We start from the raw sequence: 86,901 nt of genomic DNA on the forward strand, positions 1-86,901 counted from the left end.
GTGCGCTAGCACCGACCAGGGTGGCCCGACTCGTGGACGATACTGGGATTGAACCAGTGACCTCTTCCGTGTCAGGGAAGCGCTCTCCCGCTGAGCTAATCGTCCGGGGTGTCCGCCGGAGGGGCCGGCGTCGAGGTGGAGACGGGATTTGAACCCGTGTACACGGCTTTGCAGGCCGTTGCCTCGCCTCTCGGCCACTCCACCAGAGCGAGACCGCCTGGCAGTGCAAGGGCCTCTCAGAGCGGAAGACGGGATTCGAACCCGCGACCCTCACCTTGGCAAGGTGATGCTCTACCACTGAGCCACTTCCGCTTGGCGCCACCGGCTCGCGGTCCCTTTCGGGCCCGTCCCCCGTGGCGACATGGATAACTCTAGCGGAACTCCGGAGCCGATGCGTACTCGACGGACCGCTCCGGGCGCGCCGTCCGCTGGAGCGCTTCGGAGCGCGCCGAGTGGAGGCTGTCCCAGAAGGCGAGCTCCTCGTCCTCCTTGAAGTGGTCGATGCGGCCCCAGAACTCGCGGTCCTCGGCCTCGTAGGCGGCGGCCTGCGAGAGGGCCGGCATGAGGGTGGTCTCGCGGTCGGCGGCCTCCAGCTCGGTGACCGGCAGGTCGGCGGGGAGCTGGACGGGCGTGGCGGGGCGGTGGTGCTTGCCGCGCTTCTTGACGCGGATGGGCGGGGAGGTCGGCGCCTTGGCGGCGGTGGCGCGGCCGACGGCGAGCGCGACGGTCCCGCAGAGGACGACGGCGAGCGCGGCCGTCAGCACGGCCTCCTGGCCCGGCACCTCCATGGCGTGGGAGTCCTTGCCGCTCTGCTGGGAGGTGTGGCCGGGCTGGGCGGCGCCCGCCGGGGCGGCGGTGATGGCCTGCACCGACGGCGCGGGCGCGGCGTGCCTGGGCTGGTACTTGTGCTCGGGGTCGAACTGCTTGGCGGCGGTCTGCAGCTCGGTGGCGACCTTGCCGGGGTGGCCGAAGCCGACGACGACGTCCATCGAGCGGGTCATCCGGGTGACCTCGCTGTGGGCGTTGCCCTCGATGGTGTGCAGGGTGTCGCCGTCGACGGAGGTGACGATGCCGACGTGGTCGATCTGGTCGATGTCGTGCGATCCCGACCAGTCGAAGAACACGATCGCGCCCGGTTCGGGCTTGCGGTCGAAGGCGCCCTGCTGCTTGAACCAGGAGGCGTGCTCGACGGTGGAGCCGAACTGCCCGGTCTCCTTCGCGACGCCGGCGCGGTCGGCGGCCCAGGCGAGGAACATGTCGCACCAGGGCGCGGTCGCGAAGTAGGAGTCGTGGTCGGCGTCGATGTTCTTGGCGTACCAGTCGCCGAACTTGGTGTAGCCGTCGCCCTTCTCGGAGTACCCGAGTTCCTTGGTGACGACGTCGAGCAGCTTCTTCCCGATCGGGTCCATGGCGCTCCCTGCCCCCCTCGTCCCTGGCACGCGGGCGGGAGCCCGGTCCGGCCCGGAGCGCGTCGCAGAGGCGGGTCACGTTCCGGTCTCGGGCGAATGTAATCGAGGTAAAGAGCTGGGGCAAGTGATTCGGGTGGAACGGTCGTTTCGTGCTACCCGTGCCACCCCCGCTCGGGCCATGTCCCGTATAGCCCCCGGTGTCAGGAATAGCCGCGCGGAAGCACCGTCACGGGACAGGATGCCGCGCGCAGGGCCTTCAGGGCCACCTCTCCGATGAAGACGCGGTGGGCGGACGCGTCCTCGCTGCTGGCGCAGACCATGATCTCGCCCTCGGCCCAGTCCACGTCGCGGACGGCGTCGGCGACGTCGTCGCCCTCGGCGAGCTCGGCCGTCACCAGGTCGGGGTCCATCCCGGACAGGTCCACGGCGTGCCGGATCGCGAGGGCCAGGTCGTCGCGCAGCCGCCCCTCGGGGTCGCCCGGCAGGGCGAGGGTGACCAGCCGCAGCGACGCGCCGAGCGACAGCGCGGCGAGCGCGGCGCGCTCCACCGCCTCGTCGCACTGGGGCCGGTTCACGTACATGACGGTGATCCGCTCCAGCGCCTCCGGCGGCGCGTACCCGGCCGGGGCGACCATGACCGCCTGGTTGGCCGAGTGCAGCAGGTGGTCGGCGGCGGCGCCGACGGCGATGCGCCCGTGCGCGCCGCCGGGCGGCGACCCGATGACGATGACGTCGGCGCCGACGCGGCTGGCGAGCGTGGACAGCCCGCGCCCGACGCTGCGGCCCTCCTGCGCGACGAGCTCGGCGGGCTCGCCCGCCAGCCGCGCCCGCGCCTGCTCCAGCAGGTTGAGCGACTCGCCCGCCGCGGCCCGCCGGTCCGGCGCGTGGACGTGGGCGACGGTGAGGGCGCCGCCGGTCAGCCGGACGACGGCGCGCGCCAGGTCCAGGCCCTCGCGCCCGCCGGCGTTGGGCACGTAGCCCGCGAGCACGTGTTCTCCGATCATGTCTCCAGCATGCCCGCCGCGGCCGCCGGCGGCGACGGCGCCCCTCCGGTGGGCCGCCGGGAGCCGCCGCGGGCGAGCGCGAGCAGGTCGCGGGCGGGCCCCGACGGGCGCGCCCCGGCCCGCCACACCGCGCGCAGCGGCCGCCGCAGGTCCAGCTCGGGCACCGGGACGGCGACGAGGCGCCCGGCCGCCAGCTCGTCGGCGACGGCCAGCTCGCTGACGACGACGGGCCCGGCGCCGGACGCCGCCGCGGCCTTCAGCGCCGTCGTCGAGCCGAGCTGGAGCGCGGGCGGCGCCGTGCCGCCGTGGGCGGCGAGGGCGCGGTCCAGGACCTCCCGCGTGCCCGACCCCTCCTCGCGCAGGACGAGGGGCGTGGCGGCGAGCTCGGCGGCCGTGACGCCCGACCGGCGCCGCGCCCACCGGTGCCGCGGGCCGACGACGACCAGGAGGCGGTCGGCGGCCACCGCGGCGCCGCCGAGGCCGCCGGGGGCGCTCGTGCCCTCGACGAAGCCGAGGTCGGCGCCGCCCGCCCGGACCGTCTCGGCGACCGCCGTGGAGTTCGCCGTCCGCAGCGTCACCGCCGTCCCGGGGTGCAGCTCGCGCAGGGCCAGCAGCCAGACCGGCATCAGGTACTCGGCGATCGTGAGGCTGGCGATGACGCGGAGCCGCGCCTCGCCGTCGGCGCGCAGCGCCGCCGCGCCCGCGTCCAGCGCCCCCGCCGCGTCGAGGACCTGCTGCGCCCACCCGGCGACGAGCGCGCCCGCCTCGGTCGGCCGCGACCCGCGCGGCGACCGCTCCAGCAGCGCCACGCCGAGCCGCGCCTCCATCGCGCGGACCCGGGCGCTGGCGGCGGGCTGGGTGATGCCGACCTCGGCGGCGCCGCGCCCGACGCTGCCCTCCCGGACGATCGCCAGCAGCAGTTCCAGGGCGTCCAGATCGGGGACGCGCCGCGCCACGCTCATAACCCCACCCTATGGCCTCATAGGCTGCTGACCTCTACCGATCCGCTCCGCGGCGCACCAGCCTGGACGCATGAGGATCATCGATCTCGGCCCCAACTGGTACGCCCCGGTGATGGGCACCGCGATCGTCGCGAACGGCGCGCACGCCCTCCCGGCGCGCGTCCCCGTCCTGGACGCCGCCGCCGTGGCGATGTGGGCGCTGTCGGCGCTGCTGCTGGCCGCCGTCATGGCCGCCCGCGCCGTGCACCTGGCACGCCACCGCGACGTCGCCGCGGACCGGCTCCGCCGGGATCCCGCGGCGGCGGTCTTCTACGGCTGCCCGCCCATGGCGCTCCTCGCGGTCGGCGCGGCCACCCTGGCGGTCGGCGCGGACGTCGTCGGGACCCGCGCGGCGGTCGCCGCCGCCCTCGCCCTCTGGACGGCCGGGACGCTGTACGCGCTCGCCGTCGCGGCCGGCGTCCCGTACCTGATGATGACCCGCCACGAGCTCCGGCGCGGCACCGCCGACCCCACCTGGCTCCTGCCGCTCGTCGCGCCGATGGTCGCCGCCGCCACCGGCCCCGCGCTCGTCCCGCACCTGCCGCCCGGGCAGCCCCGCCTCACCCTGCTCTACGGCTGCCACGCCCTGTTCGGCGCGAGCCTGCTGGCCACCCTGGCCATGCTGCCGATCGTGTGGAGCCGGCTGCTGCACGACCGGCTCGCGCCCGCCGCGCTCACCCCGACGCTGTTCCTGGTCCTCGGGCCGCTCGGCCAGTCGACGACGGCCGCCGGGCAGATCGCCGACGCCGCGTCCGGCCCGCACGCGGCCGCGATGCGCGCCTTCGCCGTCCTGTACGGGGTGCCCGTCATGGGGTTCGCCCTGCTCTGGCTGGCGATCGCCGCCGCCCTCAACGTGCGCGCCCGCCGCGCCGGGATGGGCTTCGCCATGACCTGGTGGTCGTTCACGTTCCCGGTCGGCACCTGCGTCACCGGCGCCGCCGTCCTGGCGCGCGACACCGGCCTCGCCGTCCTCGGCGCGGCGGCGGTGGCGCTCTGGCTGCTGCTCGCCGCCGCCTGGACGGCCGCGGCGGCGGGCACGCTGCGCCTCCTGGCCACTGCGGAGCGCACCGGCGCGAACGGTAATGGAACGGTTGCGAACGGTTCACGGCGGGGTACGATGCTGGCTGACGTCCCCCGGTGAGCCACCGGCTCCGGCCGGTGGGAGGAGACAGAGGCCGTGGTGTCGATAACCAGCGTGGACCGGCGATCGGGACGGCTCCCGGCGGAACTGACCAGCTTCGTGGGACGGCGCGGCGAGCTCGCCGAGATCGAGCGGCTGTTCGTCAAGTGCCGCCTGGTCACCCTGATGGGTCCGGGCGGCGTCGGCAAGACGCGGCTCGCGGTCCGCGCGGCCGCCGCGCTCGCCCCCGGCCACGAGGACGGCGTCTGCTTCGTCGACCTGTCCACGCTGCGGCGGCCGTCGCTGCTCCCGCAGGCCGTCGGCTCCGCGCTCGGCCTGCCCGACACCGACGCCGACCCCGGCGCGGCCCTCGACAACCTCGTCGCCTGCCTCGGCGACCGCGCCAAGCTGCTGGTCCTGGACACCTGCGAGCACCTGGTGGACGCCTGCGCGCTGCTCGCCGAGGTGCTGCTGCGCAGCGCCCCCGGCCTGCGCGTCCTCGCCACGAGCCGGCAGCCGCTGGACATCGCCGGCGAGTACACCCTGGTCGTCGAGCCGCTCGCCAGCCCCGACCCCGAGCGCTACGACGGCGCCGAGCCCTGCGACTCGGTGTCGCTGTTCGCCGAGCGCGCCGGCGCCGTCGTCCCCGGCTGGTCGGTCACCGACGCCAACCGCGCCGCCGTCGCGCTGCTCTGCCGCCGCCTGGACGGCATCCCGCTCGCCCTGGAGCTCGCCGCGGTGCAGCTGCGCGCCCTGCCGGTCGAGCAGATCGTCGACCGGCTCGACCGGCGCATCCTGCACGTGCGCGGCCGCCGCACCAGCATGCCCCGCCACCAGACGCTGCAGGCCGCCATCGACTGGAGCCACGACCTGTGCTCCCCCGACGAGCGGCTGCTCTGGGAGCGGCTGTCGGTGTTCGTCGGCGACTTCGACCTGGAGGCCGCCGAGCAGGTCTGCGCCGACCGGGCGCTGCCCGCCGCCGGGATCTGCGAGCTGCTGGCCGGCCTCGTCGCCAAGTCGGTGGTGCGGCGCGCCGACGCCGGCGGCGCCGCCCGCTACCGGATGCTCGACACCATCCGCGAGTACGGCGCCGAGCGGCTCGACCGCGCCGGGGCGGGCGCGTCGGTGCGGATGCGCGCCTTCGCCCACTTCGCCGGGCGGATCACGGCCGCGCGGGCGCGGCTGATGAGTGAGGACCAGCCGCGGCTGCTCGCCTGGTTCGGCATGGAACTGCCCAACATCCGGGCCCTGATGGACCACGGCCTGCACGACGAGCCCGACGAGTCGATCGCCACGATGGCGCTCGGCCTCGGCCGGATGCTCGCGCTGCGGGGCCGCATCGGCGAGGCCCGCCACTGGTACCGGCAGATCATCGCCGGCCGCGACATCCGCGGCCCCCTCGGCACCGAGACGCTCGCCCTGGCGGGACTGCTCGCGGTCATGCAGGACGATCCCGGCGACGCCCGCGACCTGCTGGCGGCCGCCGAGCGGCGCGCCGAGGACGCCGGGGACGTGTCGGGGCTCGCCTACGCGCGCCAGGCGCAGGGCGTCGCCGCGCTGTTCGCCGACGACCTGCCGGCCGCGCTGCGCCGCCTCGGCGACGCGCGCGAGCTGCACGAGCGCGCCGGCAACGACGACGTGCTGGTCTGCATCACCGACGTGTTCCGCGCCGTCGTCTGCACCCTGATGGGCGACACCGCCGCCGCCCTGGAGCACGCCATCCGCGCCGTCGAGGAGACGGGCGCGAGCGGCGAGCAGTGGTGCCACTCCTACGCGCTCTGCGTCGCGGGCCTCGCGCTGGTCCTGGCGGGCCGCCCCGAGGACGCCGAGCCCGACCTGCGGCGCGGTCTGGCCATCAAGCGCAGCCTGGACGACCGGCTCGGCGTCTCGCTCGCCCTGGACATGCTCGCCGCCTGCCGCGCCGCGCGCGGCGACGGCGCGGGCGGCGCCCGGCTGTTCGCCGTCGCCGACCGGCTGCGCCGCTTCACCGGCACCAGCATGTTCGGGCCGCAGCACCACCTGCTGCGCGCCGCCTACGAGGCGCAGGCCCGCGAGGCGCTCGGCGACGCGGCCTTCCGCGACGGCTACGAGTCGGGCCGGTGCCTGGACATGGACGCCGCGATCGCCGAGGCGCTCGGCGAGCTCGCCGCGGCGCCGCCCGCCGCCGCCGAGCCCGAGGCCGATCCGCAGCCGCTCACCCCGCGCGAGCTGGAGATCGCCGGGCTGGTCGCGCAGGGCCTCACCAACCGCGAGATCGCCGACCGGCTCGTCATCGCCAAGCGCACCGCCGACTCCCACGTCGAGCACATCCTCGCCAAGCTCGCCTTTTCCTCGCGTGCGCAGATCGCCGCCTGGTCGGTCCGCCGATCCTGACCCTAGGTAGTCGGATCGACACTTTAGGTATGCGGATCGGGAGGTCTACCGACGCCCGGCGCGGGGGCGGGCGCCTAGGCTCGCGGGCATGGCAGTGACACCTGGGGGGACCGCGCCGCGGCCGGCCTGCTTCTCGTGGGAACTGATCGACGCGGTGTCCGGGCGCCCCGGCGCCGGGCCCTGCGGGGTGAGCAGGAGCCGGCCCGGCGCGCAGCGGGCCCTGTCGGAGGCGCTGCTGGACGCGACGCCCGGCACCGTCGGCGAGCTGTGGCAGGTGCGGCCGAGCCGGTCGCGCGCCGCGGTGTTCGTCTACGAGGGGCTGGTGGCCCGCGCCGAGCACGACGCCCGCACCCGCCGCGTCGTCTGGAGCTGACGCGCCGGACGCCGGCTCAGCGGTGCAGCCGCCGCTCGGCGAGCTCGGCGAGCAGCGCCGCGCCGTCCGGCAGCACGGCCTCGTCGAAGGCCGCGTCGGGGGAGTGGTTCAGCGCCGCCGTGGCCGGGTCGCGGTCCGGCGGGCACGCGCCGAGCGAGACGAACGCCGACGGCACGTGGCCGCCGATGAAGGAGAAGTCCTCCGAGGCGGGCAGCGGCTGCGGCGCGACGAAGAACCGGTCGGGGCCGAACAGCTCGCCGGCGGTGTCGCCCGCGAAGGCCGCCTCGGCGGCGTCGTTGACGGTGACGGGGAAGTCCTGGGCGTACTCGACCTCCACGCGCAGGCCGTGCGCGGCGGCGATGCCCCGCACCACCTCGACCGCGCGGTCCTTCAGCTTCAGGTGCGCGGCGTCGGAGAACGACCGGACGGTCCCGGCGAAGCGGACCTCCTCGGGGATGACGTTGTCGCCGGTGCCGGCGTTGAAGGTGCCGACGGTCAGCACGACCGGGTCGAACGGGTCGAACTCGCGGGTGACCATCGTCTGGAGCGCGATGACCATCTCGCAGGCGGCGGGCAGCGGGTCCTTGGCGAGGTGCGGGAGCGCGCCGTGGCCGCCCGCGCCGCGCACGGCGACGCGGAGCCGGTCGGCGGCGGCCATCATCGGCCCGCCGCGGGTGGTGAACAGCCCCGACGGCAGGCCCGCCGAGATGACGTGCAGCGCGTAGGCGGCGACGGGGCGCTCCCCGGCGGCGTCGAGCACGCCCTCCTCGATCATGAAGCGGGCGCCGTGGTGGCCCTCCTCGCCGGGCTGGAACATGAACACCACGTCGCCCGGCAGGCTCTCGCGCCGGTCGGCGAGCAGCCGCGCGGCGCCCGCGAGCATCGCGGTGTGCAGGTCGTGGCCGCAGGCGTGCATGACGCCGGGCACGCCCGAGACGAGGTCGGCGTCGCCGCGCTCGGTCACCGGCAGCGCGTCCATGTCGCCGCGCAGCAGCACCGCCGGGCCGGGCCGGCCGCCGCGCAGCACGGCCGTCACCGACGTCAGCCGCCGCCCGGTGGTGATCTCCAGCGGCAGGTCGTCCAGGGCGCGCAGCACCTTCTCCTGGGTGCGCGGCAGGTCGAGCCCGATCTCGGGCTCGCGGTGCACGTCGCGGCGGAGGCGGACGAGGTCGTCTCGCATCCCGGCGGCGGCGTCCCGTAGCGATTCGGCCATGTTCCTCCTTATTGCTCCTCCAGCCGTTATAGCGCAGCGCCGGGGAGGGGAGGCGGGGCGGGGCGCTACTCTCCGGTGGCCCCGTCGAGCAGCTCGCGGACGACGTCGAGCTGGCCGACGTGCCGGGCGTACTCCTGCAGCAGGTGCACCAGGATCCAGCCGAGCGTCGGGGCCTCCACGGGAAGGGCGAAGCGACCGCCGAGCGGAGCGGTCCGGTCCAGCGGCGTCCCGGCGGCGATCTCCCGGGAACGGGCGGCGGTGGCGCGCAGGAGGGCCGTCAGGTCCGCGAGCGTCTCCTCGGGCGCGACGTACCAGCGGTCGTCGCGCCGGTCGCCCCACGGGTCGTCCAGGTCCTCGGCCAGGAACCCCCAGCGCAGCCAGCGGATCTCGACGTAGGCCAGGTGCTTGAGCAGTTCCAGCGGCGTCCAGCCCGAGGGCAGGATCGACGAGCGGAGCTGCTCGTCGGTGAGCCCCTCCAGCTTGGCGACCAGGATGCGGCGGTAGCGGTCGATCTGCAGGTCGAGCAGGACCGCAGGGTCGGCGGTCGCGGGCGGCGGTTCGGGAGCGAGGGAGTCCATCCCGCGACCCTAGGCCCTGGCGGGCCGGCCGCCGAAAGTGTCGGGCCGGACACGGCGGGTATTCGGCCCTTCATGGAGCTGAACTGCCTGGTCACGGGAGTCACGGGGTACATCGGCGGGCGGCTCGTCCCCGAGCTGCTCGCCGCGGGCCACCGGGTCCGCGCGATGGCGCGCCGTCCCGAGCAGCTGCGCGACCAGCCGTGGGCGGGCGACGTCGAGGCGGTCCGGGGCGACGTCCTGGACCCCGGCACCCTGGCCGGGGTCCTCGACGGCGTCGACGTCGCCTACTACCTCATCCACGCGATGAGCGGCGGCGGCGACTTCGCCGAGCGCGACCGGGAGGCGGCCCGCAACTTCGCCGCCGCCGCGGGCGAGGCGGGCGTCAAGCGGGTGGTGTTCCTCGGCGGGCTGTTCTCGGGCGGGGAGATGTCGCCGCACATGCGGTCCCGGACCGAGGTCGCCGACATCCTGCTGGACGGGCCCGTCCCCACCGCCGTGCTGCGCGCCGGCGTCATCCTCGGCTCCGGCTCGGCGTCCTTCGAGATGCTGCGCTACCTGTCCGAGCGGCTGCCGATCATGGTCACCCCGCACTGGGTGCACTCGCGCATCCAGCCGATCGCGATCCGCGACGTGCTCCGCTACCTCGTGGGGGCCGCGACGCTGCCCGCCGAGGTGGACCGCGGCTTCGACATCGGCGGCCCCGACGTCCTCACCTACCGCGACATGATGGTGCGCTACGCCCGCATCGCGGGCCTGCCGCGCCGCGTCATCCTGCCCGTCCCGGTGCTGTCGCCGTGGCTGTCCAGCCTGTGGGTCGGCCTCATCACCCCGGTGCCGGGCAGCCTGTCGCGCCCCCTGGTGGAGTCGCTGACCGGCGAGGTCGTCTGCCGCGAGCACGACATCGCCGCGTACGTGCCGGACCCGCCGGGCGGCCTCATCGGCTTCGACCGGGCGGTGGAGCTGTCCCTGCAGAAGATCAGGGACGCCGACGTGGCGACCCGCTGGAGCTCGGCGTCCACCCCGGGCGCGCCGAGCGACCCGCTGCCGACCGACCCCGACTGGGCGGGCGGCAGCCTCTACACCGACGAGCGCGAGTACCGCACGTTCGCCCCGGCGGAGGAGGTCTGGCGCGTCATCGAGGGCGTCGGCGGCGAGCACGGCTGGTACTCCCTGCCGGTCGCCTGGCACGTGCGCGGCGCGCTGGACCGCCTCATGGGCGGCGTCGGCCTGCGCCGCGGCCGCCGCGACCCGCGCCACCTGCGCATCGGCGACGCGGTGGACTTCTGGCGGGTGGAGGCGCTGGAGCCCGGCCGGCTGCTGCGGCTCCGCGCCGAGATGCGGCTGCCCGGCCTGGCCTGGCTGGAGATGTCGGTCGAGCCCGCCGAGGACGGCCGCGGCAGCGTCTACCGCCAGCGCGCGATCTTCGCGCCGCGCGGGCTGCTCGGCCAGGCGTACTGGTGGAGCATCGCCCCGTTCCACGGGGCGATCTTCGGGGGGATGCCGCGCAACATCACCGAGGCCGCCCGGCCGTAGGGACGGGGGGAATAGGGGCGCCGCCGGGCCCGTTCACGGTACTGTTGGTTGAATTTTCTACTAAATTGGAGGCGGCCATGCAGTTCGGGCTCTTCAGCGTCGGCGACGTCACCCCCGACCCGACGACGGGCCGCACGCCCACCGAGGGCGAGCGCATCAAGGCCATGACGGCGATCGCGCAGAAGGCCGAGGAGGTCGGCCTGGACGTCTTCGCCACCGGCGAGCACCACAACCCGCCGTTCGTGCCGTCCTCGCCCACCACCATGCTCGGCTACCTGGCCGCCAGGACCGAGCGCCTCATCCTGTCCACCGCGACCACGCTGATCACCACCAACGACCCCGTGAAGATCGCCGAGGACTATGCGATGCTGCAGCACCTGGCGGACGGGCGCGCCGACCTCGTCCTCGGGCGCGGCAACACCGGCCCCGTCTACCCGTGGTTCGGCAAGGACATCCGCGACGGCATCGACCTGGCGATCGAGAACTACCACCTGCTGCACCGCCTCTGGCGCGAGGACGTCGTCGACTGGCAGGGCCGCTTCCGCACCCCGCTGCAGTCGTTCACCTCCACGCCCCGCCCGCTCGACGGCGTCCCGCCGTTCGTCTGGCACGGCTCGATCCGCAGCCCGGAGATCGCCGAGCAGGCCGCCTACTACGGCGACGGGTTCTTCGCCAACAACATCTTCTGGCCGAAGGAGCACTACCAGCGCCTCATCGGCCTCTACCGGCAGCGCTTCGAGCACTACGGCCACGGCTCGGCCGACCAGGCCATCGTCGGCCTCGGCGGGCAGGTGTTCATGCGCAAGAACTCCCAGGACGCCGTCAGGGAGTTCCGGCCCTACTTCGACAACGCCCCCGTCTACGGGCACGGCCCGTCGATGGAGGAGTTCATGAAGGAGACGCCGCTGACCGTCGGCTCCCCGCAGGAGGTCATCGACCGCACCCTGCGGTTCCGCGAGGACTTCGGCGACTACCAGCGCCAGCTGTTCCTGATGGACCACGCCGGCCTGCCGCTGGAGACCGTCCTGGAGCAGGTCGAGCTGCTCGGCACCGAGGTCGTGCCCGTGCTGCGCAGGGAGTTCGCCATCGGCCGCCCCGCCCACGTCCCGGACGCCCCCACCCACGCGTCCCTGGTCGCGAAGGCGAAGGCCGGCGAGGACAGGGAGACCGTCGCATGACGACCTACACGATCGCCGCGGTGTCGGCGGGGCTGTCCCAGCCCTCCTCCACCCGGCTGCTCGCCGACCGCCTCGGCGCCGCCGCCACGGCGGCGCTGCGCGGGCACGGCGCGGACGACGTCCGGGTGGTGCCGGTCGACGTGCGCGACCACGCGCACGCCCTCACCGACAACGTCCTGACGGGGTTCCCCAACAGCGCGCTGCGCGAGGTCCTGGAGACCGTCACCGGCGCCGACGGCCTGATCGCCGTGACGCCGGTCTTCAACGCCTCCTACAGCGGCCTGTTCAAGACGTTCTTCGACGTCATCGAGCCGGGCGCGCTGGAGGGCGTCCCGGTGCTGCTCGGCGCGACGGGCGGGACCGCCCGCCACTCGCTGGCGATCGACTTCGCGCTGCGCCCGCTCATGGCCTACCTGCGCGCCACCGTCGCGCCGACCGGCGTCTACGCCGCGTCGGAGGACTGGGGGAGCGAGGAGAGCGGCCTCGCCGCCCGCATCGAGCGGGCCGGCGGCGAGCTCGCCGCGCTGGTCGCCGGGCGCGCCCCCGCCGTCGCGCCCGACCCCTACGAGCAGCCCACCCCGTTCGAGCAGCTGCTCCGCTCCGCCTCGGGCGCCTAGAGCCCGGGGCTCAGGACAGGGCGCGCAGGACGACGGCGAGGACGAACCAGACGGCGAGCAGCGCCGCGAGGACGAGCGCCACGAGCGCGCCGAGCGGCCGGGACCAGAACAGGGCGGTCCCGGCGAGGACCAGCAGAGCGCGCAGCGCGATGCCGTTGGACCGCATCCAGGCACCGCTGCGCTCTCTCATCGGATCTCCCACCGCTCCTCGGTCGCCCCTGCCGGGGGAGGGCGAGGTGTGTCCTTTTTCTGCCTCTATCGACATTGCCGTCCCGGGAGTGCTTGAAACGCCCCCACCCTGGCGTAGTGGTCCTGCTACGTTCGGCTCATGGTCGAAACCGTCCGCCAGCTCGGCGCGGTCACCCGGCGCGTCGGGGAGCGCGCGCTGGAGTCGGGCCGCGCCCGGACCGTCGTCCTCGGGCAGCGCTTCCCCGGGAGCCCCGCGGACGTGTGGGCGGTCCTCACCGACCCGGCGCGGCTGCCCTGCTGGTTCCTGCCGGTGACCGGCGAGCTGCGGCCCGGCGGCCGCTTCGAGATCGAGGGGAACGCCGCCGGCGTCGTCGAGCACTGCGACCCGCCGCGCGCGTTCGCCGTGACCTGGGAGGCGCGCGGCCAGGCCAGCCGCGTCGAGGTGCGCCTGGCCCCCGACGCGGGCGGCACCACCCGTCTGGAGCTGGAGCACGCCCTGCCCGACGACGAGCACTGGGCGCGCTACGGTCCCGGCGCCGTCGGCGTCGGCTGGGAGATGGCGCTGCTCGGCCTCGCCGTCTACCTGGCCGGCGGGCGGGCGACGACCCCGCGGGCCCGAGCCGCCTGGGCGGTCTCCCACGAGGCGCGCGCGTTCATGGCGGTCGGCTGCGAGCGCTGGCGCGAGGCCGCCGTCGCCGCCGGCGAGGACGAGGCGGCCGCCCGCGCCGCCGCCGACAACACGCGCGCCGCGTATACCGGTTGACGCCCGTGCCAGCATGATCGCGACCGGGCGGGGCCGCCGCCCGCCCGACGAGAAGAAGCCCCCATGCGCGATCCGGACTCGGTCGACTGGAGTTCCCTGCGGCACGCCTACGGCCCGGCCGCCGACGTACCCGGCCACCTGCGCCGCATCGCGGCGGGCGGCGAGGACGAGGCGCTCGACGCCCTGGACGAGCTGACGATGGCGGTCCACCACCAGGGCGGCGGCGTCCAGGACTCCGCCACGGCCCTGCTGCCGTTCCTCGTCGACATCGCCGAGGACGCCCCGGACGCCGTCCGCACCGAGGCGCTGGAACTGGTCGCGCTGATCGCCCGGGACGGGCGCCTCGCCGCCCCCCGCTGGGTGCACGAGGGCTGGCCCGCCGCCTGGGCGGCCGAGCTGCCGCGCGTCCTGGCCCTGCTGGACGGCTCCGGCGGCAGGGTCCGCCGCGCCGCGCTGTCGGCGCTGGAGGAGGCGGGCGGCGGCGCCGACGCGGTCGTCCCCGTCCTGCTGGCCCGCTCCGACGCCGACCCGGCCGACCGCCTCGCGGTGCTCCTGGCCCTCGGCTCCCTCGCCGCCCACGGCCGGCCTGAGACGCGCGCCGCCGCGCTGGCCCGGCTGCGCGAGCGGGCGCGCGACGGCGACCCCCAGACCGCCCTCGCCGCCGAAGCCGCGCTGCGCCGAGCGGACCCCGGGCACCGCCCGGCCGCCGCCGCCGTCATCGCCGCCCTGTCCGCACCCGACATCGCGGTGTGGCCGGAGGTGCTCGGGACGCCCTCGGCGGCTTCGGCCGTCACCTGGGCGGCGTCCCTCCTCGGCGACGGCGTCCGGCCTCGGACCGAGGCGGCGCTCGCCCTGGCCGCCCACCCCGATCCCGCCCGCCGCACCGGCGCCGTCCGGGTGATCGCCGGCGTGCTGACGGCGTCCCGCGCGCCGGAGGCGGAGCTGCTGCCCGTCCTGACCCTGCTCGGCGCGGACGAGGCGGTGGAGGCGCGCGCCCTCGCCGCGCACCTGATGGCGGCGGCCCGCGGGGACGCCGGCGCGCTCGCCGCCCGCCTGGACGACCGCGGCCCGGTCTTCCGCGAGGGCGGCGAGGAGATCGCCGACATCGCCGTCTGGGGGCTGGCCGTCCAGCGCGACGCCCGCTGCCTGCCGGGCCTGCTCGCCCGGATCGAGGGGCCGCGCTGCTGCGGCGCCGACGTCGTGGACAGCGGGACGCTCTACATCCCCTGGATCCCCTCCATCGCCGAGCTGCTCGACCCCATGGCCGAGCACGCCGCCGCGCTCCTCCCCGCGATCCGCTCGCGCCTCGCCGCCCGCAGGGAGTCACACCCCGGCCTGATCCGGGCCCTGGCCCGTTGGGGGCCGGTCGCCGCCCCGGCCGTCCCGGAGCTGACCCGCCTGTTGAAAGGAGCGGACTGGCCGCACGTCCTGGACGCCCTCGCCGCCATCGGCCCCGCCGCCGCCGACGCGCTGCCCCGTATCGAGGCCGGCCGATTCCCGCACGACTCCACCCCCTGGCAGACCCGCGCCGCCCGCGTCGGCCCGCTCACGGCGCGCTGGCGCATCGCCGGCGACCCGGGCCCGCTCCTGGACGCCGTCGCCGCCGCCCCGGCGGCCGACCACCTCGCCGAGATCGCCGACCTCGGCCCGGCGGCCGTCGCGCACGGCCCCGCGCTGCGCGCCCTGCTGGACGACCGCGACGAGTGGACGCGCGTTCGCGCCGCCAACGCCCTGCACCGCGTCACCGGCGACCCCGACGAAGCGGCGCGCGCCCTGCGCGAGACCGCCCGCGATCTGGCCGCCAGACCGATGCCGGTGAGCATGGAGGCCCTGCGCCTCCTCGCCGCGATCCGCGCCGATCCCGGACCGCTGCGCCCGATGCTCGCCGACCTCCTCGCCTCCGACCGGCGCCACCGCTACCACTCGGGCAGGCGTGCGTTCGACGACGACCGCGCCATCCGCGCGAACGCCGCCCTCCTCCTCGCCTAACCCCCGATCCCTGCCCGATTCCGGGCAGGATTCTTGGGATGCCGGGCGCTCATCGTGCAGACTGGGCCAGGTGCCCGCCGACCACCTCCACCAGGACCTCGTCGCCCACCTCATTCGGACCACGCCGCTGACCCCGGGGGAGGCGGCGCGCGTCGTCGCCGACGTGCTCGCCTACTTCGGCGAGACGACCGAGGAGTTCGTCCGGCGCCGGCACGCCGAGCTGCAGGCCAGGGGCCTGACCAACGACCAGATCTTCACGCGGGTCGCCGCCGAGCTGCGGCAGCGCCGGGTCGCCCCGGCCGAGCTGTCGCTCCGCCAGCTGCGCCGCGTGGTCTACGGATGACCTACGGATGAGGAGCCCGTCACCGTGTGTGGAATCGTCGCCTACATCGGCCCCCGCGACGCCGTCCCGATCCTGGCCGAGGGCCTCGCCCGGCTGGAGTACCGGGGGTACGACTCGGCCGGCCTCGCCGTCGTCGGGCGGGGCGGCGAGCTGAAGGTCCGCAAGTCCAAGGGCCGCGTGCACGAGTGCACCGGCGACCTGCCCGCCCGCTTCAAGGGCTCGCCGGGCATCGGCCACACCCGCTGGGCGACGCACGGCGAGCCGAGCGACGCCAACGCCCACCCGCACGTCGCCGGGACCGTCGCCGTCGTCCACAACGGCATCATCGAGAACGCCGAGGAGCTGCGCGCCAAGCTCGCCGCCGACGGCGCGGAGCTGCTGTCGGACACCGACAGCGAGGTCCTCGCCCACCTCATCGCCCGGTCCGGCGCCGCCGAGCTGGAGGAGGCCGTCCGGCAGGCGCTCACCGCCGTCGTCGGCACCTACGGCATCGCCGTCGTCGACGCCGCCCGCCCCGACCGGATCGTGCTGGCCCGCAACGGCAGCCCCGTCGTGCTCGGCATCGCCGACAGGGAGATGTACGCCGCCTCCGACGTCGCCGCGCTCGTCGGCCACACCAGCCAGGTCGTGCACCTGGACGACGGCGAGCTCGCCGTGCTGACCGCCGGCGGCTACCGCACCTTCACCCTGGACGCCCGCGCCACCGCGCACCGCCCCGCCGAGATCGAGGCGGACGCCGCGTCCTACGACCGCACCGGCCACGACCACTTCATGGCCAAGGAGATCCACGAGCAGCCCGCGGCCGTCGAGCGGGCCCTGCGCGGCCGCCTGGACGCCCGCTTCCACACCGCCCACCTCGGCGGCCTGAACCTGGACCCGCGGGAGGCCCGCGCGATCCGCCGCGTCAAGGTCATCGGCTGCGGCTCGGCGTACTACTCCGGGCGGATCGGCGCCCAGCTGATCGAGGAGCTGGCCCGCATCCCCGCCGACGCCGAACCCGCCTCGGAGTTCCGCTACCGCAACCCGGTCGTGGAGCCCGACACCCTCTACATCGCGGTCAGCCAGTCGGGGGAGACCTACGACACCCTCGCGGCCGTGCAGGAGCTGCGCCGCAAGGGCGGCCGCGTCCTCGGCCTGGTCAACGTGGTCGGCAGCGCCATCGCCCGCGAGTGCGACGGCGGCGTGTACCTGCACGCCGGGCCGGAGATCTCGGTCGCCTCCACCAAGACCTTCACCTCCACCTGCGTGGTGTTCGGGCTGATCGCCCTGCACCTCGGCCGCATCCGTGACCTGTCGCCCGCCGACGGGCGGCGCATCGCCGACGGCCTGCGCGCGCTGCCCGGCCAGATCCGGGAGATCCTGGCCCAGGAGGACCGCATCGCCGAGCTGGCCCGCAAGCTGAGCGCCGCGCCCGGCGCGTTCTACGTCGGCCGGGTCCGCGGCTACCCGGTGGCCCGCGAGGGCGCCCAGAAGCTCAAGGAGATCGCCTACCTGCACGCCGAGGCGTACCCGGCGAGCGAGCTGAAGCACGGCCCGCTCGCCCTGGTCGGCCCCGGCCTGCCGACCGTCGCGGTCCTGCCCGACGACGACCTGCTCGGCAAGAACCAGGCGACCCTCGGCGAGATCCGGGCCCGCCGCGGCCCGGTCATCGCCGTCGCGCACACCGCGCCCGACCCGCGCGTCACCGAGGACGTCGTCCTGGTGCCGCGCAGCGAGCCCGAGCTCGACCCGATCCTGCTCGGCGTGCCGCTCCAGCTCCTCGCCTACCACGCGGCGCTCGCCCTCGGCCACGACATCGACAAGCCCCGCAACCTCGCCAAGAGCGTCACCGTGGAGTGACGCGCGTCACAGCACCATGATCCGCCCGCGCGCTCCGGACCGCGCAAATATGATCAACTTTCACGGTTCGGGGCGCACGGGCGGAGGCCGGCATGGGCGAGCAGGGCAAGAAGGCGTGGGAGCTGCCCGACGTCGGGTCGCTGCCCGAGGCGGCCAACCCGCGCATCGACACGAGCGTCCCGCACTCGGCCCGCGTCTACGACTACTGGCTCGGCGGCAAGGACAACTTCCCCGCCGACCGGGCGATGGCCGACCAGGTGGAGCGGAGCGTGCCGACGGTGCGCGTCGCCGTCCGCGAGAACCGCGCCTTCCTCGGCCGCGCCGTCCGCCACCTGGTGCGCGAGGCCGGCGTCGACCAGTTCCTCGACATCGGCGCCGGACTGCCCAGCGTCGGCAACGTGCACGAGGTCGCGCAGGCCGAGACGCCCGCCGCCCGCGTCGTCTACGTCGACAACGACCCGATCGTGCTCGCGCACGCCCGCTCCCTGCTGGTCGGCACGCCCGAGGGCCGCACCGCCTACCTGGACGCCGACCTGCGCGACCCCGCCGCGATCCTCGCCGACCCGGTGCTGCGCCGCACCCTGGACTTCGACCGCCCGATCGGGCTCATCCTCGTCGCCACCCTGCACTTCCTGGTGGACGAGGAGCGGCCCGCCGCCATCATCGGGACGCTGCTGGACGCCCTGCCGCCCGGCAGCTTCTTCGCCGCCTCCCACGTGACGCCCGAGCACGACCCGGTCGGCGTCGGCGGCCTGGTGGAGATCTACAACCGCAGCGGCATCTCCGGGCAGGCCCGCACCCGGCGGGAGTTCACCGACCTGGCCTTCGCCGGGCTGGAACTGCTCGACCCGGGCGTGACGCTGGTGTCGGAGTGGCGGCCCGACGGCGACGGCCCCCGCCCGACCGCCGACCAGGTCAACTGGTACGCGGGCGTCGCCCGCAAGCCCTGACGGCGGTTCCGCCGCCAGGGCCCGCGGCCGAGCGCTACCCGACGGTGTAGCTGTAGGGGAGGGCGGCGAGGACGTCGCCGCCGGTCTGGATCGCCCCCTTGGTCCCGTCGTAGTTCGCCACCGGCGAGGTCACCAGGTAGAGGGTGCCCGTCACGACGGTGCCGGGCGCGCCGGACGGCGTGAACGTCACCGTGACCTTGCCGCTCCCGCCGGGCGCGACCACGACCGGCGTGCCGTTCGGCGTGAAGTCCCCGGTCACCGCGACGGTGTAGGGGTCGCCGGCGGGCGAGGAGGCGTGCCCGTCGAACGGCCGGGTGCGGGCGAGCGCCGACAGCGTCGTCGTGCCGGCCGGCCCCGGCCCCGCGAACGGGCCGATCTCCTGGACGAAGGTCCCGTAGAACCCGCGCGCCAGCACGTGCCGCCCGCCGGCCTCGCTGATCCGCGCGACCGACGTCGTCGCGCCGGCCTTGGCCGAGGCCAGGTCGCCGAACACGTCCGGCGAACCGGCCGGGCCCTGCAGCTCGACCTGCGCGGGCAGGCTGGAGCGGGCGGCGACCGACAGCGCCGCCGTGCCCGGCGGCACCAGGTAGAACGGCACCGACGACTCGGGCGTCAGCGGCAGCGCGAACGTCGGCGACGTGCCGAGCGGCGCGAGCGCGACGTCCGTGTACCCGTCGAGGCGCGCGTCCGTCTGCACGGGCACCGGCGCGACGCCGTTGTTGCCGTAGGTGAGGGTGTAGGACGCGGCCCTCCCGGCGGGCAGGCGCGTCCCGCCGGCCGGCAGCGCCCCCGACACCTTCACCTGGTCGAACCCGATGGTGCCGGCGAAGCCCTGCGAGATCTCCTTGCCGCTCACCGGATTGGCCACGATGACGGTGAGCCGCCAGCGTCCCGCGACCGGCTCGGCCTGCGTCACCTGGAGGGTGGCGCCGGTGATCGGCTGGTAGTCGTCGTCGAAGCCGCGCGCGTTGGAGCCGGTCCCGATGAGCTCGCCGTCGGGGTCGACGAGCGCCGCCTCGACGAGCACGCCGGGATCCTTGGCCAGTTTCAGCGTGACGCCGACGTCGTGCAGGCCCGCCGGCACGTCGAAGGCGTACGTCGCGGTCTGCGCGGGCGCGTAGGCGCGGGCGTTGCCGCCGGTGACGGTCCCGGAGAACGTCCCCCTGCCGTGCGCGACCGGGACGACCGGCCGCACGACGACGGGCGTGGAGACGGCCTGCCCGCCGGTCCCTGTGAAGGTGACCTGCCGGGCGCGGTCGCCGCTGGTCCCGTCGACCTTGGTGCGCAGCGTGAACGTGCCGGTCTGGCCGGGCTTCAGGGTGAGCGAGGACGGGCTGACCGTCCCACGCGGCACCGCCTTCTGCGTCGTGCTCTGCAGGATCACCGGGCCCGTATAGGACTGCGCCCCGCTCTGCGGCGTGTAGAGCAGCGCCGTCCAGGTGCCCGCGGCGGGCTTGCGGACGTCCACGTAGGCGTGGTTCGCGGTGTAGGCGCCGCCCTGCGGCCGGGAGTTGGTCTGGAACGTCCCGCGCGGGTCGATCAGGGTGAGGCGGACCACCGGGCCGATCTCCGACCCGTCGTCGTGGACGACGTTGGAGCCGGTCCAGGCGGTGGACACCCCGAGCACGTCGGCGCCCTTGCCGACCCTGAACGTCACCTTCCGGTAGACCCAGGGCGCGCCGTTGGTGGCGTAAGGGAAGGTCGGCAGCGACGACGGGTCGAGGGCGACGGTGCGCCGGGACGTGCCGGTGGTGGCGTAGTCACGGGTGCCGGCCCTGACGGTGGCGGTCCTCCCGCCGGAGTTGGTCACCTTCAGCGGCGCGGTGACCGTCGCGCCGGGGGCGCCGGTCAGCGTGGTCTGCGCGGGCGCGAGGATCCTGCCGGGGTCGGCGCCCTGGTACGCCTTGGCGGCGGCGACGGCGGCCTGCGCGTCCAGCAGTCCCGCGCCCTGCTCGGGTCCGGGCATCCCCAGGTCGCGGGCGGTGCCGGTGAGGAACCGCTTGACCAGCGCGGGCGACGGCGAGGCGCCGTGGTGCGCGGTGCGGTACGCCTCGATGACGAGGGCGGCGGCACCGGCCGTCAGCGGCGCGCTCTGGCTCGTGCCGCCGAACGCCTGGATCGGCTGCGGCGTGCCCGCGTAGCCGGTGCAGCCGGTGAACTTCTCGGCGTCGGTGGAGCAGAGCGCCCAGTCGGCCTCGCCGGGCGCCGCCAGGTCGGGCGTCCGGCCCGCCTGGCTGATGCCGCCCGACGACAGCGCCGAGATGTTGCTGTCGGCCCACTTGCCGGGCTTGGCGTACCGGGCCATGGCGTAGCCGGTCTGCTGGTAGATCTGGGAGTCGGTGGTCGCCGCCACCGCGATGACGTTCGGGTCGGTGGACGGCGTGCCCTGCGTGCCGGTGATCCCGGCGTCGCCGGTGGACACCGTCACGGTGATGCCGGCCCGCACCGCCGCGTCGTTGAACCGCTGGATCGTGTCGCGGGTGCCGTCGTCGGGGTAGGCGTTGGACCCGAACGACTCGTTCAGCACGTCCACGTGCCGGCTGATGGCGTAGTCGATCGACTGCAGGATCGAGGAGTTCGGCAGCAGCTCCCCGCCCGCCTTCAACCCGACGATGGACGCGCCCGGCGCCATGCCGAGCACGCGGATGTTGCATCCGGCGGGCAGCGGGTTGGTCGGGTTGACGAACTTCGAGAGGTCGTAGACCTGGCGGCCCTGCGCGGCGATCGCGGACGCGTCGCCGAACGCCTCCGCGCCGCCGGAGGGGGTGTCGGGGCCCTCGGCGGAGAAGTCCCGGTAGTCCTTGAACACCTTCGAGCCGTCGGGCCGGACGAAGTCGGGATTGTTCGGGTCGACGCCGTCGGCGATGTAGGCGACCGTCACGCCCTTGCCGGTGACGCCGGCCCGCTGCGCCTGCAACGCGTGCGTCGTGGCGAGCGCCTCGGGTTCCAGCAGCGGCTTGCCCGGATCGGACGGGCAGACGTTGGAGGGCACCGTCCCCGCCGCCTTGCCGGCCACGGCCGCCTTGGGAGCGGCGGACGCGGCCTGCGAGGGCGCGGGCGGTTCGACCGTGACGGTGCTGTCGGGCAGCACCGAGGCGACCGAGGCGTCGGCGGCGAGCGCCGCGGCCTCGGCCGCCGGAACGGTCGCGCTGAACGACGGCACGGCCTGGAACGCCGTCACATCGGTGCCGCCCGCCTTCCTCACCTTGGCGACGACGGCGGACCGCGCCGAGGCGTCCTTCAGCAGGACGATGACGCGCGCGGGCGCGGCGGCGTCGGGCGAGGGCGCCGCCTGCGCGGCGGCGGGCGCGAGCTGCGCGGCGCCGGCGGCGAGCGCCGCCGCGGCGAGCCCGGCCAGGGCGCGGCGGCCCCGGGGGGATCTCCCGGAACTGAGGGCCATGGGGTCCCTTCACTGTGCGTCGCGGCGCCGGGCCGGTCGGGCCCGCCGCCGGAGAGGCCGTCCGGCCGGGAGCGGCCGGGACGCATTCACCGGAGGGTGAACGAACAGATATCAACGGATCATGGCCCGCATGACAAGAGCTGCGAAAGACGCAATTCGGTCACATATTTTTAAAGGCTTATCTTGCTACATTTGTGGCACTAATATTCGTGCACGTCAGCGCCGCCGCCCCCGCCGCCACCGGTAGAACGCCTCGGCCGGGACGATGATCGCCGTCCAGACGAACACGTCCCCCCGCAGCACGTCGAGCCACGGCCGGTGATCGACGCCCGCCTCCACCCGGGTGATCACCAGCCCCACGATCGCGTAGATCACCAGCCGGACCGCCCAGTGCGGCTCCGTCCAACCGCTCTCGCGGCGTTTCTCCTCCACGGCCATTCCCGCCCCCGTTCCCGTCCCCGATGCGGCATACCGCCACATATTCAGATGCGCTTTCGGCGCCGAAGGTTGGCGGCCGGGGCGGACCGTCAGGGCACCGGGTTGAGGGCGGCGGTCAGGAAGCGGACCGGCGTCCCCGTCCCGTCGGCGGGGACCTTCCACATGTCCGAGCCGAAGTCGCCGGGCAGCGAGTAGGCGACCTCGTTCCCGCCCAGCCAGAGCGCCTGGTCGTCGACGTTGCGGGTCTCGGCGAGCGGCGTCTCGGCCATCGTCCGCAGGTCCAGCCGGTAGAGGCGCCACGGCGCGCCGCTGGAGGCGGGCCGGACCCGCTTCTTGTAGACGACGGCCGTGCCGTCGGGCGACAGCGACGGGCACTCGACGTTGGCGTGCAGGGTGGTGACGCGGCGCGCGGCGAGGTCCCCGGCGACCAGGTAGGTGCGGCCGCCGGTCGCGAGGGTGGCGTAGAAGCGCGTGTCGTCGCGGAACGTCACGCCCCAGAAGTTGACGTCGGCGGCGCGGTAGGGACGCCCGTCCTTGACGATCGTGAACGTTTCCAGCGACGGGACCAGCGCACCCGTCCGCACGTCCACAACGCTCGTGCGGGTGGAGAAGTTCGTACCGCCGTAAGAGTCACCGCTGACGAAAACCGTCCAGGCCGCCAGGTGGCCGCTCGGCGAGACGCGCGTCCGCGACGGGATGCCGACATCTGAATAGGCGCGGCGCCGGTGCAGGCCCGCGTCCACCACGACCGCCTCGTAGGACGGGTTGAGCGCGGTCTTGTTGCGCAGGCACAGGCCGGTGCCCGCCGCGTAGTGGAAGCGAGCGCAGACCAGGCCGCTGTCACTGCGCGGCCCGTCCGGCGCGGCGGCGGCGACGGACGCCAGGTGGTCCTTGCCCGGCCCCATGCGCATGTCGCGGAACACGATGCGTCCGGGCGTGCCGAGAGTCAGGGCCGTGCCCTGCGCGGACCGTCCGGCGCGCCCGGCGGCGTGCAGGGTGTAGCCGGTCGCGGCGACGGCGAGCAGGACGGCGCAGGCCGCCGTGATCAGGAGCCGGGTGCGCAGCGTCATGCGGCCGCCCCCGCCCGCCCGAGCAGCGCGACGGCGCCGGCGCCCGCCGCGGCCAGCGCGGCGGCGCCCGCGAGGAGCGCGGTGTGCGGCCCCCACCACGTCCAGGCCGCGCCGAACGCCAGCGACCCGACGAACCCCGCGAACGCCTGCCCCGTCTGCAGGACGGCGAGCCCGCCCGCGCGGGTGCCCTCGGGCAGCATCGGGGCCGCGATCGCCATCAGCACCCCGTCGGTCGCCGCGTAGAACGCCCCGTGCAGGGCCAGGCACCCGGCCACCAGGACGGCGCCGTCCAGCGGCGACAGCAGCAGCCCGTAGCAGGCCAGCAGGACCGCGTGCCCGGCGAGGAACACCGCGCGGCGCCCCACCCGGTCGGCGACGACGCCGAGCGGGACGGCGAGCAGCAGGTAGACGGCGGCCGAACCGACCGGCAGCAGCGGGAAGTACCGGATCGGCATCCCGGTCGTCCGCTGGAGCAGCAGGTACACGAAAGCGTCGCTGACGGTCGCCGCGCCGAGCAGCAGCGCGCCTCCGCACACCCGCGCGAACGCCGGGCGCCGCAGCACCGCCAGCGTCGCCCGGATCGAGGCGCCCGCCGCGCCCGCGCGGTCGCGCACGAACAGGGCCAGGATCACGACGCCGAGCGCCGCGAAGCAGAAGCTCACCGCGAACACCGGGTCGTACTGCTGGTGGGAGGCGCTCAGCACGGCGAACGCCGCGAGCGGGCCGAGCAGCGCCCCCGCGGTGTCCATCGCGCGGTGCACGCCGAACGCGCGGCCCTGCGCGTCCGGCGGGCTCGACAGCGAGATGAGCGCGTCGCGCGGCGCCGTCCGCACGCCCTTGCCGACGCGGTCGGCGACGAGCGCCGCACCGATCGCCGGCACCGTCGAGACCATCAGGAAAACCGGCTTGACCAGCGCCGACAGCGCGTACCCCGCGCCCGCGACGAGCTTGTGCCGGGACCGGCGGTCGGCCAGGTGCCCGCCGGCCAGCCGGACGAGCGCGCCCGCGCCGCCGTACAGGCCGTCCAGGAACCCGAACGCCAGCGGCGACAGGCCGAGGCCGGCGACGAGGTAGAGGGGCAGGATCGCGGTCACCATCTCCGCCGACACGTCGGTGACGAGGCTGACGGTGCCGAGCGCGACGACGTTCGGGGCGATCCGGCGGAGCGCGCGGCGGTCGGCGACGCCGCTCGCCGCACCCGCCACGTGGCCTGCGGACAGGTACATCGGGACCTCCTAGCGGGGGACCCGGCCCGGGGGACGCCGCCCCCGGGCCGGGCTCGGGTCACTGCCAGATCGCGGTGATGGGGGAGGCCGACGCGGCGTTGCCCGCGTGGGTGGTGCCGTACATGTCCTCCAGCGTGCGGAGCAGGTTGTAGTGGTTCCACTGGGTGGCGTAGGTGCCGGTCTTGACGTGCGCGCCGTAGACGACCGTCGGGATGCGGTTGCCGGCGAGGCGGTTGTCCTCGTCGAAGGTGACCACGAGCGCGCTGTTGTGCGCGACGGCCCACGTGGCGTAGGCCGACAGCTTGCTCTTCACCCAGGTGTCGCCGGTGCCGACCGAGCAGTCGTGCATGTCGTTGCACAGGTTCGGAACGGCGAAGGAGACGGTCGGCAGCCTGGTGTAGTCGGTCGGCCACTGCGCCCAGGTGTAGCCGGTCGAGGCGGGCACGTTGCTGAAGGAGAACCAGGGGTTGTGCTTGCGGGCGTACTTGCCCGCGCTGTTGGAGCAGGTCGTGGACCCGGCCGACGGCAGGCCCTCGTTGTAGCTGCCCCAGGTGCGGCCCGCGGCGATCAGCTCGGCGCCGAGGTTGGCGGTCGAGTAGGGCGCTCCGGGCGGCGCGCAGGTGTCGTCGGTGACGCCCTGCGTGGAGCCGGAGAACAGCGCGAAGTAGTTCGGCTGGCTCGGGTGGGTCTCGGCGTAGAAGGCGGTCAGGTTCGCGCCGCCCGCCGCCAGGGAGTTGATGTAGGGGGCGCTGGAGCTGCCGATGACCTGGGAGTAGGCGTGGTTCTCCAGGACGACCACGACGACGTGGTCCAGGGCCGGCACCCCGGCGGCGTAGGCGGGGCGCCGCCCGGTCACGGCGACGGCGGCGGCCACGGCGGCGGCGGTCAGCACCGCGACCAGGGCGAGCAGGACGGATCGTCGGCGGGCGGAGGGGGAGAGCGGGGAAGCGGGCACGGGACCTCCAGGGAGGGGGGAGATTTGCCGCTTTGTTCCGGCGCCGTGAAGATTCCACCCGCCCGGCACCGGCCCGGGGACGGCGGCCGTCCGGCGGGCGAAGCGCGGGTGAACGCGCGGGTGGGCGGACGGCCGGCGAGCGCGCGGACGGGCGCGCGGACGGGCGGGCGGACGGGCGGGCGCGAACCGGCCCGAGCAGTGATCATGGGCTGCTAGATTCGCGGGGATTTCTACTGGTGAGCGGTGAGGTGTCCAGGTTGAACGACGTGCCCGAGCGGGGCAGCCACCGGCGGCCGGCCCCGGCGGCGCGGGACCGGCTGCGGAGCCGCCCGGTCCTCATCGGCGCGGCGGGCGCGGGGGCCGCGGCCGTCGCCGCCCTCGGCCTCTACGCGCTGCGCGGCGGCGACGAGCCGGACACGGCCGTGGCCGCCGCCCCGGCCGGGCCCGGGGTCGCGAGCGGCGGCGTCGCGCCGGGCCCGACGTACGGCCGGGTCGTCCCGCCGAAGGCGCCGCCCGCGCCCGCGCCGAGCCCCTCGGCGAGCCCGTCGAAGAGCGCCGCGCCGTCGCCGTCGCCCACGCCGCCGGCGAGCCGGTCCGCCTCGCCGCGCCCGCCGGCGGGCAGCGCCCGCCTCACCGCCTCCTACGGCACCGCCAACCGCTGGCGCGAGGGATTCATCGGCACGATCACGGTGACGAACCGGGGCGCCGCGCCGTCGGCGGGCTGGCGCCTCGCGGCCTTCTTCCCCGGCCGGACGTCGATCACCTCGGCCTGGGGGCAGGGCGGGGCGGTCGCCACGTCGTCCTCCCGCAACGGCGTCGGCGCGTCCGGCGGCCCGCTCGCGCCGGGCGCGTCGGTCCAGGTCGGCTTCCAGGCGACGGGCCGGGCGACCGGGCCCGCCTCGTGCGTGCTGGACGGCCGCTCCTGCTCGGGCTGACGGCCGGGCCGGCCGCGGGCGGTCAGGGGCGCGGACGCCGCCGGTAGACGCCCGCGCCGATCCCGACCGACAGCGCCGTCCCGGCGACGGCCGACAGCACCGCGAGCTGGAGCGCCGACAGGGGCAGCAGCGGCCCGCGCGCGCCCGCGTCGTCGACGGCGACGAAGACGCACACCACGTCCTGGCCGCGCGCCGGGACGACCGCCCCGTGCCGCACCGGCACCGGGTCGCCCGCCCGGGTCCGGCAGTCCGGCGCCTCCAGCCGGTAGCCGGACGGCCCGCCGGACTGGGCGAGGCGGTAGGCCGCGCCCGCCTCGACGGCACGGCCGGTGACCTGCGGCGTGCCGCTCGCGCCCGCGATGGCCGGCGCGGCGGCGGATGCGGCGGCGGGCGCCGCGACGGCGTCCGCCGGGGCCGAGCGCGCCGCCGACAGCGTCCAGTCGCCCGGGGCGGCGCGGCCTTCGCCGCCGTTCACCACCCGCTTGACCAGGGTGAGCCGCGCGGGGACCTGCTCGTGCGCCGGAGCGCCGCCCGAGGCGGCGGCGGCCGGGCCCGCCGCGCAGGGGAGCGCGAGGCAGGCCAGCAGCCCGGGCGCGGCGGCGCGCTGCAGAAAACTCATGATCCCTCGATAGCCGGGGCGGGCGGCCCGCGTCCCGGCCGCCGCGCCCCCTTGTCCACCCTTTACCCGGGAGCGCTCCCACCGCGGCGCCCGGGAACGGACACCGGATCGGGACCTCCGGAGGGGTTGACGAACCGTTCGGCTACGCCTTAAATCAGGTCTTAAATTTAGCCGGGGTACGAACCGTCCTCCCCCCACCCCCCAGAGAGGGGACAGCGATCATGCGCCTGTTCCGCACCACCGCTCTCGCCGCCGCCACGACCCTCGCCCTGTCCGCGCTCGCCGCCTGCGGCGGGGACGGCGGCAGCGGCGGCGGCGACGCCAAGACGATCACCTACTGGGCCAGCAACCAGGGCGCCGACCTGTCGGTCGACAAGAAGGTCCTGGCGCCCGAGCTCGCCAAGTTCGAGCAGCAGACCGGCATCCACGTCAAGTACGAGGTGGTGCCCTGGAGCGACCTGCTGAAGCGCATCCTCGCCGCCGCGACCTCCGGCCAGGGCCCCGACGTGCTGAACATCGGCAACACCTGGTCGGCGTCCCTCCAGGCGACCGGCGCCCTCCAGGAGTGGGACGACGCCTCCTTCGCCAAGATCGGCGGCAAGGACCGGTTCCTCGCCTCCTCCCTCAGCGCCACCGGCGCGGCCGGCAAGACCCCCGCCGCCGTGCCGCTCTACTCCCTGGCCTACGCGCTCTACTACAACAAGAAGCGCTTCGCCGACGCCGGCATCGACAAGCCGCCGGCGACCTGGTCCGAGCTCGTCGCCACCGGCAAGAAGCTCACCAAGGACGGCAAGTACGGCCTCGCCATCGAGGGCGCCAACAACTCCGAGAACGCCCACCACGCGTTCGTGTTCGCCAAGCAGCACGGCGGCGACTTCTTCGACGCCGCCGGCAAGCCCACCCTGGACTCCCAGGCCGCCGTCGAGGGCGTCACCCAGTACGTGAACCTGCTGGCCGGCGACAAGATCGCCGCACCGGGCAACGCCGAGTACATGCAGAACGAGTCGGTCCGCGACCTGGCCACCGGCAAGGCCGCGATGCTGCTCTGGCAGGCCGCCGGCACCGCGCTGAAGGCCCGCGGCATGAAGGAGGACGACTACGGCGTCGCGCCCGTCCCGGTGCAGTCCGGCGCCCCCGGCCAGGGCGCCCAGGTGAACTCGATGGTCGCCGGCATCAACATCGCGATGTTCAAGAACACCAAGAACAAGGACGGCGCCTTCCAGTTCGTGAAGTTCATGACCAGCGACGCCGAGCAGAAGACGCTGAACACCGCCTACGGCTCGCTGCCGTCGGTCAAGGCCGCGCAGGAGGACCCGGCGTTCAACACCCCCGAGCGGTCGGTCCTGCGCAAGGCGCTCGCCGAGAGCGCCGCGCCGCTGCCGCAGGTGGCCGCCGAGTCGCAGTTCGAGGACCTGGTCGGCGCCGCCATGAAGGAGCTGTTCGCGCAGGCCGCGGCCGGCAAGCCGGTGACCGCCGACGACGTCCGCAAGCGCCTGCAGAAGGCCCAGCAGCAGATGCCGAAGTAGGGCGGTCATGACGACGACCACCCCACGGCTCCGCCGCGCGGGCGGGAAGGGCGCGCCGCCGGCCGCCCCGCCCGCGCGGCGGGGCGCCGCCCGGCGCATCCGCCGGGGCAGTCTGCCCTACCTGTTCCTGCTGCCCGCGCTCGCGCTGGAGCTGCTGGTCCACCTCGTGCCGATGATCGTCGGCATCGTGATGAGCTTCAAGGGCCTCACCCAGTTCTACATCCGCAACTGGAACGAGGCCCCCTGGACCGGCCTCGGCAACTACAAGGTCGCGGTGGACGTCGACGCCCCCGTCGGCGCCGACCTGCTGCGCTCCTTCACCGTCACCTGCGCGTTCACCCTCCTCGCGGTCGGGCTCGCCTGGCTGCTCGGCACCGCCGCCGCCGTCCTCATGCAGGACGCCTTCCGCGGCCGCGGCTGGCTGCGGGCGCTGTTCCTCACCCCCTACGCGCTGCCGGTGTACACCTCGGTGATCGTGTGGATGTTCATGTTCCAGCACGACAACGGCCTGGTGAACCACGTCGTGCACGACCAGCTGCACCTCACCTCCGGCCGGCCGTTCTGGCTGATCGGCGACAACAGCTTCGTCGCGCTGCTCACCGTGTCGGTCTGGCGGAACTGGCCGTTCGCGTTCCTCATCATCACCGCCGGCCTGCAGAACATCCCCCGCGACCTGTACGAGGCGTCGGCGATCGACGGCGCCGGGGTGTGGCGCCAGCTCCGCGCGATCACGCTGCCGTCGCTCCGCCCGGTCAACCAGGTGCTCGTGCTGGTGCTGTTCCTCTGGACGTTCAACGACTTCAACGTCCCGTTCGTGATGTTCGGCGGGTCGGCGCCGCCGCGCGCCGACCTCATCTCGGTGCACATCTACCAGGCGTCGTTCGTCACCTGGAACTTCGGCACCGGCTCGGCGATGTCGGTCCTGCTGCTGCTGTTCCTGCTGCTCGTCACCGCGGTCTACCTGCCGGTCACCGCCAAGCTGAGGGGGCGCGATGCCTGAGACCGCACCGGCGGGGACCGCGCCGCGGCGCACGAGCGGCTACCGGTCGCCGACCGCGCCGCCGCGCTCGATGATCGTCACGCGCTGGATCGTGCTCGGCCTGCTCACCGCCTTCACCGGCCTGCCCATCTACGTGATGGCGACCGGCTCGCTGAAGCCGCTGCGGGACGTGTCCGGGGAGTTCCGCTGGATCCCCTCCGGCCTCACCCTGCGGCCCTACGCCGACATCTGGCACACCATCCCGCTCGGCCGCTACTTCCTCAACTCGCTCATCATCGCGGGCGGCGCGACCGTCTGCTCCGTCGTCGTCGCGGTGTTCGCCGCCTACGCCGTCAGCCGGTACAGCTTCCGCGGCCGCCGCGTCTTCACCGTGACGGTGCTGTCCACCCAGATGTTCCCCGGCATCCTGTTCCTGCTGCCGCTCTTCCTCATCTACGTCAACGTCGGCAACTACACCGGCCTGCAGCTCTACGGCTCGCGCGGCGGCCTGATCCTCACCTACCTGACGTTCTCGCTGCCGTTCTCGATCTGGATGCTGGTCGGCTACTTCGACTCCATCCCGAAGGGCCTGGACGAGGCCGCGCAGGTCGACGGCTGCGGCCCGGTCGGCGCGCTGCTGCGCGTCGTCCTGCCCGCCGCCGTGCCCGGCATCGTCGCCGTCGCCATCTACGCCTTCATGACCGCCTGGGGCGAGGTGCTGTTCGCCTCGGTCATGACCGACGACCGGACCCGCACCCTCGCCGTCGGCCTGCAGGGCTACGCCACCCAGAACGACGTGTACTGGAACCAGGTCATGGCCGCCTCGCTGGTCGTCAGCGTGCCGGTGGTCGCCGGGTTCCTCCTCCTGCAGCGCTACCTGGTCACCGGCCTCACCGCCGGCGCCGTCAAATGATCTCCGAAAGGCCGTCCATGAACGAGCTCGACTCCCTGCCCGCCGGCTTCACCTGGGGGGTGGCGACCTCCTCCTACCAGATCGAGGGCGCCGTCGCCGAGGACGGCCGCACCCCGTCGATCTGGGACACCTTCGCGCACGCCCCCGGCAACGTCGACGGCGGGCACACCGGGGACGTCGCCTGCGACCACTACCACCGCTGGCCCGAGGACATCGCCCTGATGAAGGGCCTCGGCGTGGACGCCTACCGCTTCTCCATCGCCTGGCCGCGCGTCGTGCCGGACGGCGCCGGCGCCGTCAACGCCGCCGGCCTGGCCTTCTACGACCGGCTCGTGGACGGCCTGCTGGAGGCCGGCATCACCCCCTTCCCGACCCTCTACCACTGGGACCTGCCGCAGGCGCTCCAGGACCGGGGCGGCTGGGCCGACCGCGCGACGGCCGAGCGGTTCGCCGAGTACGCGGCCGCGACCGCCGCCGTCCTCGGCGACCGGATCACCTCCTGGGCCACCCTGAACGAGCCCATGTGCGCGGCGTGGATCGGGCACATCGAGGGCCGCCACGCCCCCGGCGTCCGGGACCTGGCGGTCGCCGTCCCCGCCGCCTACCACCTGCTGCTCGCGCACGGCCTCGGCGCCGCCGCCGTCCGCTCGGTCGCGCCGGGCGCCCGCGTCGGCCTCGTCAACCTGGTCAACCCCGCCGAGCCCGCCACCGGCTCGGACGCCGACGCGCGCGCCGCCGAGCGCTTCGACGGCCACGTCAACCGCTGGTGGCTCGACCCGGTCTTCGGCCGCGGCCTGCCCGCCGACATGGTCGAGCTGTACGAGCGGAACGGCGCGCGCGTCCCGGTCCGCGCCGGGGACCTGGCGGCGATCGCCGCGCCGCTGGACTGGCTCGGCGTGAACTTCTACAACCCCTGCGTGCTCGCCGACGACCCGGACGGCCCCGTCCCGCACGCCCGCGAGACCGGCGGCCCGGGGGAGCGCCGCACCATGCTCGGCTGGGAGATCCGCGCCGAGGGCCTGGAGCGCACCCTGCTGCGGGTCCACGAGGACTACGCGCCCGCCGAGATCCTCGTCACCGAGAACGGGTCCGCGTGGGCCGACGAGGTCGGCCCCGACGGGACGGTGGACGACCCCGGGCGCGTCCGCTACCTGGAGGAGCACCTGGCCGCCTGTGGCCGGGCGGCGGCGAAGGGGGTGCCGCTGTCCGGATACTTCGCCTGGTCGCTGATGGACAACTTCGAGTGGGCGTTCGGCTACGACGCCCGCTTCGGGCTCGTCCACGTCGACTACCCGACGCAGCGCCGGACGGTGAAGGCGAGCGGCCGCCGCTACGCCGCGATCATCGCCGCGCAGCGGGAGGCGGCCCGCGGCACGGAATGATCGCTTACTTGTATTAAGGTCTGAAGAAAAAGGGGGAGGCCATGCAGGAGCGCAGGCGGTCCACGGTCCGCGACCTGAGGCGCGACAACCGGTCGGTGCTCCTGTGGGCGCTCTACTTCGACCAGCCGCGCACCCGCCAGGACCTCAGCACCGCCACCGGCCTCAGCCCCGCGTCGGTCAGCAACGTCATCCGCGGGCTGATCGACGAGGGCATCGTGGTCGAGGCCGGGTCGGTGGAGTCCGAGGGCGGCCGCCCGCGCGTCCTGCTGCGCATCAACCCCGAGCACCGGCACGTGGTCGGCGTGGACGTCGGCGAGACCCGCATCCGGGTCGAGCTGTTCGACCTGATGATGACCGAGCGCGCCAAGGCCGAGTTCCCGCTGGAACGCTCCGGGCACGACGCGCGGGTCGTCGCCGACCGCATCCTGGCGGGCCTCGACGCGGTCCTCAGCGGCGTCGACCCCGGCACCGTCCTCGGCGCCGGGATCGGCGTGCCCGGCGTCGTGCTGCGCGGCAGCGACCCGGTGGTGCACGGCCCCACCTACGGCTGGGACGCGGTGCCGCTGGAGCGGATGCTGCGGTCCGGCACCGACCTGCCCCTGTACATCGACAACGGCGCCAAGACGATGGGGCAGGCCGAGCTGTGGTTCGGCGCCGGGCGCGGCGCCCAGCACGCCGTCATCGGCCTCATCGGGTCGGGCGTCGGCGCCAGCATCATCACCGGCGGCGTCACCCACCGCGGCTCGACGTCCAGCGCGGGGGAGTGGGGGCACACCACCCTCGTGGTCGGCGGCCGCGCCTGCCGGTGCGGCTCGGCGGGCTGCCTGGAGGCGTACGCGGGCGCCGAGGCGATCCTCGACCGCTACGGCCTGCCGCTGCCCGGCGAGGACCAGGAGTCCCAGCTCGCCGCGCTGCTCGCGCTCGCCGCGACCGACGCGCGGGCCGCCGAGGTCATCGACGAGACCGCCCTGTTCCTCGGCGCGGGCATCGCCGGGCTGGTCAACCTGCTCGACCCCGAGCGGATCATCCTCGGCGGCTGGGCCGGGCTGCTGCTCGGCGAGCGGATGCTCCCGGCGATCCGCGCGGCCGTCGCCCGGCACTCGCTCATGCACGCCTTCGGGACGCCGCCGGTCGAGCTCTGCCGGCTCGGCCCGGACGCGGTCGCGCTCGGCGCGGCGACGCTGCCGGTCGAGCGGTTCCTCAACGGCGCGGCCGGCTGAGCCCGCTCCGCGGCCCGGTCAGAGGCCGCGGCCCTCGGCGAGCAGCAGCGAGTCCCGCTCGCCCTCCTCGAAGATCCGCGACGCCGGACCGATGATCTTGCGGTCGGGGCGGCCGACCACCGACGCGTCCTTGCCCGGGTAGTCGAAGCGGTCCAGCACGAAGCGCATCGCCTCCAGCCGCGCCCGCTTCTTGTCGTTGCTCTTCACCACCGTCCACGGCGCGTCCGGGGTGTCGGTGTGGAAGAACATCAGCTCCTTGGCCTCGGTGTAGGCGTCCCACTTGTCCAGCGACGCCACGTCCACCGGGCTGAGCTTCCACTGCTTGACCGGGTCGGTGCGGCGCCGCAGGAACCGGTTGCGCTGCTCGGCCCGCGACACCGAGAACCAGAACTTCACCAGCTCGACGCCGTCGCGCACGAGCAGCCGCTCGAACTCGGGCGCCTGGTGCATGAACTCGATGTACTCGCGCGGCGTGCAGAACCCCATCACCCGCTCGACGCCCGCCCGGTTGTACCAGGACCGGTCGAACAGCACGATCTCCCCGGCGGCCGGCAGGTGCGCCACGTACCGCTGGAAGTACCACTGGCCGCTCTCGCGCTCGGTCGGCTTCTCCAGCGCGACGACGCGCGCGCCGCGGGGGTTCAGGTGCTCGGTGAACCGCTTGATGGTGCCGCCCTTGCCGGCGGCGTCGCGGCCCTCGAACAGGATGACCAGCCGCTGCCCGGTGCCCTTCACCCACGACTGGAGCTTCAGCAGCTCGATCTGCAGGGCGCGCTTGTCCTGCTCGTAGCGGTCGCGGCCGAGCTTGCGGCCGTAGGGGTAGCCCTCCCGCCAGGCGCCCGGGACGAGCTCCACCGGGATGTCGACGGCCGGTCCCGCCTTGCCGCCCTTGCCGTTCTTGCCGCCCTTGCCGTTCCTGCCGTTCCCGCCCGCCACCGTGGCCCCCCGCGCGCTCGCCCTGCCGACCCCCCGATTATCCGCCACCCCCGCCGCCGGGCCGCGATCAGGGGACCGGGAGCGGCCAACCGGGCGCGCGCCGGGCCGTCCCGTCACTACATTGGCGTGATCATGACCGCCGGCCCCGGAGGCTCCGCATGACCGCGCCCGCGCCCGCCCAGCCGCAGCCGTTCGACCCGCTGGACCCCGCGTTCCTGGCCGACCCGCACCCGACCTACGCGGCGCTGCGCGCGACGGCGCCGGTGGTGCTGTCGGAGGCGACCGGCATGTGGTTCGTCACCGGCCGCGCGCTGGTCGCCGAGGCGCTCGGCCGCCCCGAGGTGTTCTCCAGCCGCTTCGGCGTCCCGCAGAGCCCGGCGACCGGCGACGTCCGGGCGCGCATCGAGGAGATCCGGGCCCGCGGCTGGGAGGAGGTCCCGACCATGCTGACCGAGGACCCGCCCGCCCAGACCCGCTACCGCAGGCTCGTGTCCAGGGCGTTCGGCCGCCGCAGCGTCGAGGCGCTGGAACCGGAGATCCGCGACGCCGCCGCCGCGCTCGCCGGCGCCCTCGCGGACGCCGGCCGCGCCGAGTTCGTCGCGGACTTCGCCGTCCCGCTGCCGGTCCAGGTGATCGCCAAGATGCTCGGCGTGCCCGCCGACCGCCACCCCGACGTCAAGCGCTGGACCGACGCGTTCGCCGTCACCATCGGCGCCGACGCCACCGACGAGCAGCGCCTCGACAGCGCCGAGGGCATCGTCGACTTCCAGCACTACTTCGCCGACCTGCTGGAACGGCGCCGCGCCGACCCGCGCGAGGACGTGGTGACCGGCCTCGTGCAGGCCCACCTCGGCGAGGACGAGGCGCCCCTCACCGTGGAGGAGATCCTCAGCATCGTCCAGCAGCTCCTCGTCGCCGGGAACGAGACGACCACCAAGCTGCTGACCGGCCTCGCCCACCGCCTCGCCACCGACCCGCCGCTCTGGGACGCCCTGCGCGCCGACCCGGCGGGCGCCGCGCCCGGCATCGTCGAGGAGGGCCTCCGGCTCCTCGCCCCGGTGCAGGGCATGTTCCGCCTCACCACCGAGCCGGCGGTCCTCGGCGGCGTCGAGCTGCCCGCCGGCGCCATGGTCGTCCTCGCCTACGCCTCGGCCAACCGCGACGAGGACCGCTTCGAGCAGCCCGACGCGTTCCGCCCCGGCCGACCGCACGGACGCGAGCACATGGCGTTCGGCTGGGGCATCCACCACTGCCTGGGGGCGCCCCTCGCCCGCAAGGAGGCCGTCGTCGCCCTGGAGGAGCTCGCCCGGCGGCTCACCACGATCGAACTCGCGGACGCCGGCGGCCTCGCCTACGACCCGAGTTTCCTGCTGCGCGGGATTCAGCGCCTTCCCTTGAACGTGTCGTGACCGTATAGTCACACAGCGTGTTTCCCGGCGGGAACGCGGGGGTAAATCGCTTCTGCCGATCCCCCGTACAAATGGCAGGTGGTGAGCCCCGTGTCCCGTCCCTTCCAAGTCGAGTACCGGCCCGCGGTGGACCTGAAGGACCGCTATATCGACGCCGAGAACCGGATGTGGAACAGCATCCTGCTCGTCCTCGCGCTGATCGGAACGACCGTGCTGGTGGCCAACCTGGCGGCGGAGTTCCTTCCTGGCCGCGGCGCCATCTTCCTGTACTCGGTGGTCATCGTGATCTACCTGACACTGATGATCAACCGTACCTGGGGGATGATCGAGCGCCTGGTGCACGACCAGGAGAAGCTCATGTCGATGTACATCGCCTCGACGCAGATGCGCGCGTCCAGCGCGTCCGCCCCGGACCAGCCCGACGAGATGGGAGGCCCCGCCGGCGCCTGAGGAACGCGAGGAACACCGTGGAAACGCAGAAGTCTCCATCTCGGCTGAGATGGAGACTTCCGGCTGGTGGACGATACTGGGATTGAACCAGTGACCTCTTCCGTGTCAGGGAAGCGCTCTCCCGCTGAGCTAATCGTCCGGGTCGCCGTTCCGCCGGGGCGGTGCGACGTCTATCGAGGTGGAGACGGGATTTGAACCCGTGTACACGGCTTTGCAGGCCGTTGCCTCGCCTCTCGGCCACTCCACCAGAGTGAGACCTGCTCAGCAGCCTGCAAGGCCCCTCAGAGCGGAAGACGGGATTCGAACCCGCGACCCTCACCTTGGCAAGGTGATGCTCTACCACTGAGCCACTTCCGCTTGCGCTGCCCGGTTCCGGTCCCTTTCGGGGCGGTCCCTCGCGGCGACATGGAAAACATTAGCGCGTCTGGCGGCGAACCCCAAACCGGGTTTCGCGAGTCGGGCGGTACGCCGGGAAGATCCTTCGACGGGCGGCGAAACGTCGCGCGCGTAGGGTCGGGAGCATGCCCGAGACCTACGGTTCGTCCTACGGTTCCGACTTCGCGCCGGTCGCGGCGCTGCTCGCCGACCGGGCGCGGGCGGCGATGCTCACCGTCCTGCTGGACGGGCGGCCGCTCGCGGCGGGCGAACTCGCCCGCGCCGCCGGCGTCACCGCGCAGACCGCCTCGTCCCACCTGTCCCGGCTGCTGGACGCGGGCATGGTGACGGTCGTCGCGCAGGGCCGGCACCGCTACTACCGGCTGGCCGGCCCCGAGGTCGCGCAGGCGGTCGAGGCGCTCAGCCGCATCAGCGGGCCCGTCCCGGTGAAGGGGCTCCGCCAGTCGCGCGAGGCGCGCCGCCTGCACAGCGCCCGCACCTGCTACGACCACCTGGCGGGCGTCGCCGGGGTGACGCTGTTCGCGTCGCTGCTGGACGGCGGCCTGATCGAGCCCGACGGAGAGGACTCCTACGCCGTCACCGCCAAGGGCGAGGAGCGGTTCGCCGGCTTCGGCCTCGACCTGCCCGCGCTGCGCGCCGCCAAGCGCCGCTTCGCCTGGCACTGCCTGGACTGGACGCAGCGCCGCCCGCACCTGAACGGGGCGCTCGGCGCCGCCGTCACCGACCGGCTGATCGAGCTCGGCTGGTTCGAGCGGACCGGCACCCGCCGCGCGCTGGCCGTCACCGCGACGGGCCGCGACGGCCTCGCCGCCGCCTTCGGCTGCCTGCTCCCCGAGGAGGGCTGACCGGCGGCGGGACGCGCCCGCCCGGCAGACTGGGCGCCATGCACACCGACGTCCCGGCGGGCGAGCCGTTCGCGCACGCCGGGGGACTGCTGGCGACCGGCCTCGCCGACGTCACCACCGACCCCGCCGCGCTCGACGGGCGCGGCTGGTGGGCGGTCGCCGTCACCTACGAGGGCGAGGTCGCCTGCGCCCGCTTCACCGACGTGCGGCCCGCGCCGCACCCCGGCGGCCGCTGGATCCCGCCGGGGGAGTGGACGAGCTCGCTGGACGAGGCCGCCTACGTGCGCGGCGTGGAGCGCATCCGCGCCGCCATCGCCGACGGGATCGTCTACCAGGCCAACCTCTGCCGGGTGCTGTCGGCGCCGCTCGACCCGCGCGCCGACATCGCCGGGCTCGGCCGGCTCCTCGCCGCCGGCAACCCGGCCCCGCACGCGATGACGCTGCGGCTGCCCGGCCTCGCGATCGCCTCGGCCTCGCCCGAGCTCTACCTCGCCCGCGACGGCGACCGGGTGGAGTCCCGGCCGATCAAGGGCACCGGCCGCACCGCCGCCGACCTGCTGCCGAAGGACCGCGCCGAGAACGTCATGATCGTCGATCTGGTCCGCAACGACCTCGGCCGGGTCGCCGTCCCCGGCACGGTCGAGGTGCCGGCGCTCTGCGCGCTGGAGGAGCACCCCGGCCTCGTCCACCTGGTGTCCACGGTGGCGGCGCGGCCCGCCCCCGGGACGGGCTGGGCGGACCTGCTGGCGGCGACGTTCCCGCCCGGCTCGGTCACCGGCGCCCCGAAGTCGAGCGCCCTGGCCTTGCTGGATGAGCTCGAACCCGCGCCGCGCGGGCCTTACTGTGGAGCCATCGGGTGGGTGGACGCGGACTCCCGGCGCGCCTCGCTCGCGGTCGGCATCCGGACCTTCTGGGCGGAGGACGGGCATCTCCGCTTCGGCACCGGCGCGGGCATCACGTGGGCGTCCGACCCCCTACGAGAATGGCGCGAGACCGAGCTCAAGGCGGCTCGGCTTCTGGAGGTGGCATCCCGTGACAACGGAGCAGGGCAAGGTCTGGGTCAACGGTGACCTCGTCGATCCGGCGCAGGCGACGGTGTCGGTGTTCGACCACGGCGTCCTCGTCGGCGACGGCGTGTTCGAGACGGTCAAGGCGCAGCACGGCGAGCCGTTCGCGCTGACCCGGCACCTGCGCCGGCTGGCCCGCTCGGCGGCCGGGCTCGGCCTGCCCGAGCCCGACCAGGACGCCATCGCCCAGGGCGTCCTGGAGGTGCTGGCCGCCGCGCCGCGGACGCCCCTCGGCCGCGTCCGCATCACCCACACGAGCGGCGTCGGCCCGCTCGGCTCCGACCGCGGCGACCAGGGCGCCACCACCGTCGTCGCCCACGCCGAGCAGAAGCCGTTCCCGGCCACCGCCGCCGTCACGGTCGTGCCGTGGCCGCGCAACGAGCGCGGCGCCCTCACCGGCCTGAAGACGACCTCCTACGCCGACAACGCCCTCGCCCTCGCCTACGCGCACGAGCGCGGCGGCGGCGAGGCGATCTTCGGGAACCTCGCCGGGAACCTGTGCGAGGGCACCGGCAGCAACATTTTCCTGGTGCTGGACGGCCGCCTGGTCACCCCCACCCTGGCGTCGGGGTGCCTCGCCGGCGTCACCCGCGCCCTCGTCCTGGAGTGGTGCGGCGGCGAGGAGCAGGACGTCCCGCTCGCCGACCTGTACCGGGCCGAGGAGGCGTTCCTGGTCTCCACCACCCGCGACGTGCAGCCGATCGCCGCCGTCGACGACACCGCGCTGCCGGCCGCCCCCGGCCCGGTCACCGCCAAGGCGATGGAGGTCTTCGCGGCGCGCGCCGCCGAGCGGCTCGACCCCTGACCGGCGGGGCGCCGGGACGGCCGCGCGGCCGTCCCGGCGGCTACCCGGCGGCGGCCTCCTGGTGGGAGGCGGCCTCGATGACCGGCGGCCGCACGTCGGACGCGTCCGCGGCGGACGCCTCGGCGGCGGCCATCGCGGCGCCGACGATGCCGGCGTTGTTGACCAGCTCGGCGGGCACGATCGGCGCCCGCACGCCCTCGATCAGCGGCAGGAATTTGGCGGCCTTCTTGCTCACCCCGCCGCCCACGATGATCAGTGACGGGTTCAGCAGCGCCTCCACGTAGTGGAAGTACTTGGCGAGCCGGCCGGCCCACTCGTCCCAGTCCAGGTCCTCGTCCTCGCGGGCCTTGGCCGAGGTGTGCTTCTCGGCGTCGTGGCCGTGCATCTTCAGGTGCCCGAGCTCGGTGTTGGGGACGAGCACGCCGCCGCTGAACAGGGCGCTGCCGATGCCGGTGCCGAGGGTGACCATCAGCACCGTGCCCTGCTGGCCCTTGCCGGCGCCGAGCCGCATCTCGGCGACGCCCGCGGCGTCGGCGTCGTTCAGCACCGTCACCGGGCGGCCGGTGGCCTTGGCGAACAGCGCGGCGGCGTCCGTGCCGATCCAGTGCTTGTCCACGTTGGCGGCCGTCTGCGTCACGCCGTCGATCACGACCCCGGGGTAGGTCACGCCGATCCGGCCGTCGCCGCCGAAATGGTCGGCGATCTCCTTCAGCACGGCCGCGACCGCGTCCGGCTTGGCCGGCTGCGGCGTCTCGATCCGCAGCCGCTCCTCCAGGAACTCACCGGTGGACAGGTCGACCGGGGCGCCCTTGATCCCCGATCCGCCGATGTCGATGCCCAGCATCCGCATACTCATGGCCTACCCGTGCCCGATCCGGCGCATCCTAAAGAACCGGCAAGTGATGGGCACGGGGGTCTTATGCGTCCGCGCGGACCGGTCCAGACTGGAGGGCGTGAGCGACTTCGACGTGATCGTCCTCGGGTCGGGGCCGGGCGGCCAGCGCGCCGCCATCGCGGCCGCCAAGCTCGGCCGCCGGGTGGCCATCGTGGACCGCCGCACGATGATCGGCGGCGTCTGCATCAACACCGGCACGATCCCGTCCAAGACGCTGCGGGAGGCCGTCCTCTACCTCACCGGCCTGAACCAGCGCGAGCTGTACGGGCAGAGCTACCGGGTCAAGGACGAGATCACCGTCGCCGACCTCGGGATGCGCACCCGGCACGTCATCGGCCGCGAGATCGACGTCATCCGCAGCCAGCTCGCCCGCAACCACGTCACCGTCCTGCCCGGCCACGGCCGGTTCCTGGCCCCCGACACGATCGGGGTGGCCGGCGAGGGCGAGCGCGAGCAGAAGATCACCGCCGACCGGATCGTCATCGCCACCGGGACGCGCCCGGCCCGCCCCGAGACGGTGGAGTTCGACGAGCGCACGGTGATCGACTCCGACGGGATCATCGGCCTGGACCGCGTCCCCGAGAGCATGGTCGTCGTCGGTGCCGGCGTCATCGGCATCGAGTACGCCTCGATGTTCGCCGCGCTCGGCACCAAGGTCACCGTGATCGAGCGGCGCGACCGGATGCTGGAGTTCGCCGACCTGGAGATCGTCGAGGCGCTCAAGTACCACCTGCGCGACCTCGCCGTCACCTTCCGGTTCCGCGAGACCGTCGCCTCGGTCGAGCGCCACGAGCGCGGCGCGGTCACCGTCCTGGAGAGCGGCAAGCGGATCCCCGCCGACTGCGTCATGTACTCGGCGGGCCGCCAGGGCATGACCGACTCCCTCGGCCTGGAGGCCGCCGGCCTCGCCGCCGACCGCCGCGGCCGCATCGAGGTCGACGCCGACTACCGCACCGCCGTCCCGCACATCTACGCGGTCGGCGACGTCATCGGCTTCCCCTCGCTCGCCGCCACCTCGATGGAGCAGGGGCGGCTCGCCGCCCACCACGCCTGCGGCGAGCCGGTCGCCGAGATCCACGAGCTGCAGCCGATCGGGATCTACACCATCCCCGAGATCAGCTTCGTCGGCCGCACCGAGGACGAGCTGACCGAGGCCAAGGTGCCCTTCGAGGTCGGGGTGTCGCGCTACCGCGAGCTCGCCCGCGGCCAGATCATCGGCGACTCCTACGGCATGCTGAAGCTGCTGGTCTCCCCGGACGACCGCTCGCTGCTCGGCGTGCACGTGTTCGGCACCGGCGCGACCGAGCTCGTCCACATCGGGCAGACCGTGATGGGCCTCGGCGGCACCGTCGACTACCTGGTCAACGCGGTGTTCAACTACCCGACGCTCGCCGAGTCCTACAAGGTGGCCGCGCTCGACGCGATGAACAAGATGCGCCGCATGGCCCGGCTCACCGGCTAGCCGTCAGGACTGCCAGAGCAGGTGCTCCAGCTCCCGGTCGATGTCGATGTGGTCGCTCTCCTGGCCGGCCGGGACGGCCTGGTAGGTGCGGTGCAGGAACTCCGCGAGCGGCGACAGCGGCGCCTCGAACAGCGCGTCGCCGAACGGCGACGACAGCGCGATGTTCAGGGTGTCGTCGTCCTGCGGCCCGGCGGGCCACACCTCCACGTCCCCGTCCCCGACCTTGCGCACGATCCCCACGGTGAGCAGCTCCCGGGCGAAGATCCACTCCACCGGCTCGTCGTCGCCCACGTAGAACGACATCCTGATGGCGTACGGGTCGTCGGCCGCGTACTCCAGCCCCGCCAGCAGGGGGACGGTCGTGTGGTCGGGGACGACGAGGCGGAGGCCCAGCTCGGCTGACACGGTCGTACTGCTGTTCATGGCCTGATTCCTTCGACGTCGGTCCCGCTTGCCTGCGGGTGCTCCGGTGGGTCTGCACTCCCTCTCACGGATGTCCCCGCGATCTATGACGCGTAACGGAGGGAACTCGCGCGAACATTCCGCGTGACCATGGTCGTGTGAGTGAAGTCACCACCCTCCCGACCTGTACAAAAGCGGGCAAACGCCGTCCCAGCCCTGCCCACTCCGCTCCCGCTTCACGCCTCCGGGGAACCGCTCTTACCGGCATGTCCGGCTCAAAACGCCCACGTAGCTGCCCTAGGGTAATTTCGTGGCCACCAAGCAGGAAACAGATGACCGCCCGTCCCGCCTCGCCCGCTTCCGCGAGCGCATCCGCCGGAACCGGCTCCTCGACACCACCTGGCGCGTCGGCGTTTTCAGCGTCGGCGCGACGCTGCTCGCGGGCGGCCTGGTCATGATGGTGACCCCCGGTCCCGGCTTCCTCGGCATCATCCTCGGCCTCGCCGTCCTCGCCACCGAGTTCGCCTGGGCGCAGCGGGCGCTGCACAAGGCCAAGGAGGCCGCCGAGCGCGCCAAGGAGAAGGCCCTGGACCCCCGCCGGCGCCGCCGCAACACCATCCTCAGCGTCCTCGGCGGCGTCCTCGTCGCCGCCGCCATCCTCGCCTTCCTCGTCGTCTACGACTTCCACCTGCCCTGGAACATCCAGGACTGGACCCCCTGGAACTGACGCCCGACCGTGCGCGAACCACCACCGGAATGCGCTAGAGTTCTGCCTGTCGGGAAACGCCGCAGGCGGCCCCCGGCGACCGCACCGGGGCGATTAGCTCAGTGGGAGAGCGCTTCGTTCACACCGAAGAGGTCACTGGTTCGAACCCAGTATCGCCCACCCCAGGTCACAGGCCGGTTCCACTAACGGGACCGGCCTTTTGCATGCCTGAATCGTCCGCTTCTAGGGCCGGTCAGGTGAGGCGGGCGTCCGCGGGTGACCGGTCGCAGGCGAGGAGGGCGGTGCGGGCGGCGCCGAGGAGGCCGGCGTTGCGGCCGAGGGCGAACGGGCGGACGGTCGTCCGCCGGATGAAGTCGAGCGTGACGATCCGCTCCAGGTGGCGGCGCAGGGGGTCCAAGAGCACCGGTCCCGCCGCCGCGACCCCGCCGCCGATCACGACGCGGTCCAGGTCGCAGACCGCCGCCGTCGAGGCGATGGCCCGGGCGAGCGCGCCGGTGCCCCGGTCGAACGCGGCGAGCGCCGTCGCGTCGCCGCGGGCGGCGGCCGCGGCGAGGGCGCGGGCGTCGGGGCCGGTCCAGCCGCGCTCCCGCGCCCACCGGACCATCGACGGGCCGCTGGCGAACGTCTCGACGCACCCGGCCGCGCCGCACGGGCAGGGCGGGCCCGCCGGGTCCACGACGGTGTGGCCGAGGTGCCCGGCGTTGCCGCTCGGGCCCGGGTAGGGGGCGCCGTTCAGCACCAGGCCGCCGCCGATGCCGGTGGAGACGACGATGCCGAGCATCGAGGCGGCGCCCCGCCCCGCGCCGAGCCAGTGCTCGCCCGCGGCGGCGGCGATGCCGTCGCCGACCAGGACGACCGGGACGTCCGGAACGAGGCCCGCGACCTGCTCGACGAGCCGGAACCCGCGCCAGGACGGGATGTTCACCGGGCTGACGGTCCCGGCGGGAAGGTCGATGGGGCCGGCCGAGGCGAGCCCGACGGCCGCGGGCGGCGGCGCGCCCGCCAGCAGCGCGCCGAGCAGGCCGCGCAGCCCCTCGCTGAGCCGCGGCTCGGCGGCGGGCGTGCGGATCTCGCGGTGGCGGTGGACGGCGCCGTCGGCGCCGATCAGGCCGGCGCCGATCGTGGTGCCGCCGATGTCGACGGCGAGCACGGCTCCCTGGTCCATGAACCCTCCCGTGGGCGTGGTGGTCAGTCCGCGAGAAGGGCCGAGAGCTGCGGTGAGTACGCGGCGTGCAGGACGAGCGCGGCCCCGCCGATGACGGCGGCGTCCACGCCGAGCGGGGAGCTGGCGACCGCGATCTCCCGGACGTGCCGCGACAGCGGCCGGGTGGCGAGCGCCGCGGTGACCGCGCCGGCGAAGGCGGGCTCGACGCCGCGGATGCCGTGGCCGCCGAGCACGATGAGGTCCACGTCGGTGATGTTGACGACGTTGACCGCCGCGGTCGCGACGTGCCCGGCGGCCTCGGCGACCACCGCGGTCGCCACCGGGTCCCCGGCCGCGGCCGCGGCGAGCACCGCCGGGTGGTCGACCGCCGCGGGCGAGCGGCGGAAGGCCGCCGCGAGCGGGCCGCCGTCCCGCCCGGCGGCGAGGCGGCGGCGCGCCGCGTCGGTGATCGCGGCCGGGTTGACCAGCCGCTCCAGGCAGCCCCGGTTGCCGCAGTAGCACTCCGGGCCGTCGGGCATCACGGAGGTGTGCCCGAACTCCCCGGCGTTGAGCGAGCCGCCGCGGAAGACCTGGTGGTTGAGGATCAGGCCGCCGCCGACGCCGGTGCCGAAGAAGAAGTAGGCGAAGTTGGCGACGCCGCGGCCCGCGCCCGACCAGCGCTCGCCGATCGCGGCGGCGGTGGCGTCGTTGTCCAGCGTCACCGGCAGCCCGGTCGCCTCGCTGAGCAGCGCCTTCATCGGCACCCGCGTCCAGTTCGCGAGCTGCGGCGGCGCGACGACCATGCCGAGGTCCTGGTCGATCGGGCCGGGGCTGGCGAGGCCGAGGCCGAGGACCCGGTCGCGCGGCACGTCGGCCTCGCCGAGCACGTCGCCGACGAGCTCCGCCATGGCCGCGACGACGTCCGGGGGAGCGGCGCCCGCGGGCGTCGGGCGGCGCTTCAGCACCAGCGGGCGGCCGAGCAGGTCGACGACGACGCAGGCGAGCTCGACCGGGTCGAAGTGCACGCCGACGGCGCTGCCGGCGGCGGCGTTGATCCGCAGCGTGGTGCGCGGCTTGCCGAGCCCGGTGCCCCGGTGCGAGCCGTCCTCGCGCACGATGCCCTCGTCCAGCAGCCGCCGCACGATGCCCGAGACCGTCTGCGGGGTGAGGCCGGTGCGCTCGGCGATCTCCGCCCGGCTGATGCCGTCGGCGAGCTGGACCTGGTCCAGCACGATCGCCCGGTTGTACCGCCCCACCCTGGGGAGATTCGTGCCTGCTCGCCGCACTGGGGGTCCTCTCTGCCGGGCGCCGGGAACAGTCTGCACCGGCACCGTTGACTTTGTAAAACAATTGGATTTAAGTTGTCGCCACGTTACCCACGTCACATCGGATGAGATCAACGGAGCAGGCCGATGCCACACGCACGAGGCGGGCCGCGGGACGGCGGGGCGGCGCGGTGAGCCGGCCCCCGGTCCTGCTGGAGATGCGGTCGATCACCAAGACGTTCCCCGGCGTGACCGCCCTCGCCGACGTCAACCTGGCCGTCCGCGCGGGCGAGATCCACGCCGTCTGCGGCGAGAACGGCGCCGGGAAGTCGACCCTGATGAAGGTCCTGAGCGGGGTCCACCCGCACGGCACCTACACCGGCGACATCCGCTGGAAGGGGGAGGAGGTCCGCTTCGGCGACGTGCGCGCCAGCGAGCACGCCGGCATCGCGATCATCCACCAGGAGCTCGCCCTGGTCCCGGGCATGTCGATCACCGAGAACGTCTTCCTCGGCAACGAGCCCCGGCGGTTCGGGGCGATCGACTGGACGGCGGCCCGGCACCGCGTGCTGGAGCTGATGGAGCAGGTCGGCCTCCGGGAGGATCCCGACACCCTGGTCAAGGACATCGGTGTCGGCAAGCAGCAGCTCGTCGAGATCGCCAAGGCGTTCGCCAAGGACGTCACGCTGCTGATCCTGGACGAGCCGACCGCGGCGCTGAACGAGGCCGACTCCCGGCACCTGCTGGACCTGCTGCGCGGCTTCCGGCGCCGGGGCATCACCTCGATCATCATCTCGCACAAGCTCAACGAGATCGAGGCGATCGCCGATTCCATCACCATCCTGCGGGACGGCCGGACCATCGAGACGCTCGACGTCGGCGCGGGCGGCGTCGACGAGGACCGGATCGTGCGCGGCATGGTCGGCCGCGCCCTCGGCAGCCGCTTCCCCGAGCACGGCGCCGAGGTCGGCGAGGTCTTCTTCGAGGTCCGCGACTGGACGGTGCGGCACCCGGTCTCCAGCGAGCGGCTGGTCTGCAAGGGCTCCAGCTTCCACGTGCGGCGCGGCGAGATCGTCGGCTTCGCCGGCCTCATGGGCGCCGGGCGCACCGAGCTGGCGATGAGCCTGTTCGGCCGCTCCTACGGCGTCTGGCTCGGCGGCCGCGTGTTCAAGGACGGCGCGGAGATCCAGCTCCGGACGGTCGCCGAGGCCATCGGGCACGGCCTCGCCTACGTCAGCGAGGACCGCAAGGCGATCGGGCTGAACCTGCTGGACGACATCAAGACCTCCGTCGTCTCGGCCAAGCTGCGGAAGATCACCCGGCGCGGCGTGCTGGACCGCGTCGCCGAGCACCGCGTCGCCGCGGAGTACCGGGAGAGCCTGCGGGTGAAGGCCCCGTCGGTCGACGAGGGCGTCACCCGGCTGTCGGGCGGCAACCAGCAGAAGGTCGTGCTGGCCAAGTGGATGTTCACCGACCCCGACCTGCTGATCCTCGACGAGCCGACCCGCGGCATCGACGTGGGCGCCAAGTTCGAGATCTACGGGATCGTGCAGCGGCTCGCCCGGCAGGGCAAGGGCGTCGTGGTCATCTCCTCGGAGCTGCCCGAGCTCATCGGCCTGTGCGACCGGATCTACACCGTGTTCGAGGGCGCCGTCACCGGCGAGGTGGCGCGCGCCGACGCCGATCCCGAGCTCCTCATGAAGCAGATGACCACCGAGAAGAAGCCGGCGACCCCATGAGCCGATACCAGGACCTCAAGAAGAACCTCTTCGGAGGCACCACCTCCAACGCCCGCCAGTTCAGCATGATCTTCACGCTGGTGGCGATCGTGCTGCTGTTCCAGGTGCTGACCGACGGCCTCACGCTGACGTCGGGCAACCTGATCGCGGTCGTCAGCCAGTACTCCTACATCCTGATCCTCGCCATCGGCATGCTGATGGTGATCGTCGCCGGGCACATCGACCTGTCGGTCGGCTCCGTCGCGGCGTTCACCGGCATCGTGGTCGCCAAGTCGATGCAGCAGTGGGACCTGCCCTGGCCCGCCGCGGTCGCGCTCGGCCTGGCGGTCGGCCTCGCCATCGGCGCCTGGCAGGGGTTCTGGATCGCCTACGTCGGCGTCCCCGCCTTCATCGTGACGCTGGCCGGCATGCTGCTGTTCCGCGGCGCCAACCAGTACATCGGCAACGCCGACACCGTCGCCGTCCCGCACGGCTTCCGCGCCATCGGCGCCGGCTACCTGCCCGAGGTCGGCCCCGACACCGGGTACAACAACCTCACCCTGCTGCTCGGCCTGCTCGCCTGCGCCGCCATCGGGTGGCGCGAGTGGCGGGCCCGCCGGATCCGCCGGCAGATGGGCACCGATCCGGCGCCGGTGTGGGTCTCGGCCCTCCGCCTGGCGGTGATGCTCGGCGTCGTCGTCTTCGCGACGCTGCGCTTCGCGGGCGGCCGCGTCGGCACCAGCTTCCCGGTGTCGGGCATCATCCTGGCCGCCCTGGTGATCGCCTACTCCTTCTACACGCGCAACACCGCCGGCGGCCGGCACGTCTACGCCGTCGGCGGCAACTCCCGCGCCGCCGAGCTGTCGGGCGTGCGGCTCCGGCGCGTCAACTTCCTCGTCATGACGAACATGTCGGTGCTCGCCGCGCTCGCCGGAATGATCTTCGTGGCGCGGTCGGCCGCCTCCGGCCCCCAGGACGGCCTCAACTGGGAGCTCGACGCGATCGCGGCCGTGTTCATCGGCGGCGCCGCCGTCTCCGGCGGCCTCGGCACGGTGAGCGGCTCCATCGTCGGCGGCCTGGTCATGGCGCTGCTCAACAACGGCCTGCAGCTCAAGGGCGTCGGCTCGGACCTCGTCCAGATCATCAAGGGCCTGGTGCTGCTGCTGGCCGCGGCGATCGACGTCTACAACAAGAACCAGGGCCGCTTCTCGGTCATCGAGTCGGTCCTGCGGCCCTTCCGCGGAGCCCCGCCGCCGCCGGTGGCGGGCGATCCGCTCGTCCCGGCCGGCAAGGCGCCGGCCGCGGACTGACCGGCCCTCCCCCTCCCCACCGCCGCGGCGGTCCCACCCCGGAAGTCCACCCAGAAAGGCCATCCCCCCATGCGCACCCTCCTCACCAAGGCCCTCGCGGCAGGCTCGACGGCCCTGCTGCTGCTCGGCCTCGGCGCCTGCTCCAACGACCGCGAGGGCTCCGGCGACGGCGGCTCGTCCGGCAAGGGCTTCGACGCCGGCGCGGTCGTCGGCGTCGCGCTGCCCGCCAAGACCTCCGAGAACTGGGTCCTCGCCGGCGACCTGTTCACCAACGGCCTGAAGCAGGCCGGCTTCAAGCCCGACGTGCAGTACGCGGGCGCCTCCACCACGGTCGCCGACCAGCAGGGGCAGATCTCGGCCATGGTCACCAAGGGCGCCAAGGTCATCGTCATCGGCGCGACCGACGCCGCGCAGCTGTCCACGCAGGTGGCGCAGGCCAAGCAGGCCGGCGCGGTCGTGATCGCCTACGACCGGCTGATCACCAACACCAAGGACGTCGACTACTACATCGCCTTCGACAACTTCAAGGTCGGCCAGCTCCAGGGGCAGGCGCTGCTGGACGGCATGAAGGCCAAGAAGCCCAAGGGCCCCTGGAACATCGAGCTGTTCTCCGGCTCGCCCGACGACAACAACTCGGCCGTCTTCTTCAACGGCGCGATGAGCGTGCTCAAGCCGATGATCGACAAGGGCGAGGTCAAGGTCGGCTCCGGCCAGACCGCGATCAAGCAGACCGCCATCCAGGGCTGGAAGGCCGAGGGCGCCCAGCAGCGCATGGACTCGCTGCTGACCTCGACCTACGGCAAGGGCAAGGCCCTCGACGGCGTGCTGTCGCCCAACGACACGCTCGCCCGCGCGATCCTCACCTCGGTGAAGGGCGCCGGCAAGCCGACCCCGATCGTCACCGGCCAGGACTCCGAGGTGGAGTCGGTCAAGTCGATCATGGCCGGGGTGCAGTACTCGACGATCAACAAGGACACCCGCAAGCTCGTCGCCGAGACCGTGAACATGGTCAAGGCGCTGCAGAAGGGCGGCGACCCGCAGATCAACGACACCAAGTCCTACAACAACGGCCAGAAGGTGGTCCCGTCGTTCCTGCTGCCGCCGGTCATCGTCACCAAGCAGAACGCCGCCCAGGCCTACGCCGACGACCCCAAGCTCGGCCCGCTCACCAAGTAGCGGCCCGCCGGCGGTGCCGCCGCGCGACCCGGCGATCCCGGAGCGCGGCGGCACCGCCGCCCCGGTCAGTCCGGCCATCGACAGGAGGCGCCCGACCGTGAACAGCAGCGCGCCCGGCGACGCGGGCCTCCTCCGGCTGGCCAACCCGGTGCGCACCTACGCCTGGGGATCGCGGACGACGCTCGCGGCGCTGCGGCGCAGGACGTGCCCGAGCCCCGAGCCCGAGGCGGAGCTCTGGATCGGCGCGCACCCGGCGGCCCCGTCGAGGATCGCCGCCGGCCCCGACCTGCCGGCGGCGATCGCCGCCGACCCGCGCGGCCTGCTCGGTCCCGGTCGCGACCGCCTGCCCTTCCTGCTCAAGATCCTGGCGGTGGCCGCGCCGCTGTCGATCCAGGTCCATCCCGACGCCGCGCGGGCCGCCGCCGGCTTCGCCCGCGAGGAGGCGCGCGGGCTCGCCCGCGACGACCCGGCGCGCAACTACCGCGACGACTGGCCGAAGCCCGAGCTCGTCTGCGCGCTCAGCCGCTTCGAGGCCCTCTGCGGCTTCCGCGAGCCGGGCGAGGCGGCGTACCTGCTGCGCGAACCGCGCGGACCCCGGCTGGACCGTGTCGCGGACGCCCTCGCGCAGGGCGGCCCGGCCGCGGCGTTCGCGCTGCTCGACGCCTGGCCCGCCGAGGACCGTCCGGCGCTGGTGGCCGAGGTGCGCGGCGGCTCCGCCGGCGCGCACGGCGTCGCGGCCCGCATCGCGCGCGACCGTCCCGACGACCCCGGCTGCGTCGCCGCGCTGCTGCTGAACCTGGTGGTCCTGCGGCCAGGGCAAGGGTTGTACGTGCGGCCGCGGACCGTCCACGCCTACCTGCACGGGACCGCCGTGGAGATCATGGCGTCGTCCGACAACGTCCTGCGCGGCGGCCTCACCGCCAAGCACGTCGACCGGGCCGAGTTCGCCGCCGTCGCCGACTTCGCGCCAGCGGCGCCCGAGGTCGTGGAGCCCGAGCGGACGCGCGCGGGGGAGGAGCTGTACCCCGCGCCCGTCCGGCAGTTCCGGCTGACCCGGCTCTGCCCGCTGCCCTCGGTCGCGATCACCGACCCCGGGCCGAGCGCGATCGTGTGCGTGGAGGGCTCGGTCGAGGTTCTCCGCGACGGCCACGCCGAGCGCCTGAACTCGGGCGAGGCGGTGTTCGTCCCGTACGGCGGCGGCCGCGAGCTCGTCGTCGAGGGCGACGGCCTGGCCTTCCGCGCCTCGGCGCCGCCGCCGGCGTAAGCGGCGCGGCACGAGAACGCGCGCCGCTCAGGCGCGGGGCGAGGGGCGTTCCAGGAGGCCGCTGTGGACGGGGGTTCCGGCGAGGTAGGTGGCGATCACATCGAGTCCGGCGACGTCCTCGGGGGCGACGGCGAGCGGGTCGGCGGAGAGCACGACGAGGTCGGCGTACTTGCCGGGGGTCACCGAGCCGATGACGTCGTCGGCCAGCAGCTGCCAGGCCGCGTCGATGGTCTGGGCGCGCAGCGCCTGGGCGACGCCGAGCCGCTCGTCGCGGCCCAGCGTCCGTCCGCCGCGGGTGGTGCGGGTCGCGGCGACGCCGATGTTGTGCAGGGGGTCGGTCGGCGTGACGGGGGAGTCGTTGTGCAGCGACACCCGCATGCCCGAGCGCACGGCGGTACCGGCGGGAGCCCAGCGTTCGGCGACCTCGGGGCCGAACAGGTCGTCGGCGAGGATCTCGCCCCAGTAGTGCAGGTGGTCGGGGAACAGGCTGCAGGTGACGCCGAGGCCGTGGGCGCGGGCGAACTGGTCGGGCCGCATGGAGCTGACGTGCTCCAGCCGCAGTTGCGGCGGTCCGGACGGCGCCCGCCCGCCGGTCAGGTCCGCCCACACGTCCAGGACGAGGTCGATGGCGGCGTCGCCGTTGGCGTGGCAGGCCAGCTGCCAGCCGGCCGCCCCGTACGCCCGGAAGGTCTCGGTGAGCCCGGCGTGGTCGTAGCGGACGGGGGCGCGGTGCCCGGGGGCGAGGCCCAGCCCGCGGACGGCGGGGGTGTCGAGGTAGGGGAAGGTCGCGGCGAGGCCGCCGGTCCAAGGCGACCCGTCCGCCCAGACCTTGATGCCGATCTGGCGGATGAGGTCGTCGCCGGTGCCGGGGGTGGTCTGGCTGGTCAGGGCGGGCGTGGCGGGTTCGTAGAGGCGCAGCCGCGTGTCGATGCCCTTGCGGGCGGCCTGGAGCGCGGGCCGGTAGGCGGGGGCGAAGCCCATGTCGCTCATGGTGGTGACGCCCCGGGCCGCCATCCGGGCGCTCTGCGCGGCCATCGCCGGCTCGAACCCGGAGCCGAGGAGGTGGGCGAACAGCGCGCCGGTGACGCGGCCGATCGCCTCCGGACCCGTGACCGTGCCGTCCGGATCGCCGCCGGGAAGGCCGGCCCGGTGCAGGGCGGCGGAGTTGCAGTAGGCGACGTGCCCGGAGTTGTGCAGGATCACCAGGGGCAGGTCGGGGGCGCGCTCGTCCAGCCAGGCGAGGTCGGGGCGGGGCAGTCCCTTCTGGAGGAGGGGATCCCAGCCGTTGCAGAGGACGCCGTGCGGGGGCCGGGCGGCCACGGCCCGCCGGAGCGCGGCGAGGACGCCCGCGGCGTCGGGCACGGTGACCGGGCGGATGTCGGTCACGCCGTCGGCGGCGCCGAGCGCGTCGGCGACGAAGTGGCCGTGGGCCTCCACGAAGCCCGGCAGGATGCAGCCGTCCCCGGCGTGGGCGACCTGGGTGTGCGGGCCGTGCAGCCCGTCGAGGTCGGCCGGGTCGCCCACCGCGAGGACGCGGCCGTCGCGGATCGCCACGCCGCCCGCGCGGGGGCGCCGCGGGTCGAGCGTGACGACGTCGCCGATGATGACCAGCTCGGCGGGGCCGGTCATGCGAGGTGGGCGAGGGCGGCGGCGGTCAGCGCGGTGATCCCGGCGGGGAGGGCGGTGTCGCCGTCGGGGGCGAAGCGCGAGTTGTGGTTGCCGGGGATGCCCCGGAGCTTCTCCTCGGGCGTCTCACCGGGCGCCCGCTCCCACGCCTGCGCGGAGGTGCCGCCGAAGAACCAGAACGCCGAGGGGATCGGAGCGCCGCCGGCGTGGTCGGCCATGCCGAAGTAGGGGAAGTCCTCGCTGCCCATCAGCGGGCCGTGCTCGATGACGGCCTCGGCGCCGAACAGGCCGGTGTGCGCGGCGCTCACGGCGGCGTCGGCGCCGGGGTCGTTGAGGGTGAGGGGGAACTCGCCGGTGACGGTGATCTCCGGGGGGCGGGGGGCGCCGGCGGCGGCGCACTCGGCCTCGGCGATCCTGCGGACGGCCGCCAGCACCCGGTCGCGGGCCGCGGCGCTCTGGGTGCGCAGGTTGAGGGCGAGGTAGGCCTCGTCGGGGATCACGTTGGCCTGGGTGCCCGCGCGGAGCACGCCGGTGGTGAGGACGACCGCGTCGGACGGCGCGGTCTCGCGCGACACGATGGTCTGGAGGCGGGTGACGAGGTGGGCGGCGGTGACGACCGGGTCGACGCACAGCTCGGGGAGGGCGCCGTGCCCGCCGGTACCGGGGATCCGCACGTCCAGGGTGGTGGAGGCCGACATCAGCAGGCCGGGCCGGTGCACGATCGACCCGACGGGGAACGGGCCGACGTGCTGGCCGAGGACGACGTCGGGGCGGGCGAAGCGGCCGTACAGGCCGTCGGCGAGCATGGCCTGCGCGCCCTCGCCGATCTCCTCGGCGGGCTGCGCGACGACCATCAGCGTGCCCGACCACAGGGCGCGGCGGCGGGCGAGCGCCTCGGCGGTCCCGGCCAGGCAGGTGACGTGCAGGTCGTGGCCGCAGGCGTGCATGACGCCGGGCACGGTGCTGGCGTAGGGCAGGCCGGTCCGCTCGGCGATCGGCAGGGCGTCCATGTCGCCGCGGAGCAGGACGACGGGCCCGTCGCCGTTGCGGAGCACGCCGACGACGCCGGTGCCGCCGACCTTCTCGGTGACGGCGAACCCGGCGGCCGCCAGGCGGGCGGCGACGGAGGCCGCGGTGCGGTGCTCCCGCCAGGACGGTTCGGGGTGGGCGTGCAGGTCGCGGTAGAGGGCGGTGAGCTCCGGCAGGTGGCCGGTGAGGTCCTCCAGGACCTCGCGGGTCGTCTCGGCGGGACGGTCGCTCAACGGGACTCCTCCAGGGACAGGGACGGCGCGCTGTCCAGCAGCCGCCGGGTGTAGGGGTGGGCGGGCTCGGCGTAGAGGCGGTCGCGGGCGGCGTGCTCGACGATCTCGCCGCGGCTCATGACGGCGACCTCGTCGCAGACGTGCCGGACGACGGCGAGGTCGTGGGAGATGAACAGCATCGTCAGGCCGAGCCGGCCGCGCAGCCGGCCCAGCAGGGCGAGCACCTCGGCCTGCACCGAGCAGTCCAGCGCCGAGGTGATCTCGTCGGCGACCAGGACGTCGGCGCCGGTCGCCAGGGCGCGGGCGATCGCGATCCGCTGCCGCTGCCCGCCGGAGAACTCGTGCGGGTAGCGGGCGGCGGCGGTGGCGTCCAGGGCGACGTCCGCCAGCGCCGCGGCGATCGCGGCGGCGTGGGCGCGGGGGTCGGCGCGGCGCGGGTCGACGGCCTCGGCCAGCGCCCGGCCGATCGTCATGCGCGGGTTCAGCGACGAGTAGGGGTCCTGCGGGATCATCTGGACGCGGCGGCGGACGCCGGCGAGGCTCCGGCCGCGCAGGCCCGACACGTCCGTCCCGTCCAGGGTGACGCGCCCCGACCGCGGGCGGACCAGGCCGACCATGACCTTGGCCAGCGTCGACTTGCCCGATCCCGACTCGCCGACCAGGCCGACCGTGGTGCCCGACCGGACGGTCAGGCCGACGCCGGACAGGACGGTGCGGGCGCGCGGCCCGTGCCCGAAGGCGACGGTCACGTTCTCGGCTGCGAGGGTCATCGGGCGCTCTCCGCGGGTTCGGGCCGCAGGGCGTGGCAGGCGGCCCAGCCGCCGCCGTCGGACGGCACCTGCGGCGGGGCCTCGTCCGCGCAGTGCGGCAGGACGCGCGGGCAGCGGGCGGCGAAGGCGCAGCCCGCCGGGCGGGCGCCGGGCTCGGGGGGCCGCCCCGGAACGGTGGCGGGCGGTTCCCCGGCCGGGCCGGTGAGGCGCGGCGTGGCGGCGAGCAGGGCCCGGGTGTAGGGGTGGCGGGTCCGGCCGCGGCGCAGGTCGCCGACCGCCAGCTCCTCCACGATCCGCCCGGCGTACATGACGAGCACCCGGTGGCACAGGGCGGCGATCACGCCGATGTCGTGGGAGATGAACAGCATCGCGGTGCCGTCCCGCTCGTTGATCTCCCGGAGCAGGGCGAGGACCTCGGCCTGGACGGTGACGTCCAGCGCGGTCGTCGGCTCGTCGGCGATCAGCAGCCGGGGCTCGGTGAGCACCGCGGAGGCGATCATCGCGCGCTGCCGCAGGCCGCCCGACAGCTCGTGCGGGTGCTGGGCGAGCCGGTGCTCGGGCGAGGTGACGCGCACCGACGTCAGCGCCCGCACGGCCCGGCGGCGGGCGTCGGCCCGGCCGACGCGGCGGTGCCGGCGCAGCGCCTCGGTGATCTGCCCGCCCATCCGCAGGCCGGGGTTGAAGGAGGTGGCGGGGTCCTGGTAGACGACGCCGATCTCGGTGGCGAGCCGGGCGGGCGCGGCCGGCGCGGTGAGGTCCAGGTCGGCCAGGCGGAGCGCCGCGGCGGTCGCGTGGACCTGCTCGGGCAGCAGCTTGGCGACGGCCATCGCGGTGAGGCTCTTGCCCGAGCCGGACTCGCCGACGACGCCGACGATCTCGCCCCGGCGCACCGCGAAGGAGACCCCGGCGACCAGCTCGACGCCGTCCGGCAGGGCGACCCTGAGGTCGTCGACGACCAGCAGGGCGTCGGCGGGGACGCCGGGCGCGGGGGCGCGCGGCGCGGGCTCGGGCGCGGCGGCGCGGCGGGCGGCGCGGGCGCGGCGCGGGTCGGCGGACGCGGCGAGGCCGTCGCCGACGAACCCGGCGAGCACCCCGGTCAGCGTGATCGCGAGGGCGGGGCCGAGGGCCTCGCCGGGGTTGGTGTAGACGGCGTCCAGGCCGGTGTCCAGCAGCGCGCCCCAGTCGTAGGACGGCGGCTGCACGCCGAGGCCGATGAACGACAGGCCCGACAGGGCCGTCAGCGTCCCGGCGAAGCACACCGACAGCAGCACCAGCAGCGGTTCGGCGATGTTGGGCAGCAGGTGCCGGGTGAGGATCCGCAGCGGCGGCACGCCCATCAGCCGGGCGGTGGCGACGTGGTCGCGGCCCGCGACCGAGGCGGCGAGGTTGGCGGTCAGCCGGGCGAACGACGGGCTCCACGCGACGCCGATCGCGACGACGGCGGCGCCGCCGCCCGCGCCGAGCACGGCCGCGACGACCAGCGCGAGGATCACCGCCGGGTAGGACACCATGACGTCGATGAGCCGCAGCCCGATCTCCCGGATCCGCGGGCCGCTCACCCACACGGCGGTGCCGAGGCCGATGCCGAGCGTCCCGGCGATGAGGGTGGCGAGCAGCGTCAGCGCCAGCGTCAGCCGGGTGGCGACCAGCGTGCGGGCGAGCACGTCGCGGCCGAGGGCGTCGGTGCCGAGCAGGTGCGCGGCCGACATGCCCTCGCGGGCGGCGCCGGTGAGCCGGCCGGCGTCCTCGCCCCACACCAGCGGTGCGGCGATCCCGACGGCGGCGATCAGGGCGAGGCCCGCGAGCCCGGCGGCGAGGCCCGCGGCGGGCCGCTTGGTCCAGCGGATCACGAGGGGCTCCTCCCGGTGAGGGTGCGGGGGTCGAGCAGGCCGAGCAGGACGTCGACCAGCGTGTTGAGCAGCGTCGCGAGGATCCCGAGGACCAGCACGGTGCCCTGGATGACGGGGTAGTCGCGGTTGAGGATCGCCTCGACGACCCGGGTCCCCATGCCGGGCCAGGCGAAGACGCTCTCGACGATGACGGTGCCGCCGAGCAGCCCGGCGAGCATCAGCCCGCCCATCGTCAGGGTGCCGGTGAGCAGGTTGGGCAGCGCGTGCCGGGTGTAGAGCGTCAGCGCGGGGAGCCGGCGGCCCCGGGCGACGCGCATGTAGTCCTGGCCGAACACCACCGCGGCCTCGCGGCGCACGATGCGCGCCAGCACGCAGGTGGTGGGCAGCGCCACCGCGACGACCGGCAGGACCAGCGCCGGGACGCTGCCCGCGCCGGCCGCGGGCAGCGCCCCCAGCTTGATCGCGAAGACCAGCACCAGCAGGGTGCCGAGCACGTACTCGGGCGTCGCGCCGACCAGTCCGGTGCAGAAGGTGAACGCCGCGTCCAGGCGGCGGCGGCGCCCGCCGCGCGTCGCGACCGCGACGGCCATGCCGAGCGGGACCGCCACCGCGAGCACCACGACGATCGCGAGGAGCGCCAGCTCGGCGGTGAACGGCATCCGCGCGGCGATCACGTCGGCGACCGGTTCCCTGGTCTGGAAGGAGGTGCCGAGGTCGCCGTGCAGGAGCCCGGTCACGTAGGAGCCGAACCGGGCGGCGAGCGGGCGGTCCAGGCCGAGTTCGCTGCGCAGCAGCCCGACCTGCTGGTCGGTGGCGTTCACCCCGGCGAGGGCCTGCGCGGGGTCGCCGGGGATCAGCTGCACCATCCCGAAGGTCACGACGACGAGCGTGGCCAGCACGGCGGCGAACCCGGCCAGCCGGCGGAGCAGGAACGACAGCCAGGGCCGGCTTGCGGAGCGGCGCTTCCGCGCGGGGGCGTCCCCCTGCGCGGAAGCGCCGGCGAGTCCGATCATCAGCTCTTGATCCGGAAGGTCGACGGCTCGGGCGTGCCGTTGACGATCGCGCCGTCGGCGTTCTCGCCGAAGACGAACGCCACCGGCACCGTCGCCAGCGGCACCACGTCGGCCCGCTCCAGCAGCGCCTTCTGCGCCTCGGCCCACCCGGCGCACTTGGCGGCCTCGTCGCCGGCCGCCATCGCCTTGCCGATCCCGGCGGCGAACGCGGTGTTGGTGATGCCGCCGAAGTTGCGGCCCTGCGGCGGGGTGGGGCCGGTGAGCAGCAGCGCGCCCGAGGTCAGCGTTCCGGCGAAGTTGAGGTGGGCCATCACGGTGACGTCCCAGTCGCCCTTGTCGGCGAGCACGTCGGTGGCCCAGGTGGCGTTGTCGACGTTGCGCAGGGCGACGTCGGCGCCCGCCGCCCGCAGCGCCTCCTGGACGTAGGCGTTGCCCGAGCCGTTGGCGATCGCGTTGGTGCCGACCAGCTTGATCTTCACGCCGGCGAGCTTCTTCCGGGCGGCGGCCGCGTCGGTGGCGGGGACGAGCGAGGCGTCGGTGTTGACGCACTGGCTGCCGCTGTCGCTCCAGCTCCGCATCACCTGGCCCTTGCCGCCGAAGACCTTGTTGAAGGCGGCCGGGTCGACCGCCTGCGCGACGGCCCTGCGGACGGCGGGGTCGGCGCCGGGGCGTCCCTCGCGCTCGTTGAACACCAGGAACATCCGCAGCAGCGGCGCGGACTTCAGGCCGTAGCCGCCCTTGGCGAAGCGCGCCGCGTCCGGGCCGGTCAGCGGCGCGTAGTCGAGCTGGCCGGTGCTGAGCTGGTTGGCCGCGGTGCTCTCGTTGGACACGATCGACAGGCGCAGCCCGGCGGGGGAGGAGCCGGCGGCGGCGCCGGCGAAGACCGGGGCGGCCTTGTAGCCGTCGCGGCGCTCGAAGGTGTAGGACTGGCCGCGCCTGGCGTCGGTGAGGGTGTAGGCGCCGGTGCCCGCGCCCTTCACCGGTCCCTGCGCGAGGGCCTTCGGGTCCTTCAGGCCGGACGGGCAGACGATGCCCGCGTTCGGCAGCGACAGGCCGACGAGCAGGTCCGACCAGGGCTTGGCCAGCGCGACCGTGACCGTCCGCGCCGCGTCGTCGGCGGTGATCGTCGGCGTGCCCTGGCCGAAGGCGTAGACGTAGCCCGAGCCGCCGTTGCGGGGGTCGGCCCAGCGCTTCAGCGAGGCCGCGACGGCGGTGGCGGTCAGCGGCGTGCCGTCGGAGCAGGTCAGGCCCGCGCGCAGGGTGAAGGTGCCGGTGGTGGGAGCGGCCTGCCACTTCTCCGCCAGCCCGGCGATGATCTTGTTGCCGTTGTCCCGGTTGATCAGCGTCGCGTACTGGAGGCGGGCGATGGCGTAGTCCGTCGACGCCGTCCCCTTGGCGGGGTCGAAGGTGTTGGCGTCCGACGTGGCGGCGAACCGGAACGTCGCCGAGCCCTTCGCGCCGTCCCCGCCACCGGAAGAGGAGGACGTGGTGCAGGCCGCGAGGGCGAGCGCCGCCGAGACCGCGAGGGCGGCCGGGGCGGCGGATCTGGGTCGAGTCATGCCTTCTCCGAAGCGCGGTGGGTCAGGGGCCGGATGGAAGTGATGCGGACAAGACTCCGACTCCTGCCGTTCCGTCGACTAAATTGCACGAATGTCCAGCAGAGGCGCGGCGGCGCGCACGGATCCGGCGATCGACGAGCTCGACCTCGCTCTGATCAACGCCCTCCAGCTCGACCCGCGGGCGCCGTGGAGCCGCCTGGCCGGGCCGCTCGGCGTCGACGCCGCGACGCTCTCGCGGCGGTGGGGGCGGCTCGCCGCCGCGGGGAACGCCTGGGTGACGTGCATCGCCGGCGCGTCCCAGCTCCCCTACAACGCCTTCGCGATGATCGAGGTCGGCTGCCGGCCGGACGCCCTGCACGAGGCGGCCGCGCGGATCGCCGCCGACGCGCAGACCATCACCGTCGAGCACACCACCGGAGGGCGCGACCTGCTGCTCACGGTGACCGCGCGGGACCTCGGCGGGATAAGCGACTACGTGCTGCACCGCCTCGGCTCCCTCGACGGGGTGCGCTTCACCCGGACCCATCTGGGGCAGCGGCTCTACCGGGAGGCCAGCCGGTGGCGGCTGGACTCCCTCAGCCGCGAGCAGCGCCTCGGCCTGGAGCACGAGGCCGCCTCGGGCCGCGACTCCGGCAGCCTGCGCGCCGACGAGCTCGCCCTCATCCGCGTCCTGTCCGAGGACGGCCGGCAGAGCTACACGGCGCTCGCCGAGCGGCTCGGCTCCACCGAGACGCGGGTCCGGCGGCTGCTGAACGGGATGCTGGCCGGCGGCCGCGCCGTCCTGCGCTGCGAGGCGGCGCACCTGCTGGCCGGCTGGCGGGTCACGGCCATGCTCTGGCTCCGCGTCCCGGCCCCGCGGCTCGACGCCGTCGCCGACGCCGTCGCCGACCTCCGCGAGACCCGGATGGTCCTCGCGGTCGCCGGCGAGGCGAACCTCATGGTCAACGTCTGGGTCCGCTCCATGGACGAGCTGGCGGCCTTCGAGGCGCGCCTGCTGAAGACCTGGCCCGACGTCTCCGTCGCCGACCGCTGCGTGACGCTCCGCTGGATCAAACGCGTCGGCCGCCTCCTGGACGCCCACGGCCGCAGCACCGCCAGCATCCCCCTGGACGTCGCGGCCCCGTTCGCCACGGCCCCGTTCGCCACCGCCCCGCCCCTCCGCTCCGGCCCGCCCGCCTGAGCGGGCCGGAGCCGTCGCGAAAGCCGCTCAGGCGGTGGCCGGTCAGTACTGGCCCTGGGGCGGGAGGCCGAGGGCGGACTGGCCGACCATGGTGCCGACGGCGTCCCAGTTGAGGCTGATGTGGCGGCTCACGGCCGTGACGTCCCGCCAGGCCCGCTGGACCGGGTTGGCGAGGGCGAGGCCCTGGCCGCCGGTCGCGCCGTTGACGGCCTCGACGGCGCGGACGGCCTGGGCGACGGCGTACGCCTGGCCGCGGCGGCTGAGGATCCGGTCGTCCTCGGTGACGGTCGCGCCGTCCCGGCTCGTCGCCGCGCGCCGGCGCAGGTCGCGCAGCAGGATCTCGCGCGCGGCGTCCACGGCGGCGGACGCCTCGGCGACGCGGAGCTGGACGGTGGCGAAGCCGGCGAGCCGGCTCCCGCCGCCGGCGAGGGCGCCGCGGGTCTCCCGGGCGCCCGCCGTCCGCAGGAAGTCGTCGAGGGCGCCGGCGGCCGCGCCGACCGCGACCGCGGCCAGGCAGGAGGGGATGTGGCACAGCATGGGGATCCGCAGGCCGGCGCTGTCGGGGCGGAGCGCGGCCCCGGGGGTGGTGCCGGCCATGGAGTCGGCGAGGGGCAGGAGCCGGTGGGCGGGCACGAAGACGTCGTCGAGGACGAGGGTCTTGCTGCCGGTGCCGGCGAGGCCGGTGACGTGCCAGTCGTCGTGGACGGTGTAGTCGGCGGCGGGGACGAGGAAGAAGGCGGGCGCGCCGCGGATGCCCTGGGGCGTCGGCAGGAAGCAGGCGCAGACGGCCCAGGTGGCGGCGTCGGCGCCGCTGGCGAACGACCACCGGCCGTTGATCCGGTAGCCGTCGCCGTCGAGGCGGGCGGCGCCGGCGGGCGCGTAGGAGCCGCAGATCCGGGCGCCGGGGTCGGCGTCCAGGACGTCGCGCTGCGCCTGCTCCTGGAAGCCGGCGAGGAGCCACCGGTGGGCGGCGAACAGGCCGGCGACCCAGCCGGTCGACGCGCACGCCGCCGACAGGGTCAGCACGTGCTCGACGAGCTCGTCGAAGCCGCGTTCGGCGCCGCCGTGCGCGCGCGGCTGGACGATCTCGAAGAGGCCGGCGGCGGCCAGCTCGTCCAGGGTGGCCGCCGGGACGCGGCGGTCGCGTTCGGTCCGCTCGGCGCGCTCGCGGGCGTTCGCGGCGATCGCCGCGATCCGGCCGGTCAGGTCCGCGGCGGCGGGGGCGGCGGGTTCGGTCAGGCTGTCCATGGTCGTCCTCGTCGGATGTCGAAGGTGGGGGTCGGGCGTCAGGCCGGGACGGCCTCGATGGGCTCGCACCGGCAGTACCGGGTGTTCTGGTAGAGCAGCGGCCGGACGGCGTCGTGCCGGCGGATGCCGGTGACCTCGCCGACGAAGATGGTGTGGCTGCCGTAGGGGATGGTCGCGGTGTTGCGGCAGACCAGGCTGGCGATGCCGTCGGCGAGGAAGCGCAGGCCGTGCTCGTCGGTGCCCCAGTCGCCCACGGCGAACCGGTCCTCGGGCGCGACCGCGCCGCTGAACGCGGCGGAGACGTGGGACTGGTCGTGGGCCAGGACGTTCACGCAGAACCGGGTGCCGCGCAGCAGCAGGTCGTGGAGCAGGGTCCGCTGGTTGACGCAGACCAGCAGGGCGGGCGGGTCCATCGACAGCGACGACACGGCGGTGGCGGTCATGCCGTGCTGCCGCCCGCCGTCGCCGGTGGCGGTGATCACGGTGACGGTCGCGGCGACGTGCCGCATGACCGTCCTGAAGGCGTCGGGCAGTCCGTCGGGGGACGGCATCGTCGTCACTCCTCTCGCTGGGCGAACCGGGGGAACAGGGCGGCCGCGTTGGCGTGCCCGACGGCGTCGAGCCGCTCGGCGGTGAAGGGCGGGAACGCGGCGAGGTTCGCGTTGTTGCGGGCGATGGTCGGTTCGGGCGCGAGCGGCCAGTCCGTGCCGAACAGCACGTGGTCGGGTCCGGTGACCTCCAGCGTCGGCAGGAGGGAGTGAGGGGCGCCGGCGAGGGCGGTCTCGTAGTAGAGGCCGCGCAGGACGTCGGTGACGTGGTCGGGTTCGATGTCGGCGTCGTCCGCGCCCATGCCCATGAGGGTGTGCTCGGAGATCCGCCAGCCGAGGGTGGGAAGCGTGCCGCCGCAGTGCGCCAGGATCAGGGTGAGGCCGGGGTGGCGCTGGAACACGCCGCGGTAGATGGCGTTGGTGACGGTGCGGGCGGTGTCGAAGGGGAACTCCACGACCGAGGGCGAGCGCCCGCCCCCGACGGCGTCCAGGCACGGCGGGTTGACCGGGTGGACCAGGGCGGGGACGCCGCGCTCGTGCAGCTCGGCGAGGATCGGCTCGTAGTGGTCGCCGCCGAGGTAGTGGCGGCCCGCGGCGTTGGAGGTGAGCAGGACGCCGTCGAGCTTGAGGTCGTCGAGGGCGTGCCGCATCTCGGCGAGCGCGCTCTTGGCGTCGTCGGCGGGCAGCGAGGCGAACGCCCCGAACCGGTCGGGGCGCCGCTCGATGAGGGCGGCGTACTCCTCGTTCACCGTCCGGCAGAACCGGGTGGCCCGCTCGGGGTCGTCGGCGGTGCCGGTGAAGGACCAGGGGGCCGACAGGATCTGCGTCCCGATGCCGTGGCGGTCCATGAAGGCGAGGGCGGCCTCCTCGCTCCACTGCGCCGGGATCTTGTAGCCGCCCGCGAGGCGGAACCCGGTGGCGAACATGTGCGCGACGGCGGGCCCGAGGTAGTGGGCGTGGACGTCGATGCGCGGGGTCATGGGGCGTTCCCTTCGGCGTGGTCGGGGGGCTGGTGGCGCAGCAGGACGCGCTCGGCGAGGCCGACGGCCGCGGAGGTGAGCAGGCCGAGGGCGCCGACGATGGCGAGGCAGGCGAAGACGCCGGCGGAGTCGTACTGGCGCTGGCGCTCCAGGACGAGGCCGCCGACGCCGCCGGTGGAGGTGAGCATCTCGGCGAGCAGGACGACGATGAGGCAGATCGGCGCGGCGATCCGCACGCCGACCGCGACCGCCGGCAGCACGCCCGGCACGATGACGGAGGCGATCTGGCGGCCGCGCCCGAGGCCGAGCGCGCGCCCGGCGTCGATGCGGACGCGGGGGACGGCGTCGATCGCCTCCTGGGTGTTCAGCGCGATCGGCCAGAGGGCCGCCGCGACGACGACGGCGAGGGTGGTGGCCCGCGTGGTCCCGATGAGCAGCACGGCGACCGGGACGGCGGCGGGCGGCGGGAAGTTGCGCAGGAACTCGGTGAGGGGCCCGAGCAGGCGCCGCGCGGCGGGCGAGGCGCCGAGCAGCGTGCCGAGCGCGGCGCCGGCGAGCGTGGCGAGGGCGAGCGCGAGGGCGAACGTCAGCAGGGTCGTGCCGAGGGCGGGCAGCAGCAGGCCGCGGTCCTGCACGGCCCGGCCCGCGTCGATCCAGGCGCCGGGGGAGGGGAAGTCGGCCGCGTGCGGGTCGCCGAGGAGCTGCCAGGCGGCGAGCAGGACGGCGAGCGGGAGCAGGCCGGCGGGCGGCGGGAACAGCGGCCGCTTCGCCTTGCGGCGGCGCCCGCGCGGCGCGCTCACGCGGCCCGTCCCGCGCGGAGCGAGGGGACGGCGCGCCGGGCGGCCGGCAGCAGGACGGCGTTCAGCCCGGCGCCGAGGGCGGCCACGAGCAGGACGTACACCCACATGGCGTCGGGGCGGAGCGCCGTCTGGTTCTCGGCGATGCCGGCGCCGAGGCCCTGCGGGGTGCCGACCATCTCGGTGAGGACGACGACGATGAGGCTGATGCCGAGGGAGAGGCGCGCGGCTGCGAGCACGAGGGGCGCCGCCGCCGGCAGCAGGAGCGACAGCACGACCCGCGTCCGCGACAGCTCGAACTGCCGGGCCACGTCGAGCAGGCGGCGCGGCGCCGCCCGCAGCCCGGCGGCCACGCCGATCACCAGCGGCCAGGCCGCCGCGTACGCCGCGACCATCGTCTCGGCGCCGGTGGTGGGGCCGGCGACCAGCAGCGCGACGGGCACGAGCGCGACGGCGGGCAGCGTCCGCAGGACCTCCACCGAGGCCATCGAGAACCGCGCGGCGGTCGCCGACAGCCCGAGCGCGGTGCCGAGCGCCAGCGCGGCGGCCGACGCCAGCGCCCAGGCCAGCAGCGTCACCGCCGCCGTGTGGAGGAGGGCGCCGAGCAGGCCGCCGTGCAGGAGCAGGTCGCGTCCCGCCGCGACGATGGCGCTCGGCGCGGGCAGGTAGGTGAAGGTGAGGACGCGGGCGCGGATCAGCAGCTCCCACGCCGCGACCGCCAGCAGGGGCGCGGCGAGGCCGGCGGCGTCGAACCGGCGCGTCACGGCCGCTCCCCCCACAGCTCGTCGGCGAGGGCGCGGCGCGCGGCGACGAACGCCGCGGCCTCGCGGGTGTCGAGCCGGTCGCGGTCGCGGGGCAGCCCGGAGACGACCTCGCGGACGACGGTCGCGGGCGCGCCGCCGAGGACCAGGACCCGGTCGGCGACGTACACGGCCTCGTCCACGTCGTGGGTGATGAACACGACGGTGAAGCCGGTCGCGCGCTGGAGCTTCAGCAGGTCGTCCTGGAGGGCGGCGCGCGTCATCGCGTCGAGGGCGCCGAACGGCTCGTCGAGGAGCAGCACCTCGGGCTCCATGACCAGGGCGCGGGCGATCTGCACGCGCTGCTGCATGCCGCCCGACAGCTGCCAGGGCAGGTCGTCGGCGTTGGCCTCCAGGCGGGTCATGGCGAGGGCGCGGGCGACGCGCTCGGCGACCTCGGCGCGGCCGAGGCGCCGCTCGACGCCGAGCGCGACGTTGCGGCGGACCGTCCGCCAGGGCAGCAGGGCCTGGCCGTAGTCCTGGAAGACGGTGATGACGCGGTCGGTCGGGCGGTCGAAGGGGCGCCCGTCGAGCAGGATGCGGCCGGTGTCGGGGCGCAGGATGCCGCCGAGCAGGTTCAGCAGCGTGGTCTTGCCGGTGCCGGAGCGGCCGACGACGCCGACGATCTCGCCCTGGCCGACCGTCAGGGAGATCCCGTCGAGGACGGGCCGGGGGCGTCCCTTGGCGGTGAAGGACACCGACACGTCCTCCGTCCGGAGGCGGGGCGGCGCGGCGTCCGGCGGGGCGGCCGGCGCCGCGGGCTCCGGGTGCGCGTGGCCTGGCATGGTCACCTCGATCACTTCGGCTGGGGGGTGAGGATGAGGTCGGCGGGCGCGGGCAGCTTGCCGTTGACCTGGCCGGCGGCGGCGACGGCGTCGATCCAGGGCTTGAGGGCCTCGGGTGTGACGGCGCTCTGCCAGTCCGGCAGCGGCACCTTCGCCATGACCTGCGGCGGCAGCTTGAGCGCGGCGGCGAGGAAGGCGCGGGCGTCGGCGGGGTGCGCGGTGGCCCAGGCGTCGGCGGCGTCCAGCGACTTGACGAAGGAGGCGACGCGGGCGGGGTTCTTCTCGGCCCACGCGCGGTCGGCGATCCACATGCCGGCGACGGCGGGGGTCGCGATGGACAGGAACGGGTCGCCGAGCGGGGTGTGCCCGGCGGCCTTGACGGCTCCGATGAACGGCTGGATGGTCGCGACGGCGTCGACCCGGCCGGCGTTCAGCTGGTCGAGCATGTTGGGGAAGGGGACCTCGACGAGCGTCGCCTTCTTCGGGTCGACGCCGTTCTTGCGGAGCGCCGTCAGCACCGACAGGTAGAGGGTGCCCGACAGCGACGGGGTGGCGATGCGCTTGCCGGCGAGGCCCGACAGGGCGGTGACGCCGCCCTTCTTCGCGGCGAAGACCTGCGCCTGCTCGTGGTCCCGGCCGTCGGCGTAGGCGGCGGCGACGACCTTGATGTCGTGGCCTTTGGCCTTGGCGGCGATGACGTCGGCGGGGGTGCCCCAGGCGATGTCGTACTGGCGGCCGAGGGCGGGCGCGAAGGTGGTGATGCTGGTGCTCGGCAGTGTGGTGATCTTCGCCTTGACGCCGTTGGCGGTGAAGTCGCCGTTCTTCTCGGCGATGAGCGGCAGGGCGGGCGGGGTGGCCGGGTTGATGACGATGCGGAGGGCGCCGTCGCCGCCTCCGCCGCCGGAGGAGCAGGCCCCGGCGGCCGTCGTCAGCAGGGCGGCGGCGAGCGCGGCGGCGAGGGCGGGCCGGCGCCGGGCGGGGCGCGGGGGCGTGGATGCGGTCATGCGGGCTCTCCAGGGGGTGGGGGGTGCCTGAACCTGAGCGGGAGCGCGGGAGGGGGTGCTGCGGCGGGGGAGGTCAGCGGTCGGCGGACAGGATCGGCGGGCGCATCGCCTCGGGGACGAGCGGCCGCTCCTCCAGGGCGGGCGAGGCCCAGACGGCGACGGGCAGGTCGCCGGTGCCGGGCGCGGGGTCCCAGAACAGCGGGCCGTCGGCCAGGGCGTCCATGTCGGAGTGGTAGTACTCGGCGAACGCGCCGGCGGGGTCCTTGAGGTACCAGAAGTAGTTGGCCGAGGCGCCGTGCCGGCCGAGGCCCCAGGCGTGCCGCTCGGGGTGCCGCTCGATCATGCGGGAGCCGCCGTAGCCGACCTCGTCGACGTCGCGGACCTTCCAGGCGGTGTGGTGGAGCAGCGTCATCGGGGCGGGCAGCAGCACGACGTTGTGGTGGTCGGTCTCGAACCGCATGAACGGGCCGCCGATCACGTAGTCGCTCAGCCGCATCCCGACGCCGTCGAGGAAGAACGCCTTCGCGCGCTCGACGTCGGTGCAGCCGATCGCGACGTGCCCGAGCCGGAGCGGTTCGACGGGGCCGCGCCGCACGAGCTCGGTGCGCTCGACGCGGTCGGGGGCGGACGGCGCGGGGTCGGCGGGCAGCCGGTCCGCGACCGACAGGCGGACGGCGACGCCGCTGACGGGCTCCACCGCGCGGATCGTGCCGTCGGCGCGCTCCACGGGCACGTCCTGGGCTTCCAGGGCGGCGCCGATGGCGCGCAGGTCGTCGGTGGAGTCGACGCCGATGTGGAGCTCGGCGACCTCGTCGGCGGTGCCGGGCAGCAGGTGGAGCTGCTCGCCGCCGGCGCGGGTGGCGAAGGTGCCGGGGGAGGTCTCGGCCAGGCCGAACTCGCGGTAGAAGGCGCGCGTCCCGTCGAGGTCGCGGACGCGCCGGGTCAGGGAGATCACATGGTGGGCACCCATCGGCAGCCTTTCTCGGGGGTGGTGTGGGCTCACCGTACAATCCACTATTCGTAAATGCAATGCATAATAGTGAACGCGGTAGGGTGCGGGCGTGGTCAGTGACGAACGCCAGGGGATCCAGTCGGTCGAGGTGGCGATGGAGGTCCTCACCGCGCTGGAGGAGGCGCGGCGGCCGGTGTCGCTGTCGACGCTCGCCAAGCTCGCCGGCATGCAGCCGAGCAAGGTGCACCGCTACCTGGTCAGCCTGGTGCGGGCGGGCCTCGCGGCGCAGGACAAGGTCTCGGGCCTCTACACGCTCGGCAGCGGGCTGCGCCGGCTCGGCATCGAGGCGCTGCGCCGGGTGGACGAGGCGGGCATCGCCGCCGAGCACGCCGTCGAGCTGCGCGACCGCACGCAGCACACGGTGTCGCTGTCGACGTGGAGCGACGCCGGCCCGACGCTGATCAGGTGGGACTACGGCGCCTACCCGCTGCCGATCGCGGTGCGGGTCGGGTCGGTGCTGCCGCTGCTGGACTCCTCCGTCGGACGCGTCTGCGTCGCCTACCTGCCCGCGGCCATCACCCGGCCGGTGCTGCGCGCGCAGGAGCGGCGCGGCGAGGCGCGCCCGCACACCGAGGAGGAGCTCGCGGAGATCGTCGAGGAGGTGCGCCGCACCCGCCTGTCGGTGACGGCGGGCGGCGTCATCCCCGGTCTCGCGGTCATCGCGGCGCCGGTCTTCGGGCCGGGCGGCGGGCTCGCCCTGGTCCTCGGCATCGCGCTGCCGACGCGCGAGCTGTCGGCGGCGGCCGCCCGCCGCCTCGGCGCGGACCTGCTCGCCGTGAGCGAGGCGGTCACCGGCGACCTCGGCGGCCGTCCCGGCACGCCGCGCTGACCGGGCGGGCGCCGCGGCCGCGGCGCCCGCCCGGCGGGTCAGGCGTACGCCTGGCTGATCTGCTTGTACTCCAGGAAGTCGTCCAGGCTCGCGACGCCGCCGAGCCGCCCGAGGCCGCTGGACTTGAAGCCGCCCTCCTCGAACTCCACGGCGAGGTTCGCCCAGCTGTTCACCGAGATCAGGCCGGCGTCCAGCGCGCGGGCGACCCGCAGCGGGCGGTCGCTGTCGCGCGTCCACACGCAGGCGCTCAGCCCGTACTCGGTGGCGTTGGCCAGCTCGACCGCCTCCTCCTCGGTGGCGAAGCGCTGCACGGTCTGGACGGGGCCGAAGGTCTCCTCCTGCACGATCGGCCCGGACGTGCCGTCCACCTCCAGCAGGGTCGGGTGGTAGAACGCGCCGCCCTCCAGGTGCGGCAGCGTCGAGGGGCCGCCGCGGACGATCGCGCGGGCGCCGCCCGCGATGGCGTCCTCGACGGCGGCGTCCACGCGGGCCACCGCGGCGAGGTCGATCATGGGGCCGATCTCGCTCGCGGGATCGGCGGCGGGCCCCGGCCGGACGGCCTCCAGCCGCTGGGCGACGGCCTCGATGAGCTCGCCCGCGATCTCCTCCTGCACCAGGATCCGGCTGCCGGTCATGCAGAACTGCCCGGCGAACACGGTGGTCGAGGCGACGATCGTCGGGACGACCGCGGCCAGGTCGGCGTCGGCGAACACCAGGTGCGGGGTCTTGCCGCCGAGCTCCAGGCTGACGCGCTTCAGCCGGTCGGCGGCGGCGCGGGCGATGAGCCGCCCGGTGCGCGTGCTGCCGGTGAAGCTGATCACGGGAACCAGCGGGGACTCCACCAGGCGGCGCGCCCCGGCGTCGCCGGACTCGGTGAAGACGTTGACGGCGCCGCGCGGCAGGTCCGCCGCGGCCGCGAAGATCTCGGCGACGATCGCGCCGGTCTGCGCCGCCTGGGCGGGCATCTTCACCGCGACCGTGCAGCCCGCCGCGAGGGCCGGGGCGATCGCGCGGATGCTGAGGTAGGCCGGGGAGTTCCACGGCACGATGACGCCCGCGACGCCGATCGGCTGCCGCAGCGACAGCGACTGCACGCCGGGCTTGGTGTCGGCGATCCGGCCCTGGTTCAGCAGGGCGAGCCCGGCGGCGAAGCGCAGCGCGCGGGGGATGAAGTGGACCTCGTAGCCGGCCTCGCCGGCGAGCTTGCCGTTCTCGCGGCCGAGGGACTCGACCAGGTCGCCGAGCCGGGCCTCGAAGGCGTCGGCGAGGCGGCCGAGGGCGGTGGCGCGGAGCATCGCGTCGTGCCGCCAGGGGGACTCGGCGAAGCAGCGGGCCGCCGCGCCGATCGCGGCGTCGGCGGTGCCGGCGTCGCCGTCGAAGTAGGTGCCGATCTTCTTGCCGGTCGCGGGGTCGGTGCTGTCGCGCTCGGCCTGCGAGCCGGTCCAGTCACCGTCGATCAGGTGCCGGACGCTGGGGTGTTCGGACATGCCGCCATCACTCATTTCGGAGCAGGAGGTCGTTGGGTGGGGGGAGGGGGTCAGGACGCCGGGGCGTGCTCGACGCCGGCGAGCCAGACGCGCTGGACGTCGCGCGTCGCGCGGATGTCGGCGATCGGGTCGCCGCCGACCAGCACCAGGTCGGCGCGGTAGCCGGGGCGGACGGCGCCGCGGTCGCGCAGCCCGAACCGCTGGGCGGGCGCGCTGGTGGCCGACCGCAGCGCCTCGGCGGTGCCGAGGCCCGCGGCGACCAGCAGCTCCAGCTCGTGGTGCAGGCTGTCGCCGTAGGCGGGGTGGACGGGGACGCCGGGGGTGTGGTTGGCGTCGGTGCCGGCCAGGATCGGGACGCCGGCCCGGCGGAGCGCGCCGACGCTGCTCTCGGCGGAGGCGTAGCTGTACCCGGGGATGCCCAGGTTCGCGAAGCCCTCCATCATCGTCAGCGTCGGGACCGCGACCGCCCCCCGGCTGCGGTAGGAGGACACGGTCGCCGCGTCGAGGGGGGCGTCCAGCGGGACGTGGTGGATCATGTCGATGCCCGCGGCGAGCGCGATCTTCGCCGCGGCCGCCGTGGTGGCGTGCGCCATGACCTGCTTGCCGAAGCCGTGCGCGGCGAGGGCGATGGCGGTGAGCGTCGGCTGGTCCAGGCCGGGGACGTCCACGATGACCTTGATGTAGTCCGAGCTCTCGGCGACGCGGGCGGAGACGAACCGCAGGGCGTCGCCGGGGCCGTTGACGATCCCCGAGGCGGGGAAGGTGGGGATCTGGCTCTGCAGGCTGCCGGGCGCCACTCCCGGCGTGCCGGCGCTGCGGATGTCGGTGGCGCCCTGCTGGTGGCGGAGCGCGTCGACGGTGGCGGGCGGGAAGCAGCCCATGTCCAGGGCGGTGGTGACGCCGTAGGAGGCGAGGGCGTCCAGGGTGGCCCGGTTCTCCAGGTGGACGTGGGAGTCGATGAGGCCGGGCAGCAGCGTCGCGCCGCCGCCGTCGATCTGCTCGGCGCCGAGCGGGCTGAGGCCGATCAGGCCGTTGTCGATGACGACGGTCCGGGGGGCGCTCAGCGCGGTGCCGTCGAAGACCCGGACGTTGGTCAGCGCGATCTTGCGGGGCGCGACGGCCGCGCGGGCGGGCGCGGCGAGGACGGGGACGGCCGCGGCGGCGGCGCCGGCGACCAGGGTGGAGCGGATGAACTCGCGCCTGTTCCATTCGGGGATGCACATCGCCATTGAGCCTTTCTGGGGGGTGGGCCGGGCAATGGACGGGCTTCTTTTCCGCACGCCAGGGAAAAAGGGGATGGAAATTCCTGTCGGCGGGCACGCGAACGGGTGGAGAGGGACCGCGGCCGGAGGCCGGGTAAAGGCGGACACGGTGGTCGGTCCGGCTGCTGGGAAAGTAACAGTTATATTTGATAACAGCAAGGGTTCCGGGTGCCGTTCCCGGTCCCGCCGGGCGATGTCAGTGCCCGACGGCCCGCCGCAGGACCGCCTCGGCGTCGTCGGCGGAGCCGCCGCGCCAGGCCACGTGCTGGTCGGGCCGGACGAGGACCAGTTCGGCGCCGAAGAGCTCCGCCCAGGGAACGCCGGCGGGAAGGGCGGCGAGGTCGACGACGGTCAGCGGGATCCCCTCGGCCTCGGCGGCCTTGGCGAACGTCCCGGCGGCGGGGGAGGAGCGGTCGGCGAGCAGCGTGAAGCCCTTCCCGAGGCGGTCGTAGAGCGAGTCGCCGGGGCCGATCCACCGGTGCGGCAGCCGGTGGCCGGGCGCCGCCGTGGGCCGGTACTCCCGCGCGTCGCCGCCGTCCTCGCCGCTCGCCGCGGGCTCCTCGGCGACGAGCGGGGAGCCGGCGTAGTGGTAGCCGAGCGTCAGCGGCAGGCTGTGGAACTCGCGGGCCTTGGTCGCCTGGACGGCCGCGGCGACGGCGGGCAGGGCGAGGGCGAACTCCTCGTCGGGGCCGAGCAGGCGGGGGTCGGACAGCTCGGGCGCGAGCGTGCTCATGTTCGCGGTGGCCTCGTCGATGGTCTGCGCCGCGATCGGCCGGCGCTCGCCCTCGTAGCTGTCCAGCAGGGCGGGCGGCGCCCAGCCGTTGATGACGGCGGCGAGCTTCCAGCCGAGGTTGACGGCGTCGCCGATGCCGGTGTTGAAGCCGTGCCCGCCCCACGGCGGGTTCTGGTGGGCGGCGTCGCCGGCGATGAACAGGCGGCCGTCGCCGTAGCGGTCGGCCAGCAGCATCCGGGCGCGCCAGGCGTCGGTGGCCAGGATCTCCACCGGCTCGTCGGTGCCGAGGACGGCGTGCACGATCTCGGCGGGGTCGCGCCGGTCGGTGCGCGGGTCGACGCCCTGGGCGATGCACCACCAGGTGCCGTCCAGGTCGAGGCGGCCGACGAGGCCGGGCTGCTCGGGGTTCAGCACCCAGTAGTGCACGGCCGGGCCGAAGGGGACGCGCGCGGCGAGCCCGGGGGCGCGGAAGACGACGCTGAGGTTCGGGCGGCTCGTGTCGACGCCCTCGTAGCGGGCGCCGAGGGCGTTGCGGACGACGCTGCGCCCGCCCTCGCAGCCGACGACGTAGTCGGCCCGGACGGTGCTGCGCGCGCCGGCGGCGTCCAGCACCTCGACCCGCGCGCCCGCGCCGTCGCGCTCGACGCCGACGACGCGGCGGCCGGTGGCCAGGCGCGGGCCGGCGGCCGCGCGCAGCAGGTCCTCCACCAGGGGCTGCGGCGCCTGCTGGCCGGGCTCGGCGGCCAGGTGCGCGCCGGCGAGGTCCAGGCCGAGGCAGCCGGTGAAGCGGGTGATCTCCCGGCCGGTGAGGCCGGTGCAGAACACCGCCGCGTCCGACCACTCCACCGGCAGCGGGGCGCGCTCGCGCAGCTCGCGGGCGAGGCCCCAGCGGCGCAGGTGCTCCATCGTCCGGGTGGAGGTGGTCTTGGCGCGGGGGCGCAGCCACGACACCTCCCCGCGGGCCTCGACGACCGTGCAGGGCACGCCGTGATGCCCGAGCTCCACCGCCAGCGCGAGCCCGACCGGGCCCCCTCCGGCGATGAGCACCGGAGTGCGGTCGGGCAGTGCGTCGGTCATGGACATCGCTCCTCGATCCCTAGCTGTTATCACATATATCTGTTAGCTTACGGCAGGTGAAAGCGGGTCACCACTCCCCATCCCAGATCCGTGAAGGAGAACCGCCCATGGAAGAGCGAATCGTCGAGATCGACGGCATTCCGGTGGCGACCGGATACCATTCCCCGGCCGTTCGCGCGGAAGGACTTCCGCTGCTCGTCGCCCTGCACGGCGGCACCTACACGAGCGCCTATTTCGACGTTCCCGGCGGCCCGCTCGGCTCTTTCACCGAGATCGCCGGGCGCGCCGGTTTCCCGCTCCTGACGATCGACCGGCCCGGGTACGGCGCCAGCGGCCACCTCCCCGAGGAGGAGAACGACTTCGCCCGGCAGGCCGAGATCCTGGACGCCGTCATCGAGCGCCGCGCCGGCGAGCTGCGCGCCGGCGGGGTCGGGACCGGGGGCGTGGTGCTGGTCGCGCACTCCATCGGCGGGATGATCGCCGTGGAGATCGCGGCCCGCCGCCCCGGCTGGGGGCTGCGCGGCCTCGCCGTCACCGGCATGGGCGCGCGGATCCCGGCGGGCGGGGCGTCCGAGCAGCTCGGCGCGATCCCGGTGACCGGGATGATCGACCTGCCGGTGCCCGAGCGCGACGCGGTCATGTTCGGCCCGCCCGGCACCTTCACCGAGGAGGCCCGCAAGACCGCGCACGGCAGCTACGCCCCGACGCCGATGATCGAGCTGAAGCGGGCCCCGGTGTGGGCGCGCGAGCGGCTCGCCGGGCTCGCCGCCCGCGTCGAGGTGCCGGTGCAGAACGTCCTCGCCGAGCACGACGCCCTGTGGGACACCTCGCCGGACGCGCTGGCCGCGTTCGCCGCCGCCTTCACCGGCGGGCCGGGCGCCACGGCCGAGATCGCCCCCGGCGTCGGGCACTCGATCGACCACCACGTGCTGGGCGCGGCGCTGCACTTCAAGCAGCTCGCCTTCGCCTACTCCGCCGCGGTCGCCGGCTCCTCCGCCGGGAACTGAACCGGGCGCGGCCGGGACGGGGGAGACCGCCCCGCCCCGGCCGCGCCCGCCGCTCATGCGGTGAAGGTCTGGCGGAGCTCGCCGATGCCCTCGACCCGGCTGACCAGCTCGTCGCCCTCGGCCAGCCAGCGCTGCGGCTCGCGGCCGAAGCCGACGCCGCCCGGGGTGCCGGTGAACAGCACGTCGCCGGGGTAGAGCGTGAGCACCGCCGACAGCTCGGCGACGAGCTCGGGGATCGGGAAGATCAGGCTGCCGGTGCGGCCCTTCTGCATCTGCTCGCCGTTGATGGCGCAGCTGATCTCCAGGTCGTCGGGGTCGGGCAGCTCGTCCGGCGTCACCAGCCACGGCCCGATCGGCGCGAAGCCCGGGTAGGACTTGCCGAGGCTGAACTGGGGCGCGGCCCCCGACCACTGCAGCCTGCGCTCCGAGAGGTCCTGCCCGACCGCGAGGCCCGCCACGTACTCCCAGGCCCGCTCGGCGGGGACGGCGCGCGCCTCGGCGCCGATCACCGCGACGAGCTCGACCTCCCAGTCGGTGTGGCCGCCCTCGGGCAGCCGGACGCGCGTCACCGGCCCGCTGATGCTGCTGGCGAACTTGGTGAAGACCGGCGGCAGCCCCTCGGGCGCGGTGAAACCCGACTCGCTCGCGTGGTCGCGGTAGTTGAGCCCGACCGCGAGGACCTGCCGGGGCTCGGGGGCGGGCGAGCCGAGGTCGGCGGCGTCGAACTCCGCGCCGGCGGGCAGGTCCGCGGCGGCGGCCCATTCGCGGAACCGCGGCCAGTCGGCGTAGACGGCCTGCGGGGACGGGCCGAAGCGGCCGTCGCTCGCCCGCTCGACGTCGACGGCGCGGCCCTCGGGATCGATCAGGACGAGCCGTCCCGACAGGTTGGCGATGCGCATGGGGGCTCCTGGGAGAGAGGGGAAAGGGGACAGGGCGGGGTCAGCCGCCGAGCAGGACGCCCATCGGGTCGGGCAGCTCCTCCTGCAGCGACCAGGACCGGGCGGTGAGCTCGTCCACCTCGGCGCCGTCCTTGCGCGCCTTGAGCAGCCGCTCGGGGTCGAAGGCGGGGCCGACGGAGTCCGCGGCGTACTCCGCGCCGTTCATGTAGCCGGTGGCGAGGTCGGGCTCGGCGAAGTTGTCGATCTGCATCTCGACGAAGTTGCCGTCGGGGTCGCGGTAGTACATCGAGGTCGTCACGCCGTGGGCGATGCACACGGCCGGGGTGACGCCCCGGTCGCGCAGCAGGACGTAGCGGTCGAGCAGGTCGTCCAGGCCGTCGAAGGTGTAGGCGACGTGGTGCATGCAGGCCGTCGTCGGCGACTTGCGCTCCAGCGGCCCCGGCGGCGTGAGCAGCGCGATCCGGTGGTGCTCCTCGTCGAAGGTGATGAAGCACAGCGCGTCGTCCTGGTAGACGACGTGGCCGTCGAGGACGGTGCAGTACCAGTCGCGCATGACGGCGGGCTGCCCGGTCTGGAGGACGACGTGGGCGAACTTCGGGGTGGCCATCGGGGAACCTCCGGATGGTGACGGTGTGACCTGCTCCACACGGTAGTAGCTATATTTGATAACAGCAATGGGCGCGGTGCACCGGGCGCGCCCGCTCAGACGGGCGCGACCTGCTCGTACGCCGCCCGGACGGCGGGCAGCAGCGCCAGCGAGGCCGCCGGGTCGAGGTGCGTGGCGCGCAGCCCGAGGATGGCGCCGCCCCGCAGGTCCGGCGGGACGTCCTCGCCGCGCGCGGCGATCAGGACGTGGAAGTGGGCGTGGTTCTCGCCGAACATCATCAGGTAGGTCGCAGGCGCGCCGGTCGCCTCGGTGACGGCGGCGATCAGGTCGCGGGCGCGGCCGGCGAAGGTCGCGAGCTCGTCCCCGTCGAGCCCGGTGATGCGCTCGGCGTGCCGGCGGGCGCGCAGCACGAACCAGCCGGGGACGTCGTAGCCGGGGACGACCTCGGCGGCCCACAGGTCGTCGCGGAAGACGCGGGTGTCGGCGTGGGCGTCGTCGAGGGCGCACATGAGGCAGGCGGTGTCGGTCATGATCCTTCTCTGGGTGGGGCCGGGCGCGGCGGGTCCGGCGGTCAGCGGAGGTCGAGGGCGGCCGCGACGATGCTGCCCGCGTCCAGCCCGTGGTGGCGGTAGACCTCGTCGAGGTCGCCGGACTGCCCGAACCGGGTCACGCCGAGGTGGCGCGCCCGGACGCGGTGGACGCCGGCGAGGAACGCCAGCGTGTGGGGGTGGCCGTCCAGGACGGTCACGAGCGGCGCGGCCCGGTGGGCGGGCAGGGCCGCCTCCAGCGCGCCGCCGCCCCCGTCCTGCAGGGCCTCGAACAGCAGGCCGGGGCTCGTCACGCACACGACGTCGGCGGGCACGCCGAGGGCGCCGAGCCGGTCGGCCGCCTCCAGCGCCTCGGTCATGACCGCGCCCATCGCGGCGACGGTGACGGCCGGCGCGCCCGCGCAGCGGCGCAGCAGGTACCCACCCGCGACGACCTGGCGCCGGCGGTGCTCGCGCGCGGCCGGATCCGCGGGGACGGCGGCGAGGGCCTGGTCGACCGGCCGGGTCGACAGCCGCAGGTAGGCCGAGGTGCCGTCGGGGCGGCCGAGCCGGGCCAGGGAGGCCAGCAGCGTCCACTCGACGTCGATGGCGAAGGCGGGCTCGTAGGTGACGCAGCCGGGCTGCTCCAGACCGACCGACGGCGTCGAGATCGACTGGTGGGCGCCGCCCTCGGGGGCGAGCGTCACGCCCGAGGGGGTGCCGACGAGGATCGACTGGCCGCCCGCGTAGATGCCGAACGACCAGGGCTCCAGGGCGCGCTCGACGAACGGGTCGTAGACGACGCCGATCGGCAGCAGCGGCTCGCCCCAGCGGCTCCAGGTCGCGCCGAGCTCGCCGAGCAGCCCGACCAGGTTGGTCTCGGCGATGCCGAGCTCGATGTGCTGGCCGCTCGGCCGCTCCCGCCAGTGCAGGATCGTCTCGGGGTCGTCGCCGAACCAGTCGTGCCGCTCGTCCGCCGACCACACCCCGACCTTGTTGACCCAGCCGCCGAGGTTGGTGGAGGAGCTGACGTCGGGGGCGAGCGTCACCACGCGGCGCGCCGTCTCGGGCGCCGCCCGGGTCAGGTCGAGGAGGGTGCGGCCGAGCGCGGCCTGCGTGGTGGTGCGGCCGGCCGGCGTCCGGCCGATGTCGGCGGGGACGGGGTCCGGTTCGCGCCGCTCGGGCTCGGCGCGGCGCAGCCGTGCGGCGGTGCGCGCGCAGAGCCGGCCGGCGGCGGAGTCCGCGTCGAACCGCTGCCAGGGACGTTCGGGGTCGGCGCCGACGCGGGCGGCGAGGGCGGCGAGCTGCTCGCCGGTCAGCAGCGCGGAGTGGTTCTGCGGATGGCCCTCGCTGGCGAGGCCGTAGCCCTTCACCGTGTACGCGAAGATCACCGTCGGGCGGGTGTCGTCGACGGCGTGCAGCGCCCCGTCCAGCGTCGCCAGGTCGTGGCCGCCGAGGTCGCGGACGGCCGCGTGCAGCGTGGCGTCGTCCAGCGTGCCGAGGAGGCGCCGGAGCGCGGCGGCGTCGGGGCCGTCGCCGGGGAGCCGGTCGCGGAGCTGCGCCGGTGCGCACCGCAGGAGCCGCTGGAACTCCGGGTTGGTCATCGCGTCCAGGCGGCGGCGGAGCGCCTCCCCGTCGGGGCGCTCGAACAGCTCGTGCAGGAGGCGGCCGTACTTGGCGGTGATGACCTGCCAGCCCGCGGCCTCGAACATGCCGCGCAGCCGGTTCGCCCCGATCTCGGGTACCACGCGGTCGAGCGACTGGCGGTTCACGTCGACGATCCAGCAGATCTCGCCGAGCCCGGCGACCATCGGGTCGAGGACGGCCTCCCAGACGGCGCCCTCGTCGAGTTCGGCGTCGCCCACTAGGGAGTACTGCCGTCCCGTGCCCGCGCCGCCGCCCTTGGCGGCCACGTAGCGGCGCGACAGGGCGCCCCAGATCGGCGCGGTCGCGCCGATGCCCACCGACCCCGTCGAGTAGTCGACCGGGTCGGGGTCCTTCACGCGGCTCGGGTAGCTCTGCAGGCCGCCGAACGCGCGCAGCGTCGTCAGGTACCGCTCGTCGAGGCCGCCGAGCAGGTAGTTGACGGCGTGCAGCACCGGCGAGGCGTGCGGCTTGACCGACACCCGGTCGGCGGCGGTCAGGTGACCGAACCAGAGCGCCGTCATGATGGTGACCATCGACGCCGACGACGCCTGGTGCCCGCCGACCTTCAGCCCGGCCGGGTTGGGGCGCACCCGGTTGGCGTGGTCCACGATCGCGGTGGAGAGCCAGAGGAGCCGGTCCTCCACCTCCCGCAGCGCTGCGAGACCGGCCGTTCCGTCCGCCGGCGGGATCGTCGTCACCGTCATGAGAACCTCCTGTTATCACATATATCAAAGCAGGTCGGAAGCGTACAGCGCTATAGTTGATATCTCCATCGGGCTTCAGGAGCGGGGCATCACGTGGCGTCATCTCGAGCGGCCGTCCGACCCATCGCGGCCCGCTCGGTGGTCGCCCAGGTGACCGACGAGCTGCGGCGCGCGATCGTCTCGGGCGCCCTCACGCCGGGCGAGGAGTACTCGCTCCGCGAGCTCGCCGGGATGCTGGAGGTCAGCTTCATCCCCGTCCGCGAGGCGCTGCGCAGCCTGGAGAGCGAGGGCCTGGTCCACAACAGGCCGGGCCGCAGCGCGCGGATCGTCCCCCTGGACCTCGACGACCTGCACGGCATCTACCGGCTGCGCCGCACCCTCGAACCGGCGATCGCGCGCCGCTCCTGCGCGCTCCTCGCCGACGAGGCGCTGGACGCGCTGGAGGCCGAGGCCGCGGGCTTCGCCGACGAGCGGCAGAGCATGGACGACATCTACGAGGACCACCACGGCTTCCACCTCGCCCTGCTGGCCCCCGCGGTGAGCGCCTGGGACACCCGCGTCCTCACCAGCCTCTGGCACGCCGCCGAGCGCTACATCCGCATCGGCTTCGGCCGGCTCGACCCCGACCCCGCCGAGCACCACCGCCGCGGCCAGGCCCACCTCGACCTCGTCGCGGCCTTCCGCTCGCGCGACCCCGACACCGCCGCGGCCGCCGTCGAGCAGCACCTCGCCCGCAACGAGCGCCTCGCCCTCAGCGCCCTCAGCGCCTACTCCGAGAACCCCTGACCGGCCGCGCCCGCCGTCAGGGAAGGGCGAGGGCGCGGCGCTAGAGGCGGGTGGCCGTCCGGATCAGGCCGGCGAGGGCCAGGGACCGGCTGTGCGGCGGCCAGGCGATGACGGTGGTGACGGTCGGCGCGTCCGGGACCGGGACGAAGGCCAGGTCGCGGCGGAGGTGGGTCCGGGCGGTCTCGGGCAGCAGGGCCACCGCCCGGCCCAGCGAGATCAGCTGCATGAGCTGGGCGTGGTCGTGCACCTCGGGCCCCGGGCCGGCGGGGTAGCCGCCGTCCCCGTGCGGCCAGCGCGGCAGCGGCAGGTCGGCGATGTCGGCCATGCGCAGGTCGCGGCGGCCTTCGAGGGGGTGGCCCTTCGGCAGGACCAGGATCTGGCCCTCGGAGGTCAGCTCCTCGGTGTCCAGGCCGGTCGTCGAGTCGAACGGCCGGTGCAGCAGGCCCACGTCGGCCCGGCCGTCGCGGAGCAGCCGCTCCTGCTCCCCGATCCCGCACAGCATCACCTCGACGGCGATGGCGCCGGGCTCGGCGGCGTAGGCGTCCAGGAGTTTGGGCAGCAGCTCGCCCGACGCCCCGGCCTTGGTGACCAGCACCAGTCTCGGCTCCCCGGCGGCGGCGCGGCGGGTGCGGCGGGCGGCGGCGTCGACCGCGTCCAGGGCGGCGCGGCCTTCCTGCAGCAGCACCTTCCCGGCCTCGGTGAGCTCGACCGCGCGGCTGGTGCGCTCCAGGAGCAGCGCGCCCAGGCGGCGTTCCAACTGCTTGATCGCCCGCGAGAGGGGCGGCTGGGCGATCCCGAGGCGCTCGGCGGCGCGGCCGAAATGCAGTTCCTCGGCGACGGCGACGAAGTACCGCAACTCCCGCGTCTCCATGCCCTCACCGTACCGGGGGATCGATACCCGCGAGGTATCGAACGCTACCCAGGCGGTGTTGGAGTGTCCGCGGTCCGGCGACCAGGATCGTGGACATGAGCGAACAGACGATCGCGCTGGTCACCGGCGCGAACAAGGGAATCGGATACGAGATCGCCGCCGGGCTCGGCGCCCTCGGCCACACCGTCGGCGTGGGGGCCAGGTCCCCCGAGCGGCTCGCGGAGGCCGTGGAGAAGCTCCGCGCGGAGGGGGTGGACGCGTTCCCGGTGCCGCTCGACGTGACCTCCGACGAGAGCGTCGCCGCCGCGGCGTCCCTGCTCGGCGAGCGTTTCGGGCGGCTGGACGTGCTGGTCAACAACGCCGGGGTGACCGGCGGGGTGCCGCAGACGCCCACGACCGTCACCCCCGAGATCGTGCGGACGGTCGTGGAGACCAACGTGATCGGCGTCATCCGCGTCACCAACGCCGTGCTGCCGCTGCTCCGGCGGTCCGCCGCCCCGCGCGTCGTGAACGTGTCCAGCACCGTCGGGTCCCTCGCCCGCCAGAGCTCCCTGCCCGGCGCGGAGGCCGTGGGCCCGGTCTCCGCCGCCTACGCGCCCTCCAAGACCTTCCTCAACGCCGTGACCCTCCAGTACGCCAAGGAGCTGCACGGCACCGGCATCCTGATCAACGCCGCCTGCCCCGGCTACTGCGCGACCGACCTCAACGGCTTCAGCGGCGTCCGTACCCCTCGGGAGGGCGCCGCCATGGCCGTCCGCCTGGCCACCCTGCCCGACGACGGCCCGTCCGGCTCCTTCTTCGAGGACGCCGGCGTCGTGCCCTGGTAGGTGCGGCACGGCCGCGCGCCGCCGCCGTCCTCGGGGCGTCACTTGCGGTCGGCGGCGAGGGCCGGCCAGTACGCGCCGGACATCATCGCCTCCAGCGTGGCCCGGTGCAGCACCGGGGCGTCGGGGTCGGCGGGCGGCTCGGCCTCGCCGAAGTGGACGGCGCGCTGGCTCACCCGGGTCAGCGCGACGCCGTGCCGGGCGGCCGCGTAGACCAGGTACCAGTCCATGTCGCGCGGGGCGCGCCCGGCCGCCTCGGCGTAGATCCGCTCGGCGTCGGACCGGCGCAGGAAGCCCGGCATGCCCTCCATGCCGTACTCGACGGCCAGGTCGTCGAAGAACCGGTGCAGGAAGACCAGCCAGGCGAGGTCGATCTCCCCGGGGCCGAGGCCCGCCATCTCCCAGTCCAGCAGCGCGGCGGGCCGGAAGTCGGCGTAGATGATGTTGCCGATGCGCGCGTCGCCCCAGGACACGACGGCCGGCGGCTCCTCGTCCGGCCAGTGCTCGTCCAGCCAGTCGAAGCAGCGGTCCAGCAGCGGCGCCGGACCGTCCCCCTCGATCCAGGCGAGCCACGCCCGGCTGGCGTCGACGTGCCGGCGCAGCGGGGAGGCCGACCGGTCGCCCCGGTCGAGGAACGCGAAGGCCGACCGGGGGTCGGGGATGCGGTGCAGCTCGGCGAGCGCGCGGACGGTGGAGTCCGACGCGCGGCGCCGCTGCCCGGCGTCCCCGGCCATGAGCCAGCTGTCGCCGAAGGTGTAGGGCATCAGGTCGGGCGGGACCTGCCCGTCGACCCGCTCCATCACGAAGAACGGCGTGCCGAGGGCGGCGGGGTCCGGCTCGTCCCACAGCACGCGGGGAACCGGCACCGAGGACAGCTCGCCGACCAGCCGCATCGTCTCGAACTGCCCGGTCAGATCGTAGGACGGGAACACCGGGAAGGAATCGCCGGGCGGCGCGAGCCGCGCCACCAGCCGGTGCGCCGCGCGGGCGCCGGACGCGGTCCACTCGGCGTCGAACAGGACGGTCTCGCTCGACAGGCCGTTGCGCTCGGGCGCGGTCAGGTCGGTGATGACGGGGTCGGCGCCGGCGCCGAGCCGTCCGGCCAGCCACGCTTGCAGGTCGGCGCGGACCTTGTCGGGCCGCCGCGAGGAGGTCGTGAACCGGACCTCCTGGGGCCGGTCGGCCCCGCTCATGCCCGGGATCCGCGGACGGCGGCGGGCGGGCCGGAGCGCTGGGGGGCCTCGGGGGGCAGGGGGTGTCGGACCATGGGGGCGGGGTCCTTTCGCGAGCCGCGCAGGGTGGGCCGGCCGGGTCCGCGGACGGCTCCGGCGGCAGGTGGCGACCGTATCAAGCGATCGAACCAAGCGATAGATTGGTTGCCGTGCGGAAGGCTCGCCGGCCGATGTTCGTGGACACGTCATGCAAAGAGTCCGGGGCGGTCGCCGCGGGGGCGGCGCGGGTCGCGTCGGCGCTGGGGCCGGGCGCGATGCGCGCCCTGGCCCGGTTCAACAAGTACGTCACCAATCCCGTGCGGCGGCTGCGGGCCTCCCGCCTGCCCCACTACGCGATCATCGAGCACGCCGGCCGCAAATCGGGGCGGGGCTGCCGCACCCCGGTCATGGCCTTCGTCGAGGACGGCGAGATCGCGGTGGTGCTGAACTACGGCACCGGGTCGGCGGCGGTGGTCCACCGGCGCGAGCGCCACCGGCTGACCGACCCGCGCGTCGTCCCCGCCGACTCCCCGGGGCTTCCGGACGCCGTGCGCGGCGCCGGCGGTGCGGGGATGATCCGGTGGCGGCTCGCGGACGGGCTCGGCACCGCCTCCGAGGCCGCCGCCAGATCCAGTCCCGCCTCGGCATCGAGGAGCTCCGCCTGTCCCGCGACCTGCCCGTCGACCGAGCCGGACGGCGTCAGCGGTCGAGGCCGGCGGCGTGGCGCATCGCCTCGCGGGCGCGGGGCGCGGCCGAGGGGTCCTGGAGGAGCTGGATCTCCTGGTTGGCGGCCATGGAGAGCCCGACCAGGGTGGTGGCGACCTCGGCGGGCGGCCGGTGCGGTCCGGGAAGCTCGGCCTGGGCGGCGGCGACCTCGGCGCGCAGCGCCGCGTGCCAGGACGCCACGATGGCGCGCAGCCGGTCGCGCAGCGGTCCGGGGCGCCCGTCGAGCTCGGACGAGGCGGCGGTGACGAAGCAGCCGCCGGGGAAGGGGCAGTCGGCGAGGTAGCCCGTCCAGGAGGCGATCAGCCGGTCGAGCCGGTCGCGGCCGGGCGGGACGCCGTCCAGCGGCTCCCAGACCGCGGCGCGGAAGACCGCTCCGGCGTGGTCGAGGGCGGCTTCGAGCAGCCGCTCGCGGGAGCCGAACGGGCCGACGAGCCCGGCCTTGCTCATGCCGAGGCGCTGCGCCAGCGACCCGACCGTCAGCCCTTCCAGCCCGAGCCGGGACGCCTCGTCCACCGCGGCCCGCACGATCCGGGACCGCGTCCGCTGCGCTTCGAGCGCCGAGTGGCGGGGAGACATGGGAGCCAGCATAGCGAACGAACGTACGCTAACGTTTGGCGTACGAGCGTTCGCCAAAGGGCGGGCGCCGGCGATGGGAGGACGCCCCGTGGACCTGCCCGACCTGCAACGCCTGAACGCCACCGCGCTGGCCCTGATCGGCCACGACGTGGCCCTCGTCCCCGATACCGCGCTGGCGGAGCCGACGCCGTGCGAGGGCTGGGCGGTCGCCGACCTCCTCCACCACATGAACGAGCGCCACGACGCCGTCGCCCGGACCGTCCTCGGCCCGCTCGACGCCGCGAGCGAGGACCCCCGCGCCGACTTCGCCCGCATCGCGGCCCGCTGGTCGGCGGCGCTCCAGCGCACCGGCCCGACCCTGGACCTGCCGAACCGGGGACCGGTCCCGACCGATTGGGTCCTCGGCGTCCACACCGTCGACATGCTCGTGCACCGCTGGGACCTGGCCCGCGCCCTAGACCTCCCCCTGCCGGTGCCCGCCGCGCTGGCGGCGGCCGCCCTGCCGCTAGCCCGCGCCAGCACCGCCCCCGGCAGCCCCCTCAACCAGCCCGGCGGCGCCTACCTCCCGCCCGTCGACGCCGCCCCCGCCACCTCGACGATGGACACCATCGCCGCCCTCCTCGGCCGCGACCCCCGCTGGACCCCGCCGGGAACTTCCGGAACGGCGCGCTGACCAGGGTTCTCCGGCGGCGACCGGGCACCCATGGTCGGCGCTCCTTATGAAGGATCTTCAAAGGGCGGGAATGGTCGTGGGGAAGACGGGTCCGTGCAGTGCCGGACCCTCTGGCCGCCGCTGCTTTCCGGCCGTTCTCGGCGAGTGCCGCATTCCGCGGAAGGGGTGGGCGAAACGGTCCTAGGATGACGCAACGACACGGCGTCACAAGGGGTCGGCGCGCTGTGCGTTCGATCGGGGATCCGTCACGCTGCGGGGAGAGCGATGCCCAGCGAAGGCTCAGTCACCATCTTGCACCTCTCCGACCTGCAGTTCGGTGAGAAACACCGGCATGGTCGGGAAGGCGTCACCGCCGGGGACCGTCGGCTGTCGTCGCTGGCCGCGCGGTTGCTGGATGATCTGAAGGATGTTCGGCGGGCGGAGGGGATCGCCCCGGATCTCGTCGTCGTGTCGGGAGATCTGGCCGAGAGGGCCCGGCCGGCCGAGTACGAGCAGGTCGGCGAGTTCCTCACCGATCTGACGGCGGGCCTGGGGCTGGACGCCGGGCGGACCGTCATGGTGCCCGGCAACCATGACGTCAACTGGCTCAAGTGCCAGGCGTACTTCATCGACTGCGAAGGGGACGAGTCCTCGCCGGTTCCGCCGTACTGGCCGAAGTACCGTTTCTACGCGGAGATGTTCGCCGCCTTCTACGAGGGCGGCGAGGCCAGGTTCCCCAAGGACATGCCGTGGACCCTGTTCCGCATCCCCGAGCTGAAGGTCGTGGTCGCCGGCCTGAACTCCACGATCGCCGAAAGCCACCAGAGCGAGGATCACTACGGTTTCTGCGGTGAGGAGCAGCTGCGCTGGTTCGGCACCGCACTCGCCGACTACGAGCGAGACGGCTGGCTGCGGATCGGCGTCCTGCACCACAATCCCGTGATCAGAGACGGGAAGGACCACAAGTTCCTGCGCGACCATCAGATGTTCCAGGAGGTGCTGGGACCCCGGTTGAACCTCGTCCTGTCCGGTCACATCCACGAGGCCCGGTTGAACAGCCTCGGCCCGGACGGCCTGGTGACGCTCGGGACCGGCAGCGCCGGCGTGCGGGCGGACGCCCGGCCGGACGAGGCGCCGAACCAGTACCAGCTCGTCCGCGTGACGGCGGACGGCTTCGACATCCACGCCCGCCGCTACAACCCCGACCGCTTCCGCTGGGAGGGCGACACCTCGATCGGCAGGGAGCGGTCCGAGTCCGTACGGGTGCTCAGGCGTCCGCTGGACAGCGTGCACGCCGCATTCCCGGACCCGGTGAGCATGCAGAGGGTCCGCTTCCGCTTCGAGAAAGGACCGCTGCGCGACCGGTCCGCGCGCGAGCCCGACGATCTTCTCGCCCGGGTGCGGGCGGTCTGCAAGGTCCGCTATCCCGAGGCGGACGTGGAACGGATCGATTTCGGACCCGGCCGCCCGCAGGGACACCTGCGGATCACCGGACTGAAGCCGCCGCAGACCTTCCAGTATCCCGTCGGTGTGATCGAGGGCGCGGCGACCCGCGAGGCCGTCGACGCGTTCCTGACCGAGGTGGACGCACGCTACCGCGCGGGCGACCCGACCGTGCAGTCGTACCTGGTGTACGACGGGCCCCGCACCTCGCAGGAGCTACGGGCTTTCGCGGCTTCCAAGGGCGTGAACCTCCAGCAGCTCATGGAATTCCAGGGCATGTACGACCTGCAGCCCTATGCGGACCGGCAGGCCGAGCGGCTGGCGGCGGACGAGACGATCTATGCGCCGCGGCTGTTCGTTCCGCAGCGGTTCAGCCTGGTGTCCGGCCGGGGCGGACCGGCGGGGGAGGTGCAGACCGATCTGCTGTCCCGGCTGCGCGAGTGGGTCGCCGACCCGGAGGGCCGGTTCGTCGTCGTGCTCGGCGACTTCGGGCACGGTAAGACGTTCCTGCTGCGCGAGCTGACCCGCACCATCCACGAGACGGGGGAACCGCCGGTCATCCCGATCTTCATCCAGCTCCGCGAGCTGGAGAAGGCGCACGGGCTGGAGGAACTGCTCGCGGCCCAGCTCACGGCGGGCGGCGAGGAGGTGATCAACCACCGCAAGCTGGGCCACCTCATCCGGGACGGCCGGGTGCTGCTGCTGTTCGACGGCTTCGACGAGCTCGCCCTGCGCGTCACCTACAAGCAGGCGGCCGAGCATCTGGCGAACCTGGTCAAGATCCAGGGCGAGTCGAAGGCCAAGGTCGTGGTCACCAGCCGGACGCAGCACTTCCTGTCCGACCGGCAGGTGGAGACGAGCCTCGCCAGGATCACCGACCTGCCGGCGCGCCGGCTCGTGAAGCTGCACGACTTCGGCGAGGAGCAGATCCTCGACTTCCTCATCAGGCTGATGAACGGCGATGAGGCCGCCGCGCGAGACCGGCTGGAGCTGATCCGTCACATCAAGGACCTGCTCGGCCTCTCGCGCAACCCTCGAATGCTCAGCTTCATCGTCCGCCTGGACTTCGCCAGGCTCCAGCAGATCAAGGAGACCGAGGGGGCCATCAGTGCCGCCCGCCTCTACAAGGAACTGCTCGACCAGTGGCTGATCTACGAGTACGAACGCGCCCAGCCGGCCGGAGCCGCACCCACCCTCTCCGCCGAGGACAGGTGGGCGGCCGTCACCGCGCTGGCGCGGCTGCTCTGGGAGTCCAACGAGGAGACCCTCGGCCTGAACGAGCTGACCCAGGTCTCCGCCGCGCTGCAGAACCTCGTCGAGTGCCAGCTCAGCGAGGACGAGGCCGCGCACGTTCTGGGTTCGGGAACCCTGCTGGTCCGCACCGAGGACGAGCGCTTCAGGTTCGTCCACCGCTCGGTCATGGAATGGCTGGTCGCCGACCACATCGCCGCGTCGCTGGCCAGGTCCGACGAGTGGCCTGCGGCGTTGATGAAACGAAAGATGTCGGATCTGATGATCGAGTTTCTGTGCGGCCGCGCGGAGTCCCGATCGATTGTGGAATGGGCTCGCCAAGTACTCGCGTCAGGTACTGATGATGTCCGGGTCAGTGACGCCGCCGCATGGAACGCACTGCTGCTCTTGCGCTGGCTTGGCCGGGCACCATCGCTTGTGTGTGAGGGACCGATACAACTTAATGGTAATGATCTGCGCGGTATAGACCTGACGGGTATGAACCTGCGCGGTGCTGAATTGCGACAAGCCAAGTTGCACGGAGCGAAACTAGAAGGTACGGATCTGTCAAGCGCCGACCTGCGGCAGGCCAAAATTCCGGGAGCGTCAATCACGGATGTCGACTTCTCCGGTGCAGATCTCCGAGAGGCTGATCTGAAGCGCTGTTCGGGTTCCCGAGCCCGTTTCAGCGACAGCGACTTGAGCGGCGCCGACCTGGCCACCGTCCGATTGCCCATGGCCGACTTTGTCGGTGCCAAAACTACTGGTATGAAGCTCGGTCGGGCCAGCCTGCTGGGCGCCGCCTTGGAGGTCGGGTCGCCAGATTTCAACGACATTGCCGGTGCAGTACTTCCACGTCATGCCCTCCCTCGTCTCGCTCTCGCCCCAAGTTACTCAGGGATCAATTCGGCGGTGGCTTGGAGTCCGGATGGCCATGCCCTTGCCACTGCTGACTACTGGACA

76 protein-coding genes and 7 tRNA genes are annotated in these 86,901 nt (G+C 74.5%); 36 read left to right on the top strand and 47 right to left on the bottom strand.

Translation table 11 applies throughout. The features are described from left to right. Positions 1–33 precede the first annotated feature (33 nt). From K1Y72_RS32670 to K1Y72_RS32695, 6 genes are all read right to left on the bottom strand, one after another. A tRNA-Val gene (locus K1Y72_RS32670) sits at positions 34–105 on the bottom strand. 28 nt (positions 106–133) lie between these two features. Beyond that, positions 134–204 (bottom strand) — tRNA-Cys (locus K1Y72_RS32675). Positions 205–240: 36 nt separating this feature from the next. After that, positions 241–312: transfer RNA gene (locus tag K1Y72_RS32680), tRNA-Gly, on the bottom strand. A gap of 59 nt (positions 313–371) precedes the next feature. Beyond that, positions 372–1,409, bottom strand: a complete 1,038-nt coding sequence (locus K1Y72_RS32685) for a CHAP domain-containing protein (RefSeq protein WP_220170401.1) — start codon at positions 1,407–1,409, stop codon at positions 372–374. Positions 1,410–1,609: 200 nt separating this feature from the next. Beyond that, a complete protein-coding gene (locus K1Y72_RS32690) occupies positions 1,610–2,413 on the bottom strand; it encodes a universal stress protein (protein ID WP_220170402.1) in 804 nt (267 codons plus the stop codon). Beyond that, on the bottom strand, positions 2,410–3,375 hold the full coding sequence (locus K1Y72_RS32695) for a LysR family transcriptional regulator (RefSeq protein WP_220170403.1): 966 nt from the start codon (positions 3,373–3,375) through the stop codon (positions 2,410–2,412). The genes K1Y72_RS32690 and K1Y72_RS32695 overlap by 4 nt, the downstream gene beginning before the upstream one ends. A 70-nt stretch (positions 3,376–3,445) precedes the next feature. Between K1Y72_RS32695 and K1Y72_RS32700 the strand changes: the two genes are divergently transcribed. The 3 genes from K1Y72_RS32700 to K1Y72_RS32710 all read left to right on the top strand — a co-directional run bounded on the left by K1Y72_RS32700 (position 3,446) and on the right by K1Y72_RS32710 (position 7,280). Further along, complete coding sequence (locus K1Y72_RS32700; protein WP_220170404.1) at positions 3,446–4,555, top strand: TDT family transporter; 1,110 nt, start codon at positions 3,446–3,448, stop codon at positions 4,553–4,555. Between the two features lie 39 nt (positions 4,556–4,594). Further along, positions 4,595–6,907 carry an ATP-binding protein gene (locus tag K1Y72_RS32705; RefSeq protein WP_220170405.1) on the top strand — a complete coding sequence of 771 codons (2,313 nt, stop codon included), beginning with the start codon at positions 4,595–4,597 and terminating at the stop codon, positions 6,905–6,907. A gap of 88 nt (positions 6,908–6,995) precedes the next feature. Further along, a complete protein-coding gene (locus K1Y72_RS32710; RefSeq protein ID WP_220170406.1) occupies positions 6,996–7,280 on the top strand; it encodes a hypothetical protein in 285 nt (94 codons plus the stop codon). Between the two features lie 16 nt (positions 7,281–7,296). On the opposite strand, the gene K1Y72_RS32715 is transcribed toward K1Y72_RS32710, so the two are convergent. Together K1Y72_RS32715 and K1Y72_RS32720 are read right to left on the bottom strand one after the other, a co-directional pair. After that, the gene (locus tag K1Y72_RS32715; protein ID WP_220170407.1) at positions 7,297–8,493 is read right to left on the bottom strand and encodes a M20 metallopeptidase family protein; all 1,197 of its coding nucleotides are present in this window, start codon (positions 8,491–8,493) and stop codon (positions 7,297–7,299) included. Positions 8,494–8,558: 65 nt separating this feature from the next. Beyond that, positions 8,559–9,071 (bottom strand): DinB family protein, encoded by a 513-nt coding sequence (locus tag K1Y72_RS32720; RefSeq protein ID WP_220170408.1) that lies wholly within the window; start codon positions 9,069–9,071, stop codon positions 8,559–8,561. A 72-nt stretch (positions 9,072–9,143) separates the two neighbouring features. Here K1Y72_RS32720 and K1Y72_RS32725 point away from each other — a divergent pair, with 72 nt between their 5' ends. From K1Y72_RS32725 to K1Y72_RS32735, 3 genes are all read left to right on the top strand, one after another. Further along, on the top strand, positions 9,144–10,604 hold the full coding sequence (locus K1Y72_RS32725; protein ID WP_220170409.1) for an SDR family oxidoreductase: 1,461 nt from the start codon (positions 9,144–9,146) through the stop codon (positions 10,602–10,604). Between the two features lie 77 nt (positions 10,605–10,681). Continuing rightward, the gene (locus K1Y72_RS32730; protein WP_220170410.1) at positions 10,682–11,782 is read left to right on the top strand and encodes an LLM class flavin-dependent oxidoreductase; all 1,101 of its coding nucleotides are present in this window, start codon (positions 10,682–10,684) and stop codon (positions 11,780–11,782) included. Continuing rightward, entirely contained in the window at positions 11,779–12,399 is a 621-nt protein-coding gene (locus K1Y72_RS32735) for an FMN reductase (protein ID WP_220170411.1), read from the top strand. Before K1Y72_RS32730 ends, K1Y72_RS32735 begins: the two co-directional genes overlap by 4 nt. A gap of 10 nt (positions 12,400–12,409) precedes the next feature. Here the strand turns inward: K1Y72_RS32735 and K1Y72_RS32740 are convergent, their stop codons facing one another. After that, the gene (locus K1Y72_RS32740) at positions 12,410–12,589 is read right to left on the bottom strand and encodes a hypothetical protein (protein WP_220170412.1); all 180 of its coding nucleotides are present in this window, start codon (positions 12,587–12,589) and stop codon (positions 12,410–12,412) included. A gap of 138 nt (positions 12,590–12,727) precedes the next feature. Between K1Y72_RS32740 and K1Y72_RS32745 the strand changes: the two genes are divergently transcribed. From K1Y72_RS32745 to K1Y72_RS32765, 5 genes are all read left to right on the top strand, one after another. Beyond that, entirely contained in the window at positions 12,728–13,351 is a 624-nt protein-coding gene (locus K1Y72_RS32745; RefSeq protein WP_220170413.1) for an SRPBCC family protein, read from the top strand. A gap of 63 nt (positions 13,352–13,414) precedes the next feature. Beyond that, positions 13,415–15,340: a hypothetical protein gene (locus K1Y72_RS32750; RefSeq protein WP_220170414.1), complete on the top strand. Its 1,926-nt coding sequence runs from the start codon at positions 13,415–13,417 to the stop codon at positions 15,338–15,340. 70 nt (positions 15,341–15,410) lie between these two features. Continuing rightward, complete coding sequence (locus K1Y72_RS32755) at positions 15,411–15,683, top strand: hypothetical protein (protein ID WP_220170415.1); 273 nt, start codon at positions 15,411–15,413, stop codon at positions 15,681–15,683. Positions 15,684–15,707: 24 nt separating this feature from the next. After that, complete coding sequence (glmS, locus tag K1Y72_RS32760) at positions 15,708–17,522, top strand: glutamine--fructose-6-phosphate transaminase (isomerizing) (protein WP_220170416.1); 1,815 nt, start codon at positions 15,708–15,710, stop codon at positions 17,520–17,522. A 92-nt stretch (positions 17,523–17,614) separates the two neighbouring features. After that, complete coding sequence (locus K1Y72_RS32765; protein WP_220170417.1) at positions 17,615–18,472, top strand: SAM-dependent methyltransferase; 858 nt, start codon at positions 17,615–17,617, stop codon at positions 18,470–18,472. Positions 18,473–18,506: 34 nt separating this feature from the next. Here the strand turns inward: K1Y72_RS32765 and K1Y72_RS32770 are convergent, their stop codons facing one another. The 5 genes from K1Y72_RS32770 to K1Y72_RS32790 all read right to left on the bottom strand — a co-directional run bounded on the left by K1Y72_RS32770 (position 18,507) and on the right by K1Y72_RS32790 (position 25,561). Further along, the gene (locus tag K1Y72_RS32770; RefSeq protein WP_220170418.1) at positions 18,507–21,872 is read right to left on the bottom strand and encodes a S8 family serine peptidase; all 3,366 of its coding nucleotides are present in this window, start codon (positions 21,870–21,872) and stop codon (positions 18,507–18,509) included. Between the two features lie 216 nt (positions 21,873–22,088). Beyond that, positions 22,089–22,304 (bottom strand): hypothetical protein, encoded by a 216-nt coding sequence (locus K1Y72_RS32775; protein WP_220170419.1) that lies wholly within the window; start codon positions 22,302–22,304, stop codon positions 22,089–22,091. A gap of 95 nt (positions 22,305–22,399) precedes the next feature. Further along, positions 22,400–23,380 (bottom strand): TolB-like translocation protein, encoded by a 981-nt coding sequence (locus K1Y72_RS32780; RefSeq protein ID WP_220170420.1) that lies wholly within the window; start codon positions 23,378–23,380, stop codon positions 22,400–22,402. After that, the gene (locus K1Y72_RS32785; protein WP_220170421.1) at positions 23,377–24,606 is read right to left on the bottom strand and encodes an MFS transporter; all 1,230 of its coding nucleotides are present in this window, start codon (positions 24,604–24,606) and stop codon (positions 23,377–23,379) included. The genes K1Y72_RS32780 and K1Y72_RS32785 overlap by 4 nt, the downstream gene beginning before the upstream one ends. Positions 24,607–24,664: 58 nt before the next feature. Continuing rightward, complete coding sequence (locus K1Y72_RS32790; protein ID WP_220170422.1) at positions 24,665–25,561, bottom strand: alkaline phosphatase family protein; 897 nt, start codon at positions 25,559–25,561, stop codon at positions 24,665–24,667. Positions 25,562–25,797: 236 nt separating this feature from the next. Between K1Y72_RS32790 and K1Y72_RS32795 the strand changes: the two genes are divergently transcribed. Then, entirely contained in the window at positions 25,798–26,496 is a 699-nt protein-coding gene (locus tag K1Y72_RS32795) for a cellulose binding domain-containing protein (RefSeq protein ID WP_220170423.1), read from the top strand. 22 nt (positions 26,497–26,518) lie between these two features. Here the strand turns inward: K1Y72_RS32795 and K1Y72_RS32800 are convergent, their stop codons facing one another. Next, positions 26,519–27,115 (bottom strand): hypothetical protein, encoded by a 597-nt coding sequence (locus K1Y72_RS32800; RefSeq protein WP_220170424.1) that lies wholly within the window; start codon positions 27,113–27,115, stop codon positions 26,519–26,521. Positions 27,116–27,336: 221 nt separating this feature from the next. Here K1Y72_RS32800 and K1Y72_RS32805 point away from each other — a divergent pair, with 221 nt between their 5' ends. The 5 genes from K1Y72_RS32805 to K1Y72_RS32825 are packed head-to-tail and all read left to right on the top strand — an operon-like array spanning position 27,337 to position 33,135. After that, positions 27,337–28,641, top strand: coding sequence for an ABC transporter substrate-binding protein (locus K1Y72_RS32805; protein WP_220170425.1), 1,305 nt, complete (start codon positions 27,337–27,339; stop codon positions 28,639–28,641). Between the two features lie 7 nt (positions 28,642–28,648). Next, complete coding sequence (locus K1Y72_RS32810) at positions 28,649–29,641, top strand: carbohydrate ABC transporter permease (protein WP_220170426.1); 993 nt, start codon at positions 28,649–28,651, stop codon at positions 29,639–29,641. After that, complete coding sequence (locus K1Y72_RS32815) at positions 29,634–30,533, top strand: carbohydrate ABC transporter permease (RefSeq protein ID WP_258574384.1); 900 nt, start codon at positions 29,634–29,636, stop codon at positions 30,531–30,533. Before K1Y72_RS32810 ends, K1Y72_RS32815 begins: the two co-directional genes overlap by 8 nt. Positions 30,534–30,550: 17 nt before the next feature. After that, entirely contained in the window at positions 30,551–31,915 is a 1,365-nt protein-coding gene (locus tag K1Y72_RS32820) for a GH1 family beta-glucosidase (RefSeq protein ID WP_220170427.1), read from the top strand. A gap of 41 nt (positions 31,916–31,956) precedes the next feature. Next, the gene (locus K1Y72_RS32825; RefSeq protein WP_220170428.1) at positions 31,957–33,135 is read left to right on the top strand and encodes an ROK family transcriptional regulator; all 1,179 of its coding nucleotides are present in this window, start codon (positions 31,957–31,959) and stop codon (positions 33,133–33,135) included. Between the two features lie 18 nt (positions 33,136–33,153). Here the strand turns inward: K1Y72_RS32825 and ppk2 are convergent, their stop codons facing one another. Further along, the gene (ppk2, locus tag K1Y72_RS32830) at positions 33,154–34,071 is read right to left on the bottom strand and encodes a polyphosphate kinase 2 (RefSeq protein WP_308287338.1); all 918 of its coding nucleotides are present in this window, start codon (positions 34,069–34,071) and stop codon (positions 33,154–33,156) included. Between the two features lie 158 nt (positions 34,072–34,229). Here ppk2 and K1Y72_RS32835 point away from each other — a divergent pair, with 158 nt between their 5' ends. Both K1Y72_RS32835 and K1Y72_RS32840 read left to right on the top strand, forming a co-directional pair. Continuing rightward, entirely contained in the window at positions 34,230–35,480 is a 1,251-nt protein-coding gene (locus K1Y72_RS32835) for a cytochrome P450 (RefSeq protein WP_220170429.1), read from the top strand. Positions 35,481–35,558: 78 nt separating this feature from the next. Continuing rightward, complete coding sequence (locus K1Y72_RS32840) at positions 35,559–35,930, top strand: hypothetical protein (protein WP_220170430.1); 372 nt, start codon at positions 35,559–35,561, stop codon at positions 35,928–35,930. A 64-nt stretch (positions 35,931–35,994) separates the two neighbouring features. Here the strand turns inward: K1Y72_RS32840 and K1Y72_RS32845 are convergent. From K1Y72_RS32845 to K1Y72_RS32855, 3 genes are all read right to left on the bottom strand, one after another. Next, positions 35,995–36,069: transfer RNA gene (locus K1Y72_RS32845), tRNA-Val, on the bottom strand. A 37-nt stretch (positions 36,070–36,106) separates the two neighbouring features. Next, a tRNA-Cys gene (locus K1Y72_RS32850) sits at positions 36,107–36,177 on the bottom strand. Positions 36,178–36,215: 38 nt separating this feature from the next. Beyond that, positions 36,216–36,287, bottom strand: a tRNA-Gly gene (locus K1Y72_RS32855). Positions 36,288–36,451: 164 nt separating this feature from the next. Here K1Y72_RS32855 and K1Y72_RS32860 point away from each other — a divergent pair. Genes K1Y72_RS32860 through K1Y72_RS32870 form a run of 3 tightly spaced genes read left to right on the top strand, consistent with a single transcriptional unit; the run spans position 36,452 to position 39,043 of the window. Then, complete coding sequence (locus tag K1Y72_RS32860) at positions 36,452–37,171, top strand: helix-turn-helix domain-containing protein (RefSeq protein ID WP_220170431.1); 720 nt, start codon at positions 36,452–36,454, stop codon at positions 37,169–37,171. Between the two features lie 38 nt (positions 37,172–37,209). Beyond that, a complete protein-coding gene (locus K1Y72_RS32865) occupies positions 37,210–38,241 on the top strand; it encodes a chorismate-binding protein (RefSeq protein ID WP_220170432.1) in 1,032 nt (343 codons plus the stop codon). After that, positions 38,204–39,043 carry an aminotransferase class IV gene (locus tag K1Y72_RS32870; RefSeq protein ID WP_220170433.1) on the top strand — a complete coding sequence of 280 codons (840 nt, stop codon included), beginning with the start codon at positions 38,204–38,206 and terminating at the stop codon, positions 39,041–39,043. The genes K1Y72_RS32865 and K1Y72_RS32870 overlap by 38 nt, the downstream gene beginning before the upstream one ends. A 40-nt stretch (positions 39,044–39,083) precedes the next feature. On the opposite strand, the gene ppgK is transcribed toward K1Y72_RS32870, so the two are convergent. Next, on the bottom strand, positions 39,084–39,893 hold the full coding sequence (gene ppgK, locus K1Y72_RS32875) for a polyphosphate--glucose phosphotransferase (RefSeq protein ID WP_220170471.1): 810 nt from the start codon (positions 39,891–39,893) through the stop codon (positions 39,084–39,086). Between the two features lie 103 nt (positions 39,894–39,996). On the opposite strand from ppgK, the gene sthA reads away from it, so the two are divergent. Continuing rightward, complete coding sequence (sthA, locus tag K1Y72_RS32880) at positions 39,997–41,400, top strand: Si-specific NAD(P)(+) transhydrogenase (RefSeq protein ID WP_220170434.1); 1,404 nt, start codon at positions 39,997–39,999, stop codon at positions 41,398–41,400. A gap of 3 nt (positions 41,401–41,403) precedes the next feature. Here sthA and K1Y72_RS32885 read toward each other — a convergent pair whose 3' ends face one another. After that, entirely contained in the window at positions 41,404–41,823 is a 420-nt protein-coding gene (locus K1Y72_RS32885; RefSeq protein WP_220170435.1) for an SsgA family sporulation/cell division regulator, read from the bottom strand. A 289-nt stretch (positions 41,824–42,112) separates the two neighbouring features. On the opposite strand from K1Y72_RS32885, the gene K1Y72_RS32890 reads away from it, so the two are divergent. Further along, positions 42,113–42,529, top strand: coding sequence for a PGPGW domain-containing protein (locus tag K1Y72_RS32890; protein WP_308287339.1), 417 nt, complete (start codon positions 42,113–42,115; stop codon positions 42,527–42,529). Positions 42,530–42,616: 87 nt separating this feature from the next. Further along, positions 42,617–42,688, top strand: a tRNA-Val gene (locus K1Y72_RS32895). A gap of 73 nt (positions 42,689–42,761) precedes the next feature. Here K1Y72_RS32895 and K1Y72_RS32900 read toward each other — a convergent pair. Together K1Y72_RS32900 and K1Y72_RS32905 are read right to left on the bottom strand one after the other, a co-directional pair. After that, the gene (locus K1Y72_RS32900; RefSeq protein WP_220170436.1) at positions 42,762–43,694 is read right to left on the bottom strand and encodes an ROK family protein; all 933 of its coding nucleotides are present in this window, start codon (positions 43,692–43,694) and stop codon (positions 42,762–42,764) included. Between the two features lie 23 nt (positions 43,695–43,717). Continuing rightward, on the bottom strand, positions 43,718–44,929 hold the full coding sequence (locus tag K1Y72_RS32905) for an ROK family transcriptional regulator (protein WP_220170437.1): 1,212 nt from the start codon (positions 44,927–44,929) through the stop codon (positions 43,718–43,720). A 227-nt stretch (positions 44,930–45,156) separates the two neighbouring features. Here K1Y72_RS32905 and mmsA point away from each other — a divergent pair, with 227 nt between their 5' ends. The 4 genes from mmsA to manA all read left to right on the top strand — a co-directional run bounded on the left by mmsA (position 45,157) and on the right by manA (position 50,406). After that, the gene (mmsA, locus tag K1Y72_RS32910) at positions 45,157–46,677 is read left to right on the top strand and encodes a multiple monosaccharide ABC transporter ATP-binding protein (protein WP_220170473.1); all 1,521 of its coding nucleotides are present in this window, start codon (positions 45,157–45,159) and stop codon (positions 46,675–46,677) included. Continuing rightward, positions 46,674–47,966: a multiple monosaccharide ABC transporter permease gene (gene mmsB / locus K1Y72_RS32915; protein ID WP_258574388.1), complete on the top strand. Its 1,293-nt coding sequence runs from the start codon at positions 46,674–46,676 to the stop codon at positions 47,964–47,966. The genes mmsA and mmsB overlap by 4 nt, the downstream gene beginning before the upstream one ends. 69 nt (positions 47,967–48,035) lie before the next feature. Then, positions 48,036–49,142, top strand: a complete 1,107-nt coding sequence (locus K1Y72_RS32920; protein WP_220170438.1) for a substrate-binding domain-containing protein — start codon at positions 48,036–48,038, stop codon at positions 49,140–49,142. Between the two features lie 97 nt (positions 49,143–49,239). After that, positions 49,240–50,406, top strand: a complete 1,167-nt coding sequence (manA, locus tag K1Y72_RS32925) for a mannose-6-phosphate isomerase, class I (RefSeq protein WP_220170439.1) — start codon at positions 49,240–49,242, stop codon at positions 50,404–50,406. Between the two features lie 27 nt (positions 50,407–50,433). Here manA and K1Y72_RS32930 read toward each other — a convergent pair whose 3' ends face one another. Genes K1Y72_RS32930 through K1Y72_RS32955 form a run of 6 tightly spaced genes read right to left on the bottom strand, consistent with a single transcriptional unit; the run spans position 50,434 to position 58,486 of the window. Beyond that, the gene (locus K1Y72_RS32930; RefSeq protein ID WP_220170440.1) at positions 50,434–52,035 is read right to left on the bottom strand and encodes an amidohydrolase; all 1,602 of its coding nucleotides are present in this window, start codon (positions 52,033–52,035) and stop codon (positions 50,434–50,436) included. After that, on the bottom strand, positions 52,032–53,294 hold the full coding sequence (locus K1Y72_RS32935; protein WP_220170441.1) for an amidohydrolase: 1,263 nt from the start codon (positions 53,292–53,294) through the stop codon (positions 52,032–52,034). Before K1Y72_RS32935 ends, K1Y72_RS32930 begins: the two co-directional genes overlap by 4 nt. Next, entirely contained in the window at positions 53,291–54,064 is a 774-nt protein-coding gene (locus K1Y72_RS32940) for an ABC transporter ATP-binding protein (RefSeq protein WP_220170442.1), read from the bottom strand. The genes K1Y72_RS32935 and K1Y72_RS32940 overlap by 4 nt, the downstream gene beginning before the upstream one ends. After that, positions 54,061–55,914, bottom strand: a complete 1,854-nt coding sequence (locus K1Y72_RS32945) for a dipeptide/oligopeptide/nickel ABC transporter permease/ATP-binding protein (RefSeq protein ID WP_220170443.1) — start codon at positions 55,912–55,914, stop codon at positions 54,061–54,063. Before K1Y72_RS32945 ends, K1Y72_RS32940 begins: the two co-directional genes overlap by 4 nt. Then, the gene (locus K1Y72_RS32950) at positions 55,911–56,927 is read right to left on the bottom strand and encodes an ABC transporter permease (protein WP_220170444.1); all 1,017 of its coding nucleotides are present in this window, start codon (positions 56,925–56,927) and stop codon (positions 55,911–55,913) included. The genes K1Y72_RS32945 and K1Y72_RS32950 overlap by 4 nt, the downstream gene beginning before the upstream one ends. Continuing rightward, a complete protein-coding gene (locus K1Y72_RS32955) occupies positions 56,927–58,486 on the bottom strand; it encodes an ABC transporter substrate-binding protein (protein WP_220170445.1) in 1,560 nt (519 codons plus the stop codon). Before K1Y72_RS32955 ends, K1Y72_RS32950 begins: the two co-directional genes overlap by 1 nt. Positions 58,487–58,577: 91 nt before the next feature. Between K1Y72_RS32955 and K1Y72_RS32960 the strand changes: the two genes are divergently transcribed. After that, positions 58,578–59,666, top strand: coding sequence for an Lrp/AsnC family transcriptional regulator (locus K1Y72_RS32960; protein WP_220170446.1), 1,089 nt, complete (start codon positions 58,578–58,580; stop codon positions 59,664–59,666). Between the two features lie 42 nt (positions 59,667–59,708). Here the strand turns inward: K1Y72_RS32960 and K1Y72_RS32965 are convergent, their stop codons facing one another. From K1Y72_RS32965 to K1Y72_RS33000, 8 genes are all read right to left on the bottom strand, one after another. After that, positions 59,709–60,914, bottom strand: coding sequence for an acyl-CoA dehydrogenase family protein (locus K1Y72_RS32965; protein ID WP_220170447.1), 1,206 nt, complete (start codon positions 60,912–60,914; stop codon positions 59,709–59,711). A 38-nt stretch (positions 60,915–60,952) separates the two neighbouring features. Then, positions 60,953–61,465, bottom strand: coding sequence for a flavin reductase family protein (locus K1Y72_RS32970; RefSeq protein ID WP_220170448.1), 513 nt, complete (start codon positions 61,463–61,465; stop codon positions 60,953–60,955). Between the two features lie 5 nt (positions 61,466–61,470). Then, entirely contained in the window at positions 61,471–62,442 is a 972-nt protein-coding gene (locus K1Y72_RS32975) for an amidohydrolase family protein (RefSeq protein WP_220170449.1), read from the bottom strand. Continuing rightward, complete coding sequence (locus tag K1Y72_RS32980) at positions 62,439–63,242, bottom strand: ABC transporter permease (RefSeq protein ID WP_220170450.1); 804 nt, start codon at positions 63,240–63,242, stop codon at positions 62,439–62,441. Before K1Y72_RS32980 ends, K1Y72_RS32975 begins: the two co-directional genes overlap by 4 nt. Next, the gene (locus tag K1Y72_RS32985) at positions 63,239–64,003 is read right to left on the bottom strand and encodes an ABC transporter permease (protein WP_220170451.1); all 765 of its coding nucleotides are present in this window, start codon (positions 64,001–64,003) and stop codon (positions 63,239–63,241) included. Before K1Y72_RS32985 ends, K1Y72_RS32980 begins: the two co-directional genes overlap by 4 nt. Then, positions 64,000–64,824 (bottom strand): ABC transporter ATP-binding protein, encoded by an 825-nt coding sequence (locus K1Y72_RS32990; RefSeq protein ID WP_220170452.1) that lies wholly within the window; start codon positions 64,822–64,824, stop codon positions 64,000–64,002. Before K1Y72_RS32990 ends, K1Y72_RS32985 begins: the two co-directional genes overlap by 4 nt. Positions 64,825–64,835: 11 nt before the next feature. Next, on the bottom strand, positions 64,836–65,828 hold the full coding sequence (locus K1Y72_RS32995) for an ABC transporter substrate-binding protein (protein ID WP_220170453.1): 993 nt from the start codon (positions 65,826–65,828) through the stop codon (positions 64,836–64,838). Between the two features lie 73 nt (positions 65,829–65,901). Beyond that, complete coding sequence (locus K1Y72_RS33000) at positions 65,902–66,783, bottom strand: VOC family protein (protein WP_220170454.1); 882 nt, start codon at positions 66,781–66,783, stop codon at positions 65,902–65,904. A gap of 106 nt (positions 66,784–66,889) precedes the next feature. Here K1Y72_RS33000 and K1Y72_RS37455 point away from each other — a divergent pair, with 106 nt between their 5' ends. After that, a complete protein-coding gene (locus K1Y72_RS37455) occupies positions 66,890–67,669 on the top strand; it encodes an IclR family transcriptional regulator (RefSeq protein WP_220170455.1) in 780 nt (259 codons plus the stop codon). Between the two features lie 38 nt (positions 67,670–67,707). Here the strand turns inward: K1Y72_RS37455 and K1Y72_RS33010 are convergent, their stop codons facing one another. The 3 genes from K1Y72_RS33010 to K1Y72_RS33020 all read right to left on the bottom strand — a co-directional run bounded on the left by K1Y72_RS33010 (position 67,708) and on the right by K1Y72_RS33020 (position 72,228). Beyond that, complete coding sequence (locus K1Y72_RS33010) at positions 67,708–69,156, bottom strand: aldehyde dehydrogenase family protein (RefSeq protein ID WP_220170456.1); 1,449 nt, start codon at positions 69,154–69,156, stop codon at positions 67,708–67,710. Positions 69,157–69,206: 50 nt separating this feature from the next. Then, complete coding sequence (locus K1Y72_RS33015) at positions 69,207–70,385, bottom strand: amidohydrolase family protein (RefSeq protein WP_258574397.1); 1,179 nt, start codon at positions 70,383–70,385, stop codon at positions 69,207–69,209. 229 nt (positions 70,386–70,614) lie between these two features. Then, on the bottom strand, positions 70,615–72,228 hold the full coding sequence (locus tag K1Y72_RS33020) for an FAD-dependent monooxygenase (protein ID WP_220170457.1): 1,614 nt from the start codon (positions 72,226–72,228) through the stop codon (positions 70,615–70,617). A 107-nt stretch (positions 72,229–72,335) separates the two neighbouring features. Here K1Y72_RS33020 and K1Y72_RS33025 point away from each other — a divergent pair, with 107 nt between their 5' ends. After that, positions 72,336–73,235 carry an alpha/beta hydrolase gene (locus K1Y72_RS33025; protein WP_220170458.1) on the top strand — a complete coding sequence of 300 codons (900 nt, stop codon included), beginning with the start codon at positions 72,336–72,338 and terminating at the stop codon, positions 73,233–73,235. Between the two features lie 53 nt (positions 73,236–73,288). Here the strand turns inward: K1Y72_RS33025 and K1Y72_RS33030 are convergent, their stop codons facing one another. The 4 genes from K1Y72_RS33030 to K1Y72_RS33045 form a co-directional block, all read right to left on the bottom strand. Then, positions 73,289–74,134, bottom strand: a complete 846-nt coding sequence (locus K1Y72_RS33030; protein ID WP_220170459.1) for a fumarylacetoacetate hydrolase family protein — start codon at positions 74,132–74,134, stop codon at positions 73,289–73,291. 40 nt (positions 74,135–74,174) lie between these two features. Next, positions 74,175–74,741 carry a VOC family protein gene (locus K1Y72_RS33035; RefSeq protein ID WP_220170460.1) on the bottom strand — a complete coding sequence of 189 codons (567 nt, stop codon included), beginning with the start codon at positions 74,739–74,741 and terminating at the stop codon, positions 74,175–74,177. Positions 74,742–74,836: 95 nt separating this feature from the next. Further along, positions 74,837–75,271 (bottom strand): HIT family protein, encoded by a 435-nt coding sequence (locus K1Y72_RS33040; RefSeq protein ID WP_220170461.1) that lies wholly within the window; start codon positions 75,269–75,271, stop codon positions 74,837–74,839. Positions 75,272–75,312: 41 nt separating this feature from the next. After that, positions 75,313–77,619: a thiamine pyrophosphate-binding protein gene (locus K1Y72_RS33045; protein ID WP_220170462.1), complete on the bottom strand. Its 2,307-nt coding sequence runs from the start codon at positions 77,617–77,619 to the stop codon at positions 75,313–75,315. A gap of 93 nt (positions 77,620–77,712) precedes the next feature. Here K1Y72_RS33045 and K1Y72_RS37460 point away from each other — a divergent pair, with 93 nt between their 5' ends. Beyond that, positions 77,713–78,405 carry a GntR family transcriptional regulator gene (locus K1Y72_RS37460; RefSeq protein ID WP_308287340.1) on the top strand — a complete coding sequence of 231 codons (693 nt, stop codon included), beginning with the start codon at positions 77,713–77,715 and terminating at the stop codon, positions 78,403–78,405. Between the two features lie 40 nt (positions 78,406–78,445). Here K1Y72_RS37460 and K1Y72_RS33055 read toward each other — a convergent pair whose 3' ends face one another. Continuing rightward, positions 78,446–79,276 carry a LysR family transcriptional regulator gene (locus K1Y72_RS33055; protein WP_220170463.1) on the bottom strand — a complete coding sequence of 277 codons (831 nt, stop codon included), beginning with the start codon at positions 79,274–79,276 and terminating at the stop codon, positions 78,446–78,448. A 95-nt stretch (positions 79,277–79,371) separates the two neighbouring features. On the opposite strand from K1Y72_RS33055, the gene K1Y72_RS33060 reads away from it, so the two are divergent. Continuing rightward, positions 79,372–80,103, top strand: a complete 732-nt coding sequence (locus K1Y72_RS33060) for an SDR family oxidoreductase (RefSeq protein ID WP_220170464.1) — start codon at positions 79,372–79,374, stop codon at positions 80,101–80,103. Between the two features lie 38 nt (positions 80,104–80,141). Here the strand turns inward: K1Y72_RS33060 and K1Y72_RS33065 are convergent, their stop codons facing one another. Both K1Y72_RS33065 and K1Y72_RS33070 read right to left on the bottom strand, forming a co-directional pair. Continuing rightward, positions 80,142–81,293, bottom strand: a complete 1,152-nt coding sequence (locus tag K1Y72_RS33065) for a phosphotransferase family protein (protein WP_220170465.1) — start codon at positions 81,291–81,293, stop codon at positions 80,142–80,144. 717 nt (positions 81,294–82,010) lie between these two features. Next, positions 82,011–82,613 carry a TetR/AcrR family transcriptional regulator gene (locus K1Y72_RS33070; RefSeq protein ID WP_220170466.1) on the bottom strand — a complete coding sequence of 201 codons (603 nt, stop codon included), beginning with the start codon at positions 82,611–82,613 and terminating at the stop codon, positions 82,011–82,013. A gap of 88 nt (positions 82,614–82,701) precedes the next feature. Here K1Y72_RS33070 and K1Y72_RS33075 point away from each other — a divergent pair, with 88 nt between their 5' ends. Together K1Y72_RS33075 and K1Y72_RS33080 are read left to right on the top strand one after the other, a co-directional pair. Then, entirely contained in the window at positions 82,702–83,286 is a 585-nt protein-coding gene (locus tag K1Y72_RS33075; protein ID WP_220170467.1) for a TIGR03086 family metal-binding protein, read from the top strand. A gap of 264 nt (positions 83,287–83,550) precedes the next feature. Further along, positions 83,551–86,901, top strand: a 3,351-nt coding sequence (locus K1Y72_RS33080) for a pentapeptide repeat-containing protein (RefSeq protein ID WP_220170468.1), incomplete at its 3' end; no start/stop codon positions are given.

The organism is Actinomadura parmotrematis (assembly GCF_019458805.1).
GTDB lineage: Bacteria > Actinomycetota > Actinomycetes > Streptosporangiales > Streptosporangiaceae > Spirillospora > Spirillospora parmotrematis.

Coding starts and splice junctions, on each gene's coding strand:
- K1Y72_RS33025 (WP_220170458.1), top strand. CDS start 72,336: ATGGAAGAGCGAATCGTCGAGATCGACGGCATTCCGGTGGCGACCGGA.
- K1Y72_RS32695 (WP_220170403.1), bottom strand. CDS start 3,375: ATGAGCGTGGCGCGGCGCGTCCCCGATCTGGACGCCCTGGAACTGCTG.
- K1Y72_RS33070 (WP_220170466.1), bottom strand. CDS start 82,613: ATGTCTCCCCGCCACTCGGCGCTCGAAGCGCAGCGGACGCGGTCCCGG.
- K1Y72_RS32970 (WP_220170448.1), bottom strand. CDS start 61,465: ATGCCGTCCCCCGACGGACTGCCCGACGCCTTCAGGACGGTCATGCGG.
- K1Y72_RS32995 (WP_220170453.1), bottom strand. CDS start 65,828: ATGACCGCATCCACGCCCCCGCGCCCCGCCCGGCGCCGGCCCGCCCTC.
- K1Y72_RS32730 (WP_220170410.1), top strand. CDS start 10,682: ATGCAGTTCGGGCTCTTCAGCGTCGGCGACGTCACCCCCGACCCGACG.
- K1Y72_RS32750 (WP_220170414.1), top strand. CDS start 13,415: ATGCGCGATCCGGACTCGGTCGACTGGAGTTCCCTGCGGCACGCCTAC.
- K1Y72_RS33030 (WP_220170459.1), bottom strand. CDS start 74,134: ATGCGCATCGCCAACCTGTCGGGACGGCTCGTCCTGATCGATCCCGAG.
- K1Y72_RS33015 (WP_258574397.1), bottom strand. CDS start 70,385: ATGGCGATGTGCATCCCCGAATGGAACAGGCGCGAGTTCATCCGCTCC.
- K1Y72_RS32950 (WP_220170444.1), bottom strand. CDS start 56,927: ATGATCGGACTCGCCGGCGCTTCCGCGCAGGGGGACGCCCCCGCGCGG.
- K1Y72_RS32900 (WP_220170436.1), bottom strand. CDS start 43,694: ATGGACCAGGGAGCCGTGCTCGCCGTCGACATCGGCGGCACCACGATC.
- K1Y72_RS32885 (WP_220170435.1), bottom strand. CDS start 41,823: ATGAACAGCAGTACGACCGTGTCAGCCGAGCTGGGCCTCCGCCTCGTC.
- K1Y72_RS32785 (WP_220170421.1), bottom strand. CDS start 24,606: ATGTACCTGTCCGCAGGCCACGTGGCGGGTGCGGCGAGCGGCGTCGCC.
- K1Y72_RS32965 (WP_220170447.1), bottom strand. CDS start 60,914: ATGGACAGCCTGACCGAACCCGCCGCCCCCGCCGCCGCGGACCTGACC.
- K1Y72_RS33065 (WP_220170465.1), bottom strand. CDS start 81,293: ATGAGCGGGGCCGACCGGCCCCAGGAGGTCCGGTTCACGACCTCCTCG.
- K1Y72_RS32690 (WP_220170402.1), bottom strand. CDS start 2,413: ATGATCGGAGAACACGTGCTCGCGGGCTACGTGCCCAACGCCGGCGGG.
- K1Y72_RS32990 (WP_220170452.1), bottom strand. CDS start 64,824: ATGCCAGGCCACGCGCACCCGGAGCCCGCGGCGCCGGCCGCCCCGCCG.
- K1Y72_RS33045 (WP_220170462.1), bottom strand. CDS start 77,619: ATGACGGTGACGACGATCCCGCCGGCGGACGGAACGGCCGGTCTCGCA.
- ppgK (WP_220170471.1), bottom strand. CDS start 39,893: ATGCGGATGCTGGGCATCGACATCGGCGGATCGGGGATCAAGGGCGCC.
- K1Y72_RS32810 (WP_220170426.1), top strand. CDS start 28,649: ATGACGACGACCACCCCACGGCTCCGCCGCGCGGGCGGGAAGGGCGCG.
- K1Y72_RS32930 (WP_220170440.1), bottom strand. CDS start 52,035: ATGACCGGCCCCGCCGAGCTGGTCATCATCGGCGACGTCGTCACGCTC.
- K1Y72_RS32745 (WP_220170413.1), top strand. CDS start 12,728: ATGGTCGAAACCGTCCGCCAGCTCGGCGCGGTCACCCGGCGCGTCGGG.
- K1Y72_RS33055 (WP_220170463.1), bottom strand. CDS start 79,276: ATGGAGACGCGGGAGTTGCGGTACTTCGTCGCCGTCGCCGAGGAACTG.
- K1Y72_RS32800 (WP_220170424.1), bottom strand. CDS start 27,115: ATGAGTTTTCTGCAGCGCGCCGCCGCGCCCGGGCTGCTGGCCTGCCTC.
- K1Y72_RS32960 (WP_220170446.1), top strand. CDS start 58,578: ATGTCCAGCAGAGGCGCGGCGGCGCGCACGGATCCGGCGATCGACGAG.
- K1Y72_RS32770 (WP_220170418.1), bottom strand. CDS start 21,872: ATGGCCCTCAGTTCCGGGAGATCCCCCCGGGGCCGCCGCGCCCTGGCC.
- K1Y72_RS32715 (WP_220170407.1), bottom strand. CDS start 8,493: ATGGCCGAATCGCTACGGGACGCCGCCGCCGGGATGCGAGACGACCTC.
- K1Y72_RS33035 (WP_220170460.1), bottom strand. CDS start 74,741: ATGGCCACCCCGAAGTTCGCCCACGTCGTCCTCCAGACCGGGCAGCCC.
- K1Y72_RS32975 (WP_220170449.1), bottom strand. CDS start 62,442: ATGACCCCGCGCATCGACGTCCACGCCCACTACCTCGGGCCCGCCGTC.
- K1Y72_RS32805 (WP_220170425.1), top strand. CDS start 27,337: ATGCGCCTGTTCCGCACCACCGCTCTCGCCGCCGCCACGACCCTCGCC.
- K1Y72_RS32700 (WP_220170404.1), top strand. CDS start 3,446: ATGAGGATCATCGATCTCGGCCCCAACTGGTACGCCCCGGTGATGGGC.
- K1Y72_RS32825 (WP_220170428.1), top strand. CDS start 31,957: ATGCAGGAGCGCAGGCGGTCCACGGTCCGCGACCTGAGGCGCGACAAC.
- K1Y72_RS32835 (WP_220170429.1), top strand. CDS start 34,230: ATGACCGCGCCCGCGCCCGCCCAGCCGCAGCCGTTCGACCCGCTGGAC.
- K1Y72_RS32720 (WP_220170408.1), bottom strand. CDS start 9,071: ATGGACTCCCTCGCTCCCGAACCGCCGCCCGCGACCGCCGACCCTGCG.
- K1Y72_RS32765 (WP_220170417.1), top strand. CDS start 17,615: ATGGGCGAGCAGGGCAAGAAGGCGTGGGAGCTGCCCGACGTCGGGTCG.
- K1Y72_RS32725 (WP_220170409.1), top strand. CDS start 9,144: ATGGAGCTGAACTGCCTGGTCACGGGAGTCACGGGGTACATCGGCGGG.
- K1Y72_RS32920 (WP_220170438.1), top strand. CDS start 48,036: ATGCGCACCCTCCTCACCAAGGCCCTCGCGGCAGGCTCGACGGCCCTG.
- K1Y72_RS33060 (WP_220170464.1), top strand. CDS start 79,372: ATGAGCGAACAGACGATCGCGCTGGTCACCGGCGCGAACAAGGGAATC.
- mmsA (WP_220170473.1), top strand. CDS start 45,157: ATGCGGTCGATCACCAAGACGTTCCCCGGCGTGACCGCCCTCGCCGAC.
- K1Y72_RS32710 (WP_220170406.1), top strand. CDS start 6,996: ATGGCAGTGACACCTGGGGGGACCGCGCCGCGGCCGGCCTGCTTCTCG.
- K1Y72_RS32820 (WP_220170427.1), top strand. CDS start 30,551: ATGAACGAGCTCGACTCCCTGCCCGCCGGCTTCACCTGGGGGGTGGCG.
- mmsB (WP_258574388.1), top strand. CDS start 46,674: ATGAGCCGATACCAGGACCTCAAGAAGAACCTCTTCGGAGGCACCACC.
- K1Y72_RS32860 (WP_220170431.1), top strand. CDS start 36,452: ATGCCCGAGACCTACGGTTCGTCCTACGGTTCCGACTTCGCGCCGGTC.
- K1Y72_RS32940 (WP_220170442.1), bottom strand. CDS start 54,064: ATGACCCTCGCAGCCGAGAACGTGACCGTCGCCTTCGGGCACGGGCCG.
- K1Y72_RS32685 (WP_220170401.1), bottom strand. CDS start 1,409: ATGGACCCGATCGGGAAGAAGCTGCTCGACGTCGTCACCAAGGAACTC.
- K1Y72_RS33010 (WP_220170456.1), bottom strand. CDS start 69,156: ATGTCCGAACACCCCAGCGTCCGGCACCTGATCGACGGTGACTGGACC.
- K1Y72_RS32735 (WP_220170411.1), top strand. CDS start 11,779: ATGACGACCTACACGATCGCCGCGGTGTCGGCGGGGCTGTCCCAGCCC.
- K1Y72_RS33040 (WP_220170461.1), bottom strand. CDS start 75,271: ATGACCGACACCGCCTGCCTCATGTGCGCCCTCGACGACGCCCACGCC.
- K1Y72_RS33020 (WP_220170457.1), bottom strand. CDS start 72,228: ATGACCGACGCACTGCCCGACCGCACTCCGGTGCTCATCGCCGGAGGG.
- K1Y72_RS32955 (WP_220170445.1), bottom strand. CDS start 58,486: ATGACTCGACCCAGATCCGCCGCCCCGGCCGCCCTCGCGGTCTCGGCG.
- K1Y72_RS32865 (WP_220170432.1), top strand. CDS start 37,210: ATGCACACCGACGTCCCGGCGGGCGAGCCGTTCGCGCACGCCGGGGGA.
- K1Y72_RS32815 (WP_258574384.1), top strand. CDS start 29,634: ATGCCTGAGACCGCACCGGCGGGGACCGCGCCGCGGCGCACGAGCGGC.
- K1Y72_RS32740 (WP_220170412.1), bottom strand. CDS start 12,589: ATGAGAGAGCGCAGCGGTGCCTGGATGCGGTCCAACGGCATCGCGCTG.
- K1Y72_RS32780 (WP_220170420.1), bottom strand. CDS start 23,380: ATGACGCTGCGCACCCGGCTCCTGATCACGGCGGCCTGCGCCGTCCTG.